Origin of the sequence: Legionella gresilensis, from assembly GCF_900639865.1 — a bacterium.
Classification (GTDB): domain Bacteria; phylum Pseudomonadota; class Gammaproteobacteria; order Legionellales; family Legionellaceae; genus Legionella_C; species Legionella_C gresilensis.
In genome coordinates this window covers 230687-346029 of sequence record NZ_CAAAHX010000005.1, presented here as the reverse complement: position 1 = coordinate 346029, position 115343 = coordinate 230687, and the positions used below count along the sequence as shown (strand labels likewise).

Here is a 115343-nt window from a genome sequence, read left to right as displayed (position 1 = left end):
AATAAAACGATTGCTTTCTGTAGCATCAATCGTAAAGATTAATATGACATTATTATAAATGGGTGAATAAATTTTGAGATTTGCATCCATTTGATTAAAAATATGGTCAGCAAATTTATTCGAATTTAAGTAGGGAGGTTTGCTTCTCTTTGCATAAAAATAATGAGTAGGGTAATTGTAGTAAGAGCTGCTATATATTCGCGAAGATAAAAAGCTTCCATTGAAAGTACCTAATTGCTCAGCTAAGTAAGCTTTCTCTTCATCTAATTGTAACGAGTTATCAAAATAAATGAAAAGGCCAAATTTATTGGAGGGGGTAGTAAGCTGTTCCCGTGTTTGGGTGACCTGCGCGTTTAAATGAGAATCAAAAAAATGCGCATAATTATTATCTTTTTGCGAAATCGCTTTTACTTTATCATAGGTGTTAAAAAAAGCATCTTTCCGCTGATAATAATTCTTTCCCGCTTCAGTTAGGGTTGAGAGGTGTTGCATTTTTGTGGAAACTAGTCTTAAGGTATTTATTTCTTCATCTTTTTGTAGGTATTCAAGAATATTAACCCAACATTCTTGAGGCAGGGAATTAAGGTGGTTATTTAAAGGAATATCTTGTGTAAAAAAACTAGTAAAAAGACGGATAAGGTACATAATACCAGCATAAAGTAAATTACCAGGCGCGCATAATAATAAGATTAGAGCCCTTTTGCAAAAAATAAAACGTTAGCGCAATTTCATATTTTTTTTCAAAAGATGTGGCGGTAGTGCATTTCTCGATATAAAAAACCAAGTAGAAAAAAAACCTATGCCTAAACCGATTACTGTATTGATAAATCGCATAGCAATTACTTCAAAAGAGATACCGTCACTTGAGCCTGTAAGAAGCATAATACAAACAGCAATAGCCAGAGTATTTGCAGCTTTTCCATATAAGGTATTAATAACCATAAGATACCCGCAAAAGAAAAAAGTTAGTGAAACTGGAATGAGTGTAAGCCAGAGATGTTTTCCAATTAAAAGTGCTGAAATTGCGCCAATCATTGCTGCTAATACATGAGCTAGAAATCTTAACCATATTTTTTCTTTTACGTTGATTAGATTCTCTTCCATAATAAACAAACAGCAAATTGTTATCCAATAGCCACCAGGATATTTAAAATATAACCAAGGTAAAAAAGTGATGCTAGATGTAAACCCAATAGCTAAAGCTGTTTTAGTTAAATACTTATTCTTAGACCAATTAATTAACAGCTCTAAATTACTGACGAACTCTACTGTCAAATTTTTTTTGACGGGTTCTTTTTTTTTGAAAAAAATGCGGAGAAGAGTATTGACTAATAATATAGCTAATATTCCAGCGAATACGTCAAAGACGCGGTGAATAATAATAGTTTTTATTGGTTGGGATTCCGTAGTAGTGGACAGAATAATGATGACGGTAATTCCTATAATAATCCCACAATAACTAAAAAATGACTGTTGAAGAGAAAGATAGCTGCTCAATGAAATTATGATAAAAAAACACAAAAGTAATATCAAAATATTCTTGCCTGCAATTAAAACAGATATATAAGTAAGGCTCGCACCAATAAGCGTTCCAATCCCGCGGGCAATAGACTTAAGAGCAGTATGGGTCAACCCTGGCCTTGTTACTGCTGCCACAGTAATAACGGCCCAAAAACTATAGGGCCATGGACTAAAAAATGAAAATATACAGGTTATAATACCGGCAAGGGTCATTTTGATTGCTGTCAGTAAAGCAGATAAGGTGTTGCTTTTCATAATCTAATTGCTAAAGGAAGGATAAGATAAGTAGCGGAATTTTAAATATTGTTTTATTCTGCGAAAAATTAAATTTACTATGAGATTAGGACAGTGTCAAAACAATATTATATTCTTTTCTAGAGCGGGTTTTGGAGGGAAATTAGCTTAGATGGACCAGAGGAATTTGCTAAAATGGCTCAGTTTCAACTTTAAAGCCGCTAGTTATTTAACTTATAAAAAGTAATGAGTTTTTTTAACGAAAAAAACTTTCCGCCCCAATATATGCCTTGTCTTAAAATACATAAACTGACAGAGCGTATAACTATATATAAAGTTATCAGAGCAGCTAGTGGGTAACTAAGAGCGTAGATTTTTGGTAGGTTCAAATGATGACAACTTAGCATGACAGCAAGAACCATACTGATGATTGATATACTACTTAATAGATAAGTTAAACTATTAAAAATAGTTAGGCTAAATAATGGCAAAAATATAAAAATCACTAAGCCAAGTAATGCCATCACTGATTTAATAAGACTAAAATCAAGGAAGGCAAAGATATTTTTTTCAAGCCCAATTTTACACGCCTTAATTGTTTCATACCAAGAAAGGGTTAATAAAAATTCCGAGTCTGCGATGCCTTGTTTAATTAAGTATTGTTTAACTCGACGTGCCAAGCCAAGATCATCAATCGGATTTAAGGCTAAGGATTTTACCCCACCAATTAGGTTAAGTGCCTCTCGACTTACACAATTAAAGGCTCCTATCCCTATTGCAGTTTTGGAGTTAGTAATTTTAATTCGCCAAGGCATCATAGAAAGAAACATAATAGAAAGTAAAAAAGGCATAAACAATTTCATGCTGAAATGGGTTACTTTAATTTTTGGTGATAACGTTAAGTGCCCTAGTTTTTCAGCCAGCATATAATCTATTGCTTTGTTAAGGGTAGACGGTTTGAAATTTACATCGGCATCAGTAAATACAATATAGTCGCCTGTTGCATGTTTCAAACCTTGATGTAATGCATGAGGCTTACCTAGCCAATTAAAGGGTAAGGTTTCTATCTTTATCAATTTTAGACATGGATTTTTGTTAGCTATTTGACTTACTATTTTATAACTAGAATCAGTGGAACGGTCATCAACGGCAATAATCTCATAGTTAGCATAATCTAAGGAGCATAAGGACATTATAGTGCCCTTTAAATTTAGTTGTTCATTGTGAAAAGGAACAATAATAGATACTTTGGGCCATACACGAGAAGAATTAATACATCGGCTTTCTAAGCGCTCTGTTGATAGACGAAAGTTAACAAGAGTGAATAAACTCCATACACTGCCCATTGTCACAATAAACAATAATAACAACAAAAGCCAATAAAAAGATAAGGTCATCATTATAATTTGAACTCAGTTATTATTTTGATAATAAGTTAGAAAAAAAATTTTATTATAAACGTACTTGTAAATTATTCATTATTTTTATATGAGCATTATAAGAAGATTAGCAATCACGACACAAAACTGCCTCAATGGACATATTAGGCCCTCAATTGGCGATTTTATAATCGCCCTGACATTGCTGCGTACTGAATTGAAATGATTTGCTAATTGTCGTTACGATAGGAGTCCATTTTTTTTGAGCTTCTTTCGGATAATAAAGCCAAAAATAAGCATGTACGCCACAAGGTTTGGCAAATATCTTTTTCATATAGACAATGGCAGTTTTATTGAATCCTGAAATAACGTAAAAATCTTTTTTTAAAAGCCAATAATCTAAAATGAATCCTTTTTGTTTAATACCTTTCTTTTCATAATTAAACTCTTCTTGAATATCGTAATTGTTTTTATTCTTTTGTGAGTCGATATTGGGAAAAAGAGAGCCATATACTGACAGATTTGCATTTTTTCCAATAAATCCTTGACCGTCGCCATTTTGGGGTTCGCCTTGAGGTTTTAAAAATATTGGATAACTTATTTGATAATTAAATCTCTCATTTGCATAAGTGTTGTATGTAGTTGCACCAGAGGAAGTTATTATCCACGAGAAATAGAGGACAAATATAGCAACTATTTTTTTCATATAAGTATTCTATTGGATGAAGCCTTGACTTAATTATACACATAAATAGATAACAGCCTGTAAATAAGGTACTTTGGGTTTCTTTGCATACTCAGTCCATTTAGCCAATGGGAAAAAATATTTAATAATCAGTAAGCGTAATCTTGATGTAGCGTAGCGCAATCAAAGTTTATTTATAAGTTTCTCACCGTGGTATGTAAACTTGATAGTTGGTCTGTTACAAATAAAAACTCTTTGGATCACTGCGTACTACAAGTAGAAGTTTTTGTAAGGATTGACACTGGCATGGGTTTCCTGTATCTACAAGCAAAATCATAAGAATGAGAGTTCAACTATGCCAACTAACCAACAACATGCCCGCGCTTTTCTTGAAAAATTTATATTAAACCAGGAAGAACAAAGCTTAAAAGAGCGTCTAAATTCAAAACAAGTTAATCAAACCCGGCCAGCTGTTGGCAATGATCCTGCAGCATATGCTGCACGATGGGAAAATATTAATTTACCTGCCGAAACAAAATCCCTTCTTATGAGTAATAACGTTGAATACGACCTTGCTACTTACACAAAAAATATTGAAAATTTTTTAGGTTTTGTTAAGGTCCCAATTGGCCTTGCAGGCCCTATTCGCATAAATGGATTATTTGCAAATGGTGATTACCTTATACCTCTTGCCACAACAGAAGCTGCTCTAGTTGCGTCCTACAATAGGGGTACAAAAATAATCAGCGACGCAGGTGGCTGTACAGCTATCTTGATAAATGCCTTAGTCAATCGTTGTCCTGTTTTTGCTTTTGAAAATCTAACCCAAGTTGGACAGTTTTTAATTTGGATGAATGAAAATTACTCTAATATAAAAGCCAAGGCAGAGCTAACCACCCGCTTTGGAAAACTTGTTGATTTGAGATACACCATAGAGGGCAATCAAGTTTTTATGAGTTTTGATTATGAAACGGGTGATGCATCAGGCCAAAATATGGTGACCATTGCAACTCAAGCTGCATTCGATTACATTCGTGAGAACTCACCTGTGCAACCACAATATGCCTTTATTGAATCAAATATGTCAGGGGATAAAAAGGCGTCAGTGCAAGCATTTCAAAATGTACGCGGACGTAAGGTTGTGGTTGAGGTAACGATTCCTGAATCACTCTTGCAAAAGCAGTTGCATATTACTGTAGATGAGATGGTCCGTTTCTTTGCAACTACCTCTACAGGCGCTAAATTGTCAGGCACAATTGGGGCGCAAGGCCATTACGCTAATGCTCTTGCGGCACTATACATTGCTTGCGGGCAAGATGCAGCATGTGTTTCTGAATCTTCAATAGGTTTAACTCGATTTGAAAAAACTAAAAATGGTGATTTATATGCCTCAGTAACTCTACCCAATATTATGGTTGGCACTGTTGGGGGTGGTACTCAACTTCCTACACAAAAGGCTTGCCTTGATATGATGGGGTTAAGTGGAGCAGGTAATGCTAACGCATTTGCAGAAGTGGCAGCGGCTTTGTGTCTAGCAGGGGAACTCTCAATTAGTGCTGCAATGGCAACAGATACCTTCACCAAAGCTCACCACAACTTGGCAAGAATAGGTAAAATTGAGCGTAAGGAAAATGAGTATGAACAAAGTGAAGCTAAGATATGATTATTTTATTATACCTTTGCATTCTTTGTTGGACCTTCCTTGAAGCAACATTTTGGTGGGTGGCTCCCGATATTAGTATCGGGATTGCTTTTATTTATTTCCCGCAGTATTGGCGACGGTTTATAAGCATAGGTATATTAGGTTCACTCCTCGGTACTCTTACTACTTTTTTTTGGGCAAAAGAGCTTCCTACAGATTGGCTTGCTTATGTTAAAACCATGCCTTTTCATACATTACACAATATTAATTTTGTGAATAAAACAATAAATGACCCTCTAACTATTATTATTGGTGCATGGAGTGGCATTCCATATAAGTTATTTGTGGGTATTGGCGCCATAGGCGGTATAGCACTTACTAAATTCATTATAGTAGGCTTGTTATCTCGCTTTATTCGTTTTAGTTTTGTGTTAGGAGTGACAAGTGTTATACGGTACTACACAAAATCTTTTAGTGCTCAATATCCGGCTAGAATGGCGTTAATACTCATGCTGATTTGGATTACAGCAATTGCCTTGTTTGATATAGGTATCAATCGTTTGTTGTAGTGAACAAAATATCTGATTTAGGAAGTATAAAAATAAACTTCAGAAAAATGTAACGAGAAATAGGTCTATTAATCTTTAGCTAAAAAGTGTTGAAATCTGGTTTACTTACCTCTGCAGATAATATCTCATATTCTTTATTAAGTTGATTCATAAATTGTGTTCTATCACCTTGCCAACGAATAGAATCACCTACTAAAACATCACATGCAAATGGAACTAATAAACGTTTACCTTTAGGAAGCGCCTTACCGAGTCCATACATAAAAACGGATGTAATAGGGACATGAGGATAACGTTCAGCTATAAATGAAATGCCTTTTTTAAATTCAGACATTTTTTCTGGATCACCGCGCGTCCCTTCGGGAAATAAAATTAATATTTCATTGTTATCTAAAGCCTGATAGCACGGAATTAAAGGATTTTCTTTTTTAGTTTTTCTTTGCCTATTAATTGGAATAATACCAATAATATTTTTAGAAAACCAAGTAGAAAAACCTGTTTTCATAAAATAATCAGCAGCAGCTACGGGATGAATTTTGTCCAGTAACTTTAATTTAAACAAACTAACTAGCATTAACGTATCTAAATGACTATTATGATTTGCCACAATCACTGCCGGACCCTCTTTGGGTAATTTTTCTCGGTTTCTAACCTTTGCTCCTATAAGGACAAATATGATAAATCTTACAAAGATTGCAAAAAATAAATAGCGTAAGCACTTAATAACAAAGTTCACCTATTTACTCCTTAAAAATATAATCGATACACTAAATGAAAGAATATAGGCGCTGCATAAGTTAGGCTATCTATTCTATCAAGAATACCACCATGACCGGGGATTAAACTGCCTGTGTCTTTAATGGATAGATCACGTTTAATGGCTGAAATAGTAATGTCCCCAACAAAACCAGCTGCGCTTATAATTAATCCGGAATAGATAGCAAGGTATAGGGTAAATGGCGTGAGCAATGGATACAATAGTATTGCACAACCAATAGTTATGATCATACCGCCAATAAATCCTTCCCAGGTTTTTTTAGGGCTAATGGCAGGAATAATTTTATGTTTCCCAAATAGTTTTCCACAGGTATATTGGGCAACATCATTAAATTGGGTGAGAAAGACTAAATAAAAAAGCAGTCCTGCGCCTGTACTCGCTGTTTCAGGAATATTGGGTAGGGCTAACAAATAGGCCATATGGCTTAAAGCAAATACCGTAATCATTAATCCCCATTGAATTGTTCCGGCTGCTTTGAGAAAACCTTGCGGCTGCTGATTTATTAATAATCTAAAAGGAATAAACAAAAACATATAGACGGGAATAAAAATGATGAACATCCCATACCAACCAACTGCAGCTAAATAATATTGGATAGGGATTGCTAAGTAGGCCCATAGAAGCACTTTTCTATCCACTTCGCGTGTCGGAATCATTGAAAAATATTCTTTTAACCAGAAAACTGAGCATTCCAAGAAAAGCAAAGGAGATATTACGATGAATAGTCATGGCAAGGGTAAAAACACCTAACATGATCCACCAACTTTTGGTGCGTTGTATTAACTCTTGGTGATTGTTTTTGGGATAAGCTTTTGCTAAAACGCCCACAGTTGCTGAGGCTGTGATGAGCAATCCCCATGCTGCCATAATAGCAACAATAATATGATTATTCATACTAACAGTCATGATTGCACCTCTATTAAAGCTTGATTAATACGATTTCTAATAGTCAGTACGAGCATAAGGACCATGACGCCCAATATTATGTTTATAAGTAAAGATGCCTGAATGCCAAAGGCGAACAATAAGCTTATCACGCCAAAAACAAAAGCACGATCACTCTTACCCATAGGACCATCATAGCGACGCTTTGCACCAATTTGAATAGCGATGACCCCAGCCATCTCAGAAATAATAGCAAGCACCACAATACTGATAATAAGCAAAGGAGCGATACCTGTAACTAAGGCAAAAGGTAAATAAAGAAATGTATCAGACAATACATCACCTAATTCATTGAGAAAGGTTCCTAATGCGCTTTGCATTTGATGTTCTCGTGCCAACATGCCATCTATTGCATTCAAAATCATGCGTAGTAATAATGCTAATGGAATTAACAACCATACCCCGTGGGCTTGCGGGTAAAAACTTATCAATAAACCGCAAAAAAATGATAATAATATCGCGGCAACCGTGACTTGATTGGGTGTTATATTTTGCCTAGCTAGCCAATTGGAAGCAGGTCTTAGCAGATTTTGAAATGCGGGTTTGAGATTATAAATACTAATCATAAATACTTCCTACTAAATGCCTATCAGCGACATAAACTCTAAATCATCATTATCTTCTTTATGAACTAGATATCAAGAGGGCGCTTGCAATTTGTAACTAGCATAGCCTATAAGTATTGTCAGCTATAGAAAAATAATAGATAAAAAATATGGATGGTCTTTTGGAGAATGACATCCTGATCAAGTAAATACTGCCTCATAAAGACTATACTAGTTGACTATCTTTTACGATTTTAAGACTTTTCTTTTGTATCTTACCCTTAAATATCTCATATTTTTTGTAATTTAAGTTTAAAAAAAGTATTAAGCTTTAATTTAAGCGATAAATGTAAGCATTAGAGCATTAATAAGCATCTCTAGTCATAACTACTATAATTAAGAAATGGAAAGAGGCATAGGATAAGGTATGCATAATGTTTTATGCAATTATAAGAATTAACCAAGTCATTGATATTAGTCAGTTTGAAGAATTAGTTGCTTCAAAAGCCATAACTTATTGTTCAGGTATCAAATTTGTAAATTCTTTAAAACAGCTTAAGAAAGCCGCTTCGCAATTAATTCCCATAGCATCATCTACGCATATTGCTTGTGCTACTGAAAATAAAAAATCCCCTCTACATATTCTCAGGTATACCGATGTTGACAACCTAATACGGGATATGGAGTTTGAGGAAATAAAGTATGGGGATAAATTAATTTTACCAATGGACGCTCCAGACTTAAAGGAGGAAATATATACAAGAGCTAATTGGGCCCTAAATAAAGGGGCATCAATATTTTTTGGTAAAAGTTCTAAGGATCATTTAGCCACAGCTTTTGATAAACTTGCTTTAACAGAATGTGTAGAAACAGATAAACTTTTTTGTTCAGGTGACATACTGTATCAAGACTTGATTTATTATCATCAGCCACGTGTTTTTGACTGCGCTGATACATCTATGAAAATATTAATAGATTATCATATCCGAAAGTGTGAGGAACTAAATTATGATATCTTGGCGAATTTACGAAAAGAACTAAAATTTAACTATGATAAACGGAAAATTAAATTATTTTCAGGAAAAAACTCGGCAGAATTAGCAATGTATAGTGATTTCTTAAAAGATATTAATATTAAAAAAGACGCTAATATGAAAAAGCTTATCAACGAAGTATCACCTGGCCACCTTGCTTATTATTTATATAATTTCGGCCCATTGATTGTTAGAACTAATAAAAATAGAGGGCATATGATGGTAGTCAAAGGGATAGTGAAAGATCAAGTTGTAATCGATGATCCGTGGGGTGGATCAAATATCTTTTTAAAATTCGATGACTTTAATAAAATTTGGGATGGTACAGTCATTTATTTTTCAGCTGGATACAATAAAAATGTTGAAAAAAAAGTCGAGCAGCAAATTGGTCCTTCCTTTTAGCGATATCCTTACTACAGTTTAACTATCTTAAAACCTATCTTTGCAAGATCATAGATTATTTTGGTCTGTTAAGAATAGCGTCCTTATGGAAAAACCTATTTTTTGCTTTAGTACGGTATGTATAATTCTATGTAAAATTAATCAACAATATGATGCTGATCAATATTAAAAGCAGGATTGCAAGCGATATAAAGCGTCATATTACCTTCCCAATAATATTTTTCACCAGCCTCAATTAAAACAACATCACCCGTATTTAATAAATATTCATTATTGTTAACTATAACCTTTCCTGTTCCATTTTGGATATAAACGATTTCTTTACATGCTTTATTCATTGCATACTTCTGGTCAGGGTAGCGCCCTGAAATATTTACTATCGCAAAATCAAGGTTCTTATCTAGGTTAGGATATTCCGTTACCACACAAACATTACTATTTTTCCGTTCGAATGATTGATTTTGATATGTTATTTTCATAATAACTCTTCTTAATACTCTTTTTTGTTTAGTTTATTAGGCTCATGGGCAAAAATTTACTATTTATTTGGTAGTTAATGAATAGTTTGGTTTCTTTTAGTTATGCAAGTAAAAAATATTTTTTTTGATTTTTACAAATGAACTTTTTGCAAAGAGCCAATTATAATTTCCAAAGCCCTACATTTTAAATAATCAGCATATTTAAGTTGAAAATATTATAGCAACTTAAGTATTAACCTAGTTAGGATTGTCTCATATGTTTTTAATTTCTGAAAATAAAATAAGCAGCGCCACACATGCAAAGACCTGCGTAAAGAAAATTAACCCCTAAGGGCTTATTCATATAAAAATAAGCAAACATTGCAAAGACGCAAATAGTAATAATTTCTTGGATTATTTTTAATTGGCCTAAGTTAAACTCGGTATAGCCAATACGATTAGCAGGCACTTGTAATGTATATTCAAAAAAAGCGACTCCCCAGCTTACTAAAATGGTAATATACAAAGGTTTATTATTTAAATTTTTTAAATGACCATACCAAGCAAAAGTCATAAAAATATTAGATCCAATTAATAATAGTATCGTTTTCATTGTGGTTTTTATTTAAATTATCAATAGGCGCATAAAATCACTATATGATATCAAAATTCTTAAATTACTTGATTTAAGTTAATATTTTTTGAGGGCTCATTTCAAGCGCTATAAGTAATAAAAAATTTATGAAGGAAAACAATTTAACTTAATCGATAGTGTTTAGTTATCTAGGATATTGGAGCTATTACTGATGATTCTTATAATTAAGCACTACTTCATAAAATTTTATTAGCCTTAACTGATCAGTTAAATTACAAAACATAGTTTAACTACTTAGAGAATTTTTAGGCAAAATTGTTTTCATTCAGCTTAATAAGATTATATACTGCTTTTCAATTTTATATTACTGCTAGTAGGTATTTGTAACTTTGCCTACATTACATAGGTGCATTATGATAAGTTCTAAAAAATTACTTGTTTGTCTTATTTCTGTTAGCCTATTTTCCTTAATAGGCTGTGAACAAGGCCCTGCAGAGAAGCAAGGAAAAAAAGTTGATAATACAGTACAAAAAATTAAAGATAAGGTAGAAAATAAAGGACCTGCACAAAAAGCAGGTGAAAAAATAGATGAGATAACAGGTAATTAATATTAATTGTTGGAATTGCTAGCGTAGCTTTGATTGCGTGCAACTTACTTAATTAAGGCAATGCTAGCCTTAGTATTATTAAAAAAGATACAGTGCGATTTTGGTTTAACAGTTAAATCAAAAATATTTATTATCTATTTCCTTATTATGATTTTACAATTATAAAATGCATATCATGTAGATTGTATCCAGTCTAACTATTAGATAGCCTACTTATTAACAAATTAATTTTTATAGGAAATAAAAATGAATAAAGGAATATTACTGTATAGCTGTTTATTGTTAAATGTAGCTACTGCTTACAGCTGTACTACCGTATTTTGGAATAACAACCCAGAAGCTAAGGTTGTTGCTCGGTCTGTTGATTTATTTACGCCGGATATGCCAAACATTATTGTTTATCCGCGTGGAACAACTCGCCATGGCGATGCAGGTGACAACTCCTTACAGTGGAAATCAAAATATGGCAATGTAGTTGTCAGTGAGTTTAATTCCTCTGCTGTTTCAGATGGAATAAATGAGCATGGTTTAGCTGCTCACCTTTTATATCTAACAGGGTCTAGTTATGAGGCAAGAAATAAAAATCTTCCAGCTATATCAAATACTTTATGGGCACAATATATTCTTGATAATTATAAAACAGTAAATGAAGTTGTAGCAGCTACCGATAAGTTTCAAATTATTGAAACAGTAGTTTTTAATCAAAAATGGCCTTTGCATCTTAATATCCAAGATGCTTCAGGAGATGCTGCAGTCATTGAATTTATTAACGGCAAGAAAGTGATTTATCATGGACCACAATATACAACGATGACCAATGAACCAGCCTATAATATCCAGTTAGATAATTTAAAACGCTACAAGTCTTTTGGTGGAAAACTACCTTTGCCTGGTGATAGTGATCCCTTAAGCCGCTTTGTAAGGGTTGCAACTTATTTAAAAACCCTTCCTAAGCCTAATAATATACAAGAAACAGTAGCCGGTGTTTTATCAGTGATTAGAACAGCGATGGTGCCTTTTGGTGCAATTGATACATCGGGTAATAAAACGGAAGATGCCTGGCCCACCCGTTGGGTCTCTGTCGCTGATTTAACTAAAAAAACTTATTATTTTAGTCCAACAACAACCCCTAACCTCATCTGGCTTGATTTAAATACCTTAGATTTTGCAGAAGGAAAACCTACTCTATCTATTGATCCTAACCAAACTACCTTAGTGGGTGACATCAAGAAACAGTTGAAAGTTAGAACATAGCTCAACTATATAAAGATTATTTTGTAGGTTTGATTGCATGAGATAACAGCAAAAGGTTCAAAAAATTAATTAAAGTCTATTGTGACCTCTATAGCACCATTATATGATTTATTTCCAGATTTATTATAGGGAATTAATGATGTCTTATACCAAGATTGAAGCGCTAGTGCGTAAATGGAGTTTATTTGAAGAGACAATAAAATTATATATACGCCCTGATGAATATCATTTAGCAGAAATACAAAAATTAATGACAGCAGAGTGTGTGGTGGATTTAAATAATCATGCAATTTATGTTCACACAGAATATGTGCATCGTTTAACATTACAATTAATAAATCTGCGCAATAACTATTTAGACGATAAGTTGATCAAAGAGGTTTGTGCACTATGGACTGATTTATTAGAAAACAGAAATCAAATGCCTCTTAAAATTAAACATGATAAACGATTAGATGGTATCTGTAGTTTCAATTTTTCCTTGCAAATGATGCAGGGTAAACCGTATGGCTTTAAAGAGGTGCAACTTTTAGATCCAACTAACCTTGCCGAATACAATAAAGCTATCGAAGAAATCAAACAATTAGATTGTTTAGCGCATGGGATAAATTTTGCTGATTTACCTATAATAGGCGATACAGTCTTATCGGCATTGCTAAATTATAAAGATACAATTTGCTTTCTTGCCAAGGATAAAAATGATCAAATTATTGGTTATTCTTGGGGAATATTATTACGTGATATCACGGTAGATAATAAGAATAAGGTCAATGTTTTCTGGGTCATGGATTTAGCCAAGCATCCAGATTTTTATGATCCTAATATTAAAATTGGTACAGTATTAAGACAGCACATAGCAGATACATTTAAGACAAAGGCTGATTGCCATTTTCTTGGCTATAAACATAATTTAAATCACAAATTTCATTTGCAAATAGTTGAGGGTAGCGTAGCTAATAAGAGTGAAAAAATTAACCTCGGGCCAGACCAATATAAAGCAAAATCTAAGGCTAAATACGACAATGACGCTCTCATTTACTCTCGCTCTCATTTAATTCGTGCAAATAATAATGAGTACCCTTATCCTAAGTTTAAGCAATTAAAATCAGCTTTATTTAATGCTTTCTGGCAGGCAGCGCCTTCTGCGAAAGATTTTATTTTAGGTGCAATGTTAATTTATGGTCGAAGTTATTACCAGCAGTGGACTCATTCCATGTTGCAAGTGCCTAATGAGCAAAGAATAGAAGAGCCGGTTTCTGCAGAGCAACAAATTTGTGATATGGGCATTTTAAAAAAAATTATCTTAAGTGCAGAATGGAACCAGCAAGGCACAACATTATTTTTTAATAAGCGCATCCCTAACACCATGCAAAGAATGCAACAATTAGTAAAGGAAGAGCAAGTTGATTTTTCTACTTTGCGAGCGGGCGTAGCAAACAGTAACTGGGCATTATCTCGTAGTAAACTAACAGCCTATTTTTATTTCGCTATTACGCAAAGCACGAGTGCTAGTGCCGCTATAAATTTGCTAGTATGCAATAAAATTACGCCAAAAAAATGGATTGAGTTAATTAGTGAAGAGAGGCAAATGCTTAATCAGCAAAGTAGTAGATTAGCAATTTAATCAATTGCGCGTAGATGCTTAGATTAAAATTTAGGTTGAGCTTGCAAGTCTGTCCCTAGAAAATAATAACTTATAAGTTTAAATTTTTATCTATTTGAAATGGAAAAAAACGATAGCAGTTTTGATAAATTAAGATAGATTTCAAGTAGATATTAATTTTATTTAGAAGCTAAAAACCGAGACAAAAAGGAAATAATTTGATATTTTTGACTATATTATGGTTAAATTGTGTTTAATTTTACAAATGTAAAGAGCTTTTATTCCTATCCCTTTCGATTATCTATTTAGGAAAAAAATACCGCAAGTACGAGTCGTTGATCAAAATTATGTTAATTTTCCTATTCCTGATGAATTAAGCTTACAAATTTTTAATTATTTGCCGCCTTCAGATATAGCAGCTCTTTCTGTAGTATGTAAAAGATTCAATGGTATAACTCAAGACAAGCTTTTTAAACCAGCTTATGCAGAAATCTACAATAATCAAATTCAAAAAATAATAGCGGCAGGGGATGTAAAAAAAATTAATTCCTTTTTGCATCGCCATACTGATATTAGTTTAAACAGTAAAATGCATAGTCAATATAATATACCTGCTAGCTTATTTTATTCCTCAGACACTATGCTAGCTTCAGAAGGAGATACTTATTTGATGTATGCTGTGAAAAGATATCTCAAAACTCTTTATGATATAAAGCATAAGATCATTAATGTAAAATCCTCAAGAAAAGATGTAAATAAAGAAGGAATTAAATACTTAGAAAAGCAACTCGATAATTATTATCAAATTATTTCTTTACTTATTAAATACCAAGCGAAGATCGATATTGTAGATAGTAATAATTATACCCCTTTGAGCTTGGTCGATGAGTTAACTCAAAGAGGGCGTTATATCTATGAATCAAAATATTCGTCAGATGTTAAACTTTACAATATGTATGTCAAATTATATAAACTGCTTTTGACTGGAGCGAAAGGACAAAATATTTCGGTACAGGAAAATGATGTAACACCAAAAAGAACATATCCAAGTTTATAATAGAATCTAGCAAAATAAGTAATTATTAGAGCCTAGTTAAGACAGCGGTGTTGCAAAAATTACAAAACATAAATATAACCCATAGGTTAACTATAGATTTAATAAAGGGAATTTGATTGTACTTCTTTCTGCTTTCCCTGCTGGATTAATCGTAAGGGATGATCTTAATTGACATTGAACCTTATGTTCCTTTAAAAAGTTGCCTTAAGAACTAATAATTAAAATGAATTTATATGATTCCCTCCTACACAGATTTAGAATACTTTCAAGAAGCAGCTAATTCTTTAAGTTTATCAAGAGCTTCTGAACGACTAGGAATAAGTCAGCCAACATTAAGTTTAGCTATAAAAAGACTAGAAAAGGCCATTGGTACTGAACTTCTTATTCGCCATCAACATGGCGTTGCTCTATCGCAGAGTGGAAAACAATTATTAGTACATGTAAAAAAATTAATGAATTGTTGGCAGGACGCACGCTCTTTTGCTCTAGCTTCTAAATTTGAAGTTCAGGGTTCCTATACATTAGGGTGTCACTCGACTACGGCAGTTGATATTGTTTCAGGGTTTCTTCCCAGCCTTTTAGAAACTTATCCGAAATTAGAAATTAATTTAGTTCATGATGTTTCTAGACGGACACTCGAACAAATTATTAATTTTAAAATAGATATTGGTATTTTGATAAATCCCCAATCCCACCCTGATTTAGTAATAAGAAAACTTTGTCACGATGAAATGGCATTTTGGACAGTGCCCAATAAGCGAAAAATACAAGATATTTATTCTGGTGAAGCGGTTGTTTTGTGCGATCCTAGTTTGAAACAAACCCAAGATTTATTGGTAAGAGGGCGCGAGCAAGGATTTTTAATTGATCGCATCATAACGATTAATAGTTTGGAAGTTATTGCCAATATGGCAGCACAAGGTTGCGGTATAGGTATATTACCCAAGCTTATGACCAGCACTCTTTATCCAGAAAGACTTATCTGTGTTAACCAAAGTCCTATTTATAGAGAAGAAGTCTCTCTAGTTTATCGCAATGAAAATCGAGGTATTAAGGCAATGCAAGTCATAGCAGAAGCAATTAAGCATTATTGTGATAATAAGCTATAGCGCCGCTTACTAACCTTTATACCAAAACTTAGTGAGCACTATATAAATTTTAACTATGGCGAAGATAACTTAAACCTAATTCAAGCCTTTCGGTAGATTTCATATAATAAACTAAAATTTTTGAACGAAAATAAGATATGGATATAAGTTTATTGGCGCATAGAACGAATCTACCTGTAAATGCTATTGATGAAATTTTTGCGCAATTACCTTATATACATCAAGAGCGACTTGAAAAAGGGTTGCCTAGTATTATTGATTTAAGTATTGGGGAGCCACATCTAGCTATTAATCCGAATGTAAGTGTTGCGATGATTAAATTGCTGCAAAAAAAGGATTTAGCTTTTCCTTATTCACTTTCTCAGGGCGAGCGTTCATGTTTAGAAGCAGTAACCGCCCTCTATAAAAATTATTATCCTCTTGTTGATTTCTCTGCAAAAGAAGTCATGGTGACTAATGGTGCCACGCAAGCTATATGGAATGCTTTTAATATTTTAGTTAATCCCGATGATTTGGTTTTAGCCTTTGAGCCTTATTTTGGTATTTATGAAATGCAATTAAATTTATTAGGAGCGCAGTTAATTAAAATTCCGACTGAAGAGCAAGGATTTCAACCTTCGCTAAAACAGTTAGAGTTTTTTTTAACTAAGTTTCCGAATACCAAAGTCCTCATTTTAAATTTTCCAAATAATCCAACGGGTCTAGATTTGCAACAATCATTTCTTATCGGTTTAGCTAAAATACTTGAACAAAATTTATATCTTTCAGTAATCGTTGATGATGTTTATCGGGAGCTAACGACCTTGCCACATATGACGCTCCTTGATGTTGCTCCGCATCTTAAAAGTCGCTGCTTAATTATTAATTCTGTCTCAAAAGGATTAATTGGAGCACCGGGGTTGCGTATAGGTATGATAGGCGCTAATCCTACATGGATAGAAAAAATGAGTACACTGCAAATGATGACAACAGGCGGCATCTCCGTGTTAATGCAGCAAGCGCTGCTAGCTAGTATTATAGAAAAACTAACATTTACTGCCCAATATCAAGCTTGGTTAAATAATTGTTTGCACGAGTATCAAAAAAATCGAGTTTTCATCTATGAACAGCTTAGACTCTGGGGATTTCAAAGCGTTGCAAGCGATAATGGTTTTTTTGTTTTGACTTGTGCTAATCCTTTTATAGGTAGAAAGGTGCCTGATAAAGTCACCTTTATGTTCAATAATAAACGTCACCAAGTTACTAACTTACATAATAAGTTAGATGCAACCACTTTTAAAACAGATTCTCACATAGCATCTTTTATATTGCATACAGTAGGAGTAGCGGTAGTGCCTGGTTCAGCTTTTGGAATTGATGAGAAAAAAGGGTATTTACGATTCTCTTATGCAAAAGATTATTTTCTTTTGCAACAAGCTTGTAAATTAATTCAAGATATGGTTGAGCAGGTAAATTATATAAATTCTAAGGCACAATTAGTATAGGATTTTGGATTTTAAAGAAATAGGATTTTTCTAATGGCAAGTATGCAATTTTCAGCAACAGAAAAGAAATTAATATTTTTATCTTCACTTGGTGGCGCGCTAGAATTTTATGATTTTATTATTTATATATTTCTCGCCAGCGAATTAAGTGAACTTTTTTTTCCTGCTGCAAATCACCTTGCTTCCTTAATCGGTGTTTATGCCGTTTTCGCTGTAGGCTATTTAATTCGTCCCTTAGGCGGAATTATTTTTAGTCATTTTGGCGATAAATATGGACGCAAGAAAACCTTTGTAGTGACGTTAATCATGATGGCGTTACCTACTTTTTTAATTGGCCTTCTTCCTACTTATCAGAACATTGGGATTAAAGCGTCACTTTTACTTATTCTGTTACGTCTAATACAAGGTTTATCGGTTGGCGGAGAAATACCAGGTGCTGTTACCTTTGCTGGAGAACATATAAATCCTAAAAGTCGAGGTGTCTGTTGCGCACTTATTTTTTTAGGGATTAATATAGGTTTAATTTTAGGCTCAATGATTAATGTGGCGCTATTTTATTTTTGTACACCTGAGCAAGTTTTATCTTGGGGTTGGCGAATTCCTTTCATAATTGGTGGTTTATTAGGAATGGTGAGCTTTAAGTTGCGTAGAGGTTTAGTAGAGACCCCAATATTTAAACAACATAGTGCTACTGCAAAAAAGAATTTTTTCCCCATTCGAGAAGTATTTGCGAATTATAAAAAGGAGGTTTTTCAAGGTGCAGCTCTAACATGGCTAGATGCCGTAACTGTGTGTCTACTTTTCCTTTATCTGCCAACTTATTTAACTTCAATTTTGCATTATCCTAAAGAAACAATAAATATTCTTAATACCATCGCTTTAATTCTTAACTCCTTACTTTGTATTACCTTTGGGTGGCTCTCTGATTTATTTGGTCGGCGCCGGTTTTTGCTTTTGGGTTCTCTATGTTTTGTTCTATTTAGTTATTTTTTCTTCTATTTATTATCTTTAGAGCAACTTGCCTATGTTGTCATTGTGATGTTTTCTGTTTCCCTTTTAAGTGCATGTACGAGTATGTATGTCTGCACGATTATCGAATTATTCCCTACCTCAGTTCGTTATACGGGCATGGCAATTACGTATAATATTGGCTATGCGTTTTTTGGTGGGCTTACGCCTTTAATCGCAACCAGTTTAATTAACACAACTCATAATAATCTTTCGCCTAGTTTTTATTTGATCCTTAGTGCAGCAATTTGTTTTTTTAGTGCTTTAACACTTAAAAATAAACATGGCCAAGTTTTAAGTTAACTAAGTTAAAAATTGTAAACCTAAGCTAATTAATCAAAGTGGCCTAAGCTTAATTGTTATTTTCCTAGCTAAGGTATTTATACTTTAGCTAAATATTATAAATAACTATTAAATTAATAACTATTTAGTTATTCTTAATCTCTATTTTTTAAGCTTTTGAAATTAAACACATTATGATGAAAATTTTGGCTAAAACAATGATGGCGGCGACTTTAACTTGTCTTTGTAATGATAGTTTTGCAGGTGAAATGGGTCTGCAGGATAATATTTTTAATGTGTTTGTTCCTAATTTAAAGCCAGGTTTAGAAGTTTCGGTCAGTGCGCTTATTTTGCAACCTGGAGCTAGTAATTTAGGTTGGGGTGTGGTTACCACAGTTCTCCCTATTCCCACACCTGAGTGGCAAATAGAATCGTTTGATCCTGGTTATAAAGTAGGATTTCAAGCAGGCGCACGTTATATTTTTGCAAACTCAGGTACAGATCTGCAATTAAACTGGTTTTCCTTACAAACTAATTATAAAGATGCAAGAAATGTTAAGCCTGTATCACAATGGATCTCGCCTTTCTCGCAAACAGGAACCCCTCCAACTGGCGGTGAAATCACCGGTGTTGCTTCTTTAAATAGTGCGAAAGCCACTTTAACTTTTAATTATAATGCTGTTAATTTAGATATCGGCAAATTTGTCAACTTTGGTTCTAGCTTACAAACCCGATTTTTTACAGGTTTGGGCAGTACCTGGATTAAAGAAAAATTGATTTCTAATTTTTATGGGGGCTCAAAAATTAATTTTTCTTTAAATAACACGTCGACTTATAGTGGCGTAGGTCCCCGATTAGGGTTAACTAATAATTATTATATTAATCATGGATTTCATCTTATAGGACAAGTAGCCGGTGGCGTTTTAATTGGGAGTATGCAACCTGCGCAGTATAAATTTACAGGAAGTTCTTCTGACTTAGCTTTAGTAGGAATTGCTGTAAATAGAGAGCAATTATCCAGTAACAGTGTTACTCAAGTTGTTCCAGAAATTGACGCAAAAATTGGATTAAGTTATAGCTATCTTATGCAAAATGAATCTGAACTTATCCTTGAGTTAGGTTATATGGGGACCGTCTATTTTAATCCTTTATCAGCCTATGAAACGAATACCAATGTTATTGCTTTAGATTCAGGATCTTTATCTACTTCTAGTGTTAAATATGTACAAAGCAATTTTTCAGTTGCAGGCCCCTACGGGACCGTACGTTTTAAATGCTAACTGAAAAGATCGCTGCTTTTTCGCTAAATATAATAATTTCTTATTAAGAATTAATATAATAGATTAAAAGGGCATTGTATGATTAAATATAAAACTTTTTATTTTAAGACTATTTATGCGCTTTTTTGATTCGATTAATCGGAAATATGGCCTGATAAAATACGTTGTTAATGAGTTTTATGAAGGCTTCACACATGGCATGCCTGATTTTCATTTGCTCTTTCCAGAGCCTAATAGGATTTCAATTTCTTATTTAAAAAGCTATTTTGCAGAAAATGAAATTGCTTTAATTTATACGAAAGCAATGATAATAAACCATCTTAAAAATAATTATGTAAAATATGGCGCTGTTTGTATTTTTGAATTACTAGACTATGCCTTATACTTAAATTTTCCAGAAGAAAGCACTATCCATACAATCGCTCATGGTGCAATGCATTTGACTGTAACGGCATTAATGCTTTCTACTGTAGTACAACAGTATATAGAATCATTATCTGTAGAATCACATTTGCATGAAGCATTATCTAATAATGTTATGTTAAATTAGCTTAACCACGGTTATAAAATAAGTTAACCGAATTTCCTCTTTATTATGAAATTTAGTCATTGCAAAGCAAATCAAATTTTATAGTATAGGATTTGTATCATTAGCCTCTTTTTTCTGTTCACCTGGCTCTTTTTTATCTAACTCTTGTTTGTTTTTTTCTAAGTCCTTTTTCAGTTGCTCAATAGCTTGTTTTTCTTTCTCTTTTGCAGTAATTTTTTTGTTATGAAAACTATACCAAGTCATTTCGTAATTTTTTTCTCGACGAAAAATTCCTTCAGAGGATCTGGCTGGTTTACAGGGGGTTGCTGGGTAAAGCTTCTATCTAAAGCATGTAGCCCTTTACTATTTCTTCCAGGCATAAAATTTCTCCTTACAACTCTTTCTGAGAGAAGTATAGTTAATTAATAGTGGAATATTTTAGAGATTTGATGGCATTTTCTGTAAAATTTAAGTAATAAATATCTATATTAATGGGCAGATTTATCCTGATCTATCTTTGGCCAATTTACTGCTAATCTATTGATAATTTATGTAAGCTATTGCCAAAAATGAGAATAATCATACTTCCAAGCCAGAAATAAAAGCCTAATAGTAATTTTTGGACAATCAATAGGGGGGACCATAAAGCAAAGAAAAACGCTAGAATACTTAAATAAAGACTAGTTTTTGAACCATAGCTAATTAAAGAAACAATATAGAAAGGATTTGCTAGCCAAGCCAGCTGTAGTGAGATTAAGCCAAACCAGCCAAATACTAAGAGCTCAAAACCATAATTTATCTGTAAATTTCCTGTTTCAAAATTAGGAATAATAGCCGCTGGTAAACACAAAGATATTATATAAAATATCGCTGATAGAAAAATACATAAGGTTTTTAACGAATTTTTTGTCATATAATATAAAGATAAGAGTTAATAAAATTATAAACTATTTTAGTCTAACGACTCTATTATTTGCTGAAACTCCTACAAAAATAGCTAATTTTTTATCATTTCTTCACTTTGCTAGAACTAAATGAGGTTGAGCATATGAGCAAAGCATTCACTAAAGAAACCGATGAGGATGATGTTGACGAGTTACCCGAAATTATCACGGGTAATACTAAAAATTATGTCACGCCTTACGGATTAGAGTTGTTACAAAAAGAATTGCATGCGTTACTTTATGAAGAACGACCAAAAATTGTTGAAATAGTTAGGTGGGCAGCAGGAAATGGTGATCGCTCTGAAAATGGTGATTATATTTATGGTAAAAGGCGTTTGAGGGAAATTGATCGCCGCATACGCTACCTTAATAAGCGTATTGAAACAGCTTGCGTTGTTGATCCAACCTTGCAAAAGGATCTCGAGAAGGTGTTTTTTGGTGCTACTGTGACTTATGTTCAACAGGATACAGAAAAAACGGTGAAATTAGTTGGCTTTGATGAAGCCGATATAGAACAGGGTAAGATAAGCTGGAATTCGCCGGTTGGAAAAGCACTGTTAAAAGCTGAAATAGGGGATATTGTTTTAGTTGATACGCCAGATGGAAAAGAAAAATTAGAAATTGTAAAAATAATATATTAAATATATTTTATGCCGAATTTGTTTAAGTTTAATCTAGATCCCGTATAAATGCTTCGCATTTTACAGGATAACGTTCGTTTGGCGACATAAAAGAGCCTTCGTCTCTTTTATGTCGAGCTCACGTTATTTAAGTCACTACCTTAAAAGAAGCCTAATCACTTTAAGCTTCATTCTTTATTTTATTAGCTATAATTTAAAAGATAAATAATAAGTATTAATACTAGCGAAAGTAAGGAACTTAGAAATTATCTCTTTAAGCTATTTTTAGCCTTAAGAGTATATCTAATTAAGGAAGGGCATGTTAACGGATTTTTTCCAACTTTCATCTATACCAGATAACCAAATTCAAGGCATTTACAGTTTACCCTTGGTTATTCTTTCCTATTTAGTTGCAGTTGGAGCTTCTTATGTCGCTCTTGATATTGCTAATCGGGTACGAGATATTGGCGCCTCTTTTACCAATAAAATTTGGTGGATTTTAGGTGGGGCTTTCGCTATGGGCGCAGGTATTTGGTCAATGCACTTTATTGGCATGCTTGCGTTTATCATGCCTATGCCTATGGCCTATGATCCATTTCTGACAGGCTTATCAATGATTATTGCCATCATTGCTTCAGGCATTGCTTTTTTATTATTGCAAAATAAAAAAGTTAAAATAAACGCGCTCGCTCTTGGTGGAATAATATTAGGATTTTCTATTGCCTCAATGCATTACGTGGGCATGTCTGCTATGTTGGGTATGGGGATACGATATTTACCAGGGCTTTTTTTTCTGTCCATTATTGTAGCTATTATTGCATCTGAGGCTGCTTTATATTTAGCTATAAAAAGCTCCCAATTGTCCACCACAAAGGCAAAGGTTCGTTTAAAGATTATTAGTGCCCTCGTTATGGGGGCGGCTATTTGTGGAATGCATTATATTGGTATGGAAGCTGCTATCTTTACACCAGAGCCTAACCATGTTCATACAAGCCATGCAGTTAATCATAATATATTGGCTATTAGTGTTGCGATTGTAACTATTATCATTATGGGTATTGCGCTTGTTATCTCTAGCTTGCAGGCCAAATTACATGCTAATTCCGTAGAAATGGCACGAAAAGCTGGTATGGCAGAAGTGGCTTCTAATGTGCTCCATAATGTGGGGAATGCTTTAAATAGTGTCAATGTCTCTGCAGCGCTAATTACCGATCATCTGAAAAATATTAATTTACAAAATTTAAAAGATTTAAACAGCTTAATAAGTGAACACGAGCAAAATTTAGGTGAATTTATAACCCGTGATCCCAAAGGCTCAAAAATACCTATGTTCTTAAATAAAATGGCTGAATATTGGGATAGTGAATTTGAAGCGGCTCAAAAAGAATTACATCAATTGAATCAGAATCTCCAGCATATAAAAAATATTATTGCAGCGCAGCAGAAATTAAGTGGCGTCGTTAATTTTGAAGAGCTCATTAATATTGAAGAGGCTATTGAAGTCGCGTTGATTATGGTAAGTATCAATTTTAAGCGGCATAATATCAGTATTGAAAAAGATTATGCAAAGCTGCAACCAGTCTATATTGATAAGTCTAAACTAACCCAGATCTTAATAAATCTGATTGATAATGCCAAGCAATCTCTTTTAGCCTCTACCCAGGATAATAAAATCATTACTATACGTTTAGGGTTGATAAATGAGTCTAAATTTTATATTGAAATCATTGATAATGGCCTTGGTATTAATGCACAAAATTTAGCTAGAGTTTTTCAGCATGGTTTCACTACTAAGAGCAATGGGCATGGATTCGGTTTACATGCCAGTGCTATAGCTACTGCTGAAATGAGAGGAACTCTAAAAGCGAGTTCTGAAGGTGAAGGAAAAGGCGCTAATTTTAAAATAATTTTCCCTTATAAAATAGGTAAAGATTTTTCTCTAGAAAGGAAGCGAGAAGAATATGTCTAAGATTCAAAACAATAAAGTTTTGTTAGTGGATGATAATCAATCAATTCATGAGGATTTTTATAAGATACTCAAGGTAAAAAATGAGAAGGCGGACGCATTTCAGGAAACATTTAATAATTTATTTAATTCAGCTGAGCTGCCAGAAACACGGGAGACTCAAGCGCAAACAATAACATTACATTCAGCTTTTCAAGGCCAGGAAGCGTTGCAATTAGTTAAAAAAGCCATGGAAATTGATGAGCCTTATGCGCTTGCTTTTGTAGATATACGTATGCCTCCCGGATGGGACGGAGTATTAACCATTAAAAAAATATGGGAAGTAGACCCTAATATACAAATGGTTATTTGCTCAGCCCATTCTGATTACTCTTTAGAGGAAATTTCAAAGATATTAGATGGTCAAGATAATCTCCTCATTTTAAAAAAACCTTTTGATGTTATTGAAGTTAGGCAGTTAACGTCGGCTCTTTTAAAAAAATGGGAGTTAAAACGTGAAGTTTTGCTGCAAATTAAAAATTTAGAGCAAGCAGTCGCTGTGCGTACTACAGAGCTGCAAAATGCAAATAGCAATTTAGATAAAAATTTAACACTCATGAAAGCTACAATTGAATCGACCCAAGAGGGTATTCTCGCGTTGGATCAGAACGAAAATATTTTGATTTATAATCAGAATTTTTTAGATTTATGGAATATTCCTGCAGAAGTAATGAATGAAGGGAGTTCATTAGAAATATTGAAAAAGCTGGCTGCACAAGTTGAAAATTCAAGTGACTGCTTAACCATGATTTTAAATTTATGTAAGCAACCCAAAACAGAGAGTGTAAAGGAGTTAAAATTAAATACAGGACAAGTGTTTGAATTATATTCTCACTACTTTTCTCATGGTTTAGAAGGTGATACGCCCGGTGTTGTCTTAAGCTTTCGAGATATTACAGAAAATAAACAGTTACAAGAAGAGCTCCTGCACTTAGCTACTCATGATGCTTTAACTGGTTTACCAAATCGTATTATTTTAATGGATCGCCTCCAGCAAGCTATAAACTATTCTAAGCGTAGTAACCTACTTGTAGGCATATTTATACTCGATTTAGATAATTTTAAACAAATTAATGATACGCTTGGTCATAAAGCGGGCGATGAGTTACTTAATTTAGTTGCAGTAAGAATGAGGAATTGCTTTAGGGAGTCTGACACTGTTACGCGCTTTGGAGGAGATGAATTTGTTATTATATTGACTGGGCAAATTAATCTTGAGAATTTTACCTCGCTGGCTGAAAGTCTACAAGGAATCTTTAATACGCCTTTCTTAGTGCAAGGAAACTCTGTGAAAGTAACAGGTAGTATTGGTATTAGTGTCTATCCCTTGGATGGAGAGATTCCAGACGACTTATTAAAAAATGCAGATACAGCGCTTTATCATGCCAAAGAAACAGGCAGAAATAATTTTCAATTTTATACTTCTGAACTTAATGATAATTTAATCAAGAAGGTAGAGTTAGAGTCTGCACTGCAAAAAGCGATAGAGAATGATGAATTTATCCTTTTTTATCAACCACTAGTCAGTGTAGCAGCAAATAAGATAATTGGTGTTGAAGCTCTATTAAGATGGAATCATCCAACTTTAGGTATGCTTATGCCTAATAACTTCCTTGCTACGGCAGAGAAAACAGGATTAATTATTCCTATTGGTAATTGGGTTTTAAATACAGCCTGCGCACAAACTAAAAAATGGCAAGAAACTATATATTCAGATTTATCTGTTGCAGTGAATATTTCTGGCAGTCAAATATTAAGAAGCGATTTTATTCATGTAGTTAATCGAGCTCTTAAAGAGAGCGGCCTTGAGCCACGCTATTTGGAACTAGAAATTACGGAACATGTTATTTTAGAAAATTCTAATGATGTCTTTAATACCATGAAAATTTTAAGAGATATGGGTATTAAAATTGCAATGGATGATTTTGGTGTTGGCTATTCTAACCTTAATTATGTTAAATTTTTTCCTTTTGACAAAATTAAAATTGATAAAAGCTTTATCCAAGATATCGACACGAATATCTATGATAAGAATATTATTGAAGCCATTATTAATATGACTAAATCAATGGGGCTGCAAATTTTAGCAGAGGGCGTCGAAACTAAAGAACAGCTTGAATTTTTACGCGCCCATCATAGTAATCAAATTCAAGGTTATTATGTTAGTCCCCCTTTGCAACCCTCTGCTGTGTCTGATTTTTTAAAGAATTTCAAATTTAACTAGGCAATGTCCCTGAGGTTTTTTGCATATAATCTAAGCTTAAAGATCCGACAAAAATTAAGGTTAGATTGTGTGCGAAAAATTTAGAAACGTGGCCTAAATAAATACTAAAATTACAGCTTATTTTTTTAGTTAAAAGTATTATTATTTGTTTTAACATTTTTCTTATTATATTTCTTTGTATTAATCCATTTTTTAGTTTTCTTTATTTGTTTAGCCTTGGGCTGCGCAGCGTTATATCTCGTTATAGATTGTGACTTTACAATAGATTGCGGTAAATTATGGACTGGTTCAAAATCACTAATTTCAATGCGATTAAGTTTCTTTTTGATTAAGTTTTCAATAGCAACTAACAAACCTATTTCATCTGCACTAACTAAAGAAATTGCCTGACCTGTAGATCCTGCTCGACCTGTTCTACCAATACGGTGAACATAATCTTCAGCAACCTGCGGTAAATCAAAATTAATGACGCATGGCAATTTTTCAATATCAATACCACGTGCGGCAAGGTCAGTAGCAACTAAGATTTGTACTTCCCCTTCTTTAAATTCAGTTAAGGCTTTCGTTCTTTGTGATTGAGATTTATTGCCATGAATAGCTACTGCATGAATTTGAGCCTCTGCTAATTGCTTAACAAGCTTATTAGCGCCATGTTTGGTGCGCGAAAAAACAATTGCTTGGTCCCATTTATTATGATGAATAAGATGACAAAGCAGGGCTGCTTTCCGAGTTTTATCAACAGGATGAATGGTTTGCTTAATATTAATTGCTGATGTATTGCGTGGTGCAACATCAATTTCAACTGGATTATGTAATATTCCTTTAGCCAAAGCCCGAATATCGTTTGAAAATGTAGCAGAAAACATTAAATTTTGTCTTTTAGCGGGTAATAAACGAATAATCCGTTTGATATCATGGATGAAGCCCATGTCGAGCATGCGATCTGCTTCATCTAGGATAAACATCTCGAGCTTATCAAGTTTAATTGCATTTTGCTGATGTAAATCAATTAAACGGCCAGGTGTCGCTACTAAAATTTCTACACCTGAACGTAGCTTCATCATTTGAGGATTAATTTTTACACCCCCAAATACTACTGTAGAGCGTAACGTTAAATTATGACTATATTCTTTAATGCTATCGCAAACTTGTGCTGCTAATTCGCGTGTTGGCGTAAGAATTAAGGCTTGGATTCGCCTATCTTTAGCGCGTGGATTCTTACTTAAAAGTTGTAGGATAGGTAATACAAAACTAGCCGTTTTACCTGTGCCAGTTTGCGCTGAAGCTAAGACATCTTGCTTATTTAAGATAGGCGGGATAGCTTTGGCCTGAATAGGCGTAGGATTGTTGTAGCCTAATTTATGCACTGTTTGGACTAAGGTATCTATTAAGCCTAGGGCTTGAAAGTTCATTTTTTTCCTTACTAAATTAATAACAAGACTCACCAGAGATAATAATTAATTGGTAGTCAGTTTGACTTTTTTATAATTTATTCGAGTGTTATTTTATCATAATTTAGGAAGAAATACTTGTGCTAAGGATGTCAATGTGATTATTAATACATTAATTGTAACTAAACCAATTATTGGAAATTTATGAAACTAGTTTAGTATTTGTCCTTAAAAACTCGATTAATTGCTCAGGTTCAAGCGGCTGAGCTAAGTAAAATCCTTGTACCGCATCACAGCCATTCGCTTTTAAAATATCAAGCTGCTCTTGATTTTCTGTCCCTTCAGCAATCACAAAGAGTTTTAATGCTTTTGCCAAATTTATAATGGCTTTGACAACAATAAGATCGTTAGGATTATTATTTATATCTAATATAAAGCTTGAATCAATTTTCAAAATACCGACTGGTAAGGATTTCAAATGAGTTAAAGAAGATTGGCCTGCTCCAAAATCATCAATTGCATTCTGTATTCCAATATCATTAAATTTTTTTAATACCTTATAAGACTCTTTAATATTTGTCATAGCTGCTGTTTCAGTAATTTCGAAACATATTTGCTGGTTTACACGATACTTTTCAATGAGGTCAAGTAGATTATTAATTAAGCCTTGATTAGATAAGGTAAGTGACGAAAGATTAATGGAAAGTAAGATATCTTTAAATAATTCAGGATAATTATCTATCCAGGCTCTTAATTGTTGAAAAGCTTTATTACAAACCCAATAAGTTAATTTATTAATTAAGTTTGAATTTTCAGCAATGGCAATGAACTCATGAGGTAAAATAGACTCAAATTTAGGATTATTCCATCGACATAGTGCTTCAATACCAATAATTTTACCTGTGTTTAAATTAAATTGTGGTTGATAAACTAAATAAAGGGTATCTTCTGAGAGAGCCATCCTTAATTCATTTTCAATTTCTGTCTGGCGTTTGACTGTTAAATTGAGAGTTTCATCGTAAAAATGATAAGTGTTTTTCCCTAAATTTTTTGATTGATAGAGAGCTTGATCAGCATGTTGTAACAAAGCTTGAACTGAATCGCCTGCATTGGGATAGAGAGCAACACCTATACTAATAGTAGAAAAGATCTTATAGGTGTTATTGACATCAACATAAATGAATTTATTAAAGGCTGCAATAATGCGTTCTAGAACTGGTTTAATATGATTTATATCTGTGATTTTATCAAGAAGAATAACAAATTCATCGCCACCAAAACGAGACACAACATCTACTTCTCTACATTGTTCTTTTAAAATTTCGGCAGCTTTCTGTAGAAATTTATCACCTACTGGATGACCGTAGGTATCATTTATTTTTTTAAAATGATCTAAGTCACAAAAAAGCACAGCAAATTGATGATGATAGCGCTTTGCTCGTTTAATAGCTTCTTGCAGTAAAATGTTAAACATATGGCGGTTAGCTAATTGGGTTAAATGATCACAATTAACCATTCTTTTTAACTTCTCTTCTGTTTCTTTTAAATGCGTAACATCAAATACAATTCCTACGTAGCCCATAAATTGATCATTTTGATTATGTTCAGGAACAGCATGCACATCTAGCCAAATACAGCGATTATCTTTAGGAGAATAAATTTGTAGTTCATCCTGGTACTGTATTTTTTGGTTAAAAGCATCCTGCCAACGATTAGCTATTTCTTCTTTATTAAACGCTTGGATTTGCTGTTGCCATATAGAGCCAAGCAAAAAATTAGTGTCAACGCCTAACATTTCAGTTAAATGTTTATTAGTATAAATACATACGCCCTTTTCATTCGTTTTAAAAAAACCCGCATAAGACATGTCCTCGATAGCACGAAATAAGCTTTCCCAAGATCTTTTTTGCGCTAAATTTTTTGCAGTTTCAATCGCTCTTTGGATAATCAAGGGTAGGCGCTCTAAATTATCCTTTAATACATAGTCTGTAGCACCGGCTTTAATTAATTTAACTGCTGCTTCATCACCAAGCACACCTGTAACAATAATAAAAGGCACATCTGGTTGATAATTGTTTTTTAACTCAAGCGCCATTAAGCCATCAAAATTCGGTAAGGAATAATCTGATAAAATAATATCGTATTGCTGTTTATGAATGGCCTTTAAATAGTCATCCTTCTTTGCAACTACTTCTAAATTAAATAAAAAACTTGCTGTAGACTTAAGCTGCCTCTTTAAGAAATCTGCGTCAATTGGGTCATCTTCTAAATAAAGGATATTTAATTCTGTCATACTTATTTTTCCGGCGGTGGCTCATTATAAATTATCCAAAACGATCCAATATGGCGTATAGCCTCAGTAAATTGAACGAAATCAACAGGTTTTACTACGTAGGCATTAACATTTAAGTTATAAGCGTTAACTAAGTCTTGCTCTTCCTTTGAAGAAGTTAAGATAACCACGGGAAGTTTTTTTAAATTGGCATCTGCACGAATGGATTGTAGTACTTCTATGCCATTTATCTTAGGCATTTTTAAGTCAAGTAAAACAAGGATAGGTTGAGTGTTTTCACGACTACTATACATGCCTTCAAACCGTAAATAATCCAAGGCTTCTTTTCCATCCTTAACCCAATCAATGGTGTTATAAATTTTTTCACTTTGAAGAGCCTTGATAACTAAATCTGCATCTAATTTATCATCTTCAACTAACAAAATATGTCCGGGTTTTATCATATTATTCTCCTACCGCTTTTTTAGGAAGCGTAAAATAAAATTGCGCCCCTTTATTTAATTCACTGGTTGCCCAAACCCGGCCACCGTGACGAGATATAATTCGTTGGACGTTTGATAAACCAATACCATTTCCTTCAAATTCAGTTTCAGCATGTAGACGTTGGAAAACTCCAAAGAGCTTATCGGAATAAGTCATATCAAATCCAACGCCATTATCTTTTACCGAGAAAATGCATTCATCAGAATCATCCTCGCAATCGATACTAATCATCGCGACTTCTCTGGTTCTAGTAAATTTTAATGCATTAGAAAGTAAATTTTGCCAGACAATACGCATCATATTTTGATCCACATAAACTTGTGGTAGGGTAGCGATGTGCCACTCTATCTTTCTATCCTCTATTTGGCTTGTTAATTCAGCAATGACAGAGTCAATTGTTTCATTAAAATTTACGTTTTGTTTATTTAAGGCAAAACGTCCAGCGCGCGAAAAGGCTAAGAGATCATCAATTAATTGCCCCATCCGTTTAGCTTCAGTACTTATAATTTGAATGTATTCATTCATTTCGGTATCATTTAGCTTATTAACTTTATCTTGTAAGAACTTAATATAACCAATGATATGTCGTAGGGGAGCACGCAAATCATGAGAAACAGAGTAACTAAAACCTTCAAGTTCTTTGTTCATCGCTTCTAACTTATTTTTTTGTTGTTTAATTTGCTGCTCATGTTCTTTTCTGGCGGTAATATCTTTAAAAGTAACTACGCCACCTATAATTTTCCCATTTTCTATAATGGCTTTACTTGTATAGTCTGCCCAAAAATAACTCCCATCTTTACGCCAAAAAACTTCATCGTCTCTATGTTTAGTTTCTCCTGTTGCTAAAGTATGATAAACAGGGCAGTCAGAAATTAAATAAGGGCTACCATCAAGATTTTTATAATGGATTAGATCATGTTGGCGTTTTTCTATAAGATCTTTTTGTTCCCAGCCTATCATTTTTACTGCAGCTGAATTGACGAATATAGTTTTGCCGCTTTTATCGACCCCATAGATACCCTCGCCAGCACTTTCTAGAATTAAATGGCTCAGTTTTCGGGCATCGTGCAATTTTTTAAGCATATAAGCTAGCATAGCTAGCAACACAGACAATAATAAGCCAGTAATAAGAGTAAAAATAGGAATGACTGTATAATATAAGCCAAGCAAATTTTGAGATGGCCATAATGTTAATGTCCAATTACGATCAAGCAACTTTAGATTTGTGTTTTGAGTAAGTTGTTTAGCTTGAACGCCTGCATTGTTAAGATTATCCTTAGGATAAAGGCGATAATTTTTATCTGAAATCATCATGTGCAGGTGATTTTTAGTTTGCATATCTAAGGCATTATCAACAAAGGCTTGCATGTCGATAGCATTAAATAAATAACCATCAAACCCATTTTTTGTATATAGGGGGATAAAGATAGGTAAGGCAATTTGCTTATTGTCAAGCATAATAGGTACACCAGATTTTGCTGTTTTGCTTCCCTTTTCCTTAAGTGCTTTACTTTGTAAAAAAGGAATAGAGTAATTTAATAAAAATTGATTTTGATCTTCAGGAATACGCCATTGAAGTTCATTATTTTGATTAAGCCACCCCATGATTTTTAAAGCAGGAAAATCGGCTAGATAAGCTTGGCCATCTGTTTGCCAAGCTAATTTACTATGGCCATTATTTTGCTGCCAGCGCAAAGAAACCCGATGCAACGCTTGAGTTAGACGCTCAAATTCGGTTTTAAGTTTAGTAGAAATTTGTTCTTTAGCCTCATGAATCGCTAATGATATTTGTTTTTGTTCCTGTATTACTTGAAAATGCCATAAAACAATAGAAATGATAGCGCTAGTGAAAAAAACAAGTAATATAGGCAATATATCCATGGAGTTTAAAATGCTTATTTCTTCACGCCGAAGCCATAAAATATAACTTAATCCTAAGGCTATAAAAGCGAAGGCTGAATGTATCGACATCAATGTAAAATTAGACCAGCCAGTTTGCCAGTCAAATAAATAACCAAATAAAGGTAGGGCACCTAACAGAATAATAAGCGAAGCTAACAGTATGCAAGCTAGCTTTCTTTCTGTATTTTCTATAGATGAGGGATGTAGCCAAATAGTAAGGCATAAAAGCAGAAAACAAAAGGCTGTATTGGGTGCCATTCGTCCAGGATGCGAAGTTTGCACGGTAATATAATGAGTCATAAAAAGCTCATCAATACCTAAATTAATATTTAAGAAATATTCTAAGAGAGTGAGCGTGCATAATAGAATGATTAGGCTAGCAATAAAAAGTGCAGTTTTTTTTGTATTTAAGTATAAACAAAGTAGCGCCAATCCTGATAAAAAGAAATTTAAAGCAGCATTGAATTGCATTGGAGCAAAAGAAGGTGATACTTGAATAATTAAGGCATTATGCGTATACCAGCCAAACAATACCATTAGGCCTAATAGGCTTACGAAAATAGCTAATATAGGACTAGTTAATGATAAGCTATTGATAGGAATAGAACTTCTCACTTCTTCTCCTGTAAGTGTTAAAGTCTAACCAAGTTTAATTGTTCTATTTTAAAATCCATTTATTAGTAAGTTTATGTAATAATCAGTCTAATTACTAGATAGGTAACTGGTTGATTAAAATATAAGAAACTAGTCTAAAATCTGCTGAATACAAATTTATATCGCCTTTCCAACTATTAAAAATTTATTAACCCCCATCTTCTCAATTAACAAGCTTGAATAGTATTGCTTCTTAATTACAGTGATATTGTAGATGAGAGTAAGCTAAGAGGGTTTTTTATAGCCCATGCCAAAGGCGCTAAGATTAAGATAAGCTTTTCTTTAACGCCACAAAATCCAGCTTTAATCCAAGACTGCAAATTGACTTTAATATAAAATTTATTCTTGGCCATTAAGAAGAATGAATAAACTTGTTTTAAGGTTAAAAGCTATTTAATCTTTTTAACGAAGTTGTAAGTAACTATTCTCCTCATTATTTTTATCATGTCGTCTAGTATTATTAGCAGGTGGGCCGGCATTTAAGATACGAAGTAGCAAGGTTAAATCGGGATTAGAGATTAATTGATTCTGTGAATCTTTTAATTGAAGTTTATTTGTGTCGATATGACGCATATCTACTAAGCCTGGTTTTTTAACAATAGCGAGTAAAAAATCTTCTTCTGATTCTATTTGTTCATTTGCAATTTCTTTATAGGTACCTTGTTTTACAAGTTCATGAGCAATTTTATTACAAAGCTTTGCTACATAGTGCATTTTTTCAGCGTCAGTTAGATTGGTAGAATTATTAAATTTTAAGTAGCCCGATAAAATACCTTGATAAAAGCGACTTAACTCAGCTAAGTCTTGAAATATAAACGTTTCGTTAATGGGAATTAATTCTTCTAATTCTAATCCCGCCTCTTTTATAAATGTCGGATAGTTATCTCCAGAAAGCTTAATGCGCTCTATGTTAAAATCTGTAAAAATATTTTTAAACTTAGGATCATTTATTAATAAATCTTTTGCTATATCAATATAGCTTCTTTTAGTTGAGGTGACGGTTTGTGGGAAATGAGCGCGGCCGGGGAAAAAAATGTAGCCATGTCCGCCTGCTTGTAAGGCTCTATTCACATTTTTTAAAGCTTCTCTCTGTTTAACAATCCAATGGAAACAAAAGAAAGATATCATTGCATTATACTGTTGATAAAGAGGTAGGCGGGGATTAGTAATATCTTGTCTTTTAAAGAAAGTATTAGCATGTTTTGCGTACGTTTTTTTTGCTTCTTTTATCATTGAATCAGAATTATCTATAGCTATTACACTATCACTTTTTAATTCTGTCTTGATTCTCTTTGTTAAGTGACCATTACCACAACCTATTTCTAAAATACGCTTATTTTTATTGCGCTCGCCTTCATGCTTTACTACGAAATCTGTAAATACTTTATCTTCAAAATGATGTTGTAAGCGAGAATACTTAGGATCACTGTAAATTTTTCCATTCCAATTATCTTCTTGTTTTCTTTTCATCAATACTCCAATAGTTTTCTCTTATAAAACGTTTGAGGCCTAAATGCGTAAATATTATATTATTTGCTAGTGACTTTAACAAATGATGCTGAGTTTAATTGTGGTAAAATAGAAAATACTGATATTGATATATTTTATTGGCACCTTGTTAGTCAGTTTTGAGCAATTAAGGGTGGTATGAATTGTTTTTATCAACCTGTTTTCTCACCTTTAGGTCAAGAAGCAAGCGAAAATACACTAACGTTTGGGATCAGCATGTTATTTTAAAAGTATCACTTAAGAGGCGGGATTGCGTGAGGTTATATTAAGCTCTGAATCTTTAAATGAACTTAACATACCCTCATAAAATAGGCGATTACTTACTGAAATATCACCTGAATAAGGGTAATCAAAACTTAAGGCTATGGCTACATTAAAGCCAAAGACAACTGCAAAAAATAATATTGGTGTCGTGTTTAGAAATCCTGATTCACCACGAACTAAACCTAATATAACGACAAGAAAAATGGAGCCTATAATAAGAGACGAACTTAGTTTTTCGGGGATAATACTTGTTAGGCGAGAAAGCCTATCTCGTCTAGCTGCCAAAATAGTATCAAGATTTTTTATACATTGAGAATAATATATTTTTTCTAAATTGGTTTGAGGATCAAAGGATTGTAAAATCAAAAATAAATTATTAAGTGCATTCCACGCATCCGGACTTTCTTCACCTTCTTTCATTAGCGCCCACTCTTGAGTTCTGACTAAAATAGTATAATCGCGAATCCCTGCCATAATTTTATCTTTTGCTGGTGCTGGAAATACATTAATATTACGTACCATTGTGGCCAAAGCATCAGCTTCTGTAGCTATATCATCTTGGGTTTTTAGTAAATAGTTCCAAGTGTTAATAATAATAAAAGCAAGTAACACAGAAAAACCTGTGCCTAATATTCTAATTAACGTATTAGTTAGTGAGCGGTGATCTTTATCTATAGGGAAAGTAATTAACTGAGTTGAAATTATGACTGATAAATAAGCAACGATAGTAAGTATTGATATACATAATATAACCAACCACCAAAAAGGTAGTGCTTCAATTAATTCACGGGCCATCCTGTTTCCTATGATTAAGTAATACTATCAATTACTGCCTTAAATAACTTTAGCACACTTAATATTCATTATAACAACCATAAGTTTGCATTTTTCAAAGATGAGCCCTTTATCAGAAATTGTTTTACGTCATTAAGGAGAATATTGCACTAATTCACGTAAAACAGTTGTCGCATAAGAACCTGCCGGTAAGGTAAAGGATAATTCAGCAATATTACCTAAAAAGTGATATTGCAGATTTTGAGGATGTAAAATATTGGCACGCCAGGCTTCCTCTAATCCCTGTTGTATTAATCCTGCTAACCAAGGTTGCCACTTTTGATATACTTCATTTATAAATAATAACGCATCATCAGCAACTATGTTTTTATTTTTTCCGGGTAGAGGGCTGGCAGGTGAGAGGTCTTTTTCTTTTATGCGTTGTAATATCGTTTCTTCTATATTCTCAAGGGTAAAAATACTTTTAGAGCCACTTAATTGCATTACATCGCCTTTAATGGGTATATTCCAGTTACCTTGGGCAACGCGCTTAGAAAGAATTAAATTATAAAGCCATGAGCGTGCGGCCGAGCAATACATGCCTCTTAAAAATCGGTCTTTAATTTTACGATTTTCTACCAAGATGTCTTTCGCTTTGAATAGATTTCCAGCATCACGGCCAAAGCGTTGTTCGCCAAAGTAATTAGGAACACCCATTATTTTAATTTGTTCACTGCGTTGTTTAAATTGCTCTGGTTCAGTTAAATTTTTTAATCTGATATTAAAATGATTGCCAGTTAGAAACCCTGGTTTTAATTTTTTAATATGGCGCGTGGTTTCAATAACTTTCCAACCTGGTGCTTGTAGTGTTTCAATACCAGGAATTATTTCACCTGGTGTATGAATACTTAGCCATTGGATAGTTAATGCTTGGCGATCTTTTAAGCCTGCGTAGCTAATTTGCTTTATTGGCTTATTAATTAAGCGGCTTAAAGATTTCACAACTTCTTCTGTTGTTAATCCCCGTTTTTCAATCTTTAATAAGGTGTGTTCGCCTGCACCGCTAAATTCTTCATTAAAATACTCAATAACTTGAAAATCCTCTGGCTCAAGCTTAAATTGAGCGCTAGATTGAGGTTTACCATAAGCATAAGACCAGTTGAGATCGTACATAAATCTTTCTATTTGCAGCAAAAATGAGAAGTATACCGTGTTTTATTCCTTGCATATAGTTAATGATAATAAGCACCTATAAAAAAGGATTTTTTCAAATTTAATTTGTGTTATTTAAGCTATCAATTCTTTGCAAAAATAGTACTATAAAATAAATAATAAATTTTAATAAATGAGCTATGCTATCTTTTAGGAAGAATAAAAATTTTTTATCACATTAGGAATAGTGGGGGCGCTTATTTCAAATTCAACGTTTGCAGGAAAGGGTCGCGGCGATTATCACGTCCTTTATCATGGTCAATCGATTGATGATTTGGTGATAAAGTATATGGAAGATAATAATATTCCTGGCCTATCTTTAGCGATTGTTCAAGCACCTTATATTACCAGGGTGGTTGGCTATGGCATCGCTGATACACAAAGTCAGCAACTGGTTTCATCAAATACCGTATTTAATGTTGGTGAAATAACTAATGTTGTGACTGCAATTGCAATCATGCAGCTTAAAGAAGAAGGTAAGCTTAAACTTGAGGATTCGATTACTAAATACCTTCCATCCTCTGTAGGAGTAGTCTCGCAGTGGAATGCTATTACGATTCAAGATTTAATCACGCATAGTTCTGGATTACCTAGTTATATAGATGAGCCTAGCTTTGATTTTGCTAAAGATTATACACCCACAGAAATTATAAATATAATTAAAGATAAACCCTTATTATTTAATCCAGGAACACAAGCTTATAAAAGTAGCACCAATTATTATCTACTTGGCCTTATTATTGAAAATATAAGTGGCATGAGCTATCAAGAATACGTAACTAAAAAGCAGATTGAGCCTTTAGGTCTTAAACACACTTATTTTATCGCCAATAAAAATGCTATTAAAAACGAATTTAGCGCTGAGAATAGCTCGTATAAACATAGTCAATTTTTACATGTCGCTGAATTAATTAACCCAACTGAATTAGCAAATGGCTATTCACAAGAGAGCAGTGGAAGTTTAGTTGCTATCAAATCAACAAGTTGGAGTGCTTCTTTTGCCAATAGTGGGCTTATTGCATCAAGTGCTGATATTAGCACCTGGGATATAGGCTTAGCAGGCGATATTTTAGTTAAAGATGCCAAAGATAGAGCTTTCCTATTTAGTCCCATTACTTTAAAAAATGGAAAAACAATACCAGGCAATACAGGCTGGTTATTTCCAGGACGAAAAGGATTAATGGAAATAAAAGGAAACGTGCCCGGCTACTCTTCTTTTCTTAGCCGATTTACGGCAGCTGATGAATTATTGTGTGTTACCTTGCTAGCCAATAAAGGTGATTTACCTGATTTAGATATTTTAGGACGCAAAATCGCTGGTGCTTTTGATGCTCGCTTAGCAGCACCCGTGACTGCACCCTGGGTAGAAACTATACAAAGTCCTTATCCTGTTAAGGAAACGATGGAACGTGTTGCTACTTTAGTTAAAGCGCAAGGGGGTAAGGTATTTGCGCATATCGACCATAGTGGCGAAGCTCAACATGTAGGTCAAAAACTACCGATGACTGAAGTATTAATTATTGGTAATCCTGCTAAAGGAACTGCCATGATGCAAGCGATCCCGGCAATCGCTATTGATTTACCTCTACGTGTGATGGCGACGATAGATGAAGCGGGCCAAGTATGGTTAAGTTTCACTGATCCAGTAGCTTTAGCTAAAGAATATACAGGTGATGCTAAACAAGCTCAATTATACAAGCCTATTGCCATGGCAATGCGTAAACTCTGCCAAAGAGCAGTTTCACCTTATACCATTAACTGAACGCTAAATTAAATTTGAAAATTATTTATAGCTCTTATGCTCAAATTGTAAAGAGAATTTTTGATTGCTACTTAACTTTAATTTGTAATGAGAGCTCTATTGAGTTGCCATAAACTTTAAGAACGTGCTTAATTATATTTTTAAATTATTTAATTAAGCGCTTTTTCCTTTAAAATTATAGTCAGAGCCATTATTAGAATGAGAAAAAATTACTTTTTATTTGGTAGTATTTTATGCTTCTGTTTGTTTTTTCTTCTGGCGTTAACCGTTTTTTACCAATCGTCATATTTATCTATGGATAAAGAGGTCTACTTATTTATTGATAAAATACAAAGTTCTTTTATTTTTTACGCTAGTAATTTTATATCTTTATTTGGAAATAAATACATTATTATTCCTACGTTTACTGTAGTAAGTATTATTTTGTATTTAAAACAACAAAAACGCTTGGCCATCCACTTATTTGGCCTGATATTTATTGCAACAATACTTGCTTCAATATTAAAGATTACCATTGCCTACCCAAGGCCGAGTGCGTTGCCTGATCAGATAACTTATGCCTTTCCTAGTCGTCATTCAACATTATGTTCAGCTTACGTCACTTTTTTATTAGCACTACTTGTTCCTAAAACCAAACATACTTGGTTTATTTTAACGTTAGCATTTATTTTTGTTTTACTGGAATTAGCTTCTCGCCTATTTCTTAAAGTTCATTGGTTATCAGATGTGATAGGGGGCTTGCTACTTGGTAGTGCTTGCAGTTTTTTAGGTGTTTATAGTTTTTATCGAAAGCCTGAGCCTATTTCTAACCCCAGATTTTTATTATTGACCTTATTATTAACCTTTATAATATTTAGCGCGGTTTTTTTAGTTTTAAATTTCTTTAAGCCTACCTATTTTTAAAAAAACCATCCTTTTATTATCTGCGACAGCGACACCATAAGGTTTAAACGTATTTTAAAATTTTTAGAGTTTTATTAATAAATTAAGCTAAACTAGTTTAAAAAAAAATGAATCTAAAATGCAGAATTTACTATTAACCCATTAATTTAATAATAACTTATTAAATGGTAAATCTATCTTCACTTAGGTTACCCATTGTACCGTTAATTTTATCTAGTAAACGACCAAAAGCTTATACTTCGTCAATCTATTTATAAGTTATAAATTTTTACCCCTTGTTCGTCAAATCCTTGACTGCTTGATATTTAAATATTTATAACGACACATATTAAATTATTTTTATATTTTGCAGATATTAACATTTAAAAGTTAGTAGAAGTTTTTCAGGCACCTGTTTTAGAGATAAAAGTAGTTATATGATTATCTGGGTCTTCAGTTAAAGATGAGCTCTCATATAATTTACGAATAGATTGGGCTTCTTCCTTTGCGTGCTCAATAGCTAAGTCAAGCTCAAGGTAATCTAAATGTAATAAGTTTTGTAGTCGTTGCTCAGCCTGCGTAAAGCTTCTAAGTTTTCCGCCACTTGCATCAGCTAAGTTTTGTCCTTGATAAGCATTATTAATCATCGGCGCTGATATAGTCTCAAGTCTTTTAGCTATATTGATAGACTTAAAGGCTTCTAGGCGCAAATTAACCGTTTGTAACACTTGTTGCTCTTGAAAAGGAATTAGTTCCTGATATACATTAGCTAATAAAAGATAGCCGGGCGCTAAATAAATCTGCGCAGCTAACCTTGCATAATGCAGCATTTTCACAACAATAAATTCATTGAATTCCTCTTTTAATAAATTTACACCGATGCTACATAATTCATTAATAGCAAAGTAACAGCCAAGTTCAGCAGAATCCATTAGATAATTTTCTATAAGATACAAGTGTTGCCCTTTATTGCAGGCATCACTTGTTAACTTTCTGTAATTCTCATAAAGGAAATATCCTTTAATTAAATCGAAACATGAGGAAACAGTAGGCATAGGCAAGTATTCATGCAAGGGTTTATTATTTTTCTCCGCATCTTCACGTGGATTTAAACCACATAGCCGCCAGACGTTAGTCCAGTATTCAGCTAATTGAGGTAGTTTGCATATTTGATCAATGCATGCATCACTAAGAGCGAGTTTTATTAAGCTGCCGGTATCAGCTCTCTTAATTAACTCAATTAAGAAGGTTTCCTTGTGAACTTTATAATAATGTAAAATCTTATTTTTTAGTTCTTCTTCCTTTTTATCGAGTTGTAGCACCGTCTCTTTTTCTATCGATTTCTCGTTGGCCATGGTAACTACCTTCGTTGACAATAATGAACTTGTCATGAAGGTAGTATTTTAACAAGAAAACCGCAGATTTTAAACTTTTAAGTCTAGACTGGACTCTTGAATCTCCGCACTTGTAGAGATTGCAACTTTCTCTTTCTTATTACTTGTAGTACTAACTGATGATACAAGTACGCCTGCATTAGCTGTTCGTCTTTCTGAACCAAGCCAAGATAGTATGGGCATTGACTGCCGATGTTTTGCTCTAGCTTGACTTGGTGATAATGCTTTTTTAACTAGATGTGCATGTCCATGTATTTCAATGATATTATCTAATTTATGTTTAATTAATAATTCTTTAATTTGCTGATGACTAGCGCCTGCCGGAGCACTTGCCTGTCTTGCATTTAAAAGATCTTGCACAAAATTTAAAGCAATCATTTTTGAGATGTTGATATCTTCAAGAAATTTAACGATAAGATTTTTGCAATCCATATTAGCATTAATATTATCTATCTTTTGTCCCTGCAGGAAGTTATATCGTTTAATTTGAGCTCTAGATGGTGGCATCGAGCCCGGTCCAACATCACCACCAATATTTTCAGATTTCAACCAGCTCCAAGTAGCTGACATATATTCTTTTTCCCGAATAGCCATCGCAGCTGCACCGAAAAATAAAACTCTTTTATCCCCAGAGCTTACATTTAACACCATCTCACTCTCATGATCAAAAAGAAGCGCTAATTCATTTTCAATTTCCATACAGATAGAGCGCATATGGCTATTATCTTGACCTACTGAATAAATAAATTGATCGCAATCAATTGTAAAAGTTTGAGAAGTTAAATTATTATCGGTATTTTCTTGTGGGTTTTTAAAAGTTAAAGTTAACCTTCCATCGGTATTTTCTTGTATGCTTTGTAAGGTACCACAACGTAATTCTTTACGCTCTTTGGCATTAGCAAGCGCGGTAGTAGCAAGTGTTCCTGTACCAGCCTTATTAAAATTTGTGGCTACCCAGTAAACTTGATTGCGTTGGTACTCCTTCATAAATTGGCGTTCTTGCGTATGGAGATCATTACCGAAAAATCCTTTGCGATAACATGCCGCTGCTGTACCGCCACCACCAAAGATGACTATCGTTTTACCTGTTTTCTTTTCTTCTTTTCCGGTTAAAATGAAGTCATTACCATCAATAATCGGTGTAAACTCTCTTTGTTTATCAAATTGATTTAATTTGAGGAAATCTTCTTTTTTAAGAAAAGTATCGGCAATAATATTTTTTGCAGGCCCAAGTCCTGTGCAAATATTTATTTCTTGTGCATAAACTTTCTTTGTTCCATTTGCAGTTTGAATGATTAAACGATATGGATAGTCAGAAACTTGCCAATCTTCTTGATGATTAGACTGCTTTTCAAGTTTTAATACGGATGCTTGTAATAAAGGTGCCTCTGTAAGAGCAAGGTTTACTTGATTTGCTTGATAAACATGGCGTCCATTTGCATGGGGATTTTTTTCATAGTAATGGCTTCCTACATAAGCTGATGGGTTTTCTATACCTGTTGCTCTTTCCAGGATACTATGACGCTGTGCGAGTGTATAGTTATGGTGCCAACTGCCCGCATCTTCAGCAATCATTAATACAGGTGGTATTTTTTTGTCAGCTAAGTATGCAAGTGTTTTCCCATGTTGATCTTTAAATTTCTCAAGCCATAATGTTGTGCCAGTATCGCCTGCCCCAAAAATTATTTGAGGTACGATTAAGGTTTCTTCTTCCTTAATTAAAGTTTGCATATTTTTATTTATTATTTTTTTAATATTTTGTGCTTTGGTAAGTCGGTCATAACTTTTAGTAACATTTGATAAATCATCATTTAAAGGAATATTAGAATTAGATGCAGCCTGAAGACGGGCCTGTTTAAGCGTTGTATCAAATGTCAGCACTTGCTGCTCATTTAACTTAATATTAAAAGCAAGTGAAGCGCTATAAATTTTTATTGCTTGTTTAAGTATGGCAATACATTCTTCTTTTGTATAATAACGTTTAAATATCTCTGGGTTTTGATCGATTTGTTTAATTAAAACATCAAATTTTTTAGCCAAATCAGCAGAATTTTGAATCCTACAAAATAGAAGACATGAGCAAATATAATTTAATTCAAATTGTTTAATATCTTTTGGTAAATTAGCCATAATATTCACTAACCTTTATGTGTTCTTATGACTAAAAATATTACTATGTGAAAATTAGACGTTCATTAAGTGTTCTCATAAAATTTATGCGTTTTAACTAAAAAAATTTTATATATAGGCTAAGGAAATTTTTAGTAGCGCCAATAGTTAATAAATAATAATTTCTTAAAAAAAATAGAAATAATAACTACTTAGGCATAAAATTTATTGATACCAATTGAGTTGCCTCTATTTAATTTAAAGCTAGCGGTTCTAAAGGGGCTACTTTAACTTCTTTTTCTTCTATCACAGCATTAACAATTTTTAATTCCTGTATGTAGGCTCTAAATTCAACAGTAAGTCTGTTAAGGCTTTGCGTTAAATCTGCTTTTTGACGTTCGAGCTTACGTAATTTTTCTTGCAGGCTAAGCTGAGTATAATCAAATACATATGCAACACCTTGTTGGGCTAAAAGTCGTTCTGCTGGATTTCCAGGTAAATTATCTAATACGTTCTGTCGGTATCTTCGAGCTTGTTCTTGATAGGCTTTATCCTCTTTTATTTGTAACTGAATAGTAGTAATTTTTTGATCAATGGAAGTGATTTGGTTATAAACTTCATTTTTCTGGCTACCAATCACTTCAAAAAAGTCACCGTAGCGATGATTAAGGTCTTTCAATTCTTGTAGTGATTTTTTTTGACATAGGTTTCTTAACTGTTCTGGATTCAGATAGCGAAAAAGCATAAATTTCTCTAATTACATTAATAAATGCGCACCATGATACTATTTATGCAAATAAAATTAAATGTTAAAGGTCTAAGTCTTAGTCTTAAATTCCAATAAACTCAAAAGTAATACCTGCATAATTATCTTTAAAGTTATGGCTGCGTTCTGAATAGAAGTAAGTTGGTGTTATACGTAATAATTTATAGTTGAAGTTAAATCCTGCACCTATGCGATAACCTGTTCTGCCAATAAGTAGTTGTGGTAGAGGGATTAGAGCAAGATTTGGATCAATTAAACGTCGACTATAATTTCGACTAGCTAATTGAATTAATCCACCACTTACAAAGGGCGAGAAATACTCATTAACTTGATAATATAAGCGAGCGTTTTCTAAGAAAGTACCTATTCTAGATGTTAGTGCTGGTACAATTGTGTTTTGATTAGGGTAAATTACATTGTAAGTGCGTTGATGGAAATTACTATAAAAATAAGTTAAATCACCTTGTAGATAAAATCGTTGATAAGTATAACCAAAAAAGGTACGGATCCCAGCTAAGCTATTAGTGCCGCTGTATTGTGAGTAGCCTGGTAAGGGACTAAGAGTATTACCATAAACAATATTATCTAGTTTGAATTTATTTTGGCCATAACTAGCAAACACATCGATAAAGAAAGGTGAAAAGACTTGCCTCATAACATGTATATAAAGTCCATTATCCTCTATAGAAAGTGAACTCTGACTTAAATTAACATTTAAATGTGACCACGTTGTATTATTTGTCCTAATATTAAAAAAATTAAAACCAGCAAGGTAATTACCAAAATTAAGATCATCACCACCAACTGCGATATACCTATTGTGGCCAGAATAATTATTAAAAAGAGCGCCTTTATGCGATGTAAATTTAAAATCATCATAGGCTGTATTAACAATAGCTCTGGGTCTTATATATTGTTGTTTTAAAGGTTCAATCATTTCATATTGAACTTGATTATCAGGACTCTTATTTTCTGCATATACAAAAGCAGATAAGAGCAGCATAAATAGAAAAATAGTACGTGTCATCATATTCCTTCCACAGCTAGTTTAATTACTTTTAAATTGACTAAAAATCTCATTTTGCCTTACCAAAATAAACTTAGGGTATAGTTCCACAATTATTAATATCCAAAACTGCTGTACTTGGCGGCGGCGGTGGAGGCGGTGGAGGCGGTGGAGGAGGTGGCGGTGGTGGTGGAGGCGGTGCCGGGGGCAGTGGACTTACTTTTAAACTGCTTGTTACTATAACTTCTGCCGCGGTAGTTGTGTTAACATTATCTTGAGTTATGGTTGTTTCTGTTAAAACAGAACGCTCGGGATTTTGTTTTTGTAAATCAGTAAAAGCCCTATAACCTTCTGCAGGTGTGTCTTGACGGCAAGCTATCAAAGAAAAAATTAAAATTAAAAGATAAATCCTAAGAAACCAACGGCCAGTCATTAACAATTCCCTATGTATAAAAAACACTTTAATATAAATCAATATTTGATAACAGACAATCTAATCTAGTAATAAGCTTACAATGGCATTGACTGAATAACTTTTTATAAGTATTGTTGACGCCTTGACATGGCGTTTTTATTTAGGAATGAAATGATGGATAAAGTATTTTTAACACTTAAAGTCTTTGCTACGTTTCTTTTTCTATGGCTTATTTCAAATCAAGCGAATGCAAATAATGAGATAACTAGTCAAGCTACATTGCAAATTAGCCGAGTATCTAGTTTAAGCCCAATTACTTGCCATAATTCTATAGCACTTTGTCATATTACTTTAAATACCTTTTTGGAAAATAGCGGTTTTGTCGAGATTGTTAATTTATCGAATATTACAGCTACAAATGTCAGAGCAGTTTTCCACCTAGTATCGATATAATTAATGAAAGCCTCTGTCCTGCTATTGCTCCCAGTGAAACATGCCGCTTGGAATTTGGTCCAGCATTTTCTGCTCATCCCACTACGCCTATTCCTATTGTTGGTGATAACACAAATACCATCTATTTTGAATTAGAAGTTATTGCAGTGCCACCTACTATTATGAAGAAATATTAACTTTTTATGTAATTGATGCAGCAAATACGTTAGTTTGAATAACAAAAAATATGTTTTTAATATAACTGATTTTCGGAGGCTTTCATTTATTTATAATCAATAAGTAAGTCAAAAAATAATATTAATTTTATAGCAATTTGAAATAATTTTACTTAACTGCTGAATCTATAGTTTTATTCTTGGAAGTAGCATGTACGCCTACAGAAACTTTAAAGAAATCTCTTGTGGTTGCATCTTCTAAATATCATTTTACTCAACTTATTTTCAGAGCTAACATAATTAGCTTATTTAATCTTTATTAATGTATTAAGCAACCAAGGATAGATGCATGCGTGGTACCTTAAGGATGAGTGTTTATTTTATATTTTGGATGCTGCTATCCTGTCAGGTCTCTTTACCACCATATCAACAAACTCGAGCTCTAAAATCAATACCAAATATAGAAGGCGAGATTAAAGCACAAGAAAAGAGTCCAGTAATAAAATCAGGTGATTGGCCAAGTAAATATTGGTGGTTGGTTTATAATTCACCAGAACTTAGTGCCTTAATGTTAGAAGCACTTTGTAACAATCCTTCTATTCATGAAGTGAAAAGCAAAATGAAGGCTGCTCGGCAAGAGGCATTAGTAACACGGTCTAAATTATTTCCGCTCGTTTTTTTCGATTTTAAAGAAAATTTGCAATATGTTAGTAAAAACGGCTTATTTCGGGCCCTTAATCGTCACTTTCCACGCCATGCTGATTTGATTGATTTATCTCTTTCATTCCGCTATGAATTTGATTTTTGGGGAAAAAATCATAATTTATTAGCGGCTGCTATTGGTAGAGCAAAAGCTGAACGTGCTGAAGTTGCGCAAGTGCAATTGTTAACTACAACTGCACTTGCGCAGGCTTATTTTGCTTATAAGGTTAATTTAATTAAACGGCAACTTTACCGTCAATTAGTGTCAGTAAGACAAAATATTGTCACGCTGCAAAATAAGCTACTTCGTAATGCATTAGCGAGCGATTTGCCAACGTATACAATCGCTGAAAATTTATCCGAGGCAAAACAATTATTAGCTGATATTGAAAATGAGGTTGCTACAAATCGCCATCTAATTAATATTTTAGCAGGGAGAAATCCTGAAGCAGCTTTGTCTATAACTAGCAAATTAGCTCACTTGCCCAAAAAATTAATCATACCTCAAACAATTTCTATCGACTTAATTGCTAGGCGTCCTGATTTAATGGCACAGATTTGGCGGGCCAAGGCCCTAGCTTATCAAACAGGCGCAGCGATGGCTGATTATTATCCTGATGTAAATCTTGTTGGTTTAGTTGGTTTAGAAAGTGCAGGTTGGGAAAAATTATTGCGTGCCTCAAGCTTTACAGCCGCACTTAGGCCAGCAATCCACTTACCTATTTTTACCGCTGGTTCAATAAGGGCGAACATTAGAGCGAATAAAGCACAATTTGATGCAGCTATTTTTGCTTATAATAATTTATTATTACGCAGTACTCAGGAAATACTTGATATTTTAGCCTTTGCAAAATCAGTTTATCAACGACAGCTTGAGCAAACGCGTATTCTTAATTTGGCAGAAGAACGTTATAGAATAGTAGTAAAACGCGAAAGAAATGGTTTAGATAATGGCATGGAGGTTTATAGGCAGCAGGAAGATGTAATTGAAAAAAAATTAATGAATCTCACGATTCTTTATAATCAATATTTAGCTTCAATTAAGTTAACTAAAGCGCTTGGTGGAGGTTATTGTCAAGCAGTTGTGCCACTGGTAAGACAATCATGAACAATGAACAACATATTAATGCAAAGAGATATAATATTATCCTACTAATGATTCTAATTTTAGCCATAGTTCTCTTCTTCGTCTGGTTGCTTTTTTGGCATAGCGAAGAATATACAAATGATGCTTATGTTCAAGGTAATCAAGTTTTTATTAAACCACTTAGAAGTGGTTTTGTGACAGGTATCCACAGCGATGAAACTTATTTAGTCAAAAAAGGCCAGCTCCTTGTACAACTGAATCAAACTGACGCAACAATTGCACTGGAGAAAGCCAAAGCAAATCTTGCCTATGCAGTACGGCAAGTTTGTCAAGCTTTTCATGAAGTATTTCAAATACAAGAAGATATTAATATTCGTAAAGCCCAACTATTAAAAGCACGGCAAAATTTTAAACATCGAGCTGGCGTTATACAAGATAAGGGCGTCTCATTAGAAGATTATCAAAATGCAGCTGATGATTTAAAAGCGAGTTTAGCTGCATTAAAAAGTACGGAAAATAATTATCAAAGAGCCCTAGCTTTCATTCAAAGTAGCTCCATAGTTAATCATCCTATAATACGAAAAGCCGAGCAAGAAGTTCGAGATGCATGGGTGCAACTGTATCGCTCTAATATTTATGCACCTGTCGAGGGGCTAATTGCTCAGCGTACAATTCAAGTGGGCATGGCTGTTAATCCGACTGATGTTTTAATGGCAATTATTCCTCTTAATCAAATTTGGGTAAATGCTAATTTTAAAGAAACACAATTAAAACGAATGCGTATAGGGCAATCTGTCAGAATCACCTCTGATTTATATGGGCGTGATATTGTTTTTCATGGACGTATAGTAGGTTTGTCAGGTGGTGCAGGTAATGCATTTTCTTTATTACCGCCCGAAAATTTATCGGGAAATTGGATTAAAATAGTTCAAAGGTTACCTGTTCGAATTGCTTTAGAGGCAGAAGAGATAAGGAAGTATCCCTTACGCATAGGGTTGTCTTTAGAAGTGAGAGTGGATCTTTCAAAACAAGGACTTCTTATTCCTACATCCTATAATGGTCCAAACTATGGGACTGATATTTTTGTAAGCGAGGAAGTGGGTAGTAAACGATTAATTCATGAAATTATTGTTGCTAACCTAGATCCTACCTTAAAACGGTATGCTTACAAAGCGCCTGATTTAAAGCCTTTGCAACGAGACGCTTAAATGCATTTATTTATCTTTATTTTTACGCTGGCTTTAGTAATTTTTAATTTAACGCTACCTATTATGGCGGGGATTTATATCGTTAGTGATTTAGGCGGCAGTACGTTTATTAGCTTTTATAGTGTTAGTTTTTTTTGTCTTGGTAATACCTTAAGCACACCTTTAGGTAAACCAAATGCAATGAAATTAAGTCCCATAAAATTTTATCTTCTCTGTCTTGTTTTGATGCTTCTTTTTTCTTGGCTCTGCGCTACAGCAACAAGTTATTTTAATTTTATCTTATTCCGATTTTTAGAAGGTGTAGCGTCAGGACCTTTATATTTATTGATTACACTTGTTTTGATACCAAAAGTTTTTTCTTCTGAACGGCAGGCAAAATTATTGCCTTATCTCTTTATTTGTTTTTCATTTACACCGGTACTTGGCGCGAGTTGGGGAGCCTGGGTTGCTTATGCTCATCATTGGCGGTTTCTATTTTTTACCAATATACCTATTTGTTTAATATTGATGATATTAGTAGCTATAAGTTTGCGACATTTAGATGAAAGGCCACAAGAAGTTTATTTTAATAAAATTAATTTTTTTCTTTATAGTATTAGTATCATTTGTATCGGCACGGCTTTAATGGTTGGCCAAGAACTAGATTGGTTTCGTTCTAATTTAATCAATGTTTTACTTATTATTGGAGGCGTAAGCACACTACTTTTTATTTTTAATAGTCTTAATTCTGCTTACAGCGTGATTAATTTACACCTTTTTAAAAACTTCTTTTTTACGTTTGCCATGTTAAACATTGGGATTCTCTTTGGCATGTATTATGGTATGGTGATTTTACTGGGGTTATGGTTAAAGCTGTATGTCAATTATACACCTAATTGGATTGCTTTAATTATTATCACTATGGCTTTTGGCGCTTGGATACCTCTTTTTCTTGATTATAAACGAACCGATCCACGTCTGCCGCTAGCAATTGCCTTACTCTTTTTTACTATTTCTTTTTTTTATACCGCTACATTTAATAGCGAAGTAAATTTTAATCGTATCGCTTTTTCTCGTATTCTTGCCGGTCTTGGGTTAGCGCTTTTCTTACCACCTTTATTTAAGCTTCCGGCGCAAACTTTCTCAGCCGAAAAAACCAAAGAGGCAGTGAACTGTTTTCATATTATACGACTATATAGTAGCGGCCTCGGTACTGCCTTATTTGTTACCTTATGGCAACGTCGACAAGTATTTTATTATGAACGTTTAGGGAGCAAATTAACACTTTTTTCACAACAGGTTTCTTATTATTTAACGAAAGCTAGCCAATTTAATTTAAAGGGTAAAGCTGCTTTAGCGGAGTTAAACAGTGCTTTATTAAGGCGAGCTACTGCTTTAGCGCTAGATGATTGTTTTTACCTAATGGCTTGGCTAAGTGTCATTCTAATTACAATTTTACTTATTACTTTTTATCCACCGTTACGACTTAGTCCACAGGTAACTCATCACAAACCTAGCTTATAAAAAAATAGTAGTTAGCGCTTAGGACATAAAAAGCAATCTTGAGTGTGATCATTGACTATACCAACAGCTTGCATATAAGCATATATAATAGTAGAGCCGACAAAGCTCATACCACGTTTTTTTAAATCTTTAGATAATGCATCAGATTCTATTGTATGTGCAGGAATATCGTTAAGTATTTTAGGGCGATTAACTTTAGGTTTGTTTCCAATGTATGACCAAACATAGGTATCAAACGACTTAAATTCTTTTTGGATAGCAATAAATACAGACGCATTTTGGCGAACAGAAAAGACTTTTAGACGATTGCGAATAATATCGCCAGTCGCTAATATTTTTTCAAGTTCATCATCACTCATGCAAGCAACTATCACTGGATCAAAATTTTTAAAAGCACGACGATAACCTTCGCGTCGCTTAAGAATGGTATACCAACTTAAGCCAGCTTGCGCTCCTTCAAGCGCTAACATTTCAAAGTGCTTGATATCATCATGTACAGGCACTCCCCATTCTTTATCATGATAGAGTTGATAATCTGGTTTATTTTCAGGCGACCATGCGCAGCGTTTAATCATAATTGGTAATTAAATAAGTTAACTATTTAAAATTAAATAAGCAGGTTTTGTTATAAAAAGTAATTTTTCCTAGCCTATCAAATTCCAAGAAGGGGTTAAATTTTAATTTATTTCTAATCGAAGTCCTCATTCTATCACTATACTTTTATATAAAATAAAATTTCAAAAAATGATAGCTGCATTTAAATATGGAAATAATATATGCACCCTAGTTTACCTCTCGTAACAACGTTAGCAACAGCCCTGGGTTTTGCCGTTATTATGGGATTTATAGCAGTTAAATTGAAATTACCTTCATTAGTAGGTTATTTAGTAGCTGGCATGATGATTGGCCCATTTACCCCGGGTTTTGTTGCCAATTCAGCCATTGCTGCTGAATTTGCCGAGATTGGGGTCATGTTATTGATGTTTGGCGTTGGCTTGCATTTCTCTGTAGATAATTTATTAGAGACAAGAAAAATTGCTCTTCCAGGCGCCATAATTCAAATTGCTGTTGCCACAATACTTGGTGCAAGCTTAGCTAGTTTTTGGGGTTGGACATTAAGTGGCGCATTAGTATTTGGTTTAGCACTTTCTGTTGCTAGTACGGTTGTTCTAATTAGGGCGCTTGAGTCGCAAAACATGTTAGAAACAACGAAGGGGCAGATTGCTGTAGGTTGGCTAATTGTAGAGGATCTAGCCATGATTTTAGCCTTAGTTTTTTTACCTTTTATAGCGCAGGTGGCAGGTGTTGGACCCCAAAACAATACCAACAGCTCTTTAGTTCTTGTTTTAAGTTTGGCGCTATTAAAAATTTCTGCATTTGTTATTGGAATGTTTTTAATAGGCCGTTGGGCACTACCTAAATTACTTTGGCAGGTTACTCGTACTGGTTCAAGAGAGCTTTTCACTTTATGTGTTATTGCAGCAGCTGTTAGTATAGCGTTTGTCGCAGCTAAACTATTTGATATATCGTTTGCCTTAGGCGCTTTTTTTGCTGGTATGATTATTAGAGAGTCTAGGTTTAGCCAGCGAGCGGCTGAGGATTCTCTTCCTTTTCGAGATGCATTTGCTGTCTTATTTTTTGTATCAGTAGGCATGCTTGTTAACCCGCATGTATTTCTTGATCAGCCTTTACAAATCTTAATTGTGGTGGTGATTATTGTTATTGGTAAATCGATTGCTGCAGCTTTATTGGTTTTAAGTTTTCACTATCCTTTAAATACCGCATTAACGATAGCCGCAAGTTTAGCGCAAATCGGTGAGTTCTCATTTATCTTAGCAAGTCAAGGCGTTTTGTTAAAATTATTACCACCAGAAGGACAAGGTATGATACTTGCTGGCGCATTAATTTCAATTACCTTAAATCCTTTTTTATTTAAAGCAATCTTGCCTCTTACAGTATGGGTAAAAACAAAATTTCCCTATCTGCAGGCTTTTGAATCCAAGAAAGCGCCCTTAATGCTACCTACTTTAGAACCTGATAAGCATTTATCCAAACATATTATTCTAGTTGGTTATGGTAAGGTTGGTAAGAAAATTGCTGCGTCATTTCGTGAAAAAAATATTCCTTATATTGTCATTGATCAAAATCGCGAATTGATTGAGTCTTTACAGAAAAAGAAAATAGCAGCAGTGCCTGGTGATGCAACAAATCCAACAACGCTTATACGAGCTAATGTGGCACATGCGGAGATGCTAGTTGGCGCCTCCTCTGATACGTTTAATATGCGACAGATATTACATCTAGCTAAAGAGATTAATCCTAATATTATATTGGTGGCTCGTGTAGAGAGCGAAGAGGAAAAAAATTTATTAATGGGGGAAATACAAGGCGCATTCTTTTTAAGTGAGGAGGAGCTTGCTAAAAACATGAGTAAGCATATTTTAACGCTATTTCACTTAAATCATTAGCCTTCTATTAGTTTAAAACTAGATAAACTTATTCTAAAAATTACTTCTTGAGGATTAGTTAGCTGCCCTTAAATGAGCCATAATATGGCTAAATAATGAGTCGCAGCGTTTGTTTTCAAATTGCCAATAAGTATAGAGAGCAGAGTTATCCATGGTTTTACTAGGTAACACATAAGAGAAAAGTGAAAATACAACTGGATCAATTGTGCTATATTTATTAGCTAATACTAACTGCCCTAAAATTAAATCAAGAGGCGCACTTAAAAATACTTTTTGTTTACTGTCTTCAATAAATAATTCAATAACTACGGCGAATTGTCTTTCACTTCCCTTTAAGACTTTAGTAATGATTTGCAAGTAATGATTAAGCTTCACTAGGGTTAATTTTTTTGTTCCAATACTGCTTTGCATTAAAAACCGATCAACCCTGGTTTTATTAAAGAGAAATTGGTATAAAGAGACTATCTGTTGTTGACTTGCTTGACCTGAGCCATAGGTGGAAATACCAATAGGCCAGCCGGGTTTTTGTTGTTTAAGTAATTGAGTTAAGCTGTTTAAATAGGTTTCTAAGAGCTTCCTACGACTTTCACTTTGCCAACTTAAGTCATCAATTTCATCCGTTATATACCAACCTATTACAGTATCATTGTCCGGATCAGCTGTTTCAATAAGGTTAACTAAAAAAGGCAATAAGGCTTGCTGTTTTCGATAGTTTATATCTAAAAAACGTCTAAGCTCTTCATCTCTTTTGTTAAGCACTTGCCAAAATTGTTCATCATAATTTAAACCCATGCTGATTTTTAAATGTTCTTTTTTCGCAGCCCTTATTATCTTAAATAAAACTGTATCAGAAGGCTGATTAATTAAAGGAATGACAGGATAAAAGACTAAATTATTATAAGAACTCCATTGAAGGATAATATGGTTAATACCTAAATTATGCGCTTGTTTAAATAGTGTAAGCCACGCTTGGCTAGAGAAACTCTGATGGTCTTCATAGAGCTGTAAGAAACTCGTTTTAACGTTAGTAAGTGGACAGGTCGCTAATAAAGCATCTTCAACTTGTAACCATAATCCCTTATATAGCAAAAAGAATAAGAAATAAGCTTTCAATACGTTCCTCGCACGGTAGCCCTATTAATCTACAAAGAAGAAACACTTAATATAAAAAATTAAGGAAAAGTAAACTCTTTAAAAGCAAATTTATTGAAGAAAAAATTTTTGTAACGCTCTCAATTATAATTGTTTTATTAGTATGAAAAGTCAATAGAAGGAAACAAAGCGGAGATAGCGGTAGCTTATTTGATGATAATAGGATAAGGAAAGTAGATAGAGAGCTAAGTTTAAAAAAGCAGGAGAAACCATAAATAAATCTAACTTGTACGTTAATTGGATTCATTAGGTTAATAGACTAGCTACTTTAGTTTAACGATTTCATTTACTGCCAAATTTTTTCTGCAGTAAGTTTACTCTTGGCAAGATTATAAATACCATCTTTAAAATGGCTCACATGTTGTTTCTTTTTTAAAGAATCTTCGCCAAATATAATAAATTCGCGAATAGCCTTCTGCTTGTTATCCGCAAATTTAATTAAAACTTTGTTTGCTGAGAAATGAATTAGCTGGTTAATAGTAATCTCAACGTTTCCTTTTAACAGCGTTCCTTGCTTATCAGGTAGATTTACAATCGAATTTGCTGAATAGTTAATAGTTGAAGAAGAACTAGCTGCTTTTTCAGAATGAGAATCAGCAAAAGCTTCACTAAAAATAATAGTGAATAATGTAATTCCTAAAAAATAGTTTTTTAAATTGGTAAGTCTTAACATAATAAACTCTTAATCATAATTATTTGATGAGTTTTAGTAGAAAACCCATTGAATTTTCTCTGTAGATATTAAAGACTAATATGCGTAAGCACAATATATTTTGCACAATAAATAATTTTAATGCGGCAAAATGGAGCACAGTTTAATGCTTCTACTACAAGTATTGTTAACAAAAATTTTAAGCATTTATTAAAAGGAGAGAGTAAATGTCTAAGCGTGCCGATTTTAGCTTAATGTCTTGGCCACAGAAAATCCAAGCAGTTAAAAATATACCGCATGATGTAGTCGTACTTGATTTAGATTTAGATGATTTTGGTGCTACGTCTGGCGCTGATTTAGCTGAAATTTTTGCTGCAATTCCAAGTACAGTCAAGACACTAGATTTAACTTTAAATCAAATGATTAAACACTCTGGTGATGAATTGGCGCAAGCGTTTATAGCTATTCCACATACCGTAACTACATTAGGTTTATTTTTTAAAAGTTATTGTGAAAGTTTAGGTAAGGATTTATCTCAGGCATTAATAACGCTGCCTTCTACTATTCGTTATCTTAATTTGAGCCATAATAATTTTGGCAGTGAGTCTATTGTAGATATATTGCAAGTGGTTAAAGTGCTACCGGCCCAATTGGTTTCACTTAATTTAAGCGCAAATAATTTGCAGGCAAAAACTACGGCTGAGTTATCTGCAATAATTCAAGCTATCTCTAATACCATAAAGTCAATTGATTTAACCGCTAATGACCTCTTTACTTTTAAATCATTACAACAACGAGATGAATTATTACATGCTCTCGCACCTTATGAACAAAATGGTCGTCTTAATCTAGCTCATAATGGTGAAGCAGCTTTTTTAAGGGTTTTATTACCTGTATGTTCAATGCTTATTCAGCATAAATTGCCCTTAGAGATTGCTTGCAATATCTTAGTAAACTTACTACCGGAAAAAGAAAATATTTCAAATAGAGCGAGGGTTGATGAACAAATAGGTAGAATTTTTCCTAATCAAACTATTCAGCAATTCGTGGAAAGTCATAAGTTAGATTTAGAAAGAATGATGATTATTAATACGGCTAAATATGGGATTAAAAATTATTTAGCTTGGGCTGCAGATAAAACGAATATTGCTAAGTCTCGTGGTTACGAAAGCTTTTTTACACGGTTAGGGCATGGGCAAGTAGGTTGTGATACAGCAAAAAATTTACGTATAAACTTAGAAAATTGCCTAACACCGAATGAGGCAATTACAATTGTTAATGATTTTTTAGACCAGCCTAGTACACGGTTTTATACCAATTCATTGGCCTGTTTTCTTCTTGATGAATTAATTAAACTACCTGAGTCGCCATGGAAAAATACCAGACGTTATCCACAATATCAACCTATTAAAACTATAGAATTTACAAGTGAGTTAGCTAAATTTTGATGAAAGGATTATATCAATATGGACAATTTCCATGCAGGACTTTTAATCATCCAACACGGTATTTCTATTTGCGGCGTACTTGTTATTTTAATCGGTGTATTAATAGCATTAGGTCGCTATATTTATTATGCGCTTTCTTCACTAGTGAAGAAAGCGCCAACATTTGATATTAATTACATCCGTTTAAGTTTAGGGCGAGTGCTTACCTTAGGTTTAGAGTTTATTGTCGCTGCAGATTTAATTAGTACAACGACTGCGCCTGACTATTACACCGTTGGTATCGTCGCTATTATTGTTTTAATTCGAACTGTCTTAAGTTATACCTTAAATCGAGAAATAAATGCTATTAGTCAATTAGAGGAAAAATCAATGAAAGGTTTGTAGTTTATTAAGTCTATGTTTTATAAAAGTGCTTTTATTTTGTTGACTATTAGGAATCTATCTTTGTATTACCTTTCATTCTAACTTGCAAAATAGATTCCCGCCTACGCGGGAATCCATACTAATATCAAGCTTCTATCTTGGAATCATGAAACTAAATCAAATAATAGGAATTCTGCGTCCTCTAAACAAACAATAACGATAGTATTCTCGTTAGTGATTGCTGCACCATCACCGGCGATTAATAAATGATTGTTTAAAGTAATTTTTCCTTTAATTAGTTGCAGCCAACCTGCTCTATGACTAAGAAAAGTATATTTAAGCGAGTAATTAGACTCAAAATAAGCAGTAAAAAGATTAACATCTTGCTGAATTTTAATAGCAGTCGTTGTTCCTGCTGGAGAGCCAATTAAAATTAATTTATTTTTTTCTTGCGTAATGATTTTCTGTTCATAACTAGGTGTTAATTGTTTTTGTTCAGGAATGATCCAAATTTGGAGAAAATGTAAATTTTCTGTTGTTGATAGGTTATATTCACTATGTTCTACACCCGTTCCCGCTGACATTTTTTGAATCTCGCCTGCTTTTATAAGCGAGCCATTTCCCATGCTGTCTTTATGTTCTAGCGTACCTGAAATAACATAAGAAATAATTTCCATATTATGATGGGGATGCTTTCCAAACCCATAACCAGGTTTAACTGTATCTTCATTGATAACACGTAAATGGCCAAATCCCATAAATTTTGGATCGTAATAACTGCCGAATGAAAAGGTATGGTAACTATCAAGCCAGCCAAGCTGACTATGCCCACGCTTATTACTTTTATAAGTAGTAATCATATATCTTTCATCAAAGGAAATAATGTTAGTTTAGCAAAGACTCAAGTTAATCGTTGTTATCTTGGTGGATAAGTTAGAGTATCATTAGCGAAAATAGTAATTTTTTCAAATCGGTTATCATTTTTAGCAAATTGAAAGATTACCATAAACGTTGCTGAAACAGGCTCACCAGTCGTTTTAATGCCTGTTGAACCAATTTCTAACGCATAAAAATCTTTATTATTCGTTTTAAAAAACATAAGTTCTTTCATTTCTAATTTTACAAATTTCTCTACAAAAGCAGGGAAAAAATCGACTACTTTAACTTCGCCTTGATGTCTTGAGATCACTATACCTTCTTGTATAAATAGTTCGATAGCGCCATCAGCATCTAGTTGATTGAGTTTGCTTAAATAAGTCTGAATAATTTGATGTCGCTGCTTTGTATCATTAACTAGTACGCTTTGTGCATGTAATGTAGAAGCTAAGGTGAGAATAAAAATGATAACTAGTTTACGCATAAATATTGGCTTCCTTGTCAATGATTTAAATTACAGCTAGATTTTAAATGATTGATTTAAGCATCAAAATATAGGTAAAGCAAAGGAAAATTTTATTGATTAGCCGAAAGTAATTAATATAAAAAGGATCTGCTATGAGCAAAGAAAAAAATATTATTTAGTTATTACAGGGCTTTTAATTCTTTCTATAGCAATATCTCTTTCTTTATTATTGTTACCACCTATCCCACCGCCCTTAAGCTACCATGATTTTGCTGATAAACGCATGTTTATATCTATTCCTAATTTTTTCAATGTCATTTCAAACCTATTATTTATTATTGTGGGCATAATCGGCTTGGCTGCTCTCTTTGATAATAAGGAGCGGATTAAGTTTTTTAGTTCTGAAGTTATATGGCCTTATGTCGGTTTATTTCTTGGTACTATTCTTACCGGCATTGGTTCTGCTTATTATCATTGGGCGCCAAATAACGCTTCTCTATTATGGGATAGGTTGCCTATGGGAATTATTTTTATGTCATTTTTTAGTGCCTTTATTATAGAGAGGGTAAATAGATGGGTCGGCGTTTATTTATTATTGCCTGCTATTTTAATTGCAATGCTTTGTACGATTCATTGGGAAATAAGTGAGCAATTGGGACAGGGAGATCTACGTTTATATAGCTGGTCACAAGGCTATCCGATTCTCATGATCGCATTAATTTTCATTTTGTTTGAATCTTTTTATAAGGGTGAGATTTATTTAATAAGTGTGTTTGTCTTATTTGGATTAGCTAAGCTTACAGAAATCTTAGATAAACAAATTTATACGTGGTCTGGAGATTTAATAAGTGGCCACACTTTAAAACATGTGTTAGCTGCTGGAGCAATCTTTTTAATCATGCAATATTTAAAATATCGAAAAATTAGTTTTACAGGAAGTATTTATCCTAAGCCGTCAGTAAGGCAGATAAAAGACTAAAAGTTAATTGGTTTATTTTTTGTAATTATTTACAAACAATATTCTAATCTCTAAACTGATTTAAGGATATTGACTAAAAAGATTGGCTATGACCGCCCTAACAAAAATAAAAAATAATATTGAATCCTCTGTTGAAATTGAAATTCTAGCAAAATTAGATGCATTACCAAGTAAAATTTCATCCCAAAAATTTGCATTATATGGCAGTAAAGTTGCAGCAGGTTTTCCTTCGCCGGCAGATGATTATTTGGAATCTTCTTTAGATTTAAATGAATACTTGATTAAGCATCCAGCTGCAACATTTATGGTTAGAGCACAAGGTGACTCTATGAAAGATGCAGGTATACAAAATGGTGATTTGCTAATTGTTGATAGAAGTATTGAAGCAACGCATGGCAAAGTGGTTATTGCGGCTTTAAATGGCGAACTAACAGTTAAGAGATTATCATGTCGTAATGGCCGTGTATGTTTAATTCCCGCCAATTCAAGCTATTCGCCTATTGATATTACAGAAGAAACAGCATTGGTGATTTGGGGTGTAGTTACGCATGTTATTCATCAAACATTATAATTATGTTTGCTTTAATTGATTGCAATAATTTCTATGCATCTTGCGAGCGTCTTTTTCGTCCTGATTTACGTAATAAACCTATTGTCATTTTATCTAACAATGATGGTTGTATTATAGCGCGCTCCAACGAAGCTAAAGCACTAGGAATTAAAATGGGTGAGCCTTACTTTAAAGTAAGGGATTTATGTAAGGCCAATCAAGTTACTCTTTTTTCCTCCAACTATACGTTATACGGTGATTTATCCGCTCGTGTTATGCAGGTGATTAGAGAAACCTGGGATGCAGTTGAAGTTTATTCAATTGATGAAGCCTTTCTTGATTTAACCACCTTATCTCAAAATAAGATTGAGTATTATTGTAATATGCTGCAGAAAAAAGTTTTAAAATATGTAGGTATTCCCACCTCAATCGGTATTGGAAAAACTAAAACATTAGCTAAGTTAGCTAATGTGATTGCGAAAAAATTAACGATTCCTGTTTTTAATATTACAGATAATACCGCTTATTGGTTAAGGCAAATACCTATAGAGGATATTTGGGGGATTGGCAAACAGTGGCAAAAGAAATTAAAGTGTTTAGGTATTTTAACAGCTAGTGATTTAGCCAGCCAAAGCCCGCAGAGAATAAAGCCTTTATTTAATGTCGTTTTGCAGCGCACAGTGATGGAACTTAATGGTATTAGTTGTTTGCCCTTGGAGGCTATAGTACCTAATAAAAGTATTGTTGCTTCGCGTTCCTTTGGTAGTCTACAAACTGATTTGATTGAAATTGAAAAGGCACTTAGTCATCATTGTGCATCAGCTTGGTCAAAGCTTCGTAAACAGGAATTAACCGCACAGTATCTATCTATTTTTTTATTAACAAGTCGTTTTAATGATGATTTTAAATCTTATTCTCAAACATTAGGCTTTCGGTTAATTAAACCTACAGATGATTTAAGAGAGTTAACTGCAACTGCTAAACATAGTTTAAAGCAACTTTATAAACCCAATGTTCCATATAAAAAAGTAGGTCTTTTATTAGCTGAACTTACCCCAAAGCAACAAATTCAATTAAATCTTTTTCAACCTGAGCAGGAGGAAACCCTAGCGAACACAGAAAAATTGATGTCAGTACTGGAATCAATTAATCAAAAATACGGTGATAGGATGATTCGCTTAGCGGCAGAAGGTTTTAAAAAAAATTGGGCTATGAAGCAGGATATGAAGAGCCCTTGTTATACAACGCGTTGGTCAGATTTAGCTCGGGTAAAAGTGACCTAAGCTTATTAAACGAAAGTACTTATCTGGTTTTATTAAAATCAGCAAAACCTTAATTTTACTACGAATCAAGTACTAATAAGTAAGAGTGATTATTATTTTTACCCATTAGTTCTTTATACTATAATTAAATAATAATTAAATAATGGGTTTTATAAGAGAATTATTATGCCTAATAGTATAAATTTAACTTTGGACGAAGAGACAGGAAGAATAATAAGAAGGGGCCCGATAAGCAATAGCGCCCTTTTGAATTCGTTAAGAAGTATTATATTCGAGTTACGAAAAGAGCCGAATTCATTCTTTCCATATTCGGTAAAAATGCAGAACCAGCAAATATATTTTTTAGTAGATTCGGGCGCTTATCCTTCTGTAGAGGAAAAAAGGGTTGCTTTCTTGAAAGTAATAGGGAAGAGCCCGTTTTCAGGTAATATAATAGATAGTACGAGTGAGATACAATCAACGGCAAAAAAGGAAACCTTATACAGTAAGTATTTTGAAAATGATACAGATATGAAGCCTAGTGACGCTGAGTTAAAAGAAATTGTAGAGATATTTATGTCATCTCCATCAGAAGGAGGGATATTTAACATGAACAAGAAACAAGGTGCTAATCAAGAAGATAATAATGCTAAAGATGAACCCCAGAAAAGCAACTTGTTTGGTAGGACGAAATAGAAGTAATACGGTGGTCTAGAATTAGGGTCGGTAGCCAAGGGGATATAGCCTAAGCTAGGAGCTCCATTAACTATATCCTTCTGGCTTATAATCTCATTGTAAATATCAAGCAATTAAAAAATTATATGACGAGCTTTAGATAAATCAATATTTAGACTACCCTTTTAAGACAGTAATTTCTCCAGGCGCGTTCACTTCTACCGTAAATCCATTAGCAGAAATTTTGGCAGGTGTAATGACACCAGTGTCTAAATCTACATATAAAGTACCAACAATAATTGGTGAGCTGCTTTCAATATCCATCTTAATCACAGCAGGGCAGATGCCTTCTTCTCTATGATCTCTACAACCTGCTTTAACAATACTCCATGACACTCTGGTTGTTTCATTAGGCCATGCAGGCTCGGGCGCTGCTCTCCCATCTACATAGGCATTAGTCGTCGTATCAGTAAGATTATGGGTAATCATGGCTTTAGGTGCTGCTAGTAAATCTGCAGTAAATAAATTAGTGATTAGTATAGTAGCGCCTAGAATTGAGCATTTCATTATTAATTTCCTTTTATATCTATTGGAAATGAGCAATTATTAAGGAAGGCTTTAATATGTCAAGGTTATCCAACATTTTAAACCAACTTAATTACAACATTATTAGGATTTCAATCAAGGGCATGTCCTAATGTAAATTGTTACAAATAATATCCAATATTGATATAAAACAATTGGCCGCAATTGTCACAATAATGTTGACATATTATTTTGATATGTTATCTTAAAAATTAATCACAAATAAAATGACAAAATTGTCATAAGAATTAAGGCATGATTTTGCTTAATTTTTATACCTTAAAAAATTTTTAATCTGTAAGGAGTTTTTTATGTCTAATTTTGAGAAACAAACTAAAGATACAATGCAAAGAGGCTTAAATGAATTAGAGAAATCAGATTGTGACTGGCTAGATTATGTCCAAAAACATCCTTTGCAAACTATGCTTTTCGGATTAATAGGGTACTTTGCTGTAAAGGGTGCTATTAAAGATTAAGTTGCAGCTTAGGCCACAAAATAAATAAGCAGAGCTGTAATACAAGGCTCTGCAACATTTAAACTTAACCGTCTATTAGAGGATGATTATAAATTAAAAAAGGAGTACAAAATGACGACTAGTGTTGGTGTGCAGGCTAAGTTCCATAATGCTCTTTATGCTCTTTGTGAACTCGATTTTGACGCCGTTGCGGCTTATAAAGTAGCTATTGATCGTCTTGAAAGTGAGGTTTATAAAGAGCGTTTAAGCGAATTTATGGAGGATCATAAACGGCATATAAAGAATATAACCAATATTCTTAAAGTACATAAAAAGGAGATTCCCACAGGCCCTGATATAAAGCAATATCTAACTAAAGGTAAAATAGTTTTAGCCAATATCTTTGGTGATAAGGCTATCCTTAAAGCCATGGTTACTAATGAAATAGATACTAACACAGCCTATGAGCGCGTTAGTGAGCATGCTAACAAATGGCCTGAAGCGACTGCCGTTATTATTCAGGGGTTAAATGATGAAAGGCGTCATAAAAAATGGTTGGAGACGGTAATTGAAGAAAATTAATAAAAAGTAAGATTAGGTTATGTAGACCTAATCTTACTAGCATCGCTATTTGTTTCCAAAACGCTCCTTTTTTCACCTTAATTCACTTGTTTTTCTAATAATTTGTCATAAAAATGAAAATTTTGATTAAATTTAATACTACTTTAAGCTTCTTATATTAAAATCAAACTATTAAATAAATTATGGTAAAAAGTAATTAACATGCCAACGAATGAGCCAACTCCGACGACAGCGTTTATTTCCTCCGGTATTTTGGGTGCAAATATTTTATTAATCTGTTGTTATCACGGCAGTGAAATGGACTCAAGGGTGTTTTACTCGCAATACGCACAACAGTTAGATAAAGGGCCTAAGAAAAATTCGCCGAAAAAATTAAGTAAAGTTCCTATTGCAAATGGTAAGGATTATGATTTGATTGAGAAATCTATTTTAACTGAACTTAAAAAACTTAAAGAGCAGTTAGAAGATTCTAAACAAGAATTTAAAGAGGTTTATTTTTATGCTGATGTGAACTTGTGCTGTGTAGAGAAAGCTGACATTGCTAAGTTCTTAATGGATGATACGCTGGCTACTATATTTGGCGAATCAGTACCTGTAAGGTGTGTTTTAGAAACGACATTGGTTGAGGTGGCAAAGAAGGCAGCAGATTATCACCAAACTAATTATACAACTAAAGTAACCATCAGAACTAAGCCAGAAGGTTCAAAGATTAAATTTAGCTATCCAGATGATAAGGATCATTTAAATGTAGATATCGCTTGTCCTAATAGTGCATCTATCGATGCAAAAGTTTTGGATATGGTTAATTTAAGTGAGACTAAGTTACCTGTAGGAAAATCTAGTTCACATGAAATAGTTAAAACTTCGTGTTTAGACACATCTTTCCCATTAATGAAAAAATCTCTAAGTGTTGATGAAACTAGGTGCCCTATAGAGACGTATCCTGGTAAAAAATATGAAGATCCAGATGAAGTATATAAGCCTACGCGCCGGAAAAATATTAAACCAATGGACAAAATTAGTTTTACAACATTGGAAGTAGGCCAGTCAATTGAGAGAATTTGTAAACCTATACATAAATTGGAAGAGGAAGTTGATAAGGATTTAAAGGATTTTAAAAGACGGCGGCGGTTAGAAGAGTTACAAAGAGATAATGATGCTATAGATAGCGATAGATATAGTACAAGCGATTGTTTTAGGAATGATTGATAAAATGAAGAAAATAATATTCTTTAATAAAATCAGTAAACCTATCCATAGAGTTGAACACTCATTAAATCACTTTAAAAAGGATATCGATAATCGTTATGAAAAATTAGCTTCGGTCTATAACTATTTAGATAAATTAAAAGAAAAACAGCAATCTATATTGCAAGAAAAAAAGAAAAAAAATGATAAAAAAATTGATAAAGAACTAGAGCGTATAAATAATGATATTAATTATTTAAATAATAAATTATTAGAGGAAAAGCCAGAAGAAAAGCTGAAGGAAATGAGGCTTAAATATAAAAACCTGAAGGCCCAGTTTGATGCACTAAAAGAATAAAAAAATTAATATATAATCTTATCTTAAAAACTAGCTAATTTCATTTTATCATAAACTATATTTTTTGTTTTTATAAAAAAATTTTTAATTAATAAATAAAAATTTTATAGTTAATAATTTGTTAATAAATAAGTATTAGAATTGGTATTATTATAGTTGTTGAAATGAGAAAAAAAATGAGAAGTCCAATCTATATATATTATGGATCAAATAAATCGAAAGTATTATTAGTTAGTTGTTATCATGATAAAAGTTTTGCTTATTCTATTTATATAACGATGACTAATCGCTATAAAAATGATGATCTTAATAAATTCCAGGAGATGAAAAAACCTGAGGAAATTCCTATTGGTTTTTCTAGTAATTTAGATAAAGTTCAAGAAAATTTAGAAAAAGAAATTACTAAAAAAATTGCTGCTATAGTGAATGGAATTGGTGTTCACAATATTTTAAAAGTTATTTTTTTAGCTGATATAAATTTATGTGTAAATGATTACAATATCGCAACATGTCTACTGGATGATACGTTGCCCAAGTTGCTTGCTCAAGGTGGCATTTTGTTAGAGAGAACCCTAGAATCAAGTACAGGTGGGGTTGTTCAAGAGGGTGTTAATGTTTATAAAACTCTTGTTGAGCAATCGCGTATTAAATTTAAGTCTACTTTATATTTCCGAGAAAAAGCAAAATCGCCAATAGAATCTATTAAGACTGATGAGAACTGGGAGCAAATAATCTTGCTAAAAAGAGAGGATGTAGAACGTGAAATTAGAGAAAAAGGACCTGGGTCAGTAATCTTAATACCAGAGCTAGATGAGCTAGAGCCCGATCCAGACCCAGGCGATAATCTAGGCAGTAAATCAGAAGAGGGCGAAAAAATTGAGGGTAGCGATGTTTCTAAAGGTGATGCAGAACATAATACAGTTATTACTTCTGAGACCGAAATTAAGGCTCAAATACTCAGTGAAATAGTTAGTATACCAAACGATGCTATCCATGATATTACAAGGGAATTAGAAGGGATGAAACTACCAGAAGAGCAAGATAATAAAAAGGCTATAACTCAATAATGTTAAATGATAGGTCTAATCCTATTTAAATTTCTGGCTTAATCTATTTAGAGAACGAGGTAGGTTGACAAAAGCCAACTGGGTGTGGCCTCAAATTGATATTAAGTGAAATGAATTTTATTAGGAACTACTGTCAGTCTCGCGAAGGCGGGAACCTATTTTTCAAACACCACCTTACTCTGTCTGAAATGGATTCCTGCCTACGCGGGAACGACAAGTTCAACTGCTATGTTAATCAAAAGTCATATTTGCCAGCTAGATAAATTCGATGTTTGATTATATCTAAACTTCTATCTACTTAAATACAGGGAAGTTGCTTATAATCAAAATTGATCTCAAAGTAGGATTAATTAAATGGTATTTGAAACTTATTTTCTAGTAGGCGGTGCAGGCTTTATTGGCTCTCATTTTGTTGATGCTTTATTGAGTATGGATAACACTAAGAAAGTAACAATTTATGATAATTTTTCTTCTGGCAAGGAGTGGCACTTTGAGCAGCACAATAAAGATGCGCGCTTTGTAGTCATTAGAGGTGATGTTAAAGAAACAGATAAACTCAATAGGGCAATAGAGGGGCATGATGTTGTTATGCATTTTGCTGCTAATCCCGATATTGCTCGAGCCATCTCCCAGCCCAGTATTGATTTTACAGAGGGTCTTTACCTTACTTATCAAGTTTTAGAAGCAGCTCGTTTAACTAATGTTAAGCGGATTATTTATACCTCTGGTAGCGGTGTTTATGGCGAGGTTGATATAGTAAGTCCTGAAGATCAAGGTGGCATGTATCCTATTTCAACCTATGGTGCTAGTAAACTTGCAAGTGAGGCCTACATTTGTAGTTATTGTCATATGTTTGATTTAACCGCCTGTGTTTTTCGTTTTGCTAATGTTGTAGGGCCGCGCCAAACGCATGGCGTAGGGTATGATTTCATAAGAAAACTACGTGCTGAGCCAACTCAACTTGAAATTCTAGGGGATGGTTCGCAAAGCAAATCTTATATTCATATTCAAGATATAGTTTCAGCTGTTTTACTAGCTCATCATAAGATGACACAGAAATATGAAGTATATAATGTAGCTACTGGTGACTATATTAGTGTATGTGACATTGCTAATATCATCATAGAATGCATGGATATAAAAAAACCAGTGCATTTTAAGTTTACCGGTGGTGATAGAGGATGGAAAGGTGATGTGCCGGTAGTGCGTTTAGATATTAATAAAATTCATTCTTTAGGCTGGCGTTGTCAACTAAATTCCGCCGAAGCGATTCGAGATTCTGCGTTGGCAATGATTAAGTACTTATAAGAATTTGTATCACAATAATTTCCAATACCCTAGCCCTAAACTTAATCCTATATAAATACTCATGACCACTGTAACCATAAAAATAATTTTTATTATTTTAAAGTATATCGAATGACGAGCATAATCTTCATATAACCAAAAGGTGATAATAGTAAGTAAAACCCAATAAGGGATAAAATCGACTTGATAGCGTTGAATAGCAAAAGGAAGGATTAGCAAAAATAAGGTAGTAATGGAAGGAACAAAAGAGGTAAAAATTAAAAACCACAATAGGGGATGTGTCTGCTTTCTGTCCCTAAAGTAAACTAAAAGCAACTTAGGTAAGGCTAAAACTAAAAGAATAGATGGCGTTGTAATTAATACCCCAGCAATAGCTTCTAGATAATAATCATTATCAATATGATAACGACAGTCATGTAAAATCAATCTAATATAGGGAAATTTTTCTCCTATTAAGAAGGGCTGTAAAAAATAAAAATAGAAACTATAAAGCAGATTGCGAGGAATTTTACTTAAATTGCTTAATTCATTATGCAAGGCCTTTATATTATTACAAGAAAGTTGCCAAATATGACCGAGGTTCGAAATAGAGCCAAATCGCAGATAATTATAAAATGCTAACATGAAACCTATGCCAACTGCTGGTGCAAATAAAGCAGCTATAAGAGTAAAGCGATTTTTAGAAGTATGTTTTATTAAATAAATCAAAAGGGCAGGGAGAAGAAAAAAACAAATTAAAACGAAATGGGGCCTTCCTGCTACACAAAGTGATAAACACAAGCTAAATAAAATAATATCTTTAGTTTTATGCTTTTGGGTTATTTTATAAAGAAAAAATAAAGCAAAACTCATAAAACAAAATGCAGATGCAATTGCTATTTCATAAACAGCGGGTCTGGACATTAAAAAAGGAGCCCCATTGGCAAATCCAAGTAACGCTCCCATTAGCCCTAATTGTAGTTCCGAAATATGGGGAAAATATTGTTCTTTTATTTTTATGATTAAGAAAAAATTAATCATAAACCCTAAAGATAAAAAGAAAAACGCAGCGAGTGCGTCTGAAGGGTAAAAACCTGTTAATAATTTAAATGGCATATGAAATATTATGACTGGAAGTGGCCCAAAATAAAGGTAATATTTTTCTTTATACAAGGATGCATCGTGCAGTCTAAGATGATAATTCTGCACAGGGTCATAAGGATCAGGTAAATTAAGTAATTCTGGTGAAGGTTGCACCAGTAACTCTAAATGCCCTGCGAGAAAACTTTGCGTTAAATATTGATATAAACTATCGGGTACAGCATCAACTGAAAGATGAAAAGTTGGATAAAAAGCATACGCTAGAAGAATATAAATGGTTAAGGCCAAACGACAATATAGATTGTATATCATTTAATCCATCTTCCTTAGAGTCCTTGCATAATCTGGTATTTACCGCGTTATAATCGTTTCGCGTTGCTCGTACACCATGTAAACTCTGCTCTTTGAAACGTTTAATGGCGTTAACTTAAGAACAGCTCTTTTATTCCCGCGTAGGCGGGAATCCATTTCGATGTAGGCACAGTGCAAGTGTTAAGATAGAGTTCCGCCTGCGCGGAAATGACAAAATTCTTAAGTTGCCATTACTCGAAACGTTTACGCCTTACACTAAAGCAAAATTCATAGGTTATGCAAGAACGCTTAATTCATGAAAGCACTACTTTCGTTCCTTCAAAATCAAAGCTAAATCGTACTTCCTCTAAGCCAGCTCGTTGCATAGCATGGCGTAATTTATTGCGATCAGAAGCATAAAACATTAAAAAACCGCCACCACCTGCTCCAACAAGTTTCCCACCAGCAGCGCCGTTTTTTATACCAAGTTCATACCATTGATCAATCTGATTATCACTCATGCCGTTTGAGCGTTGCTTTTTATACTCCCAATGCTCATTCATCAGCTCACCAAAACGAATACCATTACCTTGCTCTAAGGCTTCTTTAATACGGTAGCCTAATTGTTTAATAAAATGTAGATTCATCAACATTTTATCATTACCTTGTTGGGTCTGTTCATATTGATGTCTTAAGATAGTACTTGCGTTCCTTGAGTAGCCAGTAAAAAATAATAAAAGATTGTCTTCTAAATCAAAAAACATATCTTGTGAGATATTTAATGAGGTTGCTGTTACCTTGTCATCCTTATGGAAAGTAAAGCAAGTTAAGCCACCAAAAGCTGCTATATATTGATCTTGCTTTCCTATTGGTTCACCTAATTTTTCTATTTCAATATGACAGGCTAATTCAGCTAATTCCTGAGGATATATTAATTTGTGGTTATGTGCATATAAAGCTGCTAGTAAGGCTGTTGTAAAGCTGCCAGAGGAACCTAAACCAGTACCAGCAGGGATATCAGCGAGCGAGGTAAGTTCAATACGATTAGAATGTAAATTAGGTAGTCTTAAAACTTCGCGAAAAATTCTATGTTTTATCTCCTCGATAGAATGAACATATTCTAATTCAGAATATTTAAGATAAATTCCTTTACTAAAAGGTTTCATAACGGTGACATAAACATATTTGTTGATTGCTGCCGCAACTAAAAATCCTTCCTGCTCCCGATAATAAGAAGGTAAATCAGTGCCGCCACCGCCAAGCGTAATTCGCAATGGGCTACGTGCAATAATCATAAACTTACTCCGAAGAAGTCTATTAAATAAACTTTACACAAGTTCACGTGGTTTCAATCATATATTACTTATCTAATTTTTCACCTTAAACACTTGCGCATGGGCTAAAATTTAGTGGCTGATGTTATAACTTAAATCCAGCTGCTATGGCATCATCATGAAATTTCTTTACTGTAGCGAGTGAATAATCATCTAAGTTATAACCAACTAATGACAATTTTTTTAATATATCTATAGAAACGGTAATAATATGACAGCCAATTTTATCTGCTTGAAAGATATTAAATACTTCACGCGTACTTGCCCAAACTAATTCTGTTAAAGGATTAGTTTTCATAATTTTTAGTGCTTCTACCATGACGGGAAGTGGATCTAATCCCGTATCTGCAATACGTCCGGCAAAAATAGATATATAACTAGGGACATCAGGCGAAAGTGCTGAAATAATATGGCGTACTTGTTCTAAAGTCATAACTGCGGTGACATTGACTTTAATTTGTTGCGCCGTTAATTTCTTAACCAAAGTATAACTGGTTTCATGACGTGTATTTGTAATGGGTATTTTGACATATACGTTATCCCCCCATGAAGAAATCTTTAAAGCTTGTTGTTCCATTTCCTTAAAATCATCAGCAATGACTTCAAAGGAAATTGGCCGCTGAGGAGGTATAAGGGTAAGAAGTTCTTGTGCAAAGGCTTGATAATCTAACACACCTTCCTGATGCATAAGTGATGGATTGGTTGTCCAACCTTTTATATAAGGCTGTTTACATAACTCTAAGAGATGAGTTTTATCAGTCCCGTCAGAAAATATTTTTACTTTTAACTTCTCAATTTTTTCATTCATTGCTCGTTCTCGCAAAAAGTCCTTTTTTAAGTAAACAGGTTACATTTTAGTTTTACCTGTTAATTTTGGATGCGATACTATTAAATGCCACAAGACCGCCTGAAATGCTTCAGCCTGGGGTGTTATTGTTTCTTGATTTATAGTGGGAATAATAATGCATGCATGAGCTACTTGAGCTGTATAACCTCCATTTCTTCCAACAATTCCAACTATTTTAGTTCCTATCGATTTAGCATATTGTAAAGCGATTACAATATTTGGGCTGATATTATTAGCTAAATCACCGCCGCCTACTGAGAATACAAACACCATATCTTTAGTAGTAAGTTTGCTAACTTTTAACCAGTCAACAAAGGTCGTTGCCCAGCCATTATCGTTAATTCTTGCAGTAAGCTCTGCAATATTATCTGTAGGAGTATACGCTTCAATCCCAACAATTTTGCGAAAATCATTAACTGCGTGCGAACAATTGGCGGCACTTCCTCCTACGCCAAGAAAAAATAATCGCCCTTGGGATTTTTTAAGAGTGGCAAGCAAATCAACTATTTGCTCGATGGTATTAATTTCTATTTGATTAATAATTTTTATTGTTTCATTTAAGTATTGTTCAGTATAGACCATCTTCTTCTTCACTAAAGATATTTTCCGGCTTCATGCGATAGCCTTCTTCGGAAACTCGTTACAAAGGTGCATTGATTCGTCAATACAGTGCTCGAACCATCATGTACTCATGTGTACATTTCGGTTCTGCGCTTCGTGCCTTCTTGCTCTGCACTCTCGGTAGCGAATTTCCAAAGAAGTCTAATGAAGGTCTAATATAATTTCTAAAGTACTTTTTCCATCAGTTTGAAATTACTAATTTAAATGTAAATTTTTTTCTATGTAATTGCAAAAAATTTATTTTTTCACAGCTTAAACACACTCAAAATTAGATTATCCATTTATAAAGTTAAACGGTTCTTTTTTATTGATTGCATTCTGACTTTGAGGATTCGCTTTAGTGTCCACCAGCTAGTATCTAAAGCATTCATTTTGCTTTGTCCTACCCTTTCATGATAGTCGATAAATATAGTATAAACTTTATAGCCAGATATAATCGGTTTTAAAAGAAGTTCAACAGGGAGAGCTGCACCTTTGGCATCAAATTCTAAATTATCTAGCATAGTTTTACGGTAAGCCCGCATACCACTATGCAAATCATTCAATCGCCTAAAAAATAATAAACTTGCGAGCCAAGCAAACGTCAAATTACCTAAATAATTAAGCCAAGGCATAGCTTGTGGTTTTTTTTCTAATCGCGATGCATCTACTAAATCATAATTTTCTTTAAGGATAAGTGAAGCAAGTTCTGGGATTTTATGAGCAGGATAAGTATTATCACAATCTAAAGTAATAATAACGGGGCGACTGGCTGCACGTAACGCATGTTCCATAGCAGGGCCATAACCACGTGGAGGAAATTGGCGAATTACTTTTGCGCCATGTGCTTTAGCAATTACCGGCGTTTCATCTTGACTTGAATCAACAATAAGAATTTCAGCTTCAGGGACAATATTTTTAATGTCTTCAATAACCCCAACTACAGCCTGTTCTTCATTTTTAGTAATCATGGCAACAGTAACATATTTCCCTATAGGATCAGGGTTAACACTCATTGCAATTTTCTCCAGCTATTTCGCTTGCAAATAGAATAATATGAAAGACGAGTAAAGTAAGTCTTAGCCGATTAGTTTATTTAAAGCACTTTTTAGATAACAAGTTTTTATTTCTAAATAATCTCTCTTATCACCATTTAACATAGCAGCAAGCTTAATAGCCCTATCGACAGCCATATCAACATTGACATATTCAAAGTAACTAAAACGACCTAATAAATGTATCCCGTAAGATGCAAACCAGTTTCTAACTTTGCTAGCCTGCTCTTCATAACCTACATCATAAACTACGTAAGCATGTGGTATGCGTGTAAGTTTTGCAAAATTGATAGCGTCATCTTCGGGTAATAAGTTTCGCTTTTGTAGACCGAGTTTAGTATGCATTAAAATTTCTTCATCTGACTTTTTCCAAAGCTCTGAATCTTTAGTACAAGTAATTTCTGCTTGTAAACTCCAATGTCCTTGTGGTCCATTAGCAGAAGAAAAAGTACAAGGATAACTGACTCGGTTCACCCAAAACTCAGCTTCTGGAAAATAAACAGCTGTGTATTGATTAGGATCAAAACCTTTAATACCAAAAGAAATAACAAACATGGGGTTAATAATTAATTTTTCTACTGCAGATTGAATAGCTTTTGGTACCGCAATATTTATTTTTGCAATCAACTCGTGAATAGGCATTGTACTAATGACTTGCTCATATTCTTTCATATTGCCCTGATCATCATATAATCTAATTTTGTCATTTATATATTCAATTTTATTGACGTTAAATTGATAAGTAATAGGTATATTTTTTTTCCAAGCCTCACAAATTGCTTGGTAACCACCTACTTTGGGATAAAAATAATAGAGCTGATGTAAATAACCTTCTGTAATATACCCTAAAGAAGATTTCAGTATATCTTCAGGCGGAGGTGTTGGAATGCGCTCCGCCATAGACATAGAAAGTTTTTCTACAGGAATATTCCATACTTTCTCGTTATAAGGAAATAAATAACGCGAACAAATACCCTCCCCAAAGGTTTTTAAAAACCATTCCCTCATATTGCTAGGGCTAGCATATTTTTCTTTATAAGGATTAAAAATAAAATGACGGATACAGTCATAATTATCTTCTAGAGAAAGAGAGCTTAAGTCATTTTCAAAAGGGTATTTGAGTAGTCGATCTTTATAGGAAATTTTATTGTTACGTCGGCATTGAGCTACATTATCTCCTAAAGAGGCAATAATAAAATCTAAAATATCCTTATCACGAGAAAATAAAATATGGGGGCCATAGTCAAAAGTAAATTCATCAATAGTAAATGAGGATGCATGTCCTCCAACATGATTTTTACTTTCCAAAATGTCAGGGGTATTTTTTAAAAAAAGGCTAACAGCTAAGCCTGATGGCCCGGCGCCGATGACAGAAAGACGAGATGTATTGGTTATAGGCTTACCTTCATCGATCATATAATTGAGCCATCCAAAGATCTTATTCTCATGAAGTGAGAAATTTTAATTGATATCATTATATCTATTTTTCTGCAAACATTATTAAAAACTAATAGTAGAAGTATTTTAAGTAAAGAAAGGAGCTTTACATGAGCTTGCCAGTTGTCATTTTAGCCGGCGGACTTGCAACGCGGTTGCTTCCAATGACTGAAAAAATTCCTAAATCGCTAATACGAGTAGCAGGTGAATACTTTATTAATTATCAACTTCATTATCTACATCAACAAGGAATATCACAAGTAGTGCTCTGTTTAGGTCATTTAGGAGATCAAATTAAAACGGTAGTAGGCAATGGCTCAGCTTATGATTTAAATGTACGCTACTCTTGGGACGGCCATCATCCGCTTGGCACCGGAGGTGCATTGAGGCAAGCTTTACCTCTTTTAGGAGAGGCATTCTTTGTCCTTTACGGCGATTCCTATCTTCCTATTAATTTTAAAGCGGTAGAACGAGATTTCTTTAAAAGCGGTAAACCAGCATTAATGACGGTTTTTAAAAATATGAATCAAGGTGATAAAAGTAATGTTTTATTCAATAAGGATAAGATCATTGAGTATAATAAACGTAGACCTTCGCCTGAAATGAATTATATTGATTACGGATTAAGTATTTTGTCAGCATCGCTTTTAAAAAATTTACCAATAGGGCAAGCATTTGATTTAGCAGACCTATTTCATAATTTGTCACTTCGTGATGAATTAGCAGCCCATGAGGTATTTGAACCTTTTTATGAAATAGGTTCTGAAGCTGGATTAAATCAAACAATAAAATATTTCTCTAAAAACTAAAATGATGGCAAAAACAGCATAGGTTGGGCTAAATGCAGTGCAGTCCAACAAATTAGAAGAATGCAACATATCTTATAACCAAAGAAGTTGGGCCGCACTGCGTTTGGCCCAACCTGCCCTTGTTTCTGTCATCTCCGTATAAGCGGGAATCCTTTTAGTTTACAAATTAAGCTGCGTATCCTTTACATCCATCTCATTTAGCATATTAATAGATTTAGTAACTCTATCCCAAGAGTTAGAATCGGTCTCATCAAGCGATGCAAGCAGCTGATAAAACTGCTCGGTTTCAGGCGCTCTGTGACGAACTTTATTATGGAAAAAACGAGCTAAATTAGAATCCGATTTTTTCCATTTAGTAAAAGTTAGTAATTGATCAACCAATTCATCATTAGTTAAAGTTTTATTTATTGCAGCTTGATCAAAGATGGCTTTTATGTCTTTTAGTCCATCTATATGTTCTCGGGTTTTCAATGTACAAAAAGATTTAACTGACTCTAAAAGTGCTGCTGCCTTTAAATCACTAGGAAATTTTTGTTTAATAATAGCTTTCTTATTTTCTCCTAGAACTCCTTCTAAAGCATATTTCTTAATAATAGCTAAAGATGCTTTAGCCGTTTCTAATTGCTCTCGTGCTGTGTGTTCATATGGTTTTGTTTTAACGCGCATAGCTAGTATTTTTACTAATTCAGTGAATGCTTTATCACCCATTAGATTTAAAGCCTCTGGCTTGCATTCAGCAAGTTGAGTAGAAGATAAATTGGCGTCTAAACTTTCTGGGCAAGTAAAAACTTTAGATTTAAAATGGTTAAAAATATTGCCTTGATAGCCTAATTTTTTTAAATAGTCACCGGGTGATTCAAGGTTAATTTGTTGTTTTAGTGCCCCTGTTTCATTGTCAAGTGTTTTACGAGTAACTAGTAAGAAAGGGATTCCTGGCGCTAGATCATTCCAGTTTCCTCGTTGATTTGCTAGATCAGTTCCTGCGACTAACACATATAAAGTCGGTTCTATATTAGCATGTTGACTTCGTTCTATTTCTAATTTTTGTAAGTGCTCTAACATTTCCCACGATTCAATATAACCTCTCTTAGGTAAACTATTTGGCGTAGTATTATAATAAAGTCCAAAGGCGGCAATATCTATTCCTACATTTAAAGGATAGGCATCTTGTATAGTTCCGCGTGCTATATTTAATCGCTCTCTTGCAGTAAAAAGTAAGCGATGATAGTTTTTGCCTTCTAATTTTATTTTAGGGTAAATGCGCTGCTTAAGGTAAGCATCATTAACAGGTGAAATAATTGATCGTTGAACGTCAAAGCCAAATTCATTCGATAAAATTGCTCTAGCTTCCGATAAAATTTTTACCTGAGCAGAGGTTAAGGGATTAGCGTTCGTAAATAATATAGGTATTACTTTAGGCATAATGTCGGTATCTCCCTTATTTATGCAGATAGAGATAAAAGATCTAAATTTAAACAACAAGTTGATGAAAAGCAATATTAGATAAAGAAAAGGGCGAAAAGAATTGAAATTACATTTAACCTTTTAAGTATTTCTTGAAAGCGCTACTAATTTTAGTAGCGCTAAATTTTCTATCTTAGTGTCTTATTAAGTTAAGATTGGTAACTACCAGTCGTTGGACGATATGAGTCTGGATTGTCGTTAGATATTCTTTTGTTCTCATCAAATAGGCTAAGGCCTCTTTTAGAATGAGTAAATGGATCTATACCTAGTGTGTCATCTCTATCTGTTTGAGTTGGCTTACTATTATCAAACATAGCGTTATAGCTGCTATCAAAGTTCTCTTCGTTAGAAGCAGTTGGAACATCAGGAGTGGCTTTAGATTTATGCGATCTTAAATTAGCAAGTTTATGACCTACATAGCGTGCGGTATCGAGTAAATAAAGAGGTAAATTTACCGCCATAAGAGTAACAAACTTCAGTGCAGTAAGTGCAGCCAAGCTGGTTAATAAAAGAAGAGCATTTAATTTTTTAGCCAATTCAATAGCTGCTGTAGTAATGATAAAAACAGGTGCTAGCAATGCTGTAATGGGACGCTGAATCATTACTGAAACTAATTTATTACCTAACCCGGTGGGTAACGGGCCAAAAATAGTATGTTGGAAGAATTGGGCAGTAAATTTAATTCTGTTGAAACCTGTTAACTGCTCTTGAGAAATTTTTTCTTTAATTTTTTCTTTTATATTCTCTGGCTCATTAGTTTGAGTAGCCAGATAATATTGTTTAAAGTCTTCTAGAGACATATTTTTAATACGTACTAATTCAGCATAAATTGTCTCTTGTTCTGCTGTATCATTAGTAAAAATTATCTTCCCTTTTAAAATAGAAATTTGTAAAGCTTGTTGGTCTTTATAAAATTTATCTTCAGTTTCTTGATAAAGTTTTGGTTTGTTAATTAAGTCTTTAGTAGCTTTGTTAAGTGCACCACTAGTAATAATATTCATTAAAGTATTTTGAATAGTATTTGTAAAAGAAATAATAGTAGAAATTGTAGCAGTTAATTCTATGGCGATAAATCCAGCAATAACTAAACCAATATTAATAATCCATGAGGCTATATTAACTATTGTTCTTAAAGGCTCATAATAGCGCTGGTATAATTTTAAATGGTGATAAGCTTGCTCTAAGATGTTAACAGCTAATTTTATAGTGGTGTAGAGAGGATCATTAGCAAGATCATCAATATCAAGAATATTAGGCTTTTTATAAGCCTTATCTAAAATTAGAAAGGGCTCATTAATAGAAATATTATTAGCATTAAGAAGGGGCAAGAGCTTCTGATTTACTGCAATTTTATCTGGATACAAGCGTAGAGATAATTTCTTATAAACACTTTTTTGATCTTCTTCACTTAATTCCTTGAATCCATCAGCTATAATTTGCCCAATTTTTTTTCTAACTTTGTCTGCGTCATCACGCCCAACATGTAAACGGGCATTTTTATTTAAATAGTTTTCTAAATCCTCAAGAGTTTTACTAACTTTTTGTTCTACTAAACTCATAATTGCACACTTTATGCTGTAAAAAAGCGCATATTGTGGCATCGATATTAGATTAGGTCAATTATTAGAAACTTAAAATGATTTTCAAGTACATATTTATTAAAATTAGTAAAAAATTTGCTCTGCCTTATAAGTAAGACTATAGCAATTTTTATAAAGTGTCAGTACTGAGATTTATAAGACAACTTCTTCTAAATTGAATTCAACTGGCTCATGTTCAACCTTACTCAATAACAGTTGCGACAACGTAAGTACGGTTATACTAAGTGGCAGAATGCAAATTAGATCAAGAGGAAAACTTAAAACGCCAATGCCGCCAAATGAACCTAAGTAAGAAATAAGCAGCAGGGAAGTCATATAAAATAAAAACCAATAAAGTCGTTTATCGCATTGGAAAATACTTTTTCGATGATAAGCTAGACAAATCATTAATCCAATAATTAAAGCTAAATCAAGTTTCCATAATATAGTAAAACCGCACCAATAGAGCATTAAGTTACAAAAATAAAAGGCAATGTGCGAACAAACTAAAGCGGCTCTTAAACGAAAAGGCCGTTCAGTAGTTGGTTGTAATTTACGCATGGCTAAAAGAGAGATAGGACCAATACTATAGGAGAGAATACTCGCTGAAGAAAGAAAAGCGACCAGTTTTTGCCAACCAGGAAAAGGCAGAAAAGATAATATTCCTACCAGGAAATTAGCATATAATGTCACATAAGGAATTTTATGGCGATTTACTTTTAAGAAAATTTTGGGTAAATGATCATTAAGAGCCATACCGTATAGAATACGAGAAGTCGCCGCTGTATAAACAAGGGTGGTACCAAAAGGTGAAAATGCGGCATCAAAAAGCAATAAGCTTGCAACGATAGTCAGGCCTAAAATTAAAGTTAAGCCTACCAGGGGTCCACTATCACCGGGATAATTTAAATGTTGCCAACCATGGGTTAAATACTTAGCTGGCACGGCTGCAAGGAAGCTAAGTTGTAACAGGAAATATAATATAAAACCAATAAGTACGGCGCCTATAATAGCAATAGGAATATTACGTTGGGGGTTTTTAACCTCGCCGGCTAACACTAAACCATTTTGGAATCCTGTAAAAGCAAAAGCGACACCTCCTGCCGAAAGTGCTGTAAAAATAGATACCCAATCTTCTTTGCTTGTTAAATGAATAGATAAGTTGTTGAAATTTGGCGCATAATGTAAGAATGAAAAAATAGCGATACTTGGCAGAATAAATTTAATAATACTGGCATATTTATTACATTCAGCAAGCATTCTTATACCATAGGAATTTAATAGGACAACAAATAACATAATAAACATAGCAGCAACATATCCATAATTGGAAAGTTTAAGCGTTGCAGCATCATTCACTGTTAAAATAGGGAAAAAATGACTTCCATATTGTAAAATGGCTTGTATTTCAATAGGTGTCATGACGACATAGGAAAGCCACGATGTCCATGCAAAGAGAAAGCCTACTTCGCGGCCATGCGTATAAGTTGGATAATTAGACATCCCTCCGGAAACAGGAAACATGGCGCCAAGCTCACAAAGGGGTAAAGCAATAAAAAACATACAAAGTGTGGCAATAATCCAGCTAATTAAAGAATTACTACCAGCCATTTGAGCGCTAATATAAGGGCTAAATAACCAACCTGAACCAATCATACCACCTGCAGCTGCAATTAAAACATTTGTTGTAGAAATATCGCGTTTGAGCATGATTTTATCCCTTCTTAAATTAAAGCGCCTGCAAAGCTTTAAATTTTACTTCATTTTCATTGCTAACGGTTTAAAAAAACATTCATATAGCATGCCAGCATTATATCATATACTGACAACTATTAAATCATATTGACCACAATAATATCAAATATAATAAAAAAAGAACTAATTTGATTTTTGATATAGGGGTAAACACTACTAATAAATTTATTCCTCTTCTTGCCAGGAGGGAAGACTTATAATTAAGATGGAAAAAGTAGCTCTTTAACTATAATAAATTTCAGCAAATTTAGGAGAAGTGATATAGACTAAATTTGATTAGGTAATAATAACTTAGTAAGGTTCATTAATATAGGGCCTGTTGACAATTGGTGTTACGGCTCAAAACCCGGCTAATTTGCGTAAATTTCAGTTTAAATTCGTTAAATAGGACTCGCTATTTGCCTCATTCAAACTAAAATTTACACTAAAGTATCCAAATTTTGAGCTCGCAACACCAAATGTCAACATGTCCTAAATAGAGATTAAAAAAATGAATAGCAGTTTAACAGCTATCAGAATTATTTTTATTATTTTAATAACTTCATTGTTAATCTCATGTGGTTCAGGCCCAGCTACGTCTGATAAGAAAAAAGAAGCGGCCATAGCAGAAGTCGAGGTTGCTTTACCTATAAAAGCGAAAGTGGTGGATTGGGACGAGTATACAGGTCGTTTTCAAGCTATCGAAGAAGTGGACATCCGCTCTAGAGTAAATGGTTATTTAACCGCCATAAAATTCAAAGACGGTCAATTTGTAAAAAAAGATGACTTGCTTTTTATAATTGATCCAAGGCCATTTCAATATGCGCTAGCTCGAGCCCAAGCTCAATATACTTTAGCAAAGAGTCAATATGGGCGCGTGGTTGAATTATATAAAAAAAAATTTATTGCAGCATCAGTCGTTGATCAGCGTTTACAAGATTTGCAAATCTCTGAAGCACAATTAAAAAATGCACGTGTAAATTTAGAATATACGGAAATTAGATCACCTATTAATGGTAAAATAAGCCGTTATTTGGTAAGTGTTGGTAATTTAGTTCGTGCTAACGAAACCGTTTTAACAAAAATAGTTTCCATTGATCCAATCTATTTTTATTTTGATATCAGTCAGGGTGATTTATTAAAATATAATCGCTTAAAACCGCTTAATAAAGATGCCCAAAAAATCTTAATCAAGCTTCCGGACGAAAAAGCTTATCTACATCAAGGAAAAATGGACTTTAAGGATAATGTCATTAATGAAAGCACTGGAACAATGCAAGCTAGAGCAATTGTTCCTAATCCAGACAAGCTTATTTATCCTGGTTTATTTGGTCGTGCTAAATTAGCAGCAAGCAATGAATACGAAGCATTGCTTCTTCCTGAGAGGGCAGTAAATACTGATCAATCACGTCATTTTGTTTATACTGTTAATCCAAAGAATGAGGTACAACGAGTTGATGTAGAGCTCGGGCCTTTACGTGAGAATTATTTTTATGTTATTCGCCGTGGTTTAAAAGGAAATGAGTTAGTTATTATTAATGGTATACAAAGTATTCAAGCGCCAAATCAAAAAGTTAAACCTGTCGTTATTAAATTAACAGAAAAAAATAATTATTAAATAGTGTAGTTAGATAACCCTAAAAAATTAAAAGAGATCTAAAAACGCAGTACCACTTAAATAAAGTTAGTGCTCTAATAATGAAAAGGATTTAAATGCGTATTGCTCATTTTTTTATTGATAGGCCAATCTTTTCGACTGTCATTTCAATTATTATTGTTTTGGTAGGGCTATTGGCTTATTTTGATTTACCTATTGAACAATATCCGCAAGTTGTTCCCCCCACAATTCAAGTGCAAGCCTCTTATCCTGGCGCTAATGCTACAACTGTTGCTGCAACCGTAGCCACCCCTTTAGAGCAAGAAATTAATGGGGTTGAAGGCATGCTATATATGGACTCCCAGTCTACTGATGATGGTCAGTTAAGAATCACTATTACTTTCCAATTAGGCACTAACTTAGATGATGCACAAGTCCTTGTTCAAAATAGAGTAGCAGTTGCTGAAGCGAGATTGCCAGAAGAAGTTCGTCGTATTGGTATCGTAACAAGTAAAAACTCGCCTGATTTAATGCTGGTGGTTAACTTGTATTCGCCTAATGGTAAATATGATCAAACCTACATAGGTAATTATGCAGTACTTAATATACGCGATAGATTAAGACGTATTGCTGGTGTTGGTGAAGTTCGTATAGTGGGCGCCACAGAGTATGCCATGCGTATTTGGTTAAATCCTGATTTAATGAATTCTTTTAATTTATCAGCCAATGATGTCTTGGCTGCAATTCGCGCACAAAATATTCAAATTGCGAGTGGGACGCTAAACTCTCAACCACAAGACACTCAATACAGTTTTGAATACAATATTCAAACGCGAGGGCGGCTGGTTAAAAAAGAAGATTTTGAAAATATTATTGTGAAATCAAGTGAAGGACGTATAGTTCGTTTAAAGGATATTAGCCGGGTCGAATTAGGTGCGCAAGATTATCGAACGCGAGGCTATTTAGGAAAAGATGCTGCGGTCGCTTTACCTGTTTTTCAGCGGCCAGGAACCAATGCTTTATCAACCGCACAAGAGATTATGGCAACTATGCAAGAGGTTGCTAAAGATTTTCCACCAGGGCTTGCTTACCAAATTGCTTATAATCCTACGCTCTTTGTCCAACAATCTATAAATGCTGTTTTTCATACAATTTATGAAGCCGTGATCTTGGTTGTTTTGGTTATTTTATTATTCTTACAAAGTTGGCGCGCAGCCATTATTCCTATCGTAGCTATTCCAATTTCGTTAATTGGTACTTTTGCTGTTATGAATTTTTTAGGCTTTTCCCTAAATTACTTAACATTATTTGGCTTAGTTCTCGCAATTGGTATTGTTGTTGATGATGCCATCGTGGTTATAGAAAATATGGAACGTAACATGAGTGTGGGGTTAAAGGCTCGTGATGCTGCACGAAAAACGATGAAAGAAGTAGGCGCGGCTCTTATTGCAATTGGGCTTGTGTTAATTGCCGTTTTTATGCCTACTATTTTTTTACAAGGTATCTCTGGACGTTTCTACCAGCAGTTCGGTACAACGATTGCTATTGCAACAGCTATTTCTGTGTTTGTTTCATTAACTTTAAGTCCTACCTTAGCTACGCTGTTATTTTCTAAACATCAGACTCACGACATTGAACAAGTTGCATGGTGGCGTCGACCTATTCACCGCTTCTTAGTAGGCTTTAATCATTTAGTTGAAGGTACTGCTAAACGTTATGGTTATTTAGTTGCTCGCTTAACAAGGCGCACCTTTATTATGCTAATTATCTACCTTCTATTAATTCTCTTAACTATCTTTTTATTTAGCTTTGTGCCGCGCGGTTTTATTCCTCGTCAAGATCAAGGTTATTTTATTGTTGCAGTACAACTACCGCCAGCTGCATCTTTGCCACGTACTGATGCAGTGATAAAAAAAGCGGTAAATAAAATTTTAACAATACCAGGTATCGCTAATGCTGTAAGTTTTACTGGGTTCTCTGGCGCCACATTTACTAGCGCCTCAAATGCAGGCGCGATTTTTACGCCACTTTTATCGTTTGAAGAGCGCCAGCAACGCGGTATCAGTTATCAAATGATACTTGATAATTTACGTAAAGAACTAAGTACCATTAAAGAAGCCTTCATTGTTGTTATTCCGCCGCCACCAGTACGAGGTATTGGTAATGCTGGTGGATTTAAGATGATGGTTCAAGATAGAGATGGCAAAGGTTTGTTAGCTTTAACAGAGGCAACAACTAATTTAATTAAGGCAGCAAATGCAACTAAAGCAGTCACTTCAGTTTTCACCCTGTTTGATAATTCCACACCTAAGCTTTTTCTTGATATCGATAGAGAAAAGGCTTTGCAACTAAATATTCCTTATATAAATATTATTGAGGCTTTGCAAGTCTATCTCGGTTCCTTTTTCGTCAATGAGTTTAATTATTTAGGGCGAACCTTTCGTGTAATAGCGCAAGCTGCAGCAGACTACCGCCGTACAGAAGATGATGTCTTACGTATTAAGGTAAGAAATAGTGCAGGTGATATGGTACCTATGGGTTCTATTGCAAAAATAAGCAATACAGTTGGACCTACAAGGGTACCCCACTTTAATCTTTATCCCGCTATTGAGGTACAAGGCGATGTAGCACCGGGCTATAGTTCAGATGAGGCATTAACGACTATGGAAAATCTTGCCAAACAAATTTTACCGCCGGGAATTGGTTATGAGTGGACAGAAATTGCCTATCAACAAAAGATGGTCGGTAATACAGCTACTATTGCATTCAGTTTAGGTGTTATTTTTGTATTTTTAGTTCTAGCTGCTCAATTTGAAAGCTGGACTTTACCTTTGGCTGTTATCTTAATTGTACCTATGTGCCTTTTTTCAGCTTTGGTGGGCATTAAATTATTAGGTATGGAAAATAATATTATGACCCAGATTAGTTTCTTAGTACTTGTGGGTCTTGCCTCAAAAAATGCAATTTTAATTGTTGAATTTGCAAGGCAATTAGAAGATAGAGGTGAGAATCGTTGGAAGGCAGCAATTAAAGCCGCTAAATTGCGGTTAAGGCCTATTTTAATGACTTCGCTTGCTTTTATTTTGGGGGTTTTCCCTCTTGTTATTGCAACTGGTGCTGGTGCTGAAATGCGCCGAGCAATTGGTGTCGCTGTATTTAGTGGAATGATTGGCGTTACTTTTTTCGGCCTTTTATTTACGCCAGTTTTTTATGTGTTAATTAGCCGTTTTAGTCGAGTAAAGTCAATTCATACATCCAAGTAGTCTCTTAAATACTAGACCTTTTTCCAAACTGTCATTGATAGCTAATCTCAGCCGAAAAAAGTCTTCAAAGCTTGTCCCCATGGAGATGGGGGCCTGTCCCCATATAGATGGAATGCGCATGTACTTTAAGTAACCCCAATAATGGGTTTTAAGGACAATATGGAATCAATTTAAGGCAGAAAATTTTAATGGCTCAATAGTATAAGCAGCAGAGCGGCAACTAAGTGAGTCATAGCATTAATAATTGAGCGGTGTTTTGTGTGCCAAACTTGATAGCAATGCTTTAAATGTCCAATAACCGTTTCTATGATCTCACGCTGATTTAATAATTGTTTTTCACAAGCTGATAAGCCAGGTTCTTTCATATTTTTTCGTTTTCTGGTGATAAGTTTTAATCCATTTTCAAAAAGCTCTTGGAATAATTTTTTACCAAGATAACCTTCACCAAAAGCTAATCCCTGTAGGGATTTGAGTAAAGCGGCTGCCTCCTTGCTATCGTGGCGCAGCTACCATGAGTAATCTTAAAGGCTAACAATTCGCCCTTATCATTCTTTTAATTGGGTAAATAAGGTTAGCGGGAATATGGCCCTTTTCATTAAATGGACGAACCGCTCATAGGTTGGAAGTTACGGGAAATAAGACGTATAGTACACACAAAGTAAGCCATTATAGAAATTTTTAAAATCTCGATACTTAGACATTTGAAACATCACGAGAATGGTCATTATTTCACGCTGAGCTAAGCAGCAAGCTGGTCCTCTTTTACCTTGGAGGGGCCTGTTAAAAAATAATGTTGAGAATATTGATCTAATTCCTTGCAAAAATCATCAATTTCGCAAAAAATACTCACTAGCTGACGTACATCCATACTGCAACATCCTTTTGCGGGGAAAATTGCGATATTAACGTGCGTTAGCTACCATTTCTACTTATTGAGCTAATAACCTCTGATTTAAAAAACTTTTAATTATGAAAACCCATTATGGGGGGGGTAAGTACACTGCGTTTTTTCAGTCCTTTTTTCAACTGGCCTTGTCTTAATCACTGATAGTTTAGAAAGAGGTCTGGTGGTGAATTTAGTTTTTTTAATAAATTTTTAGTTCATAATATTTACACTGTGTTAAATTTTTGATAAAATTGACTTTTACTTAATTAACTGTATAAATATAAGCCAAACAAAGATATTCAATTAAAAAATGAAGAAAAGCAGAGTAAAACTCAATCTTCCTCATCTATTTCATGGTCATTATTTTTTCTAAATTTAATTTTACCGCTTTATTTTATTTGTTCTTGATATTGCTTGCACGAAGTGTAGCAGCACAACCATTGAATTCAGAAAATAATGGATTGGTAGACAATAGCGAGACAGATGACCCAAATCTAGACTGGCTTAAATCCTACTGTGAAAGTACGGCGGTTGCCCCAGCGAATAAGAATCCACATACCCAAATAGGTCTAGGTACTTATAAAGGAAAACAGCAATGGATGCCATATAGCTGTTTAAAAAAACCTAGTTCGAAACAATGTAAGGAACAAATGACAACACTGCAACAAACAAGCTTATCACATGATCAAATTCAAGCCGCTATGAGTGTTCGTATAGCAGTTAATCGAGAACTGCAATTATGGGTAAACGAAATGAATACCTTTATTGGCTCATTAGATCAAATAAAGGAAGCCAAAAGAAACAGTATTTCTGAGACAATAATGTCTCAATTAATTCCTTTAAGAACAGCCTATGAATTTTATAGACAGTTACAGAAAGTAAATATTGGTAATTGCTATGAACAAGCAGAAGCGAAAGCTTATCAGTTGTTAAAGAATGGTTTACAGAAAAATAGAGTACCTACTATACAGATAATTTCATTAAGAAATCTACGTGATAAAACCTATGATCATAAATTTGTTGCACTAGGCACTTCTATAGGGCAAGGTGAATTTACGGGTGAGGAAGTAAAACAATTACTCGATAACTTAAAAGAAGATAGCAAAGCCCGTATTTGTGATCCCTGGAATAAAGGGCGTTATATCCGCTTTCAAGATGACGAAAGTCACCTATATGATAGTTCTACAGGATGGTGGAATTATGTTAAAGTTGAAACCCTTAGTCTTGATTTTAGCCATCTTGAAACAATTATGCCTAATGAAGTAGTAGAGCTTTTTAATAGTCAACTTAAAGAGATGGGACTAAACCAAGAGAAACAGATTAATTCTCATTCTATGTTTTCAGACAAACAAAAAGATTCTAGTCCAGAATCAAATTCTAAGTCGCAATATCATGTTGAGTTATAGAATTTTTAAAGCATTTATATTGTCTTGCATAGTTCTTTAAATTTAACTATGCAAGCCAGACTTGACTAATATCATCTATAATGTGTTAAACAACAAAATAAATTAATCATAATGAAATTTACTAAAATAATATTATTTTCAGTTTTGGTTAGTTTACCTTTTCAAATTGCAGCGGCTGATGATTTTGTAGATGCAACTGTATTGATTATTAAGAAATGTTATGATGAAGGTAATAAAACGGATGGTGTGGCATTAGCCAAATGTGTAGCTAAGCAAATAGAAAAAACGCCAAATCCTGATAATTATATAGTAAATCTTGAAGGAAAAGTGCCGCATCAATTGAACTTATATTTGTATAACCCTAAAGGTTTTAAAATAACCTGTTTATTAACTGGATATGAAACAATAGAAATAAAAAGCTGCAGTAGTTCTCCAGCTAAACCATTAACTCCTGAACAGCAATTAACAATTTCACCACCTTAATATTTAATTAAATAGAGTAAGTATAATAATTAGTCATTTTAGCCTTAAACCGCTTAAATAGAAGGGCGACGCTGAATATCGAACCAATAATCATTCCCCACCATAAACCTATACCTTCCATCGCAAAATAAGTGGCTAAAAAATAACCCAGAGGTAGTGCAATGAACCAAAAACTGATAATAGATACTAATAAGGTAAAATGAGTATCCTTTAAACTACGCAAAGCGCCAAATAAAGAAATTCTTACAGCTTCTACGATTTGAAATAAAGCGCATAGACTAAAAAACTTTATAGCGTAATTAATAATGGGTAAATTTTGTGTTTCTTGCAAGTTAAAATCAATACTGATAAGGAAAGTAGGAAATAGCCAATAAATCAGGGCAACAAAAAACATGAAAATAAATGAAATTACAACGCCTGTATAGGCAACATGCTCAGCTGCTTGCTTTTTGCCAGCACCTAATAGATGTCCCATTCGTACAGTAATAGCTTGAGCTAAAGAAAAGATAATATTGATTAAAGCGCCTAAGTATTGCAAAGCAACTTGATTAGCAGCAAGCATTTGACTACTAAATAAACCCATGATCAGGGTTAATGCAAAGAAAAAGCCAACTTCTATACAATACATAAATCCCATGGGGGCGCCGACACGAATGAGTTCAAACAAATAGATTGGCTTAGAGAAGGTTAATAAATGTTGAAAATAAGGCTTATTTTTTTGATTGATCATTAAATAGCTGACCAAAATTAACATGGTAAGCCAACTACTCGTAGTGAAACCCCAACCTGCACCAGCGATACCCAAGGTAGGAAAACCAAATTTACCAAAAATGAATGCAAAACTAAAGAATATAGTTAGGGACACTGAAACTAAACTTAACTTAAAAACAAGTTTGGTTTGTCCTAATCCAATAATAATTTCAAGTAAAGCCGTGACAATAAAATTAGGTAAAATGCCAAAGGTTAACGCATGTAGATATGAGCTTGCCAGTAAGGTTATCTCTTTCTTCTGGCCAAGCCATAGAAAAATTGTGGCCATATTCCAAAACAAAAACATACTGGGGATAACCAAAATGAATGCTAACCAAATCCCATCGCGGATGACTTCAGTAATTCCTTGATGATCTTTTGCACCGTACTTATGTGATATAAGTACATTAATAGAGCTTAATACACCGAAGATAATCACTGCAAATGTTCCAGTTAGCCAACTAACTAATGCGCCAGCTGCTAAAACTGTTGGGCCTAAATGAGCTAAAAATATTGTTTCAAAAAAAAAGACGCCGGCTTGGACTAAACCGGTGGCAGCTAAGGGGAGAGCCAATTTAAGTAATGGGTATAAGTTTCCCTTAACTAAATTCATAAACCATACTCTTTATCAAATTGGTTAATAATATGTGTTATTAGCTGATAAATATCAGCTTGTTGATTACGGTAATTAGGACGACTTCTTGTTAAACAATCTAATAATGAGAGTAAATTTAATAGTTTAACAGATGTTTGCCAATGTTTTGGTAAAGTATAACTTAATGATAAGCCCTTTAAAAATGAGCTTTGGAAAGAGGGCGGCATGTAATGTGCATAACGTAGCATATTAGCTATATCAAAGAGGCGTGAACCTGAAAAAGCAAACTCCCAATCTAATATTCCTGAAATTTTCCACTGCTTATTTTCTTCACTTACTAGAATATTGGCTGGATCAAAATCACCATGAACTAAACATTTTTCATCAGCGGAAGGGAAAAATAAGTCTAGGTAATTTAAGTAGAACGTTATTTTACTTATAAGCTTTGAGTCTAAAGTTAAAATTACCTGCTCATTTTCTAAGCATTCTTTACCATATTCACTATAGCTCGATTTAGGGGCTTGTATTATTTGTAATTGCCGATTGAAAAAGCCAGGCTTTGGAAAAATGTGAGCATGAATTTGCGCGGCCATGGTACCAAGCGTAAACATAAGGTGCTCTACATTAAAGGTTTGTTTTCTTAATAGTAAATCGCGCAAAGTAATGCCAGGTAGATACTCTATAAAAGCAAATTGGTAATCTTGATAATGACCAATAAAATAGATTTCTGGAATAGGTAATTTCGCTTTAAGAAGCAAACTGAGCTGTTGCTCGCGATAAGATGCTTCTGGATCACGTAGATACAAGCGCAAAATATAAGGATTACTATTTAAGTTAAAATAAACTTTATAGTTTAAATTAGCGCATCCTCCAGAAATTAATTTGTATGAATATATTTTTTTAGTGGGGAAAGCTTTACTGATCATTTTATTTATCAATTCTACTGATGGATATAATGCAGGATCTGTTTTTTCCCAGTTTTGTTTGAAAGTCACCTGGTCACTCAGTTAATTAATCATCAATAAATAGTAAGATAAATATCAGATAGAGAAAGGCGTTACAAGTACGACTAGAGATTCTAGGTGTAACTATTAATTATTTTCTGGATAATCATGCGTATATATTTTTTGCATAATCTAGGAAGAGCAGTGTTGAATAATAGCTAATATAATTTTATTTTTCAAAACAGATTAGGCTGCCTTTAATTAGCGGCAGCACTAATCATCATTGGAAAAAATTATCTGAGAGTAACCGAATTTTGTTGGTCACTAGGAACTTGACTACCTTTCGCAGCACGCTCATGAGTTGAGAGATAATCGTAGCGACTTTGAATTTGTTTAGCAATTTCAGCAGATTTTCGTCCTGCTATATTTTTACTAACAATACTATTGGTAACAAATGAGACATTTCTATTTAAAATATCATTGATTTTTTCAATATTATCAGCTGTGAAGACTTCTACTTGCATAGTCAAAGCTTCAATAGCCCCTATAAAAATAGCTTTTGGATCTTTTTCGTTAGCAATAGATGATTCGCTCCCATAATAATTATTATCATGTACTGTCGCATGATTTATATTTTTCCTAGCTTTTGCTACGGGATGATTAGGGACTATAAGTAAAACGCTCTCATAAAGTTCCCGTGCTAATAGAGGGGTATTTTTAATTGGCAACTTTGTTTCATAATAAAAATCTGCAATAAGAGAAAGAATATTAGCTAAAAACTCAGGATTAGAAAATTTTTCACTTAATTCATTAAGAATTTTTATAAACGGACTGACATAAGAATAATCATTTTCTTTAAATGAGACTTTTTTTGCAGGTTTAGTGTTTTTGCCAAAGAAAGTTCTATCAATCGTTTGAGAGATATTTGGTAAGTCTTTTGGATATGCAGATTGTGAAGGTTGGACATTCATAGGCGTGGGTATATTTCCAGTCGCTAAATTAGCACCAATATCTTCAAGATCGGTATCTTCCAAAATAACATTTTTTGCTCGCTTGGAAGGTTTTGTTATTAGGATATCTAAATCATTATCTAAATCAGCTAAAGGGGTTTGATTGGGTTTTTTGAGTTTACGTTTCCTAAGAGAATTATTTTCTTGCTGAGCAGTAAATTTATCAATCAGATTTTGAATGTCTTCAATAATATAATTGTCTTTATCTATGTCAGAATTTAAACTTACTTCTTCAAATTTCTCAATTAATTGTTTGGCACTATTAGGATCATTACTTTCAATAGCAACCAAAAGTTGATAGCTTAACATTTCCAGTGTTTGCGTTGATGTAAAGGGTAGGTCGAGTAATTTATTATTGATAATATACTGCGTTATCTGTAGAAGAAAATTTTTATCAGAGCTAAATTTGTATGCCTTTTCTAATAAATTTAAATAGCCTAAATGTAAATCTGTTTGGATAGGTAAATTTGCTCGCTTAAGATAAGTAATTGATTTATTTAGCCAGCTTAGTGCAGATAATACGTCACGTTCGTTTAATGACTCATCGTCTAATCCGTCGCTTAGTCCCTCACTAATTGAGTCACAAACTTCAGCTAATAACTTATAATGAGACGCTATTCTTTCTCTAATATTGTCTTTACCTGTATCACCCATCTCATTAAAAACGCTTTCTAATTCATTAATTAGACCAGGAATTTCTGTCCATAAGTCTTTAATAGAGTCAAGCTTAAAAGTTTCCTGCTCTTCTATAATTTCCTTAATAGCATCACAACTTGTTTGAATGATTTCACCAATAACATACGTAAAGGCATAACGATAATCATTACTTCTTTTAAAATTTCGTTGAGATGCCAATTGATTTAATGTTTGCAGAGCACGTTTATAGTGAATTAATGCCTCAGCAAAATTAAGTTCATTGTAAGCTTCATCACCGGAAATTTGGTCAGGAGTATTAAAATAATAACGCATATAATCTATTTTTTGATTAAAAGGGCGAAAATTTTAACATATTTAATGCGTTTTGGGGTGCTTTTTATAATTATTTTTATCTAAAAACTTAAGAGAAAATAGTTCGTATTTTTTTAGTTCTTGATAAATAAAAGAATTTAGGTGTAATAATTTAATAAACCCAATAAAAATCCTATAATAGCATCATTTAAAACACTTTTTCACTAATTACACTATGGATAACCGCTTTCTAACCAAAGATAATTTAAAATTATTACAAATTACTGATCCACACTTATTTGCCTCAAATGATAAAAGAGTGTTTGGTATTGACAGTAATAGTCGGTTTAAACAGGTAATAGATTATATTAAGCAGCATGAACTTTATGATACTGATGCAATTATTCTGACCGGCGATTTATCTCAAGATGAAACGCAAAAATCTTATCAGCGTATCTTAATGGCTTTTAAAGAGTTTAAAATACCTGTCTATTGGATTCCAGGCAATCATGACGATTTACCTTTAATGCAAAGTATTTTTGCCAGTTCTTCCCTTCTTCAAAATGAACGGGTACTTGCTTGCAAATACTGGCATTTTATTTTCTTAAATACGGCTATTCCTGGTCAAGGCGTTGGTTATCTGCATGAAGAAGAATTTTCAATAATTACTGAGGAAATAGAAAAATTAGAGAAAACAAGAAGAATTGCACTTATTATGCATCACCATCCAGTACAGATAAATACACCTTTAATGGATCAATATGGTTTGAAAAATCAAAGCCAGTTTTGGCAAAAGCTCATTAACTCACCAGTGCAATTAATTATCTGTGGTCATGTACATGGCCACTATAGTTTAGATTATCAAAATATTGCTGTTGAATGTGCACCGGCCACTTGTTTTCAAATAAAAAAAGGCGCTACTGATTTAGAAATTGAAAATTTAATAGGTTACAAGCGCCATTTTTTTAAAGGTAAAACTTATCAATCTGTCCCAGTTTTATGGGATGCAATCTAGAAGATAAATTAATTTCTACTTATAAAAAATTTTACTTGATAATTTAATCAGTTTTGTTTTATTTTTACCTCTCAGCTTAAATTTTGAGAGATAAATAGCTTTCCATTAGTATTTAAACGTTATCTATATAAGAGCATTATCGGTGGTTCATTTTTTGGTAGTTTGAATCAAGTTAATTGATTCGGGGGTATGCCTCTATGTATCTTAATAAATTAGTATTACATTTATATAACTTTCAGAAAGAAAAAGGAGAGAAAAGCCCATTAGATGACTTCATTCGTGAGGTAAACCCTATCGTTCTTTCAACATGCATGCGTCATATTTATGTTTTTGATGAATCCCAACTGGAAGGGCGACAACCCATTTTAAATAAGCTGTTACTTTCTTTAAAAAATCCTCGAGAATACCAAGCTAAAATTGAATATGATTATTTATCAGGAATAGAGGCTTATTCATTCTTATTACTTTGGTCAATTGGTGCATTAAATAAAAATAAACCCTTAGATGATCATCGTGTACTAGATTCTATTCGAAAAATTTGTCTTGAATATGAAAAAACTGGCTCAGTAAAGAAGAAAGTAACATATGAAATAAATAAAAAATTTTTAAATCATTTTTTATTAGATGCTAAGCGTATGCATCAAGTTTTACTTGATAAGTTAAAAGTATTAAAAGAAGAATCGCATGGAGAAAATGCTCCTATAATTGAAAAATTTAAGCTCGCTAGCTACAAGTGCGCTCAGGTAAGAAATAGTAGTTTTTTAGATAGTCTTCCTTTATTTAATTATTCTTATTTCTTATTAGATGAAGCAGAATTGTTTGTAAAGATTGAGCAAAATTTGCAGGAAGTTAGAGGTAAGTTATCTACTAAATTATTGGAAAATCGTCCAAAAAAACAAAAAAAGATATTGAGCTTCTTTTCAGATGACCCGGACGCAGACAAAGAAACGCAAGAAAAAATCAAAATTAAAATGTCTAATTTAGACAGTTTAATTTTAAAGGTTCGCGCAGGCGTAGTTAACACAGAAGAGAAAATTGAGGTAGATAAAGGTAATTTTCTTCTATTTAAAGAAGCGAATGATGTGCAGAAAACTGAGCCTGAATTGTTTAGCTGCGGTGTGGTCTAAGTCTAATATTGGAGTCTTTTATCAAGAAGCTCCAATAAACTTTATACTTATTTTTATATCAATAAGAATTAGAAAATTCCTTAATTACCCGTAAATCTCTTAAAAATGCAAATTTTGCTGTAATGACTATATTAAACATTATCTCATTAAAATTGGTTAATACAAAAAGGATCATCGCTCTCTATAAAGCTTAAAATGCCATGTTTAGTGTCTCCTCCTAAGCTTTATACAATATTGCAAGTAAGCTCGGCTCAGTTGGTACACTCCTTCGCAAAACGAACTTGTGTTGTGTCTGAAACTGAGTAGGAAACGTTATAATTATTTTTTTTACATCTAAAAAGCCAAAATGTCTGTTTTAAAATTTATTAAAATGCTATAATTTTAGACATTACTAACAATATTTGGGCTTATTATGCAGGAGAAAGATGACAGCAACGTCATTTATCGTAGGGATGACGGCTTGGAGGTCAGTAATGATGGTAAATTTGATATCATTATTATGGGCGCAGGTATAGCAGGAACAAATACCGCATTAGAGCTTAGTAAAATTAAAATCGACGGTAGAGAGCCTAGAATTGCTTTAATTGAAGCAGGTCCCGAGGTGTTGCCGCCCACATGCTCAACTCAAAATGAATGTAATAAATTACATACGGGTATGCACTATCTGGCGGATTTAGAAACAGCACTAAAGTGTTTAGAAAATGCCATTGAATTTGCTAAAAAATACCCAGATTTTATTGCCGGAAAGGGGCGTGAAGACAACCCCTGCCTGGGACGCCATTATATTACTGATAAATCAAAAGTTTCTTTAAATAAATCAAAAAGAGTTGTAAGAGCTTTAATCAAATTTTATAAAGCCAAAATAAAAGAAGATCCCAACAATAAAGTATTTGGTGAGCCTGAAGACTTCATTAAAAGGCTTAAACGAGAGAAATATAATTTTATCTCTAACACTATTCCTTATCGCGATGAAAAAGGTGATATTGTAGATACAACAGCTGTAGCAAGGGCTTATCAAACAGCTGAGGTTCAAGTTGATATTCCAAAGTTACAAAAGCATTTACAACAAGAAATCCTTAATAGTAAAAATATTACCTTTATACCCAATACGTATGTGACTAATGTAGGTTTAACATTTAACGATTTTGGTTATTATGTTTGTGCAGAAAATACCAGTTTGAGCGCAGATCAGGGCGCAAAGGGCAAGAAAACAACTCCTGTCAGATTTGAAGCGGATCAAATTGTAAATTGTACTTGGCAGAATGCGGCTTTTCTTGATAAAGGCATAAAGCCTGCTGACTCTAGAGCAGGTAGTGGTCATGATGTTCAAGGTGTTAACCGGGTAAAAGTAAGTATCGAAGTTAATTTACCAGAAGGTTTACAGCATTTAAATACTAGTCTCTTTTCTACTGGTCCTTTTGTTTCCTTTACTAATTTAGGAGATGGTCGTGCTATTCTTACTAGTGAGCGCCATACAAATATTGATTTCTATCCCACTGGAATAGAAATGCCATCTCACTTAAAGGAAAGAATTGAAAACCTGAGAAGTATTCCAATAACTGATGAGGATAAAAAGTTAGCCAAAGCAATTTTGGATGGGGGCATGACAATAAATGATGAGAATAGAAAGTTAGCTGAAGCAATTATTGATGGAAGCACGCCAATAACTGATGAGCCTAGAAAGTTAGCCAAAGCAATTATTGCTAGAGGTATTCCATTAACTGATGAGGTTAGAAAGTTAGCCGAAGCAATTATTGCTAGAAGCATTCCATTAACTGATGAGGCTAGAACTTTAGCTAATGCAATTATTGATGATTGTTCTTCGTATTTTACGGATGAATTTAAGTCACTTTTCCAAGGGACAAAGGCAAAAGATATAAAAATTCATGTGGGTATTGTAAATATTTCTGGTTTACAAAAAGAATATACGAGTGCAGATATTCATTCGCAAGATAGTATTATTCATACACGTAGGGCTGTTGGTGCACAACGTATAGCCCGAAATTTCGCTAGATTGGAAGCCTCAAAAATGACTGCCGGAGTGGTTGGTGCAAGAAAAGCAGTAGATATATTAGTTAGGGACAGGGAATTACTGCTAAGTGATAAGCTTATAGTTAATTTAATCAAGGCTAAATTAGAATTGACAGATACTTATGCAAAAAAAACTGTTAAAGAAGTAAACCACTTATTACATGTTGAATTTGTGCAGCAAATCCGTGAAATAACAGATCTTGCTCAGTATCTTAAAAGTGAGGCGGCAAAAAATCGCTTTATAGAAAGTAAAGTAGAAAACTTAATTAAACAAATCTTAACTTTTACAGGTGATAATAAAAGAGAAGAACGACAGAGTCCCAGAAAAGGTAGATTTTTTTCCCCAGCAGAAGCATTGACAGCGAGTGCTGCAAAAATAGATAAAAATAATTCAATTTTAGAGCAGAATATGGTAATTAAGAAACAAACCGAGTCTTCAGGGCACAATCCAAACGGGTGTGATATACGCCCTTAAGGGAAGAATTAATAAATAAATGGATAAATATATATTATTAAATCTTATTAATCATTTACCCCATGCAATTTTTTGGAAAGATTGCAATTTAGTCTTTCAAGGTTGTAATAGAATTTTTGCTAAAAAATTAGGTTTTTCTGAACCGCAAGATATTATAGGTAAAACAGATTTTGATCTCTTACCCGCTGAAGCTGCAGTCAAATATCGTCGTGATGATAAAATGGTCATTGAGTCAGGTAGGGCTAAGTTAGATTATGAAGAAACATTTATCCAACCGAATGGCAAAAAAAGAACTGTATTAGTAAGCAAAGTCCCTTTTTATGATGATAAAAAGGTAATTGTAGGCATTTTAGGTATTTATACAGATATTACACAGCGTAAAAAACAAGAAGAACAGTTAAAGAAAGCGAAGAAAAATTCGGAAGCAGCTAATCGGGCTAAAGATGAATTTATTCGTAATATGAGCCATGATATACGTACACCTCTAAGCGGTATTATTGGTATGTCTTCTCTATTAGAACAAGAAGCACATACGCCAGAAGATAGAGAACATGCTCATATGCTTAATATTAGCTCTGAGCAATTATTAATACTTCTTAATAGTGTCCTTGATATTGTAGCCACCGGAAGTGCAATCGAAGCGGATACTAAACTCTCAAAATTTAATATTTATGAATTGATTCAATATATATGTGATCTAGAGCTTCCAGCTATAAAAATCAAAAACTTAGATTTAAAAATAAATATTGAAAAAGAAGTTCCTAAGTTTATTCAAACTGATCAAATAAAACTGCACCGAATTTTATTAAATTTACTTGGAAATGCCGTAAAGTTTACCAATAAAGGATGTATTGAAATTATTGTACGTTTGGAAAATAAAAGTGGTAATAAAACTAACCTTGAATTTCTAATTAAAGATACAGGTATCGGTATTAAGCCAGAAGATAAACAGAAAATTTTTACTCGCTTTTATAGAGCAAATCCATCTGCTCAAGGTATTTATTCGGGATACGGTGTAGGCTTACATATTGTTAAAAAATATACCAAACTCCTTAAAGGACGCATTGCGGTAGAAAGTAATGTTGGCCAAGGCACTACTTTTTGCGTGACTATTCCTGTGCAAGTGGTGGCTAATAAAAATGATTTAACAAAAAATGATGAAGCACAATACATTACCACTGTAGTAAATACCTCTGTATGGCTTAAGAATGGAGATAAGCCCTGTATTCTTATCGTTGAAGATAATGCTATTGCGTTAAAGACAGCGGAAACAATTTTAAAGCAAGCTCATTGTCAATTTCAATCTGCACAAAATGGTGCCAGAGCAATTGAGCTTTTTAGAGAATATAAATTTGATTTAATTTTGCTAGATATAGGTTTACCGGATATTTATGGCAATGAATTAACAAAAATTTTCAGGCGTATTGAACAAGAAGAAAATAAAATAGCAACACCTATTATAGGATTAACAGCTTATTCACCAGCAAATACTGAGGCAATGTTACTAAAAGCAGGCATGAATAAAGTCATTACTAAACCATTTAGGTTAGCTGCGCTCAATGAATTATTAGCTATCTTTGTTAAAGATAAGGTTTTAACTACAGATGATATCGCCAATCAAGCTGATTTAGCTAATTTATTTTCTGAAGTAACCCAATATCCTTTAATAGATGTAGAACAAGGCATTAATACCATTGGCTCAATTAATGCATTAACTGAGTTATTACAAATGCTGCTTAGTGAAACACCAGATCACTTAAAAGAATTAGAGCAAGCTTGGGATAAAGAAAATATCGTCTTAATGAGTAGAATTATTCATAAGATGAAAGGAGGCGCATTATGTTGTGGCGCTGCTCAAATGCAACATGCCTGTCATGTTTTTGAACAAAATTTAAATAGTTCAACAGCTGAGGAGCTAGCAAAATTACTCGAGCAGTTTATTTTAATTGTCAAACGCACCCTTATTGAAATTGAGTCATGGTTAGCTAAAAATAATCCTACATTGTAATCTTTTTAATCTAAAATTTTTTTGTTTGCTTAATTTCATGTCAAAATAAACTATTTTGGCTTTAGTTAGCTTAAATTTATATATTATTTAAACTAAGGGAATAATTATGCCTCATTTGGTATTAGAATATAGCAATAATATTGATATTAGACCGGAAGTAATAACTTTTTTCGCAAAAGCTCATTCGTTATTAGAAAAAATGCTGCCCACAAAACTCAGTAGCTGTAAAAGTCGTTGCATTAGTTATGATAATTTTTATATTGGCTCAGGGCAGATAGATAATGCAATGATACATTTAACATTAAAAATGTTAGCAGGCCGCTCTGATTCCGTAAAGGAGCAAGTAGGGCAAAAGCTAATAGAATTAATGAAAAAATGTTTCCAGCAAAGAAACAAAAATTTAAATTTAGAATTTTCAGTTGAGATTATGGAAACAAGCTTACCTTATTTTAAAGGTTAATATTTATAAAGTTTGAAAGTATGCAGTACAATAAAGGTCTAATTAAGCCTACATATATATGGCAGCAAATTTCTAAATGGTTAACCACGTCAAAGTAAAGTGAAGAGTATTTTATGACTAAGAGAATGATTGTTGGTATTTCAGGTGCTTCTGGAATAATTTATGGTATCCGTCTTTTAGAAATCTTAGCTAAAACTGATTATGAGACTCATTTGATTGTTTCTAAAGCTGCACAACAAACTCGCGGATATGAAGTAGCTATTTCTGCACAAGAACTTATTCGCTTGGCAGATAAATATTATTCTAATGAGGATATTGCTGCGGCAATTGCAAGTGGCTCCTTTAAAACAAATGGAATGATTATTGCGCCTTGTTCTATGCACACTTTAGCAAGTGTTGCCTGTGGTGTAACTTCTAACTTATTAACTCGTGCTGCAGACGTAGTTTTAAAAGAGCGGCGCAAATTGGTATTAATGGTTCGTGAGTCACCTTTTCATCTAGGACATATAGAAAATATGCAGAAAGTAACCCAGATGGGTGCTATTGTTGCACCACCAACGCCTGCTTTCTACAATCAACCACAAACTATTGATGATATTATCAATCATAGTATAGGGCGGGTGCTCGACTTATTTGATATTGATGTTGGGCTAGTTAAGCGCTGGAAAGAAAATGATTTTTAATCATTTTGCCTTATTCGCCGAACAGCTGTATTTGGCGCATCTTATAAGATAAACCATCAAAAAATACTCACATAGTCTGATAACCAAAAATTAGAATAAATTGTTAAAGCCAGCAAAGTAAGTTAAGAACTACAGTCATTCTCTAGCACTTGAATTGCCTCGATAGCTTTGAAACTTGTATCATCCATAGGAGTATTAAACCAAGCGCTCAATATTTCTTTTGCTAAATCTTGCGTTAAAAGGCGGTTAGATAAGGCTAATACATTAGCTCCATTCCATAATCGAGCACCAGATGCAGTTTTAGCATCTGTACATAGAGCAGCTCGGATACCGGGGATTTTATTAGCAGCAATAGAAATTCCAGTACCAGTCCAGCAAAAGAAAATACCTTCCTCACAAATGCCCTGTCTAATACAATCAGAGGCTGCTCTAGCTACTTGAATCCATGACTCATTTTTACGAGATTTAATTGCGCCAAATAAAACAACTTCATGACCTAAACGTTTTAACTCCTCAACCACAAAGTCATTTACAGGATAAAGTTCATCACTACATACAGCTATTTTCATCAATTTTTCTACCTATCACTTTAATTGGAAATCATTAGAGCTCTTGCACAACCTGCATCTTTTATTTTATTGCTGCGATTAAATACTGACGACTTAATATTATCAAATCAAATATAATAATTCATTCGATCCTTAAGGTAACCATTTCGCTATGGCTGTTCGATAAATAAGGCAGAACAGTTACTTTTAAATTTAGGGCAGTGAGTTAGGGCTACTTAAGTTATTATCAGAAAGTACTGTATTCTTGGAAACTGGTATAGGACTTTTTGCTGAGTTTATTATAAAAAAACTGGAGCTAAGTAATTGTTGATGGCAATAGTCTTGATAACCTGCTGACCCCATAATTTCTTTGCGTAAAGAATCTAAATTTTTAAGTTTATGGTTAACAGTATTATTAATAAGTTCTATAAATGTTGCATCATTTTTATCAGAAAACATAAATTTTAATTCTGGCCAAATTGCTTCAACAAGCTTGTCTCTAATTGCTGGCCAAATAGGTTTAATACTGGAATAAAGTTGATTAAAAAGATGTATTGATTTTGAGTAATCAGTTGCTGTTTTTGGTTGTGCTTGTGATTGTAAATATTGCATTGCAATATTTTCGGTGAGTGTTGTGATTTTTTCTTCAAAGGCTGTACTAAAAGCGTCTTCTAAGGGCAGAAATTGTTTTTGGTTAGGTTCATAAATGAAAATCTCTCCTGTTTTAATTTCATAATACCATCCATGAATTGTGATTTCTTGTTGGTTTAGCCTTTTCATAACAGCGGGATAAGACTTTAAGTGCTCAATTTGCGTTAAAATATTATATTCAATAGTAGCTTTTAATTTTAAATAAGGATCACTCTCTGTATTGCCAACATCAAATTGCTTTTCTATCTTATCAAGGACAGGGCGAGCATGGGTTAGCCAAGTGGCAACTGCTGGCAGGGTCGTTTCTAGGTTTGGTGTGAGTAGGCCTTTCATAGCACCGCATTGAGAATGACCACAAATAATAATTTCTTTAACTTTAAGTGCTTCGACCGCATACTCAATAGCAGCTGCTTCACTACTAGCAACACCATAAGGTGGAACAATGTTTCCTACATTACGTTGAATGAAGAGATCACCTGGTTTAGACCGAGTAATAGCATTAGGATCAATACGCGAATCAGAACAAGTAATAAAAAGTGTATCTGGATTTTGACCTTGACTAAGCTGAGTAAATACTTCTTCTAATTTTTTAAAGGTTTTCCCTTGAAATTGCTGAATGCCATACATGAGTTTTAGTATCATTTTCTCTCCATTGCGGCCATTTATATAAGAATTAGAGCTGTAATTTGCTAAACAGCATTTTAATTAAATAATTTTATTTCTGCATGGTAAAATTAAATTTCAATTTTGTAAAGAAAGGTCATGGCGTCATAGGCTCAACTTAAATGAATGGAATTGGTGATACCAATATTGGTTAGAAAGTTTTGATCATGTGAAACAACTATTAATGTCCCCTGATAAGCACAAATCATTTCTTCTATTGCTTCTATACTACGAATATCAAGATGATTTGTTGGTTCGTCTAAAATAAGAAGTTGTGGTTGTTTCTCTGCAGCTAGCGAGATAGCAAGTCCAGCTCGCATGTATTCGCCACCACTTAATTCGCTTGCTCTTTTCATTGCCAGTTTATTACGGAAGTTAAATGCTGCTAATCGTGCATAGGCTTCTTGAAGAGAGAAAGAAGGATTTTTTAAACATAAGTTCTCAACTAAGGTTAAACTTTCATCAAGATAGTTAAGGTTTTGATCTAAATAACACGCTACAGAAAAGCCACGATATATTTTACCTTCCTGCGGTTTTAGATGACCTAGAATAATTTTAATTAATGTAGATTTGCCAGCGCCATTTTTCCCTGTAATTGCTAGGCGATCTTTGCCTAATAAAGTTAAGTTAAAGTTAATGAATAAAGGCTTTTGCTTGTTAAAGCCAAAAGTTAGTTCTTCTATATTAATAATTATTTTATTGGCTGGTAATATAGTTGCATCTAAGTTGGCATTGATTTTCTCTTTTATTTCAATGCGTGACTTTATAGCCTGTACCTTATCTTGAGCCTTTTGCATGCTATGTGCAGCCTGAATTTTATTTTTAGACTGCGTTTTCTCACTGCGTCCTTGTTTGGCATTAGCAGCTAATTTATCAATTTTACCGGCTTTTCTAAGTGCTTGCCCTTTTTTTCGTCGCCGCTCATGTTTTTCTCGTGTTTCTTGAATGGTATGTTCAGTGTTTTTAAGTTGTTTTTTTGCAGCCATAAATTGCTGTTGAATAGTTTGTTGTTCAATAATTTTTTGTTCTTGATAAAATGTGTAGTTACCGCCAAAGTGTTTAATGCCGATTGAAGTTAATTCAATAATTTCATCTACATAGTTAAGTAACTGCCTATCATGACTTGCAATGATAATGCCTTGTTTTGTTTTTTGTAACCAATTAAAAAAGTAGTCTTTAGTTTCAGTGTCTAGATTGTTAGTTGGTTCGTCTAGTAGAATAAAATCTGTATCACTAAGCATAGCCCTTGCTAACCAACATTTCGTTTTCTGACCACCGCTTAATGATGTTATTGTACGTTCAAAACCAATTGCTTCTAAGCCTAAGTCGATTAAAATTTGCTGTGCTCGGGTTTTGATATCCCAATCACTGCCAATTAAATCATAATCATTTTCCAAGAAATAACCTTGAGCAATGCGGTCCAAAGCTTTAAGCTTGTTATGAATACCAAGTAACTCTGCAACGCTACTTCTATTATTATAAGAATTAACTTGCGGGCAATATTCAACTGAGCCTTGTATTTCAAGAGAGCCTTGCTCAGGTTTTAGAGCCTTAGCTAAGATTTTTAATAACGTGGTTTTACCAACGCCATTATCACCTACAATACCATAGCGTTTTTGGGTCAATGACAGTGAAATATCTTTAAAAGGGGAATCTGTTGTTAGAAAGTCATATGACAAATGTTGCGCAATAATAGAAGGAATACGGTACATAAATAATCTCCAAGAGCTTGTGGGAAAGAAACAAGTTGGGAAATTATTTACGCATTGGAGGAAGACCTCAGATTTAATATGAAGAGAGTATTTTAGTATAAAAACTAAAAATTTGTCAATAAACGGGTAATTGGGTTTTATTTTATTCAAAATGCTATATAATTAAGCCTCATTAAACTTTATATGTACTTTTTTAAGGCGAAATTACTATTTTTAATCCACTTTTAGGTTTTTTGTAGTTTAACTTGCTCAAAACTTAAATTTTATAGGTGCTGGTTTAAGTCGAGTATAAAACTAGCCTGTTGTTATAGGAGAGGCTAGATGCCTGTTATCCTTCCTAAATTCGATGAAACTTCTATTCAAAATGAGCATAGAAATTGGCTTACTTATTATATGGGCCACATACCAACGTCATTAAATTATTTTAAAAATGACTTGGCAAAGTTTTTACATGAATTTAATGCTGAACAATTTAGCATTCTAAATTATCCGAAATATTGGTCGGGTGAGCGCTTATTGCAAACAAAAATTAAATCTCACATAGAAATTAACCAACCCGCCGCTTATCAAGAAATTAAAAATTGGCTAAAAAAGCAAAAACAAAATGCTGTAAATGATCCAATTAAAATTAAAGAAATTGAAAAACTTACACAAAATTATGAAAAATACTTTCTCGTTTTAAAACGTAAAGCGCTTATCTTAAGCGTAAAGCAGCTTATGGACGAGCTAGATACAACTGATCTTAATGGACTAGAAAGTGAACCTTTCTTTTTTCAATTTAAACATACCATTAATCAAATCTTAAGCCAAAGTTCGCTATTAAATATGCAAACTCGTCATGACTGTTTACAGGCACACCTACACATTACGCTTGCCTGTAAGCGGGCGCATGAATTATTCGCTCAAAAAAGGCTAGGAGAAGAAATTGATGCAATTGAAGTGTTAGCAAAACGTGTCATTGATAGTTATTATCAAAATGCTAAAAAGATGACCTTCACCGATGCCATACAGAAAGATACTGCTTCATTAACATCAGCATTAGGTTTGTTTATTGGTTTAATTGTGTTTGCTTTAGGTGTTGGTTCTTTCTTTTTCCCTCCTCTCTTTTTTCCTGCTTTAATTTTAGGTTTCATTGGCCTTGTATCTTATTTAGCTTCAGCCATAGCAATTATAAAAATAGTGGAGGAAGGTTTTAAATATCGACGTCCTCCTAAATTATCAGAAGTTGTAGCGCTAGCCATTGATATTGCGTTAATCCCGCTTTACTTTTTTGCAGGTGAAATTTTGTCATTAATAGGCAGAAGTTTTCATTGGGCAGCTTCAACAATTAAATTATTAACAGAAGTTTGGGATAATGTACTTAGCAATATATTGCCTGATATCTTTTTCGTAAAAGATACATTTAAAGATGCAACTGAAGTTGGTTCTCAATTCACAAAATCTGGCCAGTTGAAAAATACCACAGCAACAACATGGAGTTTAATTCGTAGTATGCTAAGCTCTAATACTGATGACCAATCTAATAGTGTAGAAATCTTTGAAAGAATTGATAAGGCAAAGAAATATCTGGCTCGTCATATGGGTTATCGACCTAGCACTACAAATATAACGCGCAAGGCGTTAAATGAAACATTATCACAGCAATTTAAACAGACCCATCTTTTAAGAAAATCTGCTGACTTAATTGAAATTAAAAGAGTACTAGATGATTTCTCGCAATTTGAGACTAAGTTAAATGAGAAAACAAAAGGACAATGCCTTGTGGCAGTTAATGAATATAGAGATGAAATAGCAAAGGCTAATTACTATTTATATCAACTTACGCAGCTATGTAATCAATATCTCATTAAAAATTTTGACAATCGACAATTTTATCAATTAACTGATTTTGCCCAGGCTCAAATTGAGCAAGTTACCTTTATTCAACAAAAGGCTCAAGAGTTAATTAATTTAAATCACCAAGATTTAACTGAGTTTGAAGCTAACTTAATGCCAACATCTTTTGTGCGTTATGAGCGTGGTTTTGTATATACTAATTTAGATAACTTAGAAAAAAACAATGAAGATGGTAAAGAAAAGGTTCTACCCCTTTTAATTAGTCGTCATGCTGATATTTTATTTTGGGAAGAAGGTTTTAGAGGATTGCGTAGATCTAAGGAAACAAAAGCAATCTTTAAAGTGTTTAATGATTATAAATCCCTACCAGCTGATGCCAAACGCGTTGATACCCTCATAGCGTTAAAAGAAAAATGTCAAATTTATCTGACTAAATACGGCAATAAAATCGACATGCAGAAAAAAGGCCGCTATCAATACGTAGAAAAATTATTTAATCTAATTGTTGAAGAAATAAACGTGCTGCAGTCTAATAATTTAACAATGCCTATATTAGTAGCTTATAAAGCAAGATAAGTCTAATATAAGTTTACAATAAAATAATTAATCATCAGTAATCTAAGAATTAATGACGCAAACAACAATACGAGCATTTTTTGCGATTAGCTTATCAACTGAAATTTTAGATGCGATTGCTTTAGTAGTCGACTCGCTTAAGCAAACGATGCCTCAACAAAAAATTCGCTGGACGAAACTGGAAAATTTGCACATTACTTTACGTTTTTTGCAGTCAATTCAAATAGGAGATTTGCCTAAGCTCATTGAGCAAGTGGAATTAAACTTACTAAATGTTTCTTCATTTAGATTAAAATTAGGTGAACTAGAATTATTTCCCAAGCCTAAGCATCCCCGCCTAATCGCTTTACAAGCTGGACCAAACGAACAATTAGCCCCTATCTCATATGGACTTGCAAAAATCATTGATACGCTTAATTATCCTACTGAAAAACGTACCTTTCGTGGCCATATTACTTTAGGCCGCTTGCAAAATTACCAATCGCCCATTATTTTGCCGCCTATTAAAAATGATTATTTTCCTAAGCAATTAGTGCAATCTGTTAATTTATTTGAAAGTAGATTAGTCGAAGGGCAGCGACAGTATAATTTAATTAAACAATTTAGGTTAAAAGGAAGTGAATAAAATGATCGCTTTTTAGATATAAGAGTTTAACTATTTCCATTCCATTATTATGTAATTTATTCCTCTACTATATTATATTACCTTTCCCTTAAGTAGGTGTTTCAAAATTATGCTCATAGTAGAAGGATATGTGTGATGAAGTATAACTTCGTATTTTTATTTGTAATGCTATTTCCATACTTAGCATTTGCTAACCTTGATTCCATTACTTGGAAAGGAATTTATTATCAAGCGATTCCCAATCGATCAGGAGTCACTGAAAGTTATTGCGAAGAACATACACTAGGCACTTTTATTCATGTAGTAAAAGACGCGCTTGTACATCCTATTATTACAAATAAGGGTATTAAGCTTGATCATGCTTCTTTTAATATGGATAAAATAGATGGCGTTTATCTTATTCACGGTAGTTTCTTAGCAACTGGCATGCAATGGCAAGATCGTATTTACTATTATTTATATAAATACAGCGAAGCAGGAATAACAAAAGGAATTTGGTATAGCAAGGATTGCAAGGGTTTATATAAAGGTATTGCCATTGAAAATAGAAATCATAAACTAAGTTAGCCTTATTAAGTATGTATGTAAGCAAGAATAGCGTTATCTTTAGTAAGATAAAAATTAATTAAAATTAATAAACATCTTAGTTTAGCTTTAAATTCCTTTATCAAACTTTATTGATTATTAATCCTTTTTTGCCCATTCAAGGAAAAATTCATTAATTTATACTACTACTAATATAATAAGACTTTATAAACAGTTAGCATGTATTTTAAGGGATAATGACAATGATTCCGCCAGAAATACCAGAAAATGAGGCTGAGCGTTTAGCAACACTTTATAAATTACAAATATTAGATACAGAGAGAGAAGAGCGCTTTGATCGGGTAACTCGTATTGCCTGTAAGCTTTTTGATGTTCCTATTGCTGTCATTTCCTTTTTAGAAGCTGAACGCCAATGGATGAAATCAACGCAAGGGTTTGATATCAAAGAGGCGGTAAGAAAAACATCATTTTGTGGTCATGTTATCCTTTCAGATGAAATTATGGTTGTTGAAGATACAATGAAAGATAAACGTTTTTATGATAATCCGTTTGTCGTTGGCAAACCCAATTTCAGATTTTATGTAGGCTGCCCTTTGAAAATAAACAAATGTAATGTGGGCGTTATCTGTTTAATTGATGACAAGCCAAGGCTTATAAAAGACGTTGATCAAAATGTTGTTTATGACCTTGCTAAAATGGTTGAAATGGAGTTGGAATCATTACAGTTAGCTATTACTGATGAACTAACAGGCTTATCTAATCGGCGTGGTTTTTTAAAAATAGCCAATTATTTATTTCAAAAATGTCAACGAGAAAACCAAGATTTTAATTTATTATTTTTTGATTTAGATAAATTTAAGCACATTAATGATCAATTTGGGCATGCAGAAGGTGATAAGGTATTAAAAACTTTCTCTAATTGCCTTCTTAAGAACTTTCGCTGTTATGATGTGATTGCACGTTTAGGCGGCGATGAGTTTTGTGTATTTTGTTCTAGCTTAAATTCAGCAGATGTAGCTAATATTAATCAACGCTTAAAAGACTCATTGAAATGTATAAGCACACAAGGTTACTCAATTGAATTTAGTGTTGGTAGTATTCAGTATAATCCAAAGGAACATCAAACGTTAGAAACGATGCTCTCGCTTGCTGATACAAAAATGTATGATGATAAAAAGGGTAAATAATTAAGATTTAAGGACTTTATAAAAACATTGGGTTAAGCAGAAATTTACTAAACAAGGTGATTAATTTATTATTGTTTATTTATTAATCCCTTTTTCTTTAGTATAGTATCTAAATCTACATTGATAATTTGAGGAATTTCTTCTGCCGTTAGCGGCTGACTATAAAGAAAGCCTTGGATTTCATTACAATGTAACGTCTTTAAAAAACTTAATTGCTCTATTGTTTCAACACCTTCAGCAACAATTATTAAATTTAAATTTTTTCCCATTGCAATGATGGCCTTGATAATTGAATTGCAGTTAGCTCTAGTTGGACAATCACGAATAAATATTTTATCAATCTTTATCTTATCAATTGAAAAATCTTTAAGGTAAGCAAAACTCGAATACCCTGTACCAAAGTCATCTATGGATATTTTTATATTCATTTTTCTCAATTGTTCAAGGGTAGTGAGTATATTTTCTTGATTGGCCATGAGCGTACTTTCCGTTAATTCAATAATTAAATATTTTGGATCTAAGTTATTTTCTTTTAAAAGATAGGCTAATGTATAAGGAAATGTTGGTTTACTTATCTGTATACCTGATACATTTATAGCAATTGGCATGAATTTAAGCCCTTTTTTTTGCCAAATTTTTGATTGCTTACACGCTTCTGTTAAGACCCACTCACCTATCTGGATTATTAAACCGTTTTCTTCTGCTAAAGGAATAAATTCTGAAGGCGCAATATGGCCCATCTTAGGGTGATACCAGCGTAGAAGAACTTCCAAGGAACAAATTGCACCATTACTTAAATCGATAATAGGCTGATAAACAAGATAAAATTGCTTTTTTTCAATGGCTAGATGTAATTGACTTAGAAGGGCTAATCGTCTTTTAGAATCTTTACTAAACTCTTTTCTATAAATAGAATAAGAATTTCGCCCTTGTTTTTTTGCCCAATACATCGCAAGATCTGCCTTTTTTAAAAGGCTTGATGGTAATTTACCGTGTTTAGGATAAATGCTTATGCCCATGCTTACAGTAATAAAAACATTATTTAAGCCAATTTTAACTGGATTTAGTAAGCAATGATGGATGTATTGAACAAGGTTAGGTATTTCATCTGCTGTTTGGACTAGACAAAAAATAACAAATTCATCTCCACCAAAGCGAAAAACAGTATCGGTTTCACGCAAACTAAGTACTAATTTTTTTGCCACCTGACGTAATAAAATATCGCCTGCCTCATGGCCTAGATTATCATTAATACTTTTGAAGTTATCGAGATCGATAAATAAAACTGCTAAATATAAATTAAAGCGTTTTGCATACTTTATCTCTTGGGAAAGACTTTTAGTTAGTTGAGCTCTATTTGGTAAACCTGTCAAATTATCATGAGTTGCTTGAAATATTAGTCGTTCTTCCATTACTTTACGTTCAGTAATTTCATGAAAAGTCCATACTCGTCCAATAATTTTATTTTCTAATTTATGAGGCTTACCATAACGTTCAAATCGTTTGCCGTTTACAAAATTTAACTCATCAAAACTATCTAGGTGTGGATGTTGTGTAATATATTCAAGTCTTTTAAGGAAATAATCAGGATCCTCAAGTTGCTTAACAGCTTTAGTCACTGCATCATCATGAGTATGGGTTTGAATAAACTCCGGCGTAAATTGCCAAATTTCTAGGAATCTTTGATTGTAATATTCAATCTTGTTATCAGAATTAACAACAAGTATCCCATCATCAGTAGATTCTAGAATGGCTTTTGTTACAGCAAGTGAATTTTTAAGCTCTTTCGATTTTGCTTTAATTTTATCATTTTGGTCTAATGAAGTTAAAAGAAGATTTTGATTGTTATAGGCAGCACTAAGTACTACCCATAAATAAAGTAGACCTAACAGACCTAACAAATTATAAAGATTACCTTGTAAGAAAAGCCAAAGAGTCAATGGTAAAAAAGCCAAAAAGAGAAAAAATGCATAAACTCCAAAAACAGGCGAGTATAAGTTATTAGATTCTGTAAATATTCCAAAAAGGATCATGATGGTAATAATTTGCTGAACACCTTCTTTACTTGGTAAAAGAAAGAGGCTGACAAAGCCCCAACCAAGTCCTGAACCAAAAACGCCTAAGCAAAATAAATTTAACCAAAATTGATATGAAAAATTTTTTTTATTTTTATAATAAAAGATAAGTAGAATACCTCGGCCTATTTCTGAAATTAAATACATATATAAAAGCCAAACTATAATTAAAGAACGACTACTTATATTCCATAAAGCCACACTTAGCCCTGTAACTGCTAGGCATTCAGCAATTAATATAAAGTAGGATAGTTGTTTATAAAGAAATTGAACTTGTTCATCACGAACTTTTTCGCATAGAAGATGAACAGTAAAATTACTTAAAAAATAGTTATAGAACGGCCTTTTTTTCATTAATTCAATTTTCCTTAATAAAATTAATAAATTATGGTTAGACCATAACCATTTAAATTATAGAATCTTTTAGAAAAATTATTTCGGCTCTTTCAAATTAAAGTATAGCGTTAATATTAAATTTCAATTAATCATAAGAATTGGCAATCATCTTTTTATGGAATAAAAGCAACTATGATTAGCCTGTTTAAACAACTAGAGAATTCTAATTAAAACGGCTAATTTATCTATTTGCTTTAAGCATAAGTTCTATCTAGGCTGTTTTTTAGATATAGGCGTTTTATGTATAGCGGCAACTTTTAAACAATCATCTGCTTTTTTATCTTTAACAATAGTTAGTTCTACATTGATATTTTTTATTTGATGAGCTAATGCGCTTCGATAGTTAATAATCAAGGGTAAGCTTACAGTCCAGCTATTAGAGCTTTTTCGTAAAAATAAAGGTGTATCCTTTAAACCAACACTGGAAACTAGTTTTTTATTAACTATTTCTTTAAGATTATCATTTAAATTAAATTCTTTTTTATAATTAAGCCAAGCTGACTTTGTAAAATAAGCTTGTGCTTTTCCTTGAGTAGGGTTTACAAAGTTAAGGTTATAAGTTTGTAGCATTACTTCATAAGCCCAGCTTGCTATTTTGGTATCATTATCTAAACGGGGGCAGGCGTTATTAGAAAAACTTGTAAAGGGCAACAATAAACAAGCACTTGTAATTAATCTTTTTATATTACTAAATCGAACTTGCATAATTACCACCTAAAGGTTAAATATTTGCTTATTTGCTCATAAATAATTACAAATTATTTAATAATTTGCAAATAGACTTTATATTTATTTTTAAAATAATTCTATTAGGAAGGGGGATATCGACTTGGTTAATAAAAACCAGATTTAATTAGGCAATAAGATTTTAGTCTTTAATTTTTTAATTTGACTTAACTATATTCTTGTAAAATAATCCAAAATCATCGTTTATTTCGATTACCTTTGGAACGTTAATCAGTTAAGGAAAGTTATGATTGTTATCTTCGTTCATGGTTGGAGTGTGACGCATACCAATACTTACGGAGAGCTTCCGCAATGGCTTGAAAGTCAGAGCAAAAACCTTGATATTCAAGTGGGCAATATCTACCTTGGTCATTATATTAGCTTTAATGATACAGTAACCGTTGATGATATAGCACGTGCCTTTGATCATGCAGTGCGTAATGAAATTATTGATAAGCTGCGTGAGGGTGAGTGTTTTGCTTGTATTACTCACTCTACAGGTGGCCCCGTTATTCGTAAATGGATGGATTTATATTTTAAAAATAATCTTGCCGAATGTCCCTTAAGTCATCTTATTATGTTAGCGCCTGCTAACCACGGATCAGCACTTGCTCAACTTGGTAAATCCCGATTAGGCCGTATAAAAAGTTTTTTTGAAGGTATTGAACCGGGCCAGCATGTACTTAATTGGCTTGAGCTTGGTAGCGATATGAGTTGGCAACTTAATGAAAGTTGGCTTGACTATGATTGCACTGCTAATGGTATTTATGCCTTTGTACTTACAGGTCAGAAAATTGATCGCCAACTTTATGATGCTGTTAACTCCTATACCGGGGAAGTTGGCTCTGATGGTATTGTTCGTGTAACTGCTGCAAATATGAATTATAGCCTATTAAGGTTACATCAAGAGGGAAGTAATGGTGAGAATCTTATTGTCACTAACTTGGCGCGGACAAAGCCAATGGCATTTGGCATTTTGCCTGGCTGCTCACATTCCGGTAAAAAAATGGGAATTATTCGTAGTATTACTATGGCCAATGCCGCCACTCATCCTACAGTTATTTGGATCTTGCGATGCCTTCAAGTAAGAAATCAGGCATCCTATAATTTAATAGCAAAAGAGCTAGATAAACTTACGCAAGAAACTCAAGAAATTGAACATACAGAAATTGTGAATACCCTTATCTATCAGCGCAAGTATATCACTAATCGCTACTCAATGATTATATTTCGACTTATTGATGACAGGGGCAATCATCTTGATGATTATGAGCTTTATCTAACAGCTGGACCTAAATATAGTGAGTATGAACTTCCTACTGGTTTCTTCGTAGACCGCCAGCGAAACCAGTATAATCGAGGAAAACTAACTTATTATCTTGACTACGATATTATGGAAACCGGAATTAATACGCCAAAGATGCAAGGTAATCTTGGCTTTCGTATTAAGGCACATCCTGAGTCAAGTGACCGAGCCCTTGCTTATTACAAAGTACTTGATTTTCATTCCTCACTTGCTGACATTAACAAAATTCTTCATCCGAATGAAACAGTAATGGTTGAAATTATGCTCCAGCGAAGAGTAGATAGTACGGTTTCTCGTATTACCAATAATCTTACGCCAGCAAAAATTAGTTGGAAGCCAACCGGTCAAAAGGTAGATTAATATTTATAAATGTCTTACCTATCAATAGATGTACTTAAAAAATTAATTCCACCAATAGATTACTGCATTTAAATATGTGGCAAAAAATAACCATAAAATGTAGGGAATAAATAGTATGCCTATAAAGGTATTCTTATTTATTAGCTTATAGCCAAGAATCAAATTTAAAAGAGTTAATGATGTGATCCATATTAAACTAAAACCTAATAAGTGATAGTGAAAGAAAATAGGTGTCCATAACCAGTTCATTAACATTTGTATTACATATAAGTACCACATAGTTCTTTGGGCAGAATTAGGGTTAGTTTTTTTATTTTTCCAAATGGACCATCCAACAATAGCTAAAACTGCATAGAGTAAAGACCAAACAATACTAAAAATAATAGGCGGTGGCGTTAAATTTGACTTAATTAGTTTATCATACCAAGGTTGTATATTACTCTTGGTTAACTGCCCTAGCAAAAACCCAATGGCTTCGTAGATAATAATCCATAGTCCAACTTTCCAAAAATCTTTTTTAAGCAAAATTTACCCTTAAATAGCATTAGTTTATTTTGATAATTTAGTATTCTGCTAAATTGCAAATTTATTTTTTTAAACCATAGCCTGTTTTAAAAATCCAGCCAATGATACAAAGACAGATTACTGTGAATGCACAAATCATTATCACACTCGTAGCAAGGCTAACATCACCACGCTCATGAAAACTCCATCGAAATCCGCTTACTAAATAGACCACTGGATTTAGTAATGAAAATTTATACCAAAAGGGAGGGAGCATGTTGATTGAATAAAAACTCCCGCCTAGAAAGGACAAGGGCGTTAGAATTAAAAGTGGAATAATTTGTAATTTCTCAAAGCCATCCGCCCAAATTCCAATAATAAAACCCAGCAAACTAAAAGTTACACTAGTCATTACTAAAAAAAAGATCATCCACAATGGATGGGCAACACGTAATGGTACAAAGAATAAGGAAGTTACAAGTACAATCACGCCAATGATTATCGACTTAGTAGCAGCTGCTCCCACATAGCCTAGCACAACTTCAAAAAAAGACAAAGGTGCAGTTAGAATTTCATAAATAGTGCCAGTGAAACGAGGAAAATAAATACCAAAAGAAGCATTTGATACACTCTCTCCAAGTACGGTCAGCATAATCAGTCCGGGCACAATAAACGCACCATAAGGAATATTGTCAATGGCACGCATATGTGGACCAAGTGCTGCTCCAAACACTATAAAATAAAGTACAGTTGAGATAACAGGAGCAGCAATACTTTGCCCTAATGTTCGTAAAGTTCTTTGCATTTCGAAATTATAAATTGCTTGAATGCCGCGAATGTTCATTTTGCCTCGACTAATTTAATGAAAATTTCTTCCAAATTGCTTTGACGACTATAAATGTCTTTAGGCCGAATACGTTGTGAGTGGAGATCATCTAGAAAATCTGCAATATCATTCCCAATGTCATTGTTATAAGTCAAAATAAGCTTGCTACCCTTTTCAACCAGGGTAAGAGGATATTTCTTCAACTCTTCAGGAATAATCTCCAAGGGTTCACGCAGTACGAAAATCATTTGTCGTTTACCCATTTTTTTCATGAGTGTTTTCTTATCTTCGGTAAGAATCAAATTGCCATTATTAATAATGCCAATCCGATCTGACATTTCTTGCGCTTCTTCTATGTAATGCGTTGTAAGGATAATAGTGACACCTGTTTCCCGCAGGCTTCGCACCTGTTTCCACATTGATTTGCGTAATTCCACATCAACGCCTGCTGTAGGTTCATCGAGAAATAAAATGTCTGGTTCGTGTGATAATGCTTTGGCAATCATTACTCTTCGCTTCATACCACCCGATAAATGCCGAATTTGCTCATTTTTTTTATTCCAAAGAGAAAGGCGCTTTAATACATCTTCGATGTAAGCGGGATTACGAGGTTTATTAAATAAACCTCTGCTAAACATCACCGTTCGCCATACTGACTCAAACGCATCAGTTGCTAATTCTTGTGGCACAAGACCAATGGCCGCACGCGCTTTACGATACTCCTGGATATGATCATACCCCGCTACAGTAATAGTCCCGCTACTAGGTCTAGCAATACCGCATATAGTATTAATCAGGGTGGTTTTACCAGCACCATTTGGGCCTAGAAGCGCAAAAATCTCACCACAATTGATTTCTAGATTGATATCACTGAGTGCTTTAAAGCCGTTGCTATAGATTTTGCTAAGCGATTTAATATTGATGGCAGGGACGTTAAGCATTAAAAAGTTTGCTCCATTTAATAAAATTAATCGTATTCAACTATAAAATTACCAAGCAAGAATGTTATAGAGTGCAAAGTATATGGCATTATTTGAGCTAAATTTAGCTTCCTGGTAACGTTTCTTTATTCATGATGAAGAATAAGATAGATAATTATATCGGTTATAAGAATCTAGCACTATGCATTAGCCAAGTATTCTCTCAAAGTACGAGCTAATCGATTAGGTTTCTTAGCATACCAAGCATTTAAAGCTAAAATATCAACACAGTGCATAAAGTGATAATTAGCACAGGCAGCATAGATAGGCCATAACATTTTAGATAGCTTATATATTTGTAATAGTTTAGCCCTTGGCCACAAATCTAGCCAATTTGTAGTACAGGCGTCTAACATTTTATTCCATATATAATCCTGTTCTTTCACGCCATGATGTATGGTGGTTTGATGTAAAAAATGATGTAGAGAAAAAAATGGATGTGAAATAGCCAGCTCTCCTAAATCAATCATGGTAAATTGCTGTGTTTTAGGATTAATTAAAATATTGTTTGTGTTGAAATCAGGCTGAACTACCGTTTCACAGATGCCATATTGCGATAACTCATGTACTTGTTCTGCTACAAGAGGACTTAAATAATTTAATTTATCTAGCTCCTTATCTTCCATCCCATCAGCTTTTAAAAATTCCTTATCATTGATTATTTTCGCATACAAGCTGGGTATTTGATTTAAGCGCCAATCCGGAATAGTAAGATTGAGAAGCGCTTCAATCTTATCTTCAGTGGAACGCTGAAAATTAGTG

At 33.5% G+C, this 115343-nt stretch carries 104 protein-coding genes (2 of these 104 running past the window's edge); 51 read left to right on the top strand and 53 right to left on the bottom strand.

All coding sequences use genetic code 11. The annotated features are described in order from the left end of the window. The 4 genes from E1P04_RS08485 to E1P04_RS08470 form a co-directional block, all read right to left on the bottom strand. Window positions 1–645, bottom strand: partial view of a hypothetical protein gene (locus E1P04_RS08485; RefSeq protein ID WP_131782482.1) — the 5' portion only. It extends 342 nt beyond the left edge of the window; the window shows 645 of its 987 coding nt (coding positions 1–645); its start codon is at window positions 643–645; its stop codon lies off the left edge, out of view. 72 nt (window positions 646–717) lie between these two features. Continuing rightward, window positions 718–1776, bottom strand: a complete 1059-nt coding sequence (locus E1P04_RS08480; protein ID WP_131782481.1) for an FUSC family protein — start codon at window positions 1774–1776, stop codon at window positions 718–720. A gap of 200 nt (window positions 1777–1976) precedes the next feature. Beyond that, window positions 1977–3155 carry a glycosyltransferase family 2 protein gene (locus E1P04_RS08475; RefSeq protein WP_131782480.1) on the bottom strand — a complete coding sequence of 393 codons (1179 nt, stop codon included), beginning with the start codon at window positions 3153–3155 and terminating at the stop codon, window positions 1977–1979. A gap of 151 nt (window positions 3156–3306) precedes the next feature. Continuing rightward, entirely contained in the window at window positions 3307–3840 is a 534-nt protein-coding gene (locus tag E1P04_RS08470) for a hypothetical protein (protein ID WP_131782479.1), read from the bottom strand. Window positions 3841–4174: 334 nt separating this feature from the next. Between E1P04_RS08470 and E1P04_RS08465 the strand changes: the two genes are divergently transcribed. After that, a complete protein-coding gene (locus E1P04_RS08465; RefSeq protein WP_131782478.1) occupies window positions 4175–5482 on the top strand; it encodes a hydroxymethylglutaryl-CoA reductase in 1308 nt (435 codons plus the stop codon). Next, complete coding sequence (locus tag E1P04_RS08460; protein WP_131782477.1) at window positions 5479–6030, top strand: hypothetical protein; 552 nt, start codon at window positions 5479–5481, stop codon at window positions 6028–6030. The genes E1P04_RS08465 and E1P04_RS08460 overlap by 4 nt, the downstream gene beginning before the upstream one ends. Before the next feature lie 79 nt (window positions 6031–6109). Here the strand turns inward: E1P04_RS08460 and E1P04_RS08455 are convergent, their stop codons facing one another. The 4 genes from E1P04_RS08455 to E1P04_RS08445 are packed head-to-tail and all read right to left on the bottom strand — an operon-like array spanning window position 6110 to window position 8319. Next, window positions 6110–6766: a lysophospholipid acyltransferase family protein gene (locus tag E1P04_RS08455; protein ID WP_131782476.1), complete on the bottom strand. Its 657-nt coding sequence runs from the start codon at window positions 6764–6766 to the stop codon at window positions 6110–6112. An 11-nt stretch (window positions 6767–6777) separates the two neighbouring features. After that, on the bottom strand, window positions 6778–7464 hold the full coding sequence (locus E1P04_RS08450) for a phosphatidate cytidylyltransferase (protein ID WP_242604413.1): 687 nt from the start codon (window positions 7462–7464) through the stop codon (window positions 6778–6780). After that, window positions 7439–7714, bottom strand: coding sequence for a hypothetical protein (locus E1P04_RS17870; RefSeq protein WP_207385999.1), 276 nt, complete (start codon window positions 7712–7714; stop codon window positions 7439–7441). The genes E1P04_RS08450 and E1P04_RS17870 overlap by 26 nt, the downstream gene beginning before the upstream one ends. Further along, window positions 7711–8319 carry a CDP-alcohol phosphatidyltransferase family protein gene (locus tag E1P04_RS08445; RefSeq protein WP_131782475.1) on the bottom strand — a complete coding sequence of 203 codons (609 nt, stop codon included), beginning with the start codon at window positions 8317–8319 and terminating at the stop codon, window positions 7711–7713. The genes E1P04_RS17870 and E1P04_RS08445 overlap by 4 nt, the downstream gene beginning before the upstream one ends. A 413-nt stretch (window positions 8320–8732) precedes the next feature. Between E1P04_RS08445 and E1P04_RS08440 the strand changes: the two genes are divergently transcribed. After that, window positions 8733–9734 (top strand): cysteine peptidase family C39 domain-containing protein, encoded by a 1002-nt coding sequence (locus tag E1P04_RS08440; RefSeq protein WP_131782474.1) that lies wholly within the window; start codon window positions 8733–8735, stop codon window positions 9732–9734. Between the two features lie 137 nt (window positions 9735–9871). Here E1P04_RS08440 and E1P04_RS08435 read toward each other — a convergent pair whose 3' ends face one another. Together E1P04_RS08435 and E1P04_RS08430 are read right to left on the bottom strand one after the other, a co-directional pair. Beyond that, on the bottom strand, window positions 9872–10213 hold the full coding sequence (locus tag E1P04_RS08435; protein ID WP_131782473.1) for a cupin domain-containing protein: 342 nt from the start codon (window positions 10211–10213) through the stop codon (window positions 9872–9874). 262 nt (window positions 10214–10475) lie between these two features. Next, entirely contained in the window at window positions 10476–10805 is a 330-nt protein-coding gene (locus tag E1P04_RS08430; RefSeq protein ID WP_131782472.1) for a DMT family protein, read from the bottom strand. A gap of 395 nt (window positions 10806–11200) precedes the next feature. Here E1P04_RS08430 and E1P04_RS08425 point away from each other — a divergent pair, with 395 nt between their 5' ends. The 9 genes from E1P04_RS08425 to E1P04_RS08385 all read left to right on the top strand — a co-directional run bounded on the left by E1P04_RS08425 (window position 11201) and on the right by E1P04_RS08385 (window position 21022). Next, window positions 11201–11395, top strand: coding sequence for a hypothetical protein (locus E1P04_RS08425; RefSeq protein WP_131782471.1), 195 nt, complete (start codon window positions 11201–11203; stop codon window positions 11393–11395). 246 nt (window positions 11396–11641) lie between these two features. After that, entirely contained in the window at window positions 11642–12649 is a 1008-nt protein-coding gene (locus E1P04_RS08420) for a linear amide C-N hydrolase (RefSeq protein ID WP_131782470.1), read from the top strand. Window positions 12650–12785: 136 nt separating this feature from the next. Continuing rightward, the gene (locus tag E1P04_RS08415) at window positions 12786–14273 is read left to right on the top strand and encodes a hypothetical protein (protein WP_282433106.1); all 1488 of its coding nucleotides are present in this window, start codon (window positions 12786–12788) and stop codon (window positions 14271–14273) included. 259 nt (window positions 14274–14532) lie between these two features. Next, window positions 14533–15309, top strand: a complete 777-nt coding sequence (locus E1P04_RS08410) for an F-box-like domain-containing protein (protein ID WP_131782469.1) — start codon at window positions 14533–14535, stop codon at window positions 15307–15309. 233 nt (window positions 15310–15542) lie between these two features. Next, window positions 15543–16418, top strand: a complete 876-nt coding sequence (locus tag E1P04_RS08405) for a LysR family transcriptional regulator (protein WP_131782468.1) — start codon at window positions 15543–15545, stop codon at window positions 16416–16418. A 137-nt stretch (window positions 16419–16555) separates the two neighbouring features. Then, on the top strand, window positions 16556–17902 hold the full coding sequence (locus E1P04_RS08400; RefSeq protein WP_131782467.1) for a pyridoxal phosphate-dependent aminotransferase: 1347 nt from the start codon (window positions 16556–16558) through the stop codon (window positions 17900–17902). Window positions 17903–17935: 33 nt separating this feature from the next. Beyond that, window positions 17936–19213 carry an MFS transporter gene (locus E1P04_RS08395; RefSeq protein ID WP_131782466.1) on the top strand — a complete coding sequence of 426 codons (1278 nt, stop codon included), beginning with the start codon at window positions 17936–17938 and terminating at the stop codon, window positions 19211–19213. Window positions 19214–19386: 173 nt separating this feature from the next. Then, window positions 19387–20472 (top strand): Lpg1974 family pore-forming outer membrane protein, encoded by a 1086-nt coding sequence (locus E1P04_RS08390; protein ID WP_242604412.1) that lies wholly within the window; start codon window positions 19387–19389, stop codon window positions 20470–20472. A gap of 115 nt (window positions 20473–20587) precedes the next feature. Beyond that, window positions 20588–21022, top strand: coding sequence for a hypothetical protein (locus E1P04_RS08385; protein ID WP_131782465.1), 435 nt, complete (start codon window positions 20588–20590; stop codon window positions 21020–21022). Window positions 21023–21100: 78 nt separating this feature from the next. Here the strand turns inward: E1P04_RS08385 and E1P04_RS17625 are convergent, their stop codons facing one another. Together E1P04_RS17625 and E1P04_RS08380 are read right to left on the bottom strand one after the other, a co-directional pair. Continuing rightward, window positions 21101–21265: a hypothetical protein gene (locus E1P04_RS17625; protein ID WP_165482714.1), complete on the bottom strand. Its 165-nt coding sequence runs from the start codon at window positions 21263–21265 to the stop codon at window positions 21101–21103. A gap of 268 nt (window positions 21266–21533) precedes the next feature. After that, window positions 21534–21914 (bottom strand): hypothetical protein, encoded by a 381-nt coding sequence (locus E1P04_RS08380; protein ID WP_131782464.1) that lies wholly within the window; start codon window positions 21912–21914, stop codon window positions 21534–21536. 135 nt (window positions 21915–22049) lie between these two features. On the opposite strand from E1P04_RS08380, the gene greB reads away from it, so the two are divergent. From greB to E1P04_RS08365, 3 genes are all read left to right on the top strand, one after another. Further along, a complete protein-coding gene (gene greB, locus E1P04_RS08375; protein ID WP_131782463.1) occupies window positions 22050–22586 on the top strand; it encodes a transcription elongation factor GreB in 537 nt (178 codons plus the stop codon). Window positions 22587–22884: 298 nt separating this feature from the next. Continuing rightward, entirely contained in the window at window positions 22885–24534 is a 1650-nt protein-coding gene (locus E1P04_RS08370; RefSeq protein ID WP_131782462.1) for an MHYT domain-containing protein, read from the top strand. Beyond that, window positions 24527–26794, top strand: coding sequence for an EAL domain-containing protein (locus E1P04_RS08365; protein ID WP_131782461.1), 2268 nt, complete (start codon window positions 24527–24529; stop codon window positions 26792–26794). Before E1P04_RS08370 ends, E1P04_RS08365 begins: the two co-directional genes overlap by 8 nt. A 125-nt stretch (window positions 26795–26919) precedes the next feature. Here the strand turns inward: E1P04_RS08365 and E1P04_RS08360 are convergent, their stop codons facing one another. The 7 genes from E1P04_RS08360 to truD all read right to left on the bottom strand — a co-directional run bounded on the left by E1P04_RS08360 (window position 26920) and on the right by truD (window position 37237). Further along, window positions 26920–28206 (bottom strand): DEAD/DEAH box helicase, encoded by a 1287-nt coding sequence (locus E1P04_RS08360; protein ID WP_131782460.1) that lies wholly within the window; start codon window positions 28204–28206, stop codon window positions 26920–26922. Between the two features lie 181 nt (window positions 28207–28387). Further along, window positions 28388–30478: an EAL domain-containing protein gene (locus E1P04_RS08355; RefSeq protein WP_131782459.1), complete on the bottom strand. Its 2091-nt coding sequence runs from the start codon at window positions 30476–30478 to the stop codon at window positions 28388–28390. A 2-nt stretch (window positions 30479–30480) separates the two neighbouring features. Beyond that, a complete protein-coding gene (locus tag E1P04_RS08350; protein WP_131782458.1) occupies window positions 30481–30921 on the bottom strand; it encodes a response regulator in 441 nt (146 codons plus the stop codon). 1 nt (window position 30922) lies between these two features. Further along, the gene (locus tag E1P04_RS08345) at window positions 30923–33478 is read right to left on the bottom strand and encodes an ATP-binding protein (protein WP_131782457.1); all 2556 of its coding nucleotides are present in this window, start codon (window positions 33476–33478) and stop codon (window positions 30923–30925) included. Between the two features lie 441 nt (window positions 33479–33919). Beyond that, on the bottom strand, window positions 33920–34987 hold the full coding sequence (locus tag E1P04_RS08340) for a class I SAM-dependent methyltransferase (protein WP_131782456.1): 1068 nt from the start codon (window positions 34985–34987) through the stop codon (window positions 33920–33922). Between the two features lie 276 nt (window positions 34988–35263). Continuing rightward, window positions 35264–36085: a bestrophin-like domain gene (locus E1P04_RS08335; protein ID WP_131782455.1), complete on the bottom strand. Its 822-nt coding sequence runs from the start codon at window positions 36083–36085 to the stop codon at window positions 35264–35266. A 132-nt stretch (window positions 36086–36217) separates the two neighbouring features. Continuing rightward, window positions 36218–37237 (bottom strand): tRNA pseudouridine(13) synthase TruD, encoded by a 1020-nt coding sequence (truD, locus tag E1P04_RS08330; RefSeq protein ID WP_131782454.1) that lies wholly within the window; start codon window positions 37235–37237, stop codon window positions 36218–36220. Between the two features lie 226 nt (window positions 37238–37463). Between truD and E1P04_RS08325 the strand changes: the two genes are divergently transcribed. After that, entirely contained in the window at window positions 37464–39038 is a 1575-nt protein-coding gene (locus tag E1P04_RS08325) for a serine hydrolase (RefSeq protein WP_242604411.1), read from the top strand. 198 nt (window positions 39039–39236) lie between these two features. Then, entirely contained in the window at window positions 39237–39941 is a 705-nt protein-coding gene (locus E1P04_RS08320) for a phosphatase PAP2 family protein (RefSeq protein WP_131782452.1), read from the top strand. A 383-nt stretch (window positions 39942–40324) separates the two neighbouring features. Here the strand turns inward: E1P04_RS08320 and E1P04_RS08315 are convergent, their stop codons facing one another. The 5 genes from E1P04_RS08315 to E1P04_RS08295 all read right to left on the bottom strand — a co-directional run bounded on the left by E1P04_RS08315 (window position 40325) and on the right by E1P04_RS08295 (window position 45628). Next, complete coding sequence (locus E1P04_RS08315) at window positions 40325–41275, bottom strand: DUF5630 domain-containing protein (RefSeq protein WP_131782451.1); 951 nt, start codon at window positions 41273–41275, stop codon at window positions 40325–40327. A gap of 69 nt (window positions 41276–41344) precedes the next feature. Further along, on the bottom strand, window positions 41345–43444 hold the full coding sequence (locus tag E1P04_RS08310; protein WP_131782450.1) for a hypothetical protein: 2100 nt from the start codon (window positions 43442–43444) through the stop codon (window positions 41345–41347). Between the two features lie 232 nt (window positions 43445–43676). After that, window positions 43677–44168, bottom strand: a complete 492-nt coding sequence (locus E1P04_RS08305) for a hypothetical protein (protein ID WP_131782449.1) — start codon at window positions 44166–44168, stop codon at window positions 43677–43679. A gap of 85 nt (window positions 44169–44253) precedes the next feature. After that, on the bottom strand, window positions 44254–45219 hold the full coding sequence (locus E1P04_RS08300; protein WP_131782448.1) for a hypothetical protein: 966 nt from the start codon (window positions 45217–45219) through the stop codon (window positions 44254–44256). Between the two features lie 70 nt (window positions 45220–45289). Then, window positions 45290–45628 (bottom strand): hypothetical protein, encoded by a 339-nt coding sequence (locus E1P04_RS08295; protein WP_131782447.1) that lies wholly within the window; start codon window positions 45626–45628, stop codon window positions 45290–45292. A gap of 153 nt (window positions 45629–45781) precedes the next feature. Here E1P04_RS08295 and E1P04_RS08290 point away from each other — a divergent pair, with 153 nt between their 5' ends. From E1P04_RS08290 to E1P04_RS08275, 5 genes are all read left to right on the top strand, one after another. Next, window positions 45782–46063: a hypothetical protein gene (locus E1P04_RS08290; RefSeq protein ID WP_131782446.1), complete on the top strand. Its 282-nt coding sequence runs from the start codon at window positions 45782–45784 to the stop codon at window positions 46061–46063. 47 nt (window positions 46064–46110) lie between these two features. Then, a complete protein-coding gene (locus E1P04_RS18225; protein WP_282433105.1) occupies window positions 46111–46239 on the top strand; it encodes a hypothetical protein in 129 nt (42 codons plus the stop codon). Window positions 46240–46567: 328 nt separating this feature from the next. After that, entirely contained in the window at window positions 46568–48028 is a 1461-nt protein-coding gene (locus tag E1P04_RS08285) for an efflux transporter outer membrane subunit (protein ID WP_131782445.1), read from the top strand. Next, entirely contained in the window at window positions 48025–49215 is a 1191-nt protein-coding gene (locus tag E1P04_RS08280) for an HlyD/EmrA/EmrK family protein (RefSeq protein ID WP_131782444.1), read from the top strand. Before E1P04_RS08285 ends, E1P04_RS08280 begins: the two co-directional genes overlap by 4 nt. Continuing rightward, on the top strand, window positions 49216–50718 hold the full coding sequence (locus E1P04_RS08275; protein WP_131782443.1) for an MFS transporter: 1503 nt from the start codon (window positions 49216–49218) through the stop codon (window positions 50716–50718). It begins immediately after the preceding gene. A gap of 11 nt (window positions 50719–50729) precedes the next feature. On the opposite strand, the gene E1P04_RS08270 is transcribed toward E1P04_RS08275, so the two are convergent. Continuing rightward, window positions 50730–51293, bottom strand: coding sequence for a DNA-3-methyladenine glycosylase I (locus E1P04_RS08270; RefSeq protein WP_131782442.1), 564 nt, complete (start codon window positions 51291–51293; stop codon window positions 50730–50732). 201 nt (window positions 51294–51494) lie between these two features. On the opposite strand from E1P04_RS08270, the gene E1P04_RS08265 reads away from it, so the two are divergent. After that, window positions 51495–53186 (top strand): cation:proton antiporter, encoded by a 1692-nt coding sequence (locus tag E1P04_RS08265; protein ID WP_131782441.1) that lies wholly within the window; start codon window positions 51495–51497, stop codon window positions 53184–53186. Between the two features lie 54 nt (window positions 53187–53240). Here the strand turns inward: E1P04_RS08265 and E1P04_RS08260 are convergent, their stop codons facing one another. Both E1P04_RS08260 and E1P04_RS08255 read right to left on the bottom strand, forming a co-directional pair. Further along, the gene (locus E1P04_RS08260) at window positions 53241–54299 is read right to left on the bottom strand and encodes a DUF4434 domain-containing protein (RefSeq protein ID WP_131782440.1); all 1059 of its coding nucleotides are present in this window, start codon (window positions 54297–54299) and stop codon (window positions 53241–53243) included. A gap of 325 nt (window positions 54300–54624) precedes the next feature. Continuing rightward, the gene (locus E1P04_RS08255; protein WP_131782439.1) at window positions 54625–55011 is read right to left on the bottom strand and encodes a hypothetical protein; all 387 of its coding nucleotides are present in this window, start codon (window positions 55009–55011) and stop codon (window positions 54625–54627) included. Between the two features lie 206 nt (window positions 55012–55217). Between E1P04_RS08255 and E1P04_RS08250 the strand changes: the two genes are divergently transcribed. Both E1P04_RS08250 and E1P04_RS08245 read left to right on the top strand, forming a co-directional pair. Next, window positions 55218–56438 (top strand): leucine-rich repeat domain-containing protein, encoded by a 1221-nt coding sequence (locus tag E1P04_RS08250; RefSeq protein ID WP_131782438.1) that lies wholly within the window; start codon window positions 55218–55220, stop codon window positions 56436–56438. An 18-nt stretch (window positions 56439–56456) separates the two neighbouring features. Further along, window positions 56457–56822 carry a DUF1622 domain-containing protein gene (locus tag E1P04_RS08245; protein ID WP_242604410.1) on the top strand — a complete coding sequence of 122 codons (366 nt, stop codon included), beginning with the start codon at window positions 56457–56459 and terminating at the stop codon, window positions 56820–56822. Window positions 56823–56965: 143 nt separating this feature from the next. Here E1P04_RS08245 and E1P04_RS08240 read toward each other — a convergent pair whose 3' ends face one another. Continuing rightward, window positions 56966–57661, bottom strand: coding sequence for a pirin family protein (locus E1P04_RS08240; RefSeq protein WP_131782436.1), 696 nt, complete (start codon window positions 57659–57661; stop codon window positions 56966–56968). A 56-nt stretch (window positions 57662–57717) separates the two neighbouring features. Further along, the gene (locus E1P04_RS08235; RefSeq protein WP_131782435.1) at window positions 57718–58161 is read right to left on the bottom strand and encodes a hypothetical protein; all 444 of its coding nucleotides are present in this window, start codon (window positions 58159–58161) and stop codon (window positions 57718–57720) included. A gap of 265 nt (window positions 58162–58426) precedes the next feature. On the opposite strand from E1P04_RS08235, the gene E1P04_RS08230 reads away from it, so the two are divergent. The 4 genes from E1P04_RS08230 to E1P04_RS08215 all read left to right on the top strand — a co-directional run bounded on the left by E1P04_RS08230 (window position 58427) and on the right by E1P04_RS08215 (window position 61630). After that, window positions 58427–59122, top strand: coding sequence for a ceramidase domain-containing protein (locus E1P04_RS08230; protein ID WP_131782434.1), 696 nt, complete (start codon window positions 58427–58429; stop codon window positions 59120–59122). 88 nt (window positions 59123–59210) lie between these two features. Next, window positions 59211–59693, top strand: coding sequence for a LexA family protein (locus E1P04_RS08225; protein ID WP_131782433.1), 483 nt, complete (start codon window positions 59211–59213; stop codon window positions 59691–59693). Window positions 59694–59695: 2 nt separating this feature from the next. Next, window positions 59696–60955, top strand: coding sequence for a Y-family DNA polymerase (locus tag E1P04_RS08220; RefSeq protein WP_131782432.1), 1260 nt, complete (start codon window positions 59696–59698; stop codon window positions 60953–60955). A gap of 165 nt (window positions 60956–61120) precedes the next feature. Then, on the top strand, window positions 61121–61630 hold the full coding sequence (locus tag E1P04_RS08215; RefSeq protein ID WP_131782431.1) for a hypothetical protein: 510 nt from the start codon (window positions 61121–61123) through the stop codon (window positions 61628–61630). A gap of 156 nt (window positions 61631–61786) precedes the next feature. Here the strand turns inward: E1P04_RS08215 and E1P04_RS08210 are convergent, their stop codons facing one another. After that, window positions 61787–62176 (bottom strand): hypothetical protein, encoded by a 390-nt coding sequence (locus E1P04_RS08210; RefSeq protein WP_131782430.1) that lies wholly within the window; start codon window positions 62174–62176, stop codon window positions 61787–61789. Between the two features lie 329 nt (window positions 62177–62505). Here E1P04_RS08210 and E1P04_RS17620 point away from each other — a divergent pair, with 329 nt between their 5' ends. From E1P04_RS17620 to E1P04_RS08185, 6 genes are all read left to right on the top strand, one after another. Then, complete coding sequence (locus E1P04_RS17620) at window positions 62506–62670, top strand: hypothetical protein (protein WP_165482713.1); 165 nt, start codon at window positions 62506–62508, stop codon at window positions 62668–62670. Window positions 62671–62781: 111 nt separating this feature from the next. Then, window positions 62782–63231 carry a DUF892 family protein gene (locus E1P04_RS08205; protein ID WP_131782429.1) on the top strand — a complete coding sequence of 150 codons (450 nt, stop codon included), beginning with the start codon at window positions 62782–62784 and terminating at the stop codon, window positions 63229–63231. A gap of 201 nt (window positions 63232–63432) precedes the next feature. Next, window positions 63433–64440 carry a hypothetical protein gene (locus E1P04_RS08200; protein ID WP_131782428.1) on the top strand — a complete coding sequence of 336 codons (1008 nt, stop codon included), beginning with the start codon at window positions 63433–63435 and terminating at the stop codon, window positions 64438–64440. Between the two features lie 4 nt (window positions 64441–64444). After that, window positions 64445–64777 carry a hypothetical protein gene (locus E1P04_RS08195; RefSeq protein WP_131782427.1) on the top strand — a complete coding sequence of 111 codons (333 nt, stop codon included), beginning with the start codon at window positions 64445–64447 and terminating at the stop codon, window positions 64775–64777. Between the two features lie 176 nt (window positions 64778–64953). Continuing rightward, the gene (locus E1P04_RS08190; protein ID WP_131782426.1) at window positions 64954–65844 is read left to right on the top strand and encodes a hypothetical protein; all 891 of its coding nucleotides are present in this window, start codon (window positions 64954–64956) and stop codon (window positions 65842–65844) included. 354 nt (window positions 65845–66198) lie between these two features. Next, window positions 66199–67152 carry an NAD-dependent epimerase/dehydratase family protein gene (locus E1P04_RS08185; RefSeq protein ID WP_131782425.1) on the top strand — a complete coding sequence of 318 codons (954 nt, stop codon included), beginning with the start codon at window positions 66199–66201 and terminating at the stop codon, window positions 67150–67152. 9 nt (window positions 67153–67161) lie between these two features. On the opposite strand, the gene E1P04_RS08180 is transcribed toward E1P04_RS08185, so the two are convergent. The 6 genes from E1P04_RS08180 to E1P04_RS08155 form a co-directional block, all read right to left on the bottom strand. After that, a complete protein-coding gene (locus tag E1P04_RS08180; protein ID WP_131782424.1) occupies window positions 67162–68544 on the bottom strand; it encodes a hypothetical protein in 1383 nt (460 codons plus the stop codon). 293 nt (window positions 68545–68837) lie between these two features. Next, the gene (locus E1P04_RS08175) at window positions 68838–69818 is read right to left on the bottom strand and encodes a GHMP family kinase ATP-binding protein (RefSeq protein ID WP_131782423.1); all 981 of its coding nucleotides are present in this window, start codon (window positions 69816–69818) and stop codon (window positions 68838–68840) included. A gap of 124 nt (window positions 69819–69942) precedes the next feature. Further along, window positions 69943–70665: a transaldolase gene (locus E1P04_RS08170; RefSeq protein ID WP_131782499.1), complete on the bottom strand. Its 723-nt coding sequence runs from the start codon at window positions 70663–70665 to the stop codon at window positions 69943–69945. A 39-nt stretch (window positions 70666–70704) separates the two neighbouring features. Beyond that, complete coding sequence (locus tag E1P04_RS08165; RefSeq protein ID WP_131782498.1) at window positions 70705–71286, bottom strand: SIS domain-containing protein; 582 nt, start codon at window positions 71284–71286, stop codon at window positions 70705–70707. A gap of 320 nt (window positions 71287–71606) precedes the next feature. Then, window positions 71607–72320, bottom strand: coding sequence for a glycosyltransferase family 2 protein (locus E1P04_RS08160; protein ID WP_131782422.1), 714 nt, complete (start codon window positions 72318–72320; stop codon window positions 71607–71609). Between the two features lie 63 nt (window positions 72321–72383). Continuing rightward, a complete protein-coding gene (locus E1P04_RS08155) occupies window positions 72384–73775 on the bottom strand; it encodes a protoporphyrinogen/coproporphyrinogen oxidase (RefSeq protein ID WP_131782421.1) in 1392 nt (463 codons plus the stop codon). A gap of 131 nt (window positions 73776–73906) precedes the next feature. On the opposite strand from E1P04_RS08155, the gene E1P04_RS08150 reads away from it, so the two are divergent. After that, window positions 73907–74605, top strand: coding sequence for a nucleotidyltransferase family protein (locus tag E1P04_RS08150; protein ID WP_131782420.1), 699 nt, complete (start codon window positions 73907–73909; stop codon window positions 74603–74605). Between the two features lie 159 nt (window positions 74606–74764). Here E1P04_RS08150 and E1P04_RS08145 read toward each other — a convergent pair whose 3' ends face one another. From E1P04_RS08145 to E1P04_RS08135, 3 genes are all read right to left on the bottom strand, one after another. Beyond that, window positions 74765–76027 carry a hypothetical protein gene (locus E1P04_RS08145; protein WP_131782419.1) on the bottom strand — a complete coding sequence of 421 codons (1263 nt, stop codon included), beginning with the start codon at window positions 76025–76027 and terminating at the stop codon, window positions 74765–74767. Between the two features lie 191 nt (window positions 76028–76218). Next, complete coding sequence (locus E1P04_RS08140; protein ID WP_131782418.1) at window positions 76219–77628, bottom strand: hypothetical protein; 1410 nt, start codon at window positions 77626–77628, stop codon at window positions 76219–76221. Window positions 77629–77802: 174 nt separating this feature from the next. Then, window positions 77803–79359: an APC family permease gene (locus E1P04_RS08135; protein ID WP_131782417.1), complete on the bottom strand. Its 1557-nt coding sequence runs from the start codon at window positions 79357–79359 to the stop codon at window positions 77803–77805. A 535-nt stretch (window positions 79360–79894) separates the two neighbouring features. On the opposite strand from E1P04_RS08135, the gene E1P04_RS08130 reads away from it, so the two are divergent. Together E1P04_RS08130 and E1P04_RS08125 are read left to right on the top strand one after the other, a co-directional pair. Next, window positions 79895–81001 carry an efflux RND transporter periplasmic adaptor subunit gene (locus tag E1P04_RS08130; protein WP_131782416.1) on the top strand — a complete coding sequence of 369 codons (1107 nt, stop codon included), beginning with the start codon at window positions 79895–79897 and terminating at the stop codon, window positions 80999–81001. Between the two features lie 95 nt (window positions 81002–81096). Next, a complete protein-coding gene (locus tag E1P04_RS08125) occupies window positions 81097–84243 on the top strand; it encodes an efflux RND transporter permease subunit (protein ID WP_131782415.1) in 3147 nt (1048 codons plus the stop codon). 185 nt (window positions 84244–84428) lie between these two features. On the opposite strand, the gene E1P04_RS08120 is transcribed toward E1P04_RS08125, so the two are convergent. Together E1P04_RS08120 and E1P04_RS18220 are read right to left on the bottom strand one after the other, a co-directional pair. Continuing rightward, entirely contained in the window at window positions 84429–84749 is a 321-nt protein-coding gene (locus E1P04_RS08120; RefSeq protein ID WP_131782414.1) for a transposase, read from the bottom strand. 233 nt (window positions 84750–84982) lie between these two features. Continuing rightward, on the bottom strand, window positions 84983–85111 hold the full coding sequence (locus E1P04_RS18220) for a hypothetical protein (RefSeq protein WP_282433104.1): 129 nt from the start codon (window positions 85109–85111) through the stop codon (window positions 84983–84985). Window positions 85112–85569: 458 nt separating this feature from the next. On the opposite strand from E1P04_RS18220, the gene E1P04_RS08115 reads away from it, so the two are divergent. Both E1P04_RS08115 and E1P04_RS08110 read left to right on the top strand, forming a co-directional pair. Then, on the top strand, window positions 85570–86535 hold the full coding sequence (locus E1P04_RS08115; RefSeq protein ID WP_165482712.1) for a hypothetical protein: 966 nt from the start codon (window positions 85570–85572) through the stop codon (window positions 86533–86535). Between the two features lie 111 nt (window positions 86536–86646). Further along, complete coding sequence (locus E1P04_RS08110) at window positions 86647–87018, top strand: hypothetical protein (RefSeq protein WP_131782412.1); 372 nt, start codon at window positions 86647–86649, stop codon at window positions 87016–87018. Window positions 87019–87025: 7 nt separating this feature from the next. On the opposite strand, the gene E1P04_RS08105 is transcribed toward E1P04_RS08110, so the two are convergent. The 3 genes from E1P04_RS08105 to E1P04_RS08095 all read right to left on the bottom strand — a co-directional run bounded on the left by E1P04_RS08105 (window position 87026) and on the right by E1P04_RS08095 (window position 91286). Beyond that, on the bottom strand, window positions 87026–88381 hold the full coding sequence (locus E1P04_RS08105; protein WP_131782411.1) for an MATE family efflux transporter: 1356 nt from the start codon (window positions 88379–88381) through the stop codon (window positions 87026–87028). Further along, entirely contained in the window at window positions 88378–89358 is a 981-nt protein-coding gene (locus E1P04_RS08100; protein ID WP_165482711.1) for a phosphotransferase family protein, read from the bottom strand. Before E1P04_RS08100 ends, E1P04_RS08105 begins: the two co-directional genes overlap by 4 nt. Before the next feature lie 242 nt (window positions 89359–89600). Next, on the bottom strand, window positions 89601–91286 hold the full coding sequence (locus tag E1P04_RS08095; protein WP_131782409.1) for a hypothetical protein: 1686 nt from the start codon (window positions 91284–91286) through the stop codon (window positions 89601–89603). A gap of 214 nt (window positions 91287–91500) precedes the next feature. Here E1P04_RS08095 and E1P04_RS08090 point away from each other — a divergent pair, with 214 nt between their 5' ends. The 6 genes from E1P04_RS08090 to E1P04_RS08065 all read left to right on the top strand — a co-directional run bounded on the left by E1P04_RS08090 (window position 91501) and on the right by E1P04_RS08065 (window position 99064). Further along, window positions 91501–92280 carry a metallophosphoesterase gene (locus tag E1P04_RS08090; protein WP_131782408.1) on the top strand — a complete coding sequence of 260 codons (780 nt, stop codon included), beginning with the start codon at window positions 91501–91503 and terminating at the stop codon, window positions 92278–92280. Window positions 92281–92477: 197 nt separating this feature from the next. After that, window positions 92478–93407, top strand: coding sequence for a hypothetical protein (locus tag E1P04_RS08085; RefSeq protein WP_131782407.1), 930 nt, complete (start codon window positions 92478–92480; stop codon window positions 93405–93407). Between the two features lie 412 nt (window positions 93408–93819). After that, a complete protein-coding gene (locus tag E1P04_RS08080) occupies window positions 93820–95913 on the top strand; it encodes an FAD-dependent oxidoreductase (protein WP_131782406.1) in 2094 nt (697 codons plus the stop codon). A 19-nt stretch (window positions 95914–95932) separates the two neighbouring features. After that, window positions 95933–97921 carry an ATP-binding protein gene (locus E1P04_RS08075; protein ID WP_131782405.1) on the top strand — a complete coding sequence of 663 codons (1989 nt, stop codon included), beginning with the start codon at window positions 95933–95935 and terminating at the stop codon, window positions 97919–97921. Between the two features lie 106 nt (window positions 97922–98027). Beyond that, the gene (locus tag E1P04_RS08070) at window positions 98028–98381 is read left to right on the top strand and encodes a tautomerase family protein (RefSeq protein WP_131782404.1); all 354 of its coding nucleotides are present in this window, start codon (window positions 98028–98030) and stop codon (window positions 98379–98381) included. Window positions 98382–98494: 113 nt separating this feature from the next. After that, window positions 98495–99064 carry a UbiX family flavin prenyltransferase gene (locus E1P04_RS08065; protein WP_131782403.1) on the top strand — a complete coding sequence of 190 codons (570 nt, stop codon included), beginning with the start codon at window positions 98495–98497 and terminating at the stop codon, window positions 99062–99064. 122 nt (window positions 99065–99186) lie between these two features. Here E1P04_RS08065 and E1P04_RS08060 read toward each other — a convergent pair whose 3' ends face one another. From E1P04_RS08060 to abc-f, 3 genes are all read right to left on the bottom strand, one after another. After that, window positions 99187–99633, bottom strand: a complete 447-nt coding sequence (locus tag E1P04_RS08060) for an RpiB/LacA/LacB family sugar-phosphate isomerase (RefSeq protein ID WP_131782402.1) — start codon at window positions 99631–99633, stop codon at window positions 99187–99189. Between the two features lie 192 nt (window positions 99634–99825). After that, a complete protein-coding gene (locus E1P04_RS08055; protein ID WP_207385998.1) occupies window positions 99826–100905 on the bottom strand; it encodes a carbonic anhydrase in 1080 nt (359 codons plus the stop codon). A 134-nt stretch (window positions 100906–101039) separates the two neighbouring features. Next, window positions 101040–102638 (bottom strand): ribosomal protection-like ABC-F family protein, encoded by a 1599-nt coding sequence (abc-f, locus tag E1P04_RS08050; RefSeq protein ID WP_131782401.1) that lies wholly within the window; start codon window positions 102636–102638, stop codon window positions 101040–101042. 321 nt (window positions 102639–102959) lie between these two features. On the opposite strand from abc-f, the gene E1P04_RS08045 reads away from it, so the two are divergent. The 4 genes from E1P04_RS08045 to E1P04_RS08030 all read left to right on the top strand — a co-directional run bounded on the left by E1P04_RS08045 (window position 102960) and on the right by E1P04_RS08030 (window position 107408). Continuing rightward, the gene (locus E1P04_RS08045; RefSeq protein ID WP_131782400.1) at window positions 102960–105050 is read left to right on the top strand and encodes a hypothetical protein; all 2091 of its coding nucleotides are present in this window, start codon (window positions 102960–102962) and stop codon (window positions 105048–105050) included. 52 nt (window positions 105051–105102) lie between these two features. Beyond that, window positions 105103–105675: an RNA 2',3'-cyclic phosphodiesterase gene (gene thpR, locus E1P04_RS08040; RefSeq protein WP_131782399.1), complete on the top strand. Its 573-nt coding sequence runs from the start codon at window positions 105103–105105 to the stop codon at window positions 105673–105675. Window positions 105676–105810: 135 nt separating this feature from the next. Further along, the gene (locus E1P04_RS08035) at window positions 105811–106242 is read left to right on the top strand and encodes a hypothetical protein (RefSeq protein WP_131782398.1); all 432 of its coding nucleotides are present in this window, start codon (window positions 105811–105813) and stop codon (window positions 106240–106242) included. Between the two features lie 221 nt (window positions 106243–106463). Beyond that, entirely contained in the window at window positions 106464–107408 is a 945-nt protein-coding gene (locus E1P04_RS08030) for a sensor domain-containing diguanylate cyclase (RefSeq protein ID WP_131782397.1), read from the top strand. A gap of 68 nt (window positions 107409–107476) precedes the next feature. On the opposite strand, the gene E1P04_RS08025 is transcribed toward E1P04_RS08030, so the two are convergent. Both E1P04_RS08025 and E1P04_RS08020 read right to left on the bottom strand, forming a co-directional pair. After that, entirely contained in the window at window positions 107477–109837 is a 2361-nt protein-coding gene (locus E1P04_RS08025; RefSeq protein WP_131782396.1) for a sensor domain-containing protein, read from the bottom strand. A gap of 249 nt (window positions 109838–110086) precedes the next feature. Beyond that, complete coding sequence (locus tag E1P04_RS08020) at window positions 110087–110584, bottom strand: DotI/IcmL family type IV secretion protein (RefSeq protein WP_131782395.1); 498 nt, start codon at window positions 110582–110584, stop codon at window positions 110087–110089. A 268-nt stretch (window positions 110585–110852) separates the two neighbouring features. Between E1P04_RS08020 and plaB the strand changes: the two genes are divergently transcribed. Further along, entirely contained in the window at window positions 110853–112271 is a 1419-nt protein-coding gene (plaB, locus tag E1P04_RS08015) for a phospholipase PlaB (RefSeq protein ID WP_131782394.1), read from the top strand. A gap of 42 nt (window positions 112272–112313) precedes the next feature. On the opposite strand, the gene E1P04_RS08010 is transcribed toward plaB, so the two are convergent. The 4 genes from E1P04_RS08010 to E1P04_RS07995 form a co-directional block, all read right to left on the bottom strand. Continuing rightward, on the bottom strand, window positions 112314–112796 hold the full coding sequence (locus E1P04_RS08010) for a TspO/MBR family protein (protein ID WP_131782393.1): 483 nt from the start codon (window positions 112794–112796) through the stop codon (window positions 112314–112316). A gap of 61 nt (window positions 112797–112857) precedes the next feature. After that, complete coding sequence (locus E1P04_RS08005) at window positions 112858–113619, bottom strand: ABC transporter permease (RefSeq protein ID WP_131782392.1); 762 nt, start codon at window positions 113617–113619, stop codon at window positions 112858–112860. Continuing rightward, window positions 113616–114542, bottom strand: a complete 927-nt coding sequence (locus E1P04_RS08000; protein ID WP_131782391.1) for an ABC transporter ATP-binding protein — start codon at window positions 114540–114542, stop codon at window positions 113616–113618. Before E1P04_RS08000 ends, E1P04_RS08005 begins: the two co-directional genes overlap by 4 nt. Before the next feature lie 179 nt (window positions 114543–114721). Then, window positions 114722–115343, bottom strand: partial view of a hypothetical protein gene (locus E1P04_RS07995; protein WP_131782390.1) — the 3' portion only. Its footprint extends 347 nt past the window's final position; 622 of the gene's 969 nt are visible here — the last part of the coding sequence; its start codon lies off the right edge, out of view; its stop codon occupies window positions 114722–114724.

What these genes read in the sequence shown, in the direction of transcription:
- E1P04_RS08400 (WP_131782467.1), top strand. Translation starts at nt 16,556, where the DNA reads ATGGATATAAGTTTATTGGCGCATAGAACGAATCTACCTGTAAATGCT.
- E1P04_RS08470 (WP_131782479.1), bottom strand. Translation starts at nt 3,840, where the DNA reads ATGAAAAAAATAGTTGCTATATTTGTCCTCTATTTCTCGTGGATAATA.
- E1P04_RS08215 (WP_131782431.1), top strand. Translation starts at nt 61,121, where the DNA reads ATGCCTAATAGTATAAATTTAACTTTGGACGAAGAGACAGGAAGAATA.
- E1P04_RS08125 (WP_131782415.1), top strand. Translation starts at nt 81,097, where the DNA reads ATGCGTATTGCTCATTTTTTTATTGATAGGCCAATCTTTTCGACTGTC.
- E1P04_RS08435 (WP_131782473.1), bottom strand. Translation starts at nt 10,213, where the DNA reads ATGAAAATAACATATCAAAATCAATCATTCGAACGGAAAAATAGTAAT.
- E1P04_RS08350 (WP_131782458.1), bottom strand. Translation starts at nt 30,921, where the DNA reads ATGATAAAACCCGGACATATTTTGTTAGTTGAAGATGATAAATTAGAT.
- E1P04_RS08150 (WP_131782420.1), top strand. Translation starts at nt 73,907, where the DNA reads ATGAGCTTGCCAGTTGTCATTTTAGCCGGCGGACTTGCAACGCGGTTG.
- E1P04_RS08160 (WP_131782422.1), bottom strand. Translation starts at nt 72,320, where the DNA reads ATGAGTGTTAACCCTGATCCTATAGGGAAATATGTTACTGTTGCCATG.
- plaB (WP_131782394.1), top strand. Translation starts at nt 110,853, where the DNA reads ATGATTGTTATCTTCGTTCATGGTTGGAGTGTGACGCATACCAATACT.
- E1P04_RS08030 (WP_131782397.1), top strand. Translation starts at nt 106,464, where the DNA reads ATGATTCCGCCAGAAATACCAGAAAATGAGGCTGAGCGTTTAGCAACA.
- E1P04_RS08445 (WP_131782475.1), bottom strand. Translation starts at nt 8,319, where the DNA reads ATGATTAGTATTTATAATCTCAAACCCGCATTTCAAAATCTGCTAAGA.
- E1P04_RS08280 (WP_131782444.1), top strand. Translation starts at nt 48,025, where the DNA reads ATGAACAATGAACAACATATTAATGCAAAGAGATATAATATTATCCTA.
- E1P04_RS17625 (WP_165482714.1), bottom strand. Translation starts at nt 21,265, where the DNA reads ATGACTTGGTATAGTTTTCATAACAAAAAAATTACTGCAAAAGAGAAA.
- E1P04_RS08240 (WP_131782436.1), bottom strand. Translation starts at nt 57,661, where the DNA reads ATGATTACTACTTATAAAAGTAATAAGCGTGGGCATAGTCAGCTTGGC.
- E1P04_RS08415 (WP_282433106.1), top strand. Translation starts at nt 12,786, where the DNA reads ATGATGTCTTATACCAAGATTGAAGCGCTAGTGCGTAAATGGAGTTTA.
- E1P04_RS08315 (WP_131782451.1), bottom strand. Translation starts at nt 41,275, where the DNA reads ATGGCCAACGAGAAATCGATAGAAAAAGAGACGGTGCTACAACTCGAT.
- E1P04_RS08465 (WP_131782478.1), top strand. Translation starts at nt 4,175, where the DNA reads ATGCCAACTAACCAACAACATGCCCGCGCTTTTCTTGAAAAATTTATA.
- E1P04_RS17870 (WP_207385999.1), bottom strand. Translation starts at nt 7,714, where the DNA reads ATGACTGTTAGTATGAATAATCATATTATTGTTGCTATTATGGCAGCA.
- E1P04_RS08355 (WP_131782459.1), bottom strand. Translation starts at nt 30,478, where the DNA reads ATGACAGAATTAAATATCCTTTATTTAGAAGATGACCCAATTGACGCA.
- E1P04_RS08425 (WP_131782471.1), top strand. Translation starts at nt 11,201, where the DNA reads ATGATAAGTTCTAAAAAATTACTTGTTTGTCTTATTTCTGTTAGCCTA.
- E1P04_RS08370 (WP_131782462.1), top strand. Translation starts at nt 22,885, where the DNA reads ATGTTAACGGATTTTTTCCAACTTTCATCTATACCAGATAACCAAATT.
- E1P04_RS08025 (WP_131782396.1), bottom strand. Translation starts at nt 109,837, where the DNA reads ATGAAAAAAAGGCCGTTCTATAACTATTTTTTAAGTAATTTTACTGTT.
- E1P04_RS08090 (WP_131782408.1), top strand. Translation starts at nt 91,501, where the DNA reads ATGGATAACCGCTTTCTAACCAAAGATAATTTAAAATTATTACAAATT.
- E1P04_RS08195 (WP_131782427.1), top strand. Translation starts at nt 64,445, where the DNA reads ATGAAGAAAATAATATTCTTTAATAAAATCAGTAAACCTATCCATAGA.
- E1P04_RS08255 (WP_131782439.1), bottom strand. Translation starts at nt 55,011, where the DNA reads ATGTTAAGACTTACCAATTTAAAAAACTATTTTTTAGGAATTACATTA.
- E1P04_RS08205 (WP_131782429.1), top strand. Translation starts at nt 62,782, where the DNA reads ATGACGACTAGTGTTGGTGTGCAGGCTAAGTTCCATAATGCTCTTTAT.
- E1P04_RS08190 (WP_131782426.1), top strand. Translation starts at nt 64,954, where the DNA reads ATGAGAAGTCCAATCTATATATATTATGGATCAAATAAATCGAAAGTA.
- E1P04_RS08080 (WP_131782406.1), top strand. Translation starts at nt 93,820, where the DNA reads ATGCAGGAGAAAGATGACAGCAACGTCATTTATCGTAGGGATGACGGC.
- E1P04_RS08480 (WP_131782481.1), bottom strand. Translation starts at nt 1,776, where the DNA reads ATGAAAAGCAACACCTTATCTGCTTTACTGACAGCAATCAAAATGACC.
- E1P04_RS08055 (WP_207385998.1), bottom strand. Translation starts at nt 100,905, where the DNA reads ATGATACTAAAACTCATGTATGGCATTCAGCAATTTCAAGGGAAAACC.
- E1P04_RS08405 (WP_131782468.1), top strand. Translation starts at nt 15,543, where the DNA reads ATGATTCCCTCCTACACAGATTTAGAATACTTTCAAGAAGCAGCTAAT.
- E1P04_RS08045 (WP_131782400.1), top strand. Translation starts at nt 102,960, where the DNA reads ATGCCTGTTATCCTTCCTAAATTCGATGAAACTTCTATTCAAAATGAG.
- E1P04_RS08085 (WP_131782407.1), top strand. Translation starts at nt 92,478, where the DNA reads ATGTATCTTAATAAATTAGTATTACATTTATATAACTTTCAGAAAGAA.
- E1P04_RS08340 (WP_131782456.1), bottom strand. Translation starts at nt 34,987, where the DNA reads ATGAAAAGAAAACAAGAAGATAATTGGAATGGAAAAATTTACAGTGAT.
- E1P04_RS08140 (WP_131782418.1), bottom strand. Translation starts at nt 77,628, where the DNA reads ATGAGTTTAGTAGAACAAAAAGTTAGTAAAACTCTTGAGGATTTAGAA.
- E1P04_RS08335 (WP_131782455.1), bottom strand. Translation starts at nt 36,085, where the DNA reads ATGGCCCGTGAATTAATTGAAGCACTACCTTTTTGGTGGTTGGTTATA.
- E1P04_RS08300 (WP_131782448.1), bottom strand. Translation starts at nt 45,219, where the DNA reads ATGATGACACGTACTATTTTTCTATTTATGCTGCTCTTATCTGCTTTT.
- E1P04_RS08185 (WP_131782425.1), top strand. Translation starts at nt 66,199, where the DNA reads ATGGTATTTGAAACTTATTTTCTAGTAGGCGGTGCAGGCTTTATTGGC.
- E1P04_RS08105 (WP_131782411.1), bottom strand. Translation starts at nt 88,381, where the DNA reads ATGAATTTAGTTAAGGGAAACTTATACCCATTACTTAAATTGGCTCTC.
- E1P04_RS08200 (WP_131782428.1), top strand. Translation starts at nt 63,433, where the DNA reads ATGCCAACGAATGAGCCAACTCCGACGACAGCGTTTATTTCCTCCGGT.
- E1P04_RS08020 (WP_131782395.1), bottom strand. Translation starts at nt 110,584, where the DNA reads ATGCAAGTTCGATTTAGTAATATAAAAAGATTAATTACAAGTGCTTGT.
- E1P04_RS08450 (WP_242604413.1), bottom strand. Translation starts at nt 7,464, where the DNA reads ATGATTCCGACACGCGAAGTGGATAGAAAAGTGCTTCTATGGGCCTAC.
- E1P04_RS08440 (WP_131782474.1), top strand. Translation starts at nt 8,733, where the DNA reads ATGTTTTATGCAATTATAAGAATTAACCAAGTCATTGATATTAGTCAG.
- E1P04_RS08475 (WP_131782480.1), bottom strand. Translation starts at nt 3,155, where the DNA reads ATGATGACCTTATCTTTTTATTGGCTTTTGTTGTTATTATTGTTTATT.
- E1P04_RS08230 (WP_131782434.1), top strand. Translation starts at nt 58,427, where the DNA reads ATGTTTATATCTATTCCTAATTTTTTCAATGTCATTTCAAACCTATTA.
- E1P04_RS08210 (WP_131782430.1), bottom strand. Translation starts at nt 62,176, where the DNA reads ATGAAATGCTCAATTCTAGGCGCTACTATACTAATCACTAATTTATTT.
- E1P04_RS08390 (WP_242604412.1), top strand. Translation starts at nt 19,387, where the DNA reads ATGATGAAAATTTTGGCTAAAACAATGATGGCGGCGACTTTAACTTGT.
- E1P04_RS08095 (WP_131782409.1), bottom strand. Translation starts at nt 91,286, where the DNA reads ATGCGTTATTATTTTAATACTCCTGACCAAATTTCCGGTGATGAAGCT.
- abc-f (WP_131782401.1), bottom strand. Translation starts at nt 102,638, where the DNA reads ATGTACCGTATTCCTTCTATTATTGCGCAACATTTGTCATATGACTTT.
- thpR (WP_131782399.1), top strand. Translation starts at nt 105,103, where the DNA reads ATGACGCAAACAACAATACGAGCATTTTTTGCGATTAGCTTATCAACT.
- E1P04_RS08460 (WP_131782477.1), top strand. Translation starts at nt 5,479, where the DNA reads ATGATTATTTTATTATACCTTTGCATTCTTTGTTGGACCTTCCTTGAA.
- E1P04_RS08060 (WP_131782402.1), bottom strand. Translation starts at nt 99,633, where the DNA reads ATGAAAATAGCTGTATGTAGTGATGAACTTTATCCTGTAAATGACTTT.
- E1P04_RS08000 (WP_131782391.1), bottom strand. Translation starts at nt 114,542, where the DNA reads ATGCTTAACGTCCCTGCCATCAATATTAAATCGCTTAGCAAAATCTAT.
- E1P04_RS08165 (WP_131782498.1), bottom strand. Translation starts at nt 71,286, where the DNA reads ATGGTCTATACTGAACAATACTTAAATGAAACAATAAAAATTATTAAT.
- E1P04_RS08430 (WP_131782472.1), bottom strand. Translation starts at nt 10,805, where the DNA reads ATGAAAACGATACTATTATTAATTGGATCTAATATTTTTATGACTTTT.
- E1P04_RS08305 (WP_131782449.1), bottom strand. Translation starts at nt 44,168, where the DNA reads ATGCTTTTTCGCTATCTGAATCCAGAACAGTTAAGAAACCTATGTCAA.
- E1P04_RS08225 (WP_131782433.1), top strand. Translation starts at nt 59,211, where the DNA reads ATGACCGCCCTAACAAAAATAAAAAATAATATTGAATCCTCTGTTGAA.
- E1P04_RS08005 (WP_131782392.1), bottom strand. Translation starts at nt 113,619, where the DNA reads ATGAACATTCGCGGCATTCAAGCAATTTATAATTTCGAAATGCAAAGA.
- E1P04_RS08265 (WP_131782441.1), top strand. Translation starts at nt 51,495, where the DNA reads ATGCACCCTAGTTTACCTCTCGTAACAACGTTAGCAACAGCCCTGGGT.
- E1P04_RS08250 (WP_131782438.1), top strand. Translation starts at nt 55,218, where the DNA reads ATGTCTAAGCGTGCCGATTTTAGCTTAATGTCTTGGCCACAGAAAATC.
- E1P04_RS17620 (WP_165482713.1), top strand. Translation starts at nt 62,506, where the DNA reads ATGTCTAATTTTGAGAAACAAACTAAAGATACAATGCAAAGAGGCTTA.
- E1P04_RS08035 (WP_131782398.1), top strand. Translation starts at nt 105,811, where the DNA reads ATGAAGTATAACTTCGTATTTTTATTTGTAATGCTATTTCCATACTTA.
- E1P04_RS08295 (WP_131782447.1), bottom strand. Translation starts at nt 45,628, where the DNA reads ATGACTGGCCGTTGGTTTCTTAGGATTTATCTTTTAATTTTAATTTTT.
- E1P04_RS18220 (WP_282433104.1), bottom strand. Translation starts at nt 85,111, where the DNA reads ATGGATGTACGTCAGCTAGTGAGTATTTTTTGCGAAATTGATGATTTT.
- E1P04_RS08145 (WP_131782419.1), bottom strand. Translation starts at nt 76,027, where the DNA reads ATGCCTAAAGTAATACCTATATTATTTACGAACGCTAATCCCTTAACC.
- E1P04_RS08170 (WP_131782499.1), bottom strand. Translation starts at nt 70,665, where the DNA reads ATGAATGAAAAAATTGAGAAGTTAAAAGTAAAAATATTTTCTGACGGG.
- E1P04_RS08110 (WP_131782412.1), top strand. Translation starts at nt 86,647, where the DNA reads ATGAAATTTACTAAAATAATATTATTTTCAGTTTTGGTTAGTTTACCT.
- E1P04_RS08075 (WP_131782405.1), top strand. Translation starts at nt 95,933, where the DNA reads ATGGATAAATATATATTATTAAATCTTATTAATCATTTACCCCATGCA.
- E1P04_RS08310 (WP_131782450.1), bottom strand. Translation starts at nt 43,444, where the DNA reads ATGGCTAATTTACCAAAAGATATTAAACAATTTGAATTAAATTATATT.
- E1P04_RS08395 (WP_131782466.1), top strand. Translation starts at nt 17,936, where the DNA reads ATGGCAAGTATGCAATTTTCAGCAACAGAAAAGAAATTAATATTTTTA.
- E1P04_RS08070 (WP_131782404.1), top strand. Translation starts at nt 98,028, where the DNA reads ATGCCTCATTTGGTATTAGAATATAGCAATAATATTGATATTAGACCG.
- E1P04_RS08360 (WP_131782460.1), bottom strand. Translation starts at nt 28,206, where the DNA reads ATGAACTTTCAAGCCCTAGGCTTAATAGATACCTTAGTCCAAACAGTG.
- E1P04_RS08220 (WP_131782432.1), top strand. Translation starts at nt 59,696, where the DNA reads ATGTTTGCTTTAATTGATTGCAATAATTTCTATGCATCTTGCGAGCGT.
- E1P04_RS08235 (WP_131782435.1), bottom strand. Translation starts at nt 58,161, where the DNA reads ATGCGTAAACTAGTTATCATTTTTATTCTCACCTTAGCTTCTACATTA.
- E1P04_RS08420 (WP_131782470.1), top strand. Translation starts at nt 11,642, where the DNA reads ATGAATAAAGGAATATTACTGTATAGCTGTTTATTGTTAAATGTAGCT.
- E1P04_RS08275 (WP_131782443.1), top strand. Translation starts at nt 49,216, where the DNA reads ATGCATTTATTTATCTTTATTTTTACGCTGGCTTTAGTAATTTTTAAT.
- E1P04_RS08320 (WP_131782452.1), top strand. Translation starts at nt 39,237, where the DNA reads ATGAGAAAAAATTACTTTTTATTTGGTAGTATTTTATGCTTCTGTTTG.
- E1P04_RS08135 (WP_131782417.1), bottom strand. Translation starts at nt 79,359, where the DNA reads ATGCTCAAACGCGATATTTCTACAACAAATGTTTTAATTGCAGCTGCA.
- E1P04_RS08065 (WP_131782403.1), top strand. Translation starts at nt 98,495, where the DNA reads ATGACTAAGAGAATGATTGTTGGTATTTCAGGTGCTTCTGGAATAATT.
- E1P04_RS08365 (WP_131782461.1), top strand. Translation starts at nt 24,527, where the DNA reads ATGTCTAAGATTCAAAACAATAAAGTTTTGTTAGTGGATGATAATCAA.
- E1P04_RS08175 (WP_131782423.1), bottom strand. Translation starts at nt 69,818, where the DNA reads ATGATTATTGCACGTAGCCCATTGCGAATTACGCTTGGCGGTGGCGGC.
- truD (WP_131782454.1), bottom strand. Translation starts at nt 37,237, where the DNA reads ATGTACGATCTCAACTGGTCTTATGCTTATGGTAAACCTCAATCTAGC.
- E1P04_RS08245 (WP_242604410.1), top strand. Translation starts at nt 56,457, where the DNA reads ATGGACAATTTCCATGCAGGACTTTTAATCATCCAACACGGTATTTCT.
- E1P04_RS08380 (WP_131782464.1), bottom strand. Translation starts at nt 21,914, where the DNA reads ATGACAAAAAATTCGTTAAAAACCTTATGTATTTTTCTATCAGCGATA.
- E1P04_RS08155 (WP_131782421.1), bottom strand. Translation starts at nt 73,775, where the DNA reads ATGATCGATGAAGGTAAGCCTATAACCAATACATCTCGTCTTTCTGTC.
- E1P04_RS08180 (WP_131782424.1), bottom strand. Translation starts at nt 68,544, where the DNA reads ATGATATACAATCTATATTGTCGTTTGGCCTTAACCATTTATATTCTT.
- E1P04_RS08385 (WP_131782465.1), top strand. Translation starts at nt 20,588, where the DNA reads ATGCGCTTTTTTGATTCGATTAATCGGAAATATGGCCTGATAAAATAC.
- greB (WP_131782463.1), top strand. Translation starts at nt 22,050, where the DNA reads ATGAGCAAAGCATTCACTAAAGAAACCGATGAGGATGATGTTGACGAG.
- E1P04_RS08270 (WP_131782442.1), bottom strand. Translation starts at nt 51,293, where the DNA reads ATGATTAAACGCTGCGCATGGTCGCCTGAAAATAAACCAGATTATCAA.
- E1P04_RS08290 (WP_131782446.1), top strand. Translation starts at nt 45,782, where the DNA reads ATGATGGATAAAGTATTTTTAACACTTAAAGTCTTTGCTACGTTTCTT.
- E1P04_RS08285 (WP_131782445.1), top strand. Translation starts at nt 46,568, where the DNA reads ATGCGTGGTACCTTAAGGATGAGTGTTTATTTTATATTTTGGATGCTG.
- E1P04_RS08130 (WP_131782416.1), top strand. Translation starts at nt 79,895, where the DNA reads ATGAATAGCAGTTTAACAGCTATCAGAATTATTTTTATTATTTTAATA.